99 protein-coding genes (1 of these 99 running past the window's edge) are annotated in these 115,343 nt (G+C 41.4%); 63 read left to right on the top strand and 36 right to left on the bottom strand.

Going from position 1 to position 115,343, the window contains the following annotated elements; genetic code table 11:
* The 4 genes from V6R21_RS20035 to V6R21_RS20020 all read right to left on the bottom strand — a co-directional run.
* Positions 1 to 467: the 5' portion of a coiled-coil domain-containing protein gene (locus V6R21_RS20035; RefSeq protein ID WP_334245333.1), read on the bottom strand. The gene continues 235 nt to the left of window position 1, outside the view; 467 of the gene's 702 nt are visible here — the first part of the coding sequence; the start codon lies at positions 465 to 467; its stop codon lies off the left edge, out of view.
* A 12-nt stretch (positions 468 to 479) separates the two neighbouring features.
* The gene (locus V6R21_RS20030) at positions 480 to 1,145 is read right to left on the bottom strand and encodes a hypothetical protein (RefSeq protein WP_334245332.1); all 666 of its coding nucleotides are present in this window, start codon (positions 1,143 to 1,145) and stop codon (positions 480 to 482) included.
* An 84-nt stretch (positions 1,146 to 1,229) separates the two neighbouring features.
* A complete protein-coding gene (locus V6R21_RS20025; protein ID WP_334245331.1) occupies positions 1,230 to 1,664 on the bottom strand; it encodes a hypothetical protein in 435 nt (144 codons plus the stop codon).
* A gap of 31 nt (positions 1,665 to 1,695) precedes the next feature.
* Positions 1,696 to 2,523, bottom strand: coding sequence for a hypothetical protein (locus V6R21_RS20020; protein ID WP_334245330.1), 828 nt, complete (start codon positions 2,521 to 2,523; stop codon positions 1,696 to 1,698).
* 140 nt (positions 2,524 to 2,663) lie between these two features.
* Between V6R21_RS20020 and V6R21_RS20015 the strand changes: the two genes are divergently transcribed.
* From V6R21_RS20015 to V6R21_RS19990, 6 genes are all read left to right on the top strand, one after another.
* Positions 2,664 to 3,137, top strand: coding sequence for a helix-turn-helix domain-containing protein (locus V6R21_RS20015; RefSeq protein ID WP_334245329.1), 474 nt, complete (start codon positions 2,664 to 2,666; stop codon positions 3,135 to 3,137).
* Between the two features lie 446 nt (positions 3,138 to 3,583).
* Positions 3,584 to 4,783 (top strand): tyrosine-type recombinase/integrase, encoded by a 1,200-nt coding sequence (locus tag V6R21_RS20010; protein ID WP_334245328.1) that lies wholly within the window; start codon positions 3,584 to 3,586, stop codon positions 4,781 to 4,783.
* Positions 4,784 to 5,290: 507 nt separating this feature from the next.
* Positions 5,291 to 5,512, top strand: coding sequence for a hypothetical protein (locus V6R21_RS20005; protein WP_334245327.1), 222 nt, complete (start codon positions 5,291 to 5,293; stop codon positions 5,510 to 5,512).
* 56 nt (positions 5,513 to 5,568) lie between these two features.
* Positions 5,569 to 5,997, top strand: a complete 429-nt coding sequence (locus V6R21_RS20000) for a hypothetical protein (protein WP_334245326.1) — start codon at positions 5,569 to 5,571, stop codon at positions 5,995 to 5,997.
* Between the two features lie 1,683 nt (positions 5,998 to 7,680).
* Entirely contained in the window at positions 7,681 to 8,154 is a 474-nt protein-coding gene (locus V6R21_RS19995) for a hypothetical protein (RefSeq protein WP_334241817.1), read from the top strand.
* Positions 8,151 to 11,135: a hypothetical protein gene (locus tag V6R21_RS19990; RefSeq protein ID WP_334245325.1), complete on the top strand. Its 2,985-nt coding sequence runs from the start codon at positions 8,151 to 8,153 to the stop codon at positions 11,133 to 11,135. Before V6R21_RS19995 ends, V6R21_RS19990 begins: the two co-directional genes overlap by 4 nt.
* A gap of 34 nt (positions 11,136 to 11,169) precedes the next feature.
* On the opposite strand, the gene V6R21_RS19985 is transcribed toward V6R21_RS19990, so the two are convergent.
* The 8 genes from V6R21_RS19985 to V6R21_RS19950 form a co-directional block, all read right to left on the bottom strand.
* A complete protein-coding gene (locus V6R21_RS19985) occupies positions 11,170 to 12,825 on the bottom strand; it encodes a hypothetical protein (RefSeq protein WP_334245324.1) in 1,656 nt (551 codons plus the stop codon).
* Positions 12,707 to 13,330, bottom strand: coding sequence for an AAA family ATPase (locus tag V6R21_RS19980; protein ID WP_334245323.1), 624 nt, complete (start codon positions 13,328 to 13,330; stop codon positions 12,707 to 12,709). The genes V6R21_RS19985 and V6R21_RS19980 overlap by 119 nt, the downstream gene beginning before the upstream one ends.
* A complete protein-coding gene (locus tag V6R21_RS19975) occupies positions 13,305 to 13,910 on the bottom strand; it encodes a hypothetical protein (protein ID WP_334241826.1) in 606 nt (201 codons plus the stop codon). Before V6R21_RS19975 ends, V6R21_RS19980 begins: the two co-directional genes overlap by 26 nt.
* Positions 13,891 to 14,547 carry a hypothetical protein gene (locus tag V6R21_RS19970; RefSeq protein ID WP_334245322.1) on the bottom strand — a complete coding sequence of 219 codons (657 nt, stop codon included), beginning with the start codon at positions 14,545 to 14,547 and terminating at the stop codon, positions 13,891 to 13,893. The genes V6R21_RS19975 and V6R21_RS19970 overlap by 20 nt, the downstream gene beginning before the upstream one ends.
* A gap of 77 nt (positions 14,548 to 14,624) precedes the next feature.
* Positions 14,625 to 15,179, bottom strand: coding sequence for a hypothetical protein (locus V6R21_RS19965; RefSeq protein ID WP_334245321.1), 555 nt, complete (start codon positions 15,177 to 15,179; stop codon positions 14,625 to 14,627).
* A 21-nt stretch (positions 15,180 to 15,200) separates the two neighbouring features.
* Entirely contained in the window at positions 15,201 to 15,599 is a 399-nt protein-coding gene (locus V6R21_RS19960; protein WP_334245320.1) for a hypothetical protein, read from the bottom strand.
* Positions 15,600 to 15,649: 50 nt separating this feature from the next.
* Complete coding sequence (locus V6R21_RS19955; protein WP_334245319.1) at positions 15,650 to 16,618, bottom strand: hypothetical protein; 969 nt, start codon at positions 16,616 to 16,618, stop codon at positions 15,650 to 15,652.
* Positions 16,619 to 16,651: 33 nt separating this feature from the next.
* On the bottom strand, positions 16,652 to 17,317 hold the full coding sequence (locus V6R21_RS19950) for a S49 family peptidase domain-containing protein (protein ID WP_334245318.1): 666 nt from the start codon (positions 17,315 to 17,317) through the stop codon (positions 16,652 to 16,654).
* A 109-nt stretch (positions 17,318 to 17,426) separates the two neighbouring features.
* Between V6R21_RS19950 and V6R21_RS19945 the strand changes: the two genes are divergently transcribed.
* Positions 17,427 to 18,878 carry a hypothetical protein gene (locus V6R21_RS19945; RefSeq protein ID WP_334239876.1) on the top strand — a complete coding sequence of 484 codons (1,452 nt, stop codon included), beginning with the start codon at positions 17,427 to 17,429 and terminating at the stop codon, positions 18,876 to 18,878.
* On the opposite strand, the gene V6R21_RS19940 is transcribed toward V6R21_RS19945, so the two are convergent.
* Positions 18,850 to 19,545: a S49 family peptidase gene (locus V6R21_RS19940; protein WP_334245317.1), complete on the bottom strand. Its 696-nt coding sequence runs from the start codon at positions 19,543 to 19,545 to the stop codon at positions 18,850 to 18,852. The genes V6R21_RS19945 and V6R21_RS19940 overlap by 29 nt on opposite strands.
* A 145-nt stretch (positions 19,546 to 19,690) precedes the next feature.
* On the opposite strand from V6R21_RS19940, the gene V6R21_RS19935 reads away from it, so the two are divergent.
* The 7 genes from V6R21_RS19935 to V6R21_RS19905 all read left to right on the top strand — a co-directional run bounded on the left by V6R21_RS19935 (position 19,691) and on the right by V6R21_RS19905 (position 26,851).
* A complete protein-coding gene (locus V6R21_RS19935; protein ID WP_334245316.1) occupies positions 19,691 to 20,497 on the top strand; it encodes a DNA adenine methylase in 807 nt (268 codons plus the stop codon).
* A 363-nt stretch (positions 20,498 to 20,860) separates the two neighbouring features.
* Entirely contained in the window at positions 20,861 to 21,691 is an 831-nt protein-coding gene (locus tag V6R21_RS19930; protein ID WP_334245315.1) for an outer membrane protein assembly factor BamD, read from the top strand.
* 119 nt (positions 21,692 to 21,810) lie between these two features.
* Positions 21,811 to 22,518, top strand: coding sequence for a hypothetical protein (locus V6R21_RS19925; protein WP_334245314.1), 708 nt, complete (start codon positions 21,811 to 21,813; stop codon positions 22,516 to 22,518).
* A 65-nt stretch (positions 22,519 to 22,583) separates the two neighbouring features.
* A complete protein-coding gene (locus V6R21_RS19920) occupies positions 22,584 to 22,901 on the top strand; it encodes a hypothetical protein (RefSeq protein ID WP_334245313.1) in 318 nt (105 codons plus the stop codon).
* Positions 22,901 to 24,241 carry a hypothetical protein gene (locus tag V6R21_RS19915; RefSeq protein ID WP_334245312.1) on the top strand — a complete coding sequence of 447 codons (1,341 nt, stop codon included), beginning with the start codon at positions 22,901 to 22,903 and terminating at the stop codon, positions 24,239 to 24,241. The genes V6R21_RS19920 and V6R21_RS19915 overlap by 1 nt, the downstream gene beginning before the upstream one ends.
* On the top strand, positions 24,238 to 25,179 hold the full coding sequence (locus tag V6R21_RS19910; RefSeq protein ID WP_334245311.1) for a DUF6712 family protein: 942 nt from the start codon (positions 24,238 to 24,240) through the stop codon (positions 25,177 to 25,179). The genes V6R21_RS19915 and V6R21_RS19910 overlap by 4 nt, the downstream gene beginning before the upstream one ends.
* A 475-nt stretch (positions 25,180 to 25,654) precedes the next feature.
* Positions 25,655 to 26,851: a hypothetical protein gene (locus V6R21_RS19905; RefSeq protein ID WP_334245310.1), complete on the top strand. Its 1,197-nt coding sequence runs from the start codon at positions 25,655 to 25,657 to the stop codon at positions 26,849 to 26,851.
* Positions 26,852 to 27,056: 205 nt separating this feature from the next.
* Here V6R21_RS19905 and V6R21_RS19900 read toward each other — a convergent pair whose 3' ends face one another.
* Positions 27,057 to 28,262, bottom strand: a complete 1,206-nt coding sequence (locus V6R21_RS19900; RefSeq protein WP_334245309.1) for an AbiH family protein — start codon at positions 28,260 to 28,262, stop codon at positions 27,057 to 27,059.
* A gap of 111 nt (positions 28,263 to 28,373) precedes the next feature.
* Here V6R21_RS19900 and V6R21_RS19895 point away from each other — a divergent pair, with 111 nt between their 5' ends.
* Genes V6R21_RS19895 through V6R21_RS19875 form a run of 5 tightly spaced genes read left to right on the top strand, consistent with a single transcriptional unit; the run spans position 28,374 to position 31,177 of the window.
* Positions 28,374 to 29,219 (top strand): hypothetical protein, encoded by an 846-nt coding sequence (locus V6R21_RS19895; RefSeq protein ID WP_334245308.1) that lies wholly within the window; start codon positions 28,374 to 28,376, stop codon positions 29,217 to 29,219.
* Positions 29,216 to 29,725 carry a hypothetical protein gene (locus tag V6R21_RS19890; RefSeq protein ID WP_334245307.1) on the top strand — a complete coding sequence of 170 codons (510 nt, stop codon included), beginning with the start codon at positions 29,216 to 29,218 and terminating at the stop codon, positions 29,723 to 29,725. Before V6R21_RS19895 ends, V6R21_RS19890 begins: the two co-directional genes overlap by 4 nt.
* 11 nt (positions 29,726 to 29,736) lie before the next feature.
* Entirely contained in the window at positions 29,737 to 30,042 is a 306-nt protein-coding gene (locus tag V6R21_RS19885; RefSeq protein ID WP_334245306.1) for a hypothetical protein, read from the top strand.
* The gene (locus tag V6R21_RS19880) at positions 30,039 to 30,689 is read left to right on the top strand and encodes a DUF6549 family protein (RefSeq protein WP_334245305.1); all 651 of its coding nucleotides are present in this window, start codon (positions 30,039 to 30,041) and stop codon (positions 30,687 to 30,689) included. Before V6R21_RS19885 ends, V6R21_RS19880 begins: the two co-directional genes overlap by 4 nt.
* 14 nt (positions 30,690 to 30,703) lie before the next feature.
* The gene (locus V6R21_RS19875) at positions 30,704 to 31,177 is read left to right on the top strand and encodes a peptidoglycan recognition protein family protein (protein WP_334245304.1); all 474 of its coding nucleotides are present in this window, start codon (positions 30,704 to 30,706) and stop codon (positions 31,175 to 31,177) included.
* A gap of 65 nt (positions 31,178 to 31,242) precedes the next feature.
* Here the strand turns inward: V6R21_RS19875 and V6R21_RS19870 are convergent, their stop codons facing one another.
* Positions 31,243 to 32,454 (bottom strand): hypothetical protein, encoded by a 1,212-nt coding sequence (locus V6R21_RS19870; protein ID WP_334245303.1) that lies wholly within the window; start codon positions 32,452 to 32,454, stop codon positions 31,243 to 31,245.
* A gap of 140 nt (positions 32,455 to 32,594) precedes the next feature.
* Between V6R21_RS19870 and V6R21_RS19865 the strand changes: the two genes are divergently transcribed.
* From V6R21_RS19865 to V6R21_RS19850, 4 genes are read left to right on the top strand one after another with little or no spacing between them, the layout of a single operon-like run.
* The gene (locus tag V6R21_RS19865) at positions 32,595 to 33,023 is read left to right on the top strand and encodes a hypothetical protein (protein ID WP_334241854.1); all 429 of its coding nucleotides are present in this window, start codon (positions 32,595 to 32,597) and stop codon (positions 33,021 to 33,023) included.
* On the top strand, positions 33,007 to 36,009 hold the full coding sequence (locus V6R21_RS19860; protein WP_334245302.1) for a phage tail tape measure protein: 3,003 nt from the start codon (positions 33,007 to 33,009) through the stop codon (positions 36,007 to 36,009). Before V6R21_RS19865 ends, V6R21_RS19860 begins: the two co-directional genes overlap by 17 nt.
* Entirely contained in the window at positions 36,006 to 37,082 is a 1,077-nt protein-coding gene (locus V6R21_RS19855) for a hypothetical protein (protein WP_334245301.1), read from the top strand. Before V6R21_RS19860 ends, V6R21_RS19855 begins: the two co-directional genes overlap by 4 nt.
* A complete protein-coding gene (locus V6R21_RS19850) occupies positions 37,079 to 38,968 on the top strand; it encodes a hypothetical protein (RefSeq protein ID WP_334245300.1) in 1,890 nt (629 codons plus the stop codon). Before V6R21_RS19855 ends, V6R21_RS19850 begins: the two co-directional genes overlap by 4 nt.
* Before the next feature lie 71 nt (positions 38,969 to 39,039).
* Here V6R21_RS19850 and V6R21_RS19845 read toward each other — a convergent pair whose 3' ends face one another.
* The gene (locus V6R21_RS19845) at positions 39,040 to 39,276 is read right to left on the bottom strand and encodes a hypothetical protein (RefSeq protein WP_334245299.1); all 237 of its coding nucleotides are present in this window, start codon (positions 39,274 to 39,276) and stop codon (positions 39,040 to 39,042) included.
* 135 nt (positions 39,277 to 39,411) lie between these two features.
* On the opposite strand from V6R21_RS19845, the gene V6R21_RS19840 reads away from it, so the two are divergent.
* A complete protein-coding gene (locus tag V6R21_RS19840; RefSeq protein WP_334245298.1) occupies positions 39,412 to 40,656 on the top strand; it encodes an MBL fold metallo-hydrolase in 1,245 nt (414 codons plus the stop codon).
* Here the strand turns inward: V6R21_RS19840 and V6R21_RS19835 are convergent.
* The 3 genes from V6R21_RS19835 to V6R21_RS19825 form a co-directional block, all read right to left on the bottom strand.
* Positions 40,645 to 41,037: a hypothetical protein gene (locus V6R21_RS19835; protein ID WP_334245297.1), complete on the bottom strand. Its 393-nt coding sequence runs from the start codon at positions 41,035 to 41,037 to the stop codon at positions 40,645 to 40,647. The two genes, V6R21_RS19840 and V6R21_RS19835, sit on opposite strands and share 12 nt — an antisense overlap.
* A 9-nt stretch (positions 41,038 to 41,046) precedes the next feature.
* The gene (locus tag V6R21_RS19830; RefSeq protein ID WP_334245296.1) at positions 41,047 to 42,330 is read right to left on the bottom strand and encodes a toprim domain-containing protein; all 1,284 of its coding nucleotides are present in this window, start codon (positions 42,328 to 42,330) and stop codon (positions 41,047 to 41,049) included.
* Positions 42,331 to 42,635: 305 nt separating this feature from the next.
* The gene (locus V6R21_RS19825; RefSeq protein WP_334245295.1) at positions 42,636 to 43,160 is read right to left on the bottom strand and encodes a hypothetical protein; all 525 of its coding nucleotides are present in this window, start codon (positions 43,158 to 43,160) and stop codon (positions 42,636 to 42,638) included.
* Positions 43,161 to 43,266: 106 nt separating this feature from the next.
* Between V6R21_RS19825 and V6R21_RS19820 the strand changes: the two genes are divergently transcribed.
* From V6R21_RS19820 to V6R21_RS19805, 4 genes are all read left to right on the top strand, one after another.
* Positions 43,267 to 43,668, top strand: coding sequence for a transposase (locus V6R21_RS19820; RefSeq protein WP_334245294.1), 402 nt, complete (start codon positions 43,267 to 43,269; stop codon positions 43,666 to 43,668).
* Between the two features lie 265 nt (positions 43,669 to 43,933).
* Complete coding sequence (locus V6R21_RS19815) at positions 43,934 to 44,575, top strand: IS3 family transposase (RefSeq protein ID WP_334245293.1); 642 nt, start codon at positions 43,934 to 43,936, stop codon at positions 44,573 to 44,575.
* A gap of 314 nt (positions 44,576 to 44,889) precedes the next feature.
* On the top strand, positions 44,890 to 45,192 hold the full coding sequence (locus tag V6R21_RS19810; protein ID WP_334245292.1) for a hypothetical protein: 303 nt from the start codon (positions 44,890 to 44,892) through the stop codon (positions 45,190 to 45,192).
* 716 nt (positions 45,193 to 45,908) lie between these two features.
* The gene (locus V6R21_RS19805; RefSeq protein ID WP_334245291.1) at positions 45,909 to 46,475 is read left to right on the top strand and encodes a hypothetical protein; all 567 of its coding nucleotides are present in this window, start codon (positions 45,909 to 45,911) and stop codon (positions 46,473 to 46,475) included.
* A 155-nt stretch (positions 46,476 to 46,630) separates the two neighbouring features.
* Here V6R21_RS19805 and V6R21_RS19800 read toward each other — a convergent pair whose 3' ends face one another.
* From V6R21_RS19800 to katG, 3 genes are all read right to left on the bottom strand, one after another.
* The gene (locus tag V6R21_RS19800) at positions 46,631 to 47,554 is read right to left on the bottom strand and encodes a S1/P1 nuclease (protein ID WP_334245290.1); all 924 of its coding nucleotides are present in this window, start codon (positions 47,552 to 47,554) and stop codon (positions 46,631 to 46,633) included.
* Between the two features lie 421 nt (positions 47,555 to 47,975).
* Complete coding sequence (locus V6R21_RS19795) at positions 47,976 to 48,677, bottom strand: helix-turn-helix domain-containing protein (RefSeq protein WP_334245289.1); 702 nt, start codon at positions 48,675 to 48,677, stop codon at positions 47,976 to 47,978.
* A 253-nt stretch (positions 48,678 to 48,930) separates the two neighbouring features.
* Positions 48,931 to 51,234 carry a catalase/peroxidase HPI gene (katG, locus tag V6R21_RS19790; RefSeq protein WP_334245288.1) on the bottom strand — a complete coding sequence of 768 codons (2,304 nt, stop codon included), beginning with the start codon at positions 51,232 to 51,234 and terminating at the stop codon, positions 48,931 to 48,933.
* 442 nt (positions 51,235 to 51,676) lie between these two features.
* On the opposite strand from katG, the gene V6R21_RS19785 reads away from it, so the two are divergent.
* The 13 genes from V6R21_RS19785 (at position 51,677) to V6R21_RS19725 (ending at position 68,793) form a co-directional block, all read left to right on the top strand.
* Positions 51,677 to 52,438, top strand: a complete 762-nt coding sequence (locus V6R21_RS19785) for a metallophosphoesterase family protein (RefSeq protein ID WP_334245287.1) — start codon at positions 51,677 to 51,679, stop codon at positions 52,436 to 52,438.
* 70 nt (positions 52,439 to 52,508) lie between these two features.
* Positions 52,509 to 52,979, top strand: coding sequence for a DinB family protein (locus tag V6R21_RS19780; RefSeq protein ID WP_334245286.1), 471 nt, complete (start codon positions 52,509 to 52,511; stop codon positions 52,977 to 52,979).
* A 55-nt stretch (positions 52,980 to 53,034) separates the two neighbouring features.
* Positions 53,035 to 53,406, top strand: coding sequence for a VOC family protein (locus V6R21_RS19775; RefSeq protein ID WP_334245285.1), 372 nt, complete (start codon positions 53,035 to 53,037; stop codon positions 53,404 to 53,406).
* 486 nt (positions 53,407 to 53,892) lie between these two features.
* Entirely contained in the window at positions 53,893 to 54,564 is a 672-nt protein-coding gene (locus V6R21_RS19770; RefSeq protein ID WP_334245284.1) for an RNA polymerase sigma factor, read from the top strand.
* A 126-nt stretch (positions 54,565 to 54,690) separates the two neighbouring features.
* Positions 54,691 to 55,740, top strand: a complete 1,050-nt coding sequence (locus V6R21_RS19765; protein ID WP_334245283.1) for a FecR family protein — start codon at positions 54,691 to 54,693, stop codon at positions 55,738 to 55,740.
* Between the two features lie 166 nt (positions 55,741 to 55,906).
* On the top strand, positions 55,907 to 59,230 hold the full coding sequence (locus V6R21_RS19760; RefSeq protein WP_334245282.1) for a SusC/RagA family TonB-linked outer membrane protein: 3,324 nt from the start codon (positions 55,907 to 55,909) through the stop codon (positions 59,228 to 59,230).
* 18 nt (positions 59,231 to 59,248) lie between these two features.
* Positions 59,249 to 60,778, top strand: a complete 1,530-nt coding sequence (locus tag V6R21_RS19755; protein ID WP_334245281.1) for a RagB/SusD family nutrient uptake outer membrane protein — start codon at positions 59,249 to 59,251, stop codon at positions 60,776 to 60,778.
* Positions 60,779 to 60,953: 175 nt separating this feature from the next.
* On the top strand, positions 60,954 to 61,967 hold the full coding sequence (locus V6R21_RS19750) for a glycoside hydrolase family 43 protein (protein ID WP_334245280.1): 1,014 nt from the start codon (positions 60,954 to 60,956) through the stop codon (positions 61,965 to 61,967).
* An 8-nt stretch (positions 61,968 to 61,975) separates the two neighbouring features.
* Complete coding sequence (locus V6R21_RS19745; protein WP_334245279.1) at positions 61,976 to 63,001, top strand: glycoside hydrolase family 43 protein; 1,026 nt, start codon at positions 61,976 to 61,978, stop codon at positions 62,999 to 63,001.
* A 52-nt stretch (positions 63,002 to 63,053) separates the two neighbouring features.
* Positions 63,054 to 65,312, top strand: coding sequence for an RICIN domain-containing protein (locus V6R21_RS19740; protein ID WP_334245278.1), 2,259 nt, complete (start codon positions 63,054 to 63,056; stop codon positions 65,310 to 65,312).
* A gap of 1 nt (position 65,313) precedes the next feature.
* On the top strand, positions 65,314 to 66,357 hold the full coding sequence (locus V6R21_RS19735; protein ID WP_334245277.1) for a glycoside hydrolase family protein: 1,044 nt from the start codon (positions 65,314 to 65,316) through the stop codon (positions 66,355 to 66,357).
* A 56-nt stretch (positions 66,358 to 66,413) separates the two neighbouring features.
* Positions 66,414 to 67,508, top strand: coding sequence for a glycoside hydrolase 5 family protein (locus V6R21_RS19730; protein ID WP_334245276.1), 1,095 nt, complete (start codon positions 66,414 to 66,416; stop codon positions 67,506 to 67,508).
* A 109-nt stretch (positions 67,509 to 67,617) separates the two neighbouring features.
* Complete coding sequence (locus V6R21_RS19725) at positions 67,618 to 68,793, top strand: aldose epimerase family protein (RefSeq protein WP_334245275.1); 1,176 nt, start codon at positions 67,618 to 67,620, stop codon at positions 68,791 to 68,793.
* Positions 68,794 to 68,884: 91 nt separating this feature from the next.
* Here V6R21_RS19725 and V6R21_RS19720 read toward each other — a convergent pair whose 3' ends face one another.
* A complete protein-coding gene (locus V6R21_RS19720; protein ID WP_334245274.1) occupies positions 68,885 to 69,451 on the bottom strand; it encodes a TetR/AcrR family transcriptional regulator in 567 nt (188 codons plus the stop codon).
* A 220-nt stretch (positions 69,452 to 69,671) separates the two neighbouring features.
* Here V6R21_RS19720 and V6R21_RS19715 point away from each other — a divergent pair, with 220 nt between their 5' ends.
* The gene (locus V6R21_RS19715) at positions 69,672 to 70,478 is read left to right on the top strand and encodes an SDR family NAD(P)-dependent oxidoreductase (RefSeq protein WP_334245273.1); all 807 of its coding nucleotides are present in this window, start codon (positions 69,672 to 69,674) and stop codon (positions 70,476 to 70,478) included.
* A gap of 294 nt (positions 70,479 to 70,772) precedes the next feature.
* The gene (locus V6R21_RS19710; RefSeq protein WP_334245272.1) at positions 70,773 to 72,233 is read left to right on the top strand and encodes a long-chain fatty acid transport protein; all 1,461 of its coding nucleotides are present in this window, start codon (positions 70,773 to 70,775) and stop codon (positions 72,231 to 72,233) included.
* 95 nt (positions 72,234 to 72,328) lie between these two features.
* Here the strand turns inward: V6R21_RS19710 and V6R21_RS19705 are convergent, their stop codons facing one another.
* Complete coding sequence (locus V6R21_RS19705) at positions 72,329 to 72,670, bottom strand: DUF983 domain-containing protein (protein ID WP_334245271.1); 342 nt, start codon at positions 72,668 to 72,670, stop codon at positions 72,329 to 72,331.
* A gap of 105 nt (positions 72,671 to 72,775) precedes the next feature.
* Between V6R21_RS19705 and V6R21_RS19700 the strand changes: the two genes are divergently transcribed.
* From V6R21_RS19700 to V6R21_RS19690, 3 genes are all read left to right on the top strand, one after another.
* Complete coding sequence (locus V6R21_RS19700) at positions 72,776 to 73,657, top strand: helix-turn-helix domain-containing protein (RefSeq protein ID WP_334245270.1); 882 nt, start codon at positions 72,776 to 72,778, stop codon at positions 73,655 to 73,657.
* 138 nt (positions 73,658 to 73,795) lie between these two features.
* Positions 73,796 to 74,398 carry a porin family protein gene (locus tag V6R21_RS19695; protein ID WP_334245269.1) on the top strand — a complete coding sequence of 201 codons (603 nt, stop codon included), beginning with the start codon at positions 73,796 to 73,798 and terminating at the stop codon, positions 74,396 to 74,398.
* 189 nt (positions 74,399 to 74,587) lie between these two features.
* On the top strand, positions 74,588 to 77,308 hold the full coding sequence (locus V6R21_RS19690) for a serine hydrolase domain-containing protein (RefSeq protein WP_334245268.1): 2,721 nt from the start codon (positions 74,588 to 74,590) through the stop codon (positions 77,306 to 77,308).
* Positions 77,309 to 77,359: 51 nt separating this feature from the next.
* Here V6R21_RS19690 and V6R21_RS19685 read toward each other — a convergent pair whose 3' ends face one another.
* The 4 genes from V6R21_RS19685 to V6R21_RS19670 form a co-directional block, all read right to left on the bottom strand.
* The gene (locus tag V6R21_RS19685) at positions 77,360 to 78,436 is read right to left on the bottom strand and encodes a tetratricopeptide repeat protein (protein WP_334245267.1); all 1,077 of its coding nucleotides are present in this window, start codon (positions 78,434 to 78,436) and stop codon (positions 77,360 to 77,362) included.
* Between the two features lie 43 nt (positions 78,437 to 78,479).
* The gene (locus V6R21_RS19680; protein ID WP_334245266.1) at positions 78,480 to 78,980 is read right to left on the bottom strand and encodes a hypothetical protein; all 501 of its coding nucleotides are present in this window, start codon (positions 78,978 to 78,980) and stop codon (positions 78,480 to 78,482) included.
* A gap of 142 nt (positions 78,981 to 79,122) precedes the next feature.
* Positions 79,123 to 80,286: a cystathionine gamma-synthase gene (locus tag V6R21_RS19675; RefSeq protein WP_334245265.1), complete on the bottom strand. Its 1,164-nt coding sequence runs from the start codon at positions 80,284 to 80,286 to the stop codon at positions 79,123 to 79,125.
* 49 nt (positions 80,287 to 80,335) lie between these two features.
* On the bottom strand, positions 80,336 to 81,718 hold the full coding sequence (locus tag V6R21_RS19670; protein ID WP_334245264.1) for a pyridoxal-phosphate dependent enzyme: 1,383 nt from the start codon (positions 81,716 to 81,718) through the stop codon (positions 80,336 to 80,338).
* Positions 81,719 to 81,973: 255 nt separating this feature from the next.
* Here V6R21_RS19670 and V6R21_RS19665 point away from each other — a divergent pair, with 255 nt between their 5' ends.
* From V6R21_RS19665 to V6R21_RS19650, 4 genes are all read left to right on the top strand, one after another.
* The gene (locus tag V6R21_RS19665; RefSeq protein ID WP_334245263.1) at positions 81,974 to 83,269 is read left to right on the top strand and encodes a metal-dependent hydrolase family protein; all 1,296 of its coding nucleotides are present in this window, start codon (positions 81,974 to 81,976) and stop codon (positions 83,267 to 83,269) included.
* Between the two features lie 220 nt (positions 83,270 to 83,489).
* The gene (locus V6R21_RS19660; protein ID WP_334245262.1) at positions 83,490 to 83,978 is read left to right on the top strand and encodes a nuclear transport factor 2 family protein; all 489 of its coding nucleotides are present in this window, start codon (positions 83,490 to 83,492) and stop codon (positions 83,976 to 83,978) included.
* A gap of 161 nt (positions 83,979 to 84,139) precedes the next feature.
* Positions 84,140 to 84,724 (top strand): hypothetical protein, encoded by a 585-nt coding sequence (locus V6R21_RS19655; protein ID WP_334245261.1) that lies wholly within the window; start codon positions 84,140 to 84,142, stop codon positions 84,722 to 84,724.
* A 144-nt stretch (positions 84,725 to 84,868) separates the two neighbouring features.
* Complete coding sequence (locus V6R21_RS19650; RefSeq protein WP_334245260.1) at positions 84,869 to 85,726, top strand: DUF4349 domain-containing protein; 858 nt, start codon at positions 84,869 to 84,871, stop codon at positions 85,724 to 85,726.
* A gap of 44 nt (positions 85,727 to 85,770) precedes the next feature.
* On the opposite strand, the gene V6R21_RS19645 is transcribed toward V6R21_RS19650, so the two are convergent.
* Positions 85,771 to 86,538 (bottom strand): glucose 1-dehydrogenase, encoded by a 768-nt coding sequence (locus V6R21_RS19645; protein ID WP_334245259.1) that lies wholly within the window; start codon positions 86,536 to 86,538, stop codon positions 85,771 to 85,773.
* A 192-nt stretch (positions 86,539 to 86,730) separates the two neighbouring features.
* Between V6R21_RS19645 and V6R21_RS19640 the strand changes: the two genes are divergently transcribed.
* Positions 86,731 to 87,216 (top strand): methylated-DNA--[protein]-cysteine S-methyltransferase, encoded by a 486-nt coding sequence (locus tag V6R21_RS19640; protein WP_334245258.1) that lies wholly within the window; start codon positions 86,731 to 86,733, stop codon positions 87,214 to 87,216.
* 79 nt (positions 87,217 to 87,295) lie between these two features.
* Here V6R21_RS19640 and hemG read toward each other — a convergent pair whose 3' ends face one another.
* Entirely contained in the window at positions 87,296 to 88,603 is a 1,308-nt protein-coding gene (hemG, locus tag V6R21_RS19635; RefSeq protein WP_334245257.1) for a protoporphyrinogen oxidase, read from the bottom strand.
* Positions 88,604 to 88,695: 92 nt separating this feature from the next.
* Positions 88,696 to 89,526, bottom strand: coding sequence for a hypothetical protein (locus V6R21_RS19630; RefSeq protein WP_334245256.1), 831 nt, complete (start codon positions 89,524 to 89,526; stop codon positions 88,696 to 88,698).
* A gap of 306 nt (positions 89,527 to 89,832) precedes the next feature.
* Here V6R21_RS19630 and V6R21_RS19625 point away from each other — a divergent pair, with 306 nt between their 5' ends.
* Positions 89,833 to 90,714, top strand: coding sequence for a YicC/YloC family endoribonuclease (locus V6R21_RS19625; RefSeq protein ID WP_334245255.1), 882 nt, complete (start codon positions 89,833 to 89,835; stop codon positions 90,712 to 90,714).
* Between the two features lie 58 nt (positions 90,715 to 90,772).
* Here V6R21_RS19625 and V6R21_RS19620 read toward each other — a convergent pair whose 3' ends face one another.
* Positions 90,773 to 92,113 (bottom strand): NAD(P)/FAD-dependent oxidoreductase, encoded by a 1,341-nt coding sequence (locus tag V6R21_RS19620; RefSeq protein ID WP_334245254.1) that lies wholly within the window; start codon positions 92,111 to 92,113, stop codon positions 90,773 to 90,775.
* A gap of 396 nt (positions 92,114 to 92,509) precedes the next feature.
* On the opposite strand from V6R21_RS19620, the gene V6R21_RS19615 reads away from it, so the two are divergent.
* Together V6R21_RS19615 and V6R21_RS19610 are read left to right on the top strand one after the other, a co-directional pair.
* Complete coding sequence (locus tag V6R21_RS19615) at positions 92,510 to 93,862, top strand: DUF5723 family protein (RefSeq protein ID WP_334245253.1); 1,353 nt, start codon at positions 92,510 to 92,512, stop codon at positions 93,860 to 93,862.
* 58 nt (positions 93,863 to 93,920) lie between these two features.
* Positions 93,921 to 94,454 carry a hypothetical protein gene (locus V6R21_RS19610; RefSeq protein ID WP_334245252.1) on the top strand — a complete coding sequence of 178 codons (534 nt, stop codon included), beginning with the start codon at positions 93,921 to 93,923 and terminating at the stop codon, positions 94,452 to 94,454.
* Positions 94,455 to 94,520: 66 nt separating this feature from the next.
* On the opposite strand, the gene V6R21_RS19605 is transcribed toward V6R21_RS19610, so the two are convergent.
* From V6R21_RS19605 to V6R21_RS19595, 3 genes are all read right to left on the bottom strand, one after another.
* A complete protein-coding gene (locus V6R21_RS19605; RefSeq protein ID WP_334245251.1) occupies positions 94,521 to 94,868 on the bottom strand; it encodes a hypothetical protein in 348 nt (115 codons plus the stop codon).
* 24 nt (positions 94,869 to 94,892) lie between these two features.
* Positions 94,893 to 97,328, bottom strand: coding sequence for a penicillin acylase family protein (locus tag V6R21_RS19600; RefSeq protein WP_334245250.1), 2,436 nt, complete (start codon positions 97,326 to 97,328; stop codon positions 94,893 to 94,895).
* Positions 97,329 to 97,505: 177 nt separating this feature from the next.
* Positions 97,506 to 98,180, bottom strand: coding sequence for an HAD-IA family hydrolase (locus tag V6R21_RS19595; protein ID WP_334245249.1), 675 nt, complete (start codon positions 98,178 to 98,180; stop codon positions 97,506 to 97,508).
* Between the two features lie 263 nt (positions 98,181 to 98,443).
* On the opposite strand from V6R21_RS19595, the gene V6R21_RS19590 reads away from it, so the two are divergent.
* The 5 genes from V6R21_RS19590 to V6R21_RS19570 all read left to right on the top strand — a co-directional run bounded on the left by V6R21_RS19590 (position 98,444) and on the right by V6R21_RS19570 (position 104,902).
* A complete protein-coding gene (locus V6R21_RS19590) occupies positions 98,444 to 99,481 on the top strand; it encodes an iron ABC transporter permease (RefSeq protein ID WP_334245248.1) in 1,038 nt (345 codons plus the stop codon).
* Positions 99,482 to 99,485: 4 nt separating this feature from the next.
* A complete protein-coding gene (locus V6R21_RS19585) occupies positions 99,486 to 100,556 on the top strand; it encodes an ABC transporter ATP-binding protein (RefSeq protein ID WP_334245247.1) in 1,071 nt (356 codons plus the stop codon).
* Between the two features lie 246 nt (positions 100,557 to 100,802).
* On the top strand, positions 100,803 to 103,478 hold the full coding sequence (locus tag V6R21_RS19580) for a GAF domain-containing SpoIIE family protein phosphatase (protein WP_334245246.1): 2,676 nt from the start codon (positions 100,803 to 100,805) through the stop codon (positions 103,476 to 103,478).
* Between the two features lie 117 nt (positions 103,479 to 103,595).
* Positions 103,596 to 103,997 carry a transposase gene (locus tag V6R21_RS19575; protein ID WP_334245245.1) on the top strand — a complete coding sequence of 134 codons (402 nt, stop codon included), beginning with the start codon at positions 103,596 to 103,598 and terminating at the stop codon, positions 103,995 to 103,997.
* Positions 103,985 to 104,902, top strand: coding sequence for an IS3 family transposase (locus tag V6R21_RS19570; protein ID WP_334247588.1), 918 nt, complete (start codon positions 103,985 to 103,987; stop codon positions 104,900 to 104,902). Before V6R21_RS19575 ends, V6R21_RS19570 begins: the two co-directional genes overlap by 13 nt.
* Before the next feature lie 50 nt (positions 104,903 to 104,952).
* Here the strand turns inward: V6R21_RS19570 and V6R21_RS19565 are convergent, their stop codons facing one another.
* Positions 104,953 to 106,392, bottom strand: coding sequence for a hypothetical protein (locus tag V6R21_RS19565; RefSeq protein ID WP_334245244.1), 1,440 nt, complete (start codon positions 106,390 to 106,392; stop codon positions 104,953 to 104,955).
* A gap of 413 nt (positions 106,393 to 106,805) precedes the next feature.
* Here V6R21_RS19565 and V6R21_RS19560 point away from each other — a divergent pair, with 413 nt between their 5' ends.
* The 4 genes from V6R21_RS19560 (at position 106,806) to V6R21_RS19545 (ending at position 115,264) form a co-directional block, all read left to right on the top strand.
* Positions 106,806 to 107,897 (top strand): right-handed parallel beta-helix repeat-containing protein, encoded by a 1,092-nt coding sequence (locus tag V6R21_RS19560; RefSeq protein ID WP_334245243.1) that lies wholly within the window; start codon positions 106,806 to 106,808, stop codon positions 107,895 to 107,897.
* Positions 107,898 to 107,922: 25 nt separating this feature from the next.
* Entirely contained in the window at positions 107,923 to 110,826 is a 2,904-nt protein-coding gene (locus tag V6R21_RS19555) for a T9SS type A sorting domain-containing protein (protein ID WP_334245242.1), read from the top strand.
* A gap of 207 nt (positions 110,827 to 111,033) precedes the next feature.
* The gene (locus V6R21_RS19550) at positions 111,034 to 111,795 is read left to right on the top strand and encodes a polyprenol monophosphomannose synthase (protein ID WP_334245241.1); all 762 of its coding nucleotides are present in this window, start codon (positions 111,034 to 111,036) and stop codon (positions 111,793 to 111,795) included.
* Between the two features lie 91 nt (positions 111,796 to 111,886).
* The gene (locus tag V6R21_RS19545; RefSeq protein WP_334245240.1) at positions 111,887 to 115,264 is read left to right on the top strand and encodes a UvrD-helicase domain-containing protein; all 3,378 of its coding nucleotides are present in this window, start codon (positions 111,887 to 111,889) and stop codon (positions 115,262 to 115,264) included.
* The last annotated feature ends 79 nt before the right edge of the window (positions 115,265 to 115,343 follow it).

Here is a 115,343-nt window from a genome sequence, read left to right as displayed (position 1 = left end):
GACGTTTCCAAATCAGATGAGCGTTGGGCAAGCGTCTTGTTCAGTTGCTCTATTTTTGTACGTGCGTGACGCTCATCATCAAGGGCAGTTTGAAGCGAAGCCAAGCGCTTTTTCAGTATGTCTACCTCCTCATTTCTTGCGTCAAGTTGTACGCTTATAATGCGCTTGCGCTCAGCCAGCGCTTCAGCCTTTTCGATGGCTGAATTTAGAGCGCTATCAAGCTCATTCCCCTTTTTTTCTAGTTCTGAGACTCTTTCCTGACGGTTTTTCATTACCATTACAACCCCTTGAAATAGGAGGGAGGTAAAAAATAAAGCGCTTGTATAAGGGAGTATTTCTTTAAGCTCCCAGTTGATAAGCCAAGCAGATAGGAATGATACAACCAGAAGCGCTGCAAGTTGTAGGGAGAATGCTCCAATGCGCTTTAGCTTCAATAGTTCGTCTATTTGGATCAGTACTTTTGTCATGGTGGATTATGGTTAAGAGATTCTAGATAGTCTATCCATTCTATCATCAGTAGAGTTGGCGCTTACTTGGAATTGCCCTGCCTGTTTACTGCGCTTGTCTTCTGCTCTGCTGAGTACTGATTGCGCTACTGTTTCGCTCGCTTCATTGAATAGTTGCATATTCCTTATGAGCATATTCAGTACCTTTTCAATCTCTGTATCGCCTTTGCAGATATTCAGTTCTTTGTGAATCGATTCTGACAAGTTGTGAGAGGTGATGACTATAAATATGGGAGGGAAGATTCCAAACAGCACAATACCCACTAACATCATCCAGTCCATATCCATAAAGAAGAACTTATGGTAAGTTGCTACAGATAGGAACGCAGAAACCAAGGCTGCTGCAAGGCTTTCCCACTTTAGTCCAATTATGGCCCAGAAGAGGGAAGCGAGTTCAAGGATTACGGCAAACAAGGCTCCGAGTACTACACCAGTTATTACCAGATTAGCGTCTGCTATACCAACCAGTTGACCAAACTGTTCTGCTGCCTTCTGGCTGAAAATAGAACTGTAGAATAAGGCAATGCTGATTACTTGTGCACCTGTTAGGATGATAATCATGGAGATTTTCCCAACTGGCAAGCGCATAAACAGGATAATCAGTATAGTGATGTAGGTAGATTTGATGATAGCTTTCATAAATAATCAGTTTTGGATAAGTGCCGGATGAGCCGTAACCCATCCGGCAGGGAAAAGAAAAATTGACTACTAACAACCGAGTCTTTATGATGCGTGATATCTAGCTTTGATTAGGTCAAACCTGCCAGTGTCATCAGTGAAATGTTTGATATCAGCTTCCTGCATAGATTTTTGGCGTTCCTGTTCGTTCATCTTTCTGCGTTTGATGACTTCTCCAGTATCTTTCTCCATGTGCAGGACTTCAAAATTCTCAAAGTCTTTCAGTATCAAGCATTCATATGAAATGGTTTCTCCTCTAGCTCGTAGCATATCAGTAAGATTTCTTCTTTCGGCATTTAGCTTTGCCATCCGGTCTTTGATCATCTTGTTGATTCGCTTTTGTCTACCTTCCAATTTCTCAATAGCATCCAGCTGGGCTTGTAGCTCCCTGCCTTTATCAGCTTCTTGTTCGGTTGTGAATTTCTCGAACCGTTCAGCCGTTTCGGTTGATACTTTGATGTTTTTTGTTATTTCAGTCATTTTCGGCTTTTAATTGATTAGGTGAAAAATGTTACCAAGGCTTTCGGTTTCTTGGTTTTACTTTAGATTGTTTTTGCCTTGCTATCTTCTCTTGAAGCAATTTCTTCATAGCACTCAATGATTCTTCTTGTACCTCCTTTGATGCTGTCTCGATTACCTCCAATACAGGCTGAGGAATAGCTTTGGCTTTTATTTCTTGTTTGGCAGGGGTAGATGTGTTTGTCGATACACCATTTCTGATTTTCAGGATATGATCATTTGCCTGAATAGCATCTCTGATAATCTTGGCAGCTACATTAGGTTGTCCATTGGAAACAGCATGTAGTTGATTGATACATTTTCTATTTGTTCTAAGCCTATGCTGAATGTCATTCATTCGCCCTTCATGGTACTTGTTCCAATACTCATTGTATATAGCTTTCCATTGAGGTTGTCCATTGAATTGATCCCAAAATGCTTGTACATCATTTTCAAGCATAAGTTTCTTGGGTTTGAATGCACCTTTTACTGTAGTAGCAACCGTTTTTGCTGTGTCAGCTACAGATTGTGTTACTTCTTTTACAATTTGTCGTACCTGTTCAATCTTCTGACCAAGTAACTGGGATAACTTTTTAGCATTCAATACCATAGAACGGTATTGACTTTTACGCTTACTGATAACGAGGATGCCTATCTGCTCGAGCTCGTTTAAACAATTCGTTATTGTCCTTTCGCAAACACCTATATAGCGGGCATATTCCAAGTTTCTCAAGTCAATAGATTGACCGGATTGATACAGGCGCACAATCTGCATCAGCAAGTGTTTGCTGTTTGATTTCAGCTTTAGGCTTTGTATTTGATATGTGATGCTGTCGGTCATAAGTTATTATGGGAATTTTTATTCGTTAGCAACAATTAGTATATTGCAACAACGATTAGTATCATTTCGCTACAATGATAAAAACGAAATGTATATTTGTCAACATTTAATAAGAAAAAAACTACAAATTGTTTCCGATTATGTCTTTTGGAAAGAGATTAAAAGCTTACTTCGCCTTTAGAGGAGTCCATACTGAGGAGCTTTGTGAAATTCTTGGTAGAACGAGAGCATCAGTAAATTTTTACTTGACAGGTAAGAGATTCCCAAATGAAGAAGTATTAACCCAAATTAAGCAGACATTCCCTGAACTAAACTTCAATTGGTTATTTACAGGTGAGGGGGAAATGTTAGTAAGTGAAAGTGGAAGTGAAAAAAAAACTTCACAATTAGAGGAATCAAATATCAGTAATATTGACAACGAATTGTTGAAATCAATTGCTGATGAGCTTAAAAAGCTACGAGAAGAGAACGTTGTATTGAGAGAAGAGTTAAATAAGGTTAAAAAAAAGGTGGACGGTCTTGATAGTTCTCTGGGCAAGACTAAAACCACAAGGGATGTTAAGAATTTTGGCATTTCGGGAAAGGTTAATCCATATTATCAGAGAGCGTGCTAGTGAACTTATTTGTGCTAAGGGCACACTTAAGGACCACTAGTAGGTAATATGGAGGTTACAACGGAGTTGTAATTCGCTCTAAGACAAATGATTAAACAGAGTCCTAAAATGTTGTTTCATGTTTTTTTGGGACCACTTTTTAGGGATTAACAGTTTGATTATTAGGTAGTTGCATTTTTAGGTGTACTGAATTTTGCTACATGATTTCAGAGTAGCTGATTTTGATGTACTAAGTAACTGTTGTCCATACAATTAGCCATAGAATACTTGTAAAGAGTACTCTATGGCTTTTTTGTTTTCCCTCCTGTAGTCATTTGGTTTGGAGTATTTTAAATCAAGGTTACACATTAAAAACACAAATTGGCTACACCGAATAGCTCTGGCTACACCTAGTTTGAATTTTTAGATTCGATTATCATAAAACCGTTTTTTTAACTTTTAATAACATGACAAAGAGCTATTTTTGGAATGTACGCCCTACAAAAAGTATGGTAGATTTACAGTTTTACCCAAGATCTAGGAAAAATCCAGAGCTGGTAACAATCTATGGACGCATTGCTTGTGAAGGTTTAAGAGATGTGATGTTTTCAACTGGCATCTATTGCAAACGATCAGAGTGGGATGGTGAGCATAAAATGATATTGGGAGCACATCGGGAAGCTGACAATAGCTTCTTAAAGGAAATCAGAAATGAAATTAAGCTTTTGTATAGAGGCTTAAAGGTTAGTCATGACCTTGTAACACCTAACATGGTGAAAGAGGCTTTTTTGGAATCGAAGGGTGGGCGGCATATTTTACTTTTTGATTTCATCCCTCAATTCTTGAAAAGAAAACAGTCAGAAGTTGCAGCTTCTACATTTAAGGCTTATCGCCATCGAATAAAGAAGGTAGAAGAGTACTTTAAGGAGATAGGGAAAGAAAAGATTCTACTGGCAGAAATCACCAAAAAGCAGGGTAGGGACTTTGTGCGTTGGTTAGACAAGATTCGGAAGTATGAGGCGAACTACTCTGCAAAGGTGGTGGAGCTGTTCAATATGCTGATGAACTTTGCGGTAGAGGAAGGCTACTTGAAAAACAACCAACTGTCAGAGGTGTTGTACCTGAAGCGCCCAAGACCTAAAGAGGTAGTGTATCTCAGTGATGAGGAATTAAAGGTACTGGAGCTTTACAAGTTTGCAAGTCCACCATTGCAAAAGGCTTCGGATATTTTTCAGTTTCTATGTCATACAGGAATGAGTTATGCGGACTATAAGGAGTTTTCCTATCAGCAGGATGTATTTAAAATTCTGGGTAGACTGACCATTAAGAAAGAGCGTAAGAAAACGGGGGTGGAATATAAGGTACCGTTAAATGATAAGGCGCTGGCTTTACTTGAGAAGCATAACTACAAACTTCCGATTCTATCTGTACAGAGGCTCAACCGGTATATCAAGGAGGTAATGGCTGTGATCAATGTGCAAAAGCCACTGACTAGCCATAATGGACGTAAGACTTTTGCTATGCACCAGATGCTAAAGGGTGTGACCATGTATGCTATTTCCAAAATGCTAGGGCATCGGAGTATTGCTACAACAGAGACTTTCTATGCGAATATTGCGGAAATCACCTTAAAGGAGGAGATGGATTTAATTCTGAAGACAGAATAAAGACATGAGTTTGTTTATGTATGAATAAATGTTAATATTTGCACTTTAGTGGAAAATAAGCCATAAAAAGCAAATAGATTCTGTTCGTTTTTTTGCCTTGTACATGAATACATTCTTAAAAATTATAGTATAGCACACTATTATATATATAATAGTTACAGAAAAGCCTATCGCTATGTGATAGGCTTTTTTAATTTAAATAAAACCAATCTTGGATATTAGAAAATGTACTGCTATAAAGTTCACTATCCCTAAAGTCGAGCGCAAACTTAGACCTACTATCACCAGTAAAGCTAGATAAAGTATGACTTTTAGTGAAGCTAGAATAAGTCATAAGATAAGGGAAGTTACCAAAAGTTCTGAATTGTAAATTACTGTTTGTAAGGGTAACTTAATTAGAGTGATTGTAGTGAAGACTACTTATAAGAACTTGTTAAACTAACAGTGTGCAAAATAGCTAAAATGCAAATTGACCAATTATCGACTCGGCGATTTAATTCGATTTTGATGGCATTAATGCCTCCAAATGAGGCTTTAGGGGCCAATAGATCCTATTTGTTTAGGGAGTTAAGAAGAGAATATGGGATTATCAGGGCAGAAGCTGGAGAAGATTTAAAAAAGGTGACTGATCAATTACATACCCTGCTTCAAACTGCTAACCTTCTAGACGAATTCAGACAAATACGAATTGGAATTTATGTTGACTGGAGTAAAAATACCTACATTTAGTAAAATATACGATGCTTTTTGTCAAATAAGACGGGTTATTAACAAATCTACTTCTTATGAAAAGTATACTAAAAACTACTACAGATTTTCTTGATCATTATTATGATGAAGAATGTCAGTTAATGGTGACTAAGTATAAAGGGTTTGCTTATTCGCCTTCTCAGATAATGGAAGAAACCATTATTACTCAAAATATTCTACTGATGTATCAGCCAACTTTGTGGTTAGTAGATAAATCTCAAATTCAAATTCATTATTCAGCAAATAGAGTTGTTTCTACTATTAGTGAGTGGGTTAATTTTGTCCACTTAACAAAGTTGATGAAAGTCGCTTTTGTAACTGGAGGCAACAATGAGACTGTTCATAAATATGTATTGGCTTTATTAGAAGAATATCAAGTTCGGAATTTAGGGTTGAAAACGATTCTTGCTGTGTTTGAGGATAAAATTCAGGCTGAAGAATGGTTGTTGTTCAGTGTGAAGTGAGTTGGAGAACTGGTATTGAGGTAAGTTATACTGAAAGGAGGGGTTAACACTTGCGGAGTGTTAAGATAGATTGATCTTGCATTTAGTTAGAATGTATATGAAATTAATGTTCATACGAATTAGGTTTATAAAAAGAGGAAAAAGTAGGTGGTTTCTGCCTGCTTTTTTTAAAAAAAAATGCTATTAAAGGAATGCTATTACATATTTAATTTATACAAAGACGAGTAAAAAAGCCCTTACTATGTGATGGGCTTTTTTCTTGTTAACAAGTAAGTTACTTCTATTTGGGTTGTAATATTTACTTTAGGCAAAGAATGAATTGATTTAGACCCTTTTTAGTGAGGATAAATTCCTCAATTGTCTATTGCCAGGAAAAGCTTACCATCTTATGGTAGGCTTTTTTGTATGGATACATTTTAAAAAATTAATGCTTTTTGGATTTTTTAATGGTTATACATGTTATTTATGTGAGAGTTATTCCACAAGCAGCGGACATAACCTTCTTAACCAATTAATAACAGCATGACATATGCGAAAAAGGCTTGTCTCCGCATCATAGGCAAGCTTTTTTTTGTATTGTTTAGGCATTTTTCAGGGATTATAAATGTTATGTATTTGAGAGTTTATCCACAAAAGAAGGACGTAACTTTCTTAGCCAATTAACAGCATCTTTAGGTCAATAATGATCTGAAAGAGCACATGCACGAAGGAAAGCTTGTCTTAGCACCAAGGCAAGCTTTTTTTATTGACTTGGGAATTATTATTGGCTGCAATTGTTATTGAATTGAGAGTTTTTATCCAAGAAGAGAGGGGTAATACTTTCTGACTAAAATTAACAGCAGTAGTAACCTTTAGGCTAATGAAGGGAGCTTAAAGGTTGTAAACACTAATAAAAGCTTGCCTAAGCAGAGAAGGCAAGCTTTTTCTGTTAATTGCTATTGAGCATAAAAAGGCAAAATTTGCAGATTCATAATTAATATGATTATTAAAGCACAAAAAGAATGGGCAGCCTCTGTCCATTTTTTTGTTAGTGTTGAATTAGGAATACCGATCCTAAATAACGTAATAAACGAGTAGTGAAAGGCCTGTTACAATGTGATGGGCTTTTTGTGTAAATTATTTTTGTGTTGAATTTGTTACGATAGTGTAGACATCAGACATCATGATATGGTTTACTCATGCTAATCTTGAACGATGTAAAGCCCGCCATCTCTATGGTGGGTTTTATATTGTTTGCATTTTGGTGCAATAAAGATCAAATTGTTTTTCATTTATTGATAAATAGAAGGAAAAAGAAAGAACGGGCAGTATCTGTCCGTTTTTTCTTTATATTCAATAATAGGATTGTCAATCCTATCTTAACTATTGAAAATGAGATACGAAAAGCCTGTCACAATGTGATGGGCTTTTTGCTTTATTAACGGAATTGGTAAGTAAAGAAATGGTGGGGTTGTGTAAATTATATATGATTGAAACGTAGTTTTTCGATCGCATGGATACCAATATACTTGACTCCTAGAGAGAGATTTAAAGCCTGCCATTTTGTGGCAGTTTTTTTTTACCGATAAAATCGGATGTTTGTGCACCCCACTCAACGCCATGTTTGAGTGGGGCTTTTTTATGGCCACTATGACCTCATAAATACTTCCTATAATTTTATGGGAAACATAGAGCGTTATGGTAATGAACGGCAAACAACTTTCAATTTTCAGCAATCAGGAGGCGCAAAGCAGGCAGGTCCGCAAGGAGCGGCTAATGTTGCAGTGTGAGCGCTGGCTGGCCAAGTACATCGAGATGGAGTACGGATGCCAGTTTGAGAACAGGTACCAGGATCTGGTTTTGCTTGATGGGGATCTGGAGGAAGGGGAGGAAGAATGCCAGGTGGTGGAGGTGGAAGTGGTAAGCTCGTGCAGTGTGCGGGCTGTCCATATCATTCCGGCACTAAAACACGAATTTGAGTTCAAGCTGCTGACCTATGTGCAGGCACAGAAACTGGCGGGCAAGTCTGCCCGTTCGGCGGTGGTGGAGTTCCTGGAGCTTTACGATATCTGCTGCCTGAACGAGTACAAGACTGCCCGTGGCTATAAGCTTTGGCAGCGGAGCGAGCAGCGCAAAATGACTAAGGAAATTCAAATCAGACGTGAACTGGCAAGATGAATCTAGGTAGAGCAAAATCGGATAACTGGGGCAGCTTCAAGGATATTGTGGTCGTGAAGGCAGACAATGTCAGCTCCATTGACTATGAGGGTGCGCATAAGGCCACCGCTATCAGCATTGTTTCGGAAGAGGGTATCTATTACCTCTATGATGTTTTGGGGGGTAGGTACCGTGAGCCGATGAAAACGGATAAGCAAGGTGACTACTTTGAGCTGGAGTTGCAGTTTGGTATTGCCAAGGATCGGGAGGAGGTGCGGGAGCTGGCATTGCAGCTGAAGGATGAGCGGGTGGTGTGTGTGGTGACAAACCAGCTGGGGGAAAAGAAACTGATCGGAACGAAGGAGACACCGCTGCGGATGTCTTTTGGTTTTGATCTGGGTAGCCAGATAACGCAAGGCAACTCGCATGCTTTTACGGCTGGAGAGCGGAGCCTTGACAGGAGCCGGATCTTTGAGGGAAGTATTGCAGAGCCGGCAATGCCTACACTGGTGGTGTACCGGGACAACCCGGAACAATTGCTGGTTCAGAAAACCGGTGCGCCTGCGGAGTGGATCCACTTTGAGGAGTATTCTCATCTGATTGTGGATGATCCCGCCACCGTGACGGCCATTAACTTCTGTGATGCGGGGGTGTATGGTACTTTGGACTTGACGAAGCAGAACTGGAGTACCCTTTCGTATGTATGTCTGAAAAATGGGCGGGACTTGGACTTGCAATTGCCGGACTATGTGGTGCAACAGGCTGGCTTTACCCTTGACATGACCAATGCCATCCTGACAAAGGTTAAGCTGCTTTCGGTTTTGCAGCAGCTGGATTCACTGGGCAGTGACCTCACTTTTACAGGGCGTACCTTTAAGATTGGGGTAATTATTCCAGACTCAACAGACAGCAGCGATACACAGGAAGGTTTTCCATTGATACCGGGTAAGGAGCCTGACCAGACCTGCATTAACCTGATGGAAAAGTTGGGTGGCCCAAATTATGACGGCAACGGTGAGGGTTGGACCATCACAACGGCTACTTACCTGTTGGGTATAGTCTATATGAAGGGTGGCATGTATGATATGCGGAACTGCTTTTCCCAGAATTCAGGGGAAGGGCTGATCATCACCAAGGGGCAGTACAATTCCTACCAGTTCAATATTACGAACAGGAGCAACTGGGTAGGTCTGGACGGTACAAGGCTGGAGTTTTACCATACGGAGCCTGCTGCCATTGTCAGGCTTAATATGCGTAAGCTTAGGATGACAGTTGCGCCACAGTTTACGCAGGTGGTTTTCGACAGTGCCATGCGGGTAATACTCAGGGACACTGACCTTAGCATACTGGACATGATTACACAGATTGAGCAGGGTGATGTGACAACAGGGACTGTGGTGCTGGACTTTATGGCGCTTTCACAAGGAATTGACGACAATGTCACGGAAGCAACGGAGCAGTTCTATGATGATACCGGCATTGAGATCATGCACCCCAAGTTTGAGGAGGTTTTCACGGACAATGGAGGGAATGACTGGGTGAATGGGGGTTCGATCTGGCAGAGCATCCATGAGGCCATCACGGATATCGTTTCCTGCTTTGTTCCAAACGGGAATGCAAACCAAGGCTCAAACAGTTGGCAGGAAGCAGCCGACATGTACAAGGGTCAAGACACTTGCACCCTGGACATGAGGGATGAGATCAACAACCTGATAGAGCCTTTCAGGTGGGCACGCTATGTTTATTGTGATGCCAGCCCGACCAACAAGATGTACCATTATACCCGCAAGCTCACGGATGTAACCGTGTTCAGGGGAAATGATGCGATAACGCAGGGCATCACCCCAGAGCCGCTGGTGGTGCCAAAATTTGGCACGCTGGACTTTATGAGGGCATCGATCAGGGGATACAAGCCGCCCAACAACCAAATGACCATTGACTTTGGGAATGTGGACCATGTGGAGGAGCTGTGGCTGATGCCTTTCTCCATGATCAGTGATGCTGCTGCCAGGGTGAACATCATCAACCTGAAGTCCCTGAAATACTTTGAGCCTTGGGCACAGATGTACTTCAGCCCTTTCTGGAATGATGCAGGCTTTGACAAGTCCTCGCTGGTGGAGTTCAGGCGTGGCGCATATGGAAACTCGATTATCGATTCAGGGTATCAGGGGCTGGTGTTTGATAACTTCCCTAACCTGGAAGTGCTGCACCTCAACAGGTATCAGGAATACTATTTCAGGGCCTCCAACCTGCCAAGCCTCAGGGAGCTGGTCACCCCTAAGAGAATGGACCAGAACGGTTTTAACGGGTTGCAGGGAAATACGGACTTCATTGTGGATATGGCCTCGATCAACAAGGATAACCTGGAGGTGTTCAATGCTTCCGGAAACATGCCCACCAGTATTGACCTGTCAGGCAATACCTCACTGAAAGAGTTGGGGCTGGATTTGTGTGACACCGAAACGGTGCTCTACAATACCGATTCACTGGAGCGGCTTATCCTGAACCAGGACGATAGGCGGATGTTTGGCAGCCTGCCGGTGCAGCTGAACAGTGTTGTGCCGAACCTGATCAACTTCCCGTCCCCTTCAATGAATTACATCGCTTTGACTTCCTATGAGCAGGATAATTCAACGACGGTATATGCTGACTCTGTTGGTTACTGGGAGGACCTGCTGAACATGGCCTTTTCAGCCAATGCAGACAAGAACACGGTAAAGGATGTTGTCTTGAGTGTTGGGTCAGGGGGGTACTTTATTAGCGATGGAGAAGCTTTTATCAACAATGTGAAGGTTGCCTGTGAAAGGGATTGGATTTCTGCAACTGTGCATGGGGTTGACATGACATCAGTAAGCCCTAACCAGTATTCAAATACACTCTACATAAGAGGGGATGTGTTCTATGTGGATAACTACCCGCAGTCTCCAAGGTACAAGAAGTACAGCATGAGCGATCTGAGTTTTATCTCCAATGCTTCCAATACGAATATGTCCAACAGGTAACAAGAAAGCCTCCCATCCCGGGAGGCTTTTTTGTTTAGTTCAAATCGTAGTGTTCGTATTCTTTCTCTCCAGATATTTTCTTGAGGTATTTGCCCACTAGGTAGGTGTCGAGTGCCTCGGTGTAGTGCGGCTCGTGTACCTGCGGGCGTGTCTTCCAGTTCTTTTCCCCGGACTTATCCTTGTTGAATCCTTTCTTTCCCAGCTTTGCCCCGCAGCTTTCCATGCTGATGTTCAGATCCTCGCAGTTGACCCGGTTGGAACGATAGGCGGGCAGCCTTTCGTCACGTTCACTGAACATATGGGCATAGAGGTAATAGACCGCATCGTGATGGGGTGCCTTGCCGATATAGTGCATGCGAACTTTCCAGCCCAGTTTCTCCAGCTCTGACTGGTACTCATCGGCAAAGCTGATCTCCCTGCTGGCATCTTCGGCTACAAAGGTGTGGTCATACCAGAAGTCGATCTGGTTGTTGCTTATCTGATGGGGCTTGTAGTAGGCATGGAATTTCTTGACCAGGTCCGAGATCTTTTTCGGATACTCCACGTGCATGGCGTTGATGGGGCCATCGCATTCCACTCCATCCACCTTTCTTGGCTGGCAGATGGACATGGTACTGATGGCAATATTGGCATCACAACTTATCTGCAGGGGTTTTCCTTTCTGCAGGTCAGAGTCCCAGCGGCAATCCTTCTTGACATCGAAAATAGTTTTGCCTTGCAGGTCCAGGTTCATGATAAAGCTATCCTTTTCCGCTACGTAATAATGGCGTTCCTCATCGAGCAAACCGTAAAAGCCACCGGCCTTTTTGTGGATAATCTCATTGAGCACCGAGATCATATAGTCTAATGGGGATAGTAGCTTCTTGAGGTTTTGGATGGCATCAAGGCCCAATACATGCACGTTGTCCAGTGTGCTGGCTGTGGAGAAATAGACGGTCTTTCTTCGCAGCTCATTGAGTTCTGCAGAGTACTGCTTGATCAGTGCCTTGACCTGCTGCTCCTTTCGGTTGGAAAGGTGCTCTGTCTCCAGCTGGTATTCGAGCTGGGAAACCCTGATGGCAATTTGCAGGATCAGTTCGCAGCGCTGCTCGTCGTATTGTTCCTCATAGTTCTCGAGCCATTTCTGTTCTGCTCCCCGTGGGCGGTCGGAGGTGAACAGTACGGAATGGTGCTGGCTCAGGTGTCCGAAGTGCATGTCATTGCCTCGGTTGGCAGGCAGGATCTCCCGAACGAGCTGGTGCTTGAAGAAACGGGCCTCGTCAAACCAGAAGTAATCCGAGTCCATACCGTTGTTGAGTGTCTTGGTGGAGAGGATCTGGGTGTTGGCGCCGTTCCACCAGAAGATGGTATTCTTGCTGGACTTGATGGGGCGGATGGACTTGGGAATCCGGAATTTCTTGTCCGGAAACCGGTTAACCCAGAAGTGTATCCCTTCTATCAGGCCAAAACTCTCCAGTTCCCGGATAATGTTGGGCAGCAGCTTAGTGAGCAGGTTGGTGTAAGTGTATCCGACAATGGCACCACCGGAGCGTGGCATCAAATCTGCCCGGCTCTTGAGCCAGTTGGTGCCTCTAGTCGTCTTGCCCGTACCTCTTCCCCAGATATCCACCTCGATCTGTGCGTCGATAAGCGTGGCTTTCAGCTGGGGGACATTGTGATGGATTGGCTTGCAGCCTTGCGGATAATTCATACTCCAGTATTCCGTTTTGAATCAAAAAGTGCAATTGCTCATGGGTGGCCATATCATGGCTTACCTTGACGTTGGGCTTGATGGCCTTGAGTTCCTCTTCCATCAGGTTGAGGGAGGTGGTCAAATCAAACTTGCAGGGCAGTGGGGTAACCTTTCGGCGCTGTTTTACCCGTTGCCTGCAAACTGATATGGGGCAGCTGATCCGGACGATAAACCTGTCATGTGTCTGCATGGTCCACTTGGCGTACTTCCATGCCTTGCCGCTGCCGGTGGTCTCCAGGATAATCCGGTCGTGCTGCTGGATCAGGTTGCTGAACATCTCCTGTGCCTTTTGTTCCCGTGAGATGGGGGTGGCATGCATAAAGCGCCACCGGCACTCATCAATGGAGATAAAGGTGTAGTTGGGCAGGATCTTGGTCAGGGTTTCGGCAAGGGTGGTTTTGCCGCTGCCCATATTGCCGGCAATGACGATAAAGTGTTTACTCCTCTGGCTTGATTTCTTCATAGTCGGTGTCTTCAATGTCTGCATCGAGTTTAGGTACCCTTTTCAGTTCCTTGAGCTGTCGCATCAGTTCCTGGTCATCGGGCAGCTTCTTGCCCAGCAGTGCAGGGTCAAATACCAGCAGCGGTTTAGGGGGCTGCAATTGCTCCGGGTCCACGGTTTCCTTGTCGCCCATAAACTTCTCGATCAGTTTGGTGAGGTTGGCATCACAGGTGGCCATGGTTTTCAGGTCCTCATCCACGACCGCCATGTCACGGGTCTGCTTGATGTTTTCCATCAGGATGGATACATGGTAGTTGCGGTCCATCTTGACCATGGAACCGAATATTTCCTGTGCGTCCTGGTAATCCCTGAAGGCGGAGGTACGGCTGTAACTCTTGGCCAGCTTCTTCAGCTTTACAACCCTCTGCAGTATTGGCAGGACCTTACTCATGCTGAAATGCTTGCGGATCAGGTCATCGGCAAATATGATCCTTTCCAGTTTTAGCTTGGCTGCGTCTGGGAGCTGTTCCTCTGGAATCTTGCCAGTCAGGAAGGCCAGAATGGCATCCTTGTCGGTTCCCTTATAGACTATCTTTGGCATCGGCTAATGCTTTTTCTAGTGCATCTCTTTCGGTGATATGTTGCTGGAGTTTTTCCTCCAGCTCCTTTTGGCGGTCGCTGTCGGTTTCGGCTTTCTCCAGCTTCTTGTTGGTGCGTGAGATATAGGTGCGCACATTGGAGAGCCGCTTCTGCAGCTGTGCCCGGTCAATCTTTTCGGTGTCGATTTCGATCCTTTCCGGTTGCCTTGCCGGGTCTGGCAGTTTTCCATGTTCCCGGTAGTGATCGAGCTGATCCCAGCAGGCGTATATCTTTTCCCATATCCCCATCAGTTCTGTGATTGCTTCATTGAGCTGCTCACCTTCGGGGACGAGGTCCAACCTCATTTTGTTGGCTGAAACAATGGCAAATAACTCGTTTTTCTGCTGCTCGAGCTGTCGGACCTCTTCCGGGGCATTCGGGAACTTGCTCTTTGAAAATTCCTTGGTGGACTTTTCGACCTGCTTGGCTACCTCTGCTTTTTCGGACAGCTTTTGCAGTTCCTGCTGCAGCTTCTTGGTGTTGAAGCTGGTTTCGTTTTGGAGCAGCTCCTTGAGGAAGTGGGAGGTGGAGTGCTCCCTGAAGATTTGGTATGCTCTTTCATAATTCCAGTGCTTGAGTACTTCGTGTATTGCGTTCATGTGCTTGTTGGTTTGATGAAAAAAGGCCCCACCATGGTGGAGCCGATTTCCAAAAAGTTGGCTTCAGAAAAAATTTCTTAGACTGCTCCACCGTCGGATTGCAGCGGTGTTGGCTCACCGGCACCATAGTAGCGGATAAAGTTATCATAGTACGATGTCTCAAAACTCCATCCGTTACCACCGTTGCCCACTGTGCCAGCATCGTATGAAGGCACAATCTTGGCACCGTTATTTTTTGCGCCTAACTGGATAAACTTGCCGTTTTGTGACTCAAAAATCACAATGAAACGGTCGTTCTTTACCCTTCTGGCCATGGCTGCGGCATCTTCTTCGTCACCCGGATGATAGAAGGTGAGCTTTGGTTGGAACATTTCTGCATCCACATCACCAGCCGGCTCTGCCCCAAAATTGGACTTCTCAATGGTGGCATACACCTTGATCCATCCTTTGCTTGCCTTGAAGACGTGGGGCGTGTCGATCCTTACGGCATCTCCATCAAAGCTGGCTGGATCGACCACATCACTGATGGTGTCGAAGTAATCCATTGGAGCATACCAAATATTTTGTTTTATACCTGGGGCGTTGTCACGACCACGGGGTGTCCCCAAGTCTACATAGTCAGTGCTTGCCATCGTTTAGCTTAGATTAAAGTGTTAGAGTTTCGTTACGAAGGCGATCTTGGCGGCAACCAGACTGGCTACCAGCTTTGGTCGTTCCTTCAGGTCCTGCTCTGTCAGGAGCTTGCCTGCTTCTTTCAGGTCTTTGACCTTCTTGTCGTCTTTTTTCTTTGCGAGCATTTCGGTCGTCATCAGCCAAGTGCCTTTATCCAGCAGCTTTTTGCCAGACTCGTCCATGATGTCACGGGAAAGTACCGTGATCGGGATTGGGCACTTGTACTTTTGGCCAGTTACCAGAATGACGGGGGCTTTGACTTCCCTGGACTGCTTAACCTCCTCGTTTTCGGCCTGCAGTTCAGCGATTGTTTCATTCTGCTGCTTTAAGTATTCCGCCACCTCTTCGGGCGACAAGTCTTTTAGTTCTTCTGGAGTCATTGGAATTGATATTTTAGGGGAACACCCTTAATCAGGGTGTTCCGGGTTGATTACAAAGTATCTTGATCGTTGGTGAATACCAGCTCCTTGATCACGAAGCCAATGCCCATCCACCAGTCACCAAAGACCTGAACTGCTCTTGGATCGTTACCGATTCTCACTTTTGGCATGTTCATATTGCCTTTGTTACGGTTGATTTTCTTGAAGTTCCACTTTGGTGTACAGTAGATCTTTTCAGAACCTTTACTGGAAGGCACTCCCTCAACAGTTACGTTGGTGTCTTCTACCTTGTAGACAGAGTCACCGCCTACCACTACACCAGTCATGTACTTGGCCCTGTAACCTCTTGCATACCTTTTTGCCAGTGCTGTAGACATCACTAAGGTCATGTCAATGTCGTCGTACTCTTCTGGGAAGGTGTCTACAAAAGCTTCGATTTCCTCTACAAAAGTTACTGGATCCGTCGAGAAGGCTCCTGTGGTAATTGGGGTGATATCACCAGCTGTGATCGCATCGTTGATCTGCTTTCTCAGACCGTCGATAGTGGTACCAGCCGCTGCTGCAGTGCCTGGTGTTACGGCAGCCTTTACGCCACTGAAAACTTCTTTCTTCTCCCAATCCTCTTGAATTTTCGAGATTATGTGCTTCTCGATCATCCAACGAACCAGCGGCCACTGTGCACGGTCTGCTGGCTCCAAACCGGTTAGGAATTCAGCCCAGCTGTTTTTCAGATCGTCAGGATATAACTCCACATCGATCTTGAAGTTACCCAAAGCGATTGGAGCCGGCTTGAAACTCAAAGCTCCTTTTGGTGTCCATCCTTTTTGGAATGGTTGCAACACCTCTGTGAATTCAGACTCCGACGCCCGATATTCGTTTTCCTCGATAGTAATGGCACTTGCCACCATATCGGTTTTGGATTTGGTCTTTACTTTTTCGTAAAGCCTATCTTGCTTGTCTTTACCGTCGTAATAGGTGCCGTATTGGGCGACCAAAGCGGTTACATCAATATCTGCCATTTGAAAGCTTGTTTGTCAGTTTTGAATGGATGATTAACTGTTGAAATTGTCAAGCCAAGCGAAGTCGGCTCCTCTTGGAGCATCTTCTTGTGTTGCCGGGCCTTTGTCCTGTTCGGCGATTGGTTCGGTCTGCTGGTTGAGAGCCAACTGAGCGGAGTACTTTTCTGCCAGTGCCTGCTGTTCAGCTGCCTTGGCTTCAGCATCTGCAGCTTTTTGGTTGGCTTGCTCAAGTTGCTGCTCAAGGTTGGTTACCTTGGCCTGCAGGTCGGTTACCTGTTTTGTCTGGTCAGCGGTTTGTTGCTCTTCAGAAGCCATGGATAGCCTGAAGGTTTGAACGCCTTGCTGCGTCAGTTCCTCGTTTACTTCCTGCAATGCCTCTGCAGTGATTTCGCTTTGGTCGAGCTTCGGCAGCTCTGAATATTTTGGAAACTTGTTTTTTCCGAAGATGCTCATGGTTTGTTGCGTTTGTTGTGATTCCTGGCGTTTGGCCGCAAGTGCAGCAGCTCTCTCGAGTGCGTAGTTGAGATCGCCAATGCCGTCCACAAGTCCGACCGCCATTCCTGATTTATCTCCAAAATCGGCATAGTACACTTTACCGGTTAGGACATCCTCAAAATCGAGGTTGAGCCTGTCGCCCCGGAAGGCCTTGATATCGTTGTGGAAGTTGATATTCAATGGATCGAGGGATTGCTCGATCATTGGTTTGTAGTCTCCCTCGAGGTAGGGTGTCCAAAGGCATAAAAAAAACTCTTGCCATTTTTGTGTTGAACTGAAAATAAAATTTTCGCACAAAATACGGAAAGAGTTTATGTCGGTAAACATACAGCAAAAACAGCTACAGGACAAGTTTAATCACCGTTACACGGTTAAGAAGTTACGCGGAAGGGTCTGTGCACTGGAAAAAAGCAGAGGGAGTTGGAAGGGGAAATATCAGAATAGCCAACAGTTGCTCAAGGCATTGGAAAGAGAGAACAAGCAGTTGCGGCAACAGCTGTCATCTGTAGGTCCTCCAGCTGAGCACTCGCTCCCCATAGCTGGACATAAGTACAATGTCTTGATGGTGAGTATCTGTATACACCTCTATGTAGTGGGCGGCTGCAGCTTTCGGGGTGTGGTTTCTTGTCTGCAATATTTGAATAGTGCACTGGGCTGGCACTTGACCAGCCTTCCAAGCAAGAGCGCAGTCGAGACTTGGGTCAAGAAGCTGGGGTATTTTTCTTTCAATCAAGGAGAAGGCCGTTTTACCGACAAGGAGTATGCCCTGATTGTGGATGAATGCATGACCATTGGTGATGAACGGATGCTGATGGTACTGGGCGTGGAGGCAGAAAATACCACAGCAGAGGTACTTACGACCGCTGATGCGGATGTACTTCACATAGAAGTACAGAAATCCTGGAAGGCTGACCAGATCAAGCGTGTGCTGAAGGAGGTGGCCCAGACACAAGGCAAGGCACCTAAGTACGTCATCAGCGACTCGAACAACAATTTGGTCGCAGGTATCAAGGCTGCGGAACTTTGCCGAGTCAAGGATGTTGGTCACCAGCTGGCGCTACTGGCAGAAAGGTGCTACAAGAAAGATGATCGATATATCGCCTTCATGAAGTCGTTGGGAGCCTGCACCCACAAAAACATTATGAAGCCTGTGGCTTACCTATTGCCGCCAAGGCAGCGTGACCACTCCCGCTTCCTAAATCTGACGCCCACTATCGATTGGGTGTTGGCGATACAAAAAAAATATTCCACCCTAACCCGGGAAGAACAGGAATGCTTTGCCTTCCTGCAGGAACATAACGAGATTGTCAAGGAGTTGGAAACACTTGTTGTTATCACCTGCAAGATCAACAAACACCTTAAGAACAGTGGATTATCCACCGAAAGCATTGATGTGTGCCTCTCGTACTGTGAGACAGTAACACCTTATGAGAAACTGAATAAATTCATAGAAACTGTGAAAACATACCTGAAGGAAGAGGTCTCGAAACTGGAAGAGCAGGCCTGCTGGCATTGCTCTTCTGATGTTATTGAGTCTTTATTCGGCATCTTCAAGTACAGGAAGTCTCCCAATAAGCTGTATGGTGTCACCTCCTATGTGCTCTACCTGGCACTGGTAACAAGAAAACTTGCTGGCAAGGTGGTATTGGATATCGATATCAAGAGCGCTCAGGAACAGGTTTTCCTGTCCAAAATCAAGGAGTGGGAGGTTAATTACCTAAAAGAAAATCAAGTACTTAGACGTATGAAAGCACTCTCAAATTGACCGGAAGAAAATCTAATGTTTTGGACACCCTACCCTCGAGGGCAGCTCTGAAGGTGCCATTCTTATCGGTGGACTTGGTGGCGTAGATTTCGTGCCACTTGCCGCCTTGTTTCTCGAGTACACCTCGGAAGTCGGCAAAGGCTGCCATGGTACCGATGCTGCCCACCATATCCATCTTGCTGGAAGTGATAATCTCATCCGTAGCAGCTGCGATATAGTAGGCGGCTGATGCAGCGATATTATCCACCCATGCAACCACCGGCTTTTCTATGCTTCTGATGGTTTCAATTAGTTCGAGTGTGCCGATGGCGGTACCGCCACCGCTGTCCAGTTGCAGGACAATTGCATCCGTTTTTGCATCGCTGTCCAAGTTACGGAACCATTGAGACATTTGCTTGGTCCCGGCGGGACCACACCATTGCCCGTATTTGGTAACCGGTCCTCTCAAGTCCATGCTGGCAATATTGAAGGAGCGACTGCCGGTTGACGCATTGCCAATGGTTGCCATTTGGGGGGCAGCTTCCTCCTGGTTCTTAAGTGCTTCTTCTGCTGAGATTAGTAGCTTACCGTTGAGCAATGCCATAAGCTGCGGGATTTGTGCCTGCGCATAACTTGGTGTGATCCATAACGGTGAGCTGATGATTTCATTTATAAGGTTGTGACTCATAATCCTTCAATTTTGGAATGAAGGAGGTTAAAAGGATTGGATTTGGTTAGGACGGATATGTCTTAAAGTGTAAGAGGAAAGGTTAGGACATTGCAGCAATGGTATTTTTCTAATGATTCTTTTTTTGAACTTAAAACCATTTTTTATGCAAACCATTAAGACTCCGGTCACTTACTACGGGGGGAAGCAGCGTCTTGCCTCCAAAATCATCCAGATGCTTCCTGAACACAACCTGTATGCTGAACCCTTCTGCGGGGGAGCTGCTGTGTTCTTCCTCAAGCCTAAGTCCAATGTGGAGGTATTGAACGATACCAACCGGGAGCTGATCAATTTCTATGAGGTGGTGCAGAATGATTTTGTTTCACTGGAGAAGGAGATCAGGATATCGTTGCACTCAAGGGATATGCATCGGCGGGCCAAGGTGATCTATGAGAACCCGGATATGTTTTCCTCACTCAAGCGAGCTTGGGCGGTATGGGTATTGTCGGCCCAGTCATTCAGTGCCAAGTTGGGGGATGCTTGGGGGTATGATGTAAAGAAGCGCACCACTTCAGTCAAGATCAAGAACAAGCGGGACAGCTTTACGGAAGATTATGGTATCCGTTTGCAGGATGTACAGCTGGAGTGTACCGATGCTATCCGTGTGATCAAGTGGCGTGACCGTCCGGACTCCTTCTTCTATTGTGATCCGCCTTACTTCAACTCTGACTGTGGTCATTATGATGGCTATACGGTGGAGGACTTTGAAATGCTGCTGAAAGCACTGGAGCAGATTGAGGGTAAGTTCCTGCTGTCAAGTTATCCGAGTCCATTGCTGGAGGAATACACCAAGCGGAATGGTTGGTACCAGGAAAGTCTGGAGCAACAGGTGTCGGTCAACAACCGGGGGACAACTCGTAAGAAGAAGGTGGAAGTGTTCACTGCCAACTACCCACTGACCTTGCCGAAGTAAGCTGCAATTGCAACTACAGTACAAGCCTTGTCGGATAAACCGGCGAGGCTTTTCTTTTGTCGTTAGCTGCTGAAAAAATACCCTGAATCAGATATCATAAATCTAAAATTGGGGTGCAATTGCACTCTGATGATAGGGCAGGCCGCTCCTCTTTCCCCGAAAAAAACGCTTTCATTTTTTTCTCACCGCCTAAAATCAGGGTTCTTGATAGTGTTAGGACAAATTCGAGGGTGAACTGCTTGAAATATGGTACGTTAAAAACTCTGAATTTCTTATATTCTGTATCTCATAACCTACTTCACAATGGTTATAGACAGCTTTTTAATACTTATTCTAACTAAAATCAATTAAAACCCACTAGTCATGATCAAGTCAAAATTATCTGCGCTAATCTTTTGTGTGTTTTTAATCGGTTGTGGAGTTCCACAACAACAGTATGATGCACTTAAGAAAGAAAATGAAACATTGAAAGCTCAGCTTGATGATTGTCAATTTGGTGCATCAAAGTTGTTAGAAAGTGCAGAATCCTATTTTGGATATAAGAACTATTTGAAGGCAAAAGATGACATTGCCGCTATACTTGAAAAGCATCCATCATCACCTGAAGCTGAAAAAGCCAAAGTACTTCTGGGGAAAGTTGATGTAGAAATCAAGAAAAAAGAAGAAGCTACAAGAAAAAAAATTGAAGAGAAGAAAAAGCAAGCAAAGCTTAAGGTCGAAAAGGCTACCCGAAATATGAGGAAGTCACACGATGACATCAGAAACATAACTTGGTACTATGACAAATCATCACCAAGATATGTAAACTCTAGAAGCAACGTTCACCTATATTTTGGCAAAAGAGGAATAAATGATGTTCCATCACTGTGGTTTGTTATCCAGTATGTTGCAGATGATTGGCTATTTATTGATAAGTACATCATTAAAGTTGGCGACAAAACTTATAACATCAGTGAAGAAAGAAACAGGGAGGTTAAAACAGATCATGGGTCTGGACAGATATGGGAATGGATTGAATTAAGTGCAGGTAAGAAAGAAATTGAAATAGCAAAAGCTATTGCAAATGGTAAAAATGTGAAAATACGGTATAATGGACGTCAATATTACAGAGACCGAGTAATAACAAGTGCAGAAAAAACGGCAATCAAAAATGTGTTGATTGCTTATGAAGCCCTTGGTGGTAAAGTCAACTAAAAAAACACCTCCCCCAAGCCTGTCCTCACCAGACAGGCTTTTTTACTGACTGTGTTTTATTAACTTTGAAGTTTCGTTAAATATTAGATGATTTTTTCATAAGCTATAAACTCTTTATAATGAAATTCTACGCCTATTTTTTACTCTTATTGATTACTGTTGTAGGGTGTGATGAGAAGCAAAGCACTGATTTAGAGTTGTTTGATTTGAAAGGAGATGTTGAAAAAGAAGTAATGTATTCAGGGCCTGCAAAGCAAGTGTCTGGTGTTTGGTCATTGGTTGATACAACTTCTTTTTCTCAGAAAAACTTTAATCAAAGTGGTCTCTTTGAGCAAGAAGACCTTGAAATATTGAAGCAGCAAACAAAGCCTTCGTCTAGTAGAATCGGAAGCTATGGTGAAATGGTTGTTCCAACTTATTCTAAGGATAGTATTATCCAAAGGTATTTAGGAGTTATGCATTTAGCAGGAGATACAACTATCCAAACTAATTATAAAAGTGATGGAACTATTGACTCTTTTGACAATACAGTAAGAGTTTCTAATGGATCATGGTCTTTAATTTATTTTAAAGAAAGCGATGATACTGCATCAGGAAGAAATGAAACAATTAAAATAGGTGAAAGAAGTGAGATGTCAATTACCTGTTGGTTCACTACTGTCAATGGTTCTTTTTATTCAGAACAGTGTGATACTGTTTATGCTGAATATTTTGATTTTGATGAAAATAATAACTGGAGGAAGATGGTACTATATAATCTAAAGCCAAATGGTACAAAAGGTTATTTTAATGATATGGCAGTTAGAGATATCACCTACTACGACTAACCCTCAAAAAGCACTCCCCCAAGCCTGTCCTCACCAGACAGGCTTTTTTTGTGCACTTTCCACTCATGGAACAATTCATCAAACTATCGGAGGTGCTGACAGAAATGGAAAAGAAGGACCACAGAGGAGAACCTATTCCATTCAATATTGAGGTATTTACCTACAACCGTACTCACAAGAAAGATTGTAGGCGCATGCAATTGCAGGGTTACATCTGGGCAAAGGTGGCCAAAGTGGATCCAGCTGTCAAAACACAGGCAGGTACAACAAAGCGCAAACGGCTACCTCGTACCCTGACATTGGTACACCCCGAAACTGGTGATGTGCGAACTATCCACGCTGTCCTGATCCACAGGTTCAACGGCAAAATGATGCGATACTAATGAGCAGGCAAGAGCAAACATTTTTACATATCTCCAAAAAGACCAATGCGGCCTATGTTGGAGAGATCAAGCAGGGTGTCACTGGGGAGCAGCCGGCAACACCACTGGCCAAAGACGAAGGAGGCGGCAAGGTTGCCAAGTGGTTTGATCCTGGTAACGACTACCCTGACAAGATTATCAAGGATATCAATGCGGTACCTACACTGTCAGCTACGCTTTATTGGAAAGCCAATGCCCTGATCAGTGGCGGTCTGGTATATGGGGAGGTCAACTATGATGATGACGGCAACGAAAAGCTGAAACCAATAAAAGATCCGGAAATCGAAGCTTTTCTCCAGACTTCTAACTACCGCCGTTTCCTCCGGAAGATGTCCACCGAGTTTTATAAGTTCTGGAACGTCTTCCCGACATTGATCTTTGATGAAAACCTTTCGAAAGTGGCAGGTTTCAAGTGCAATGAGTCAGCTTGGTGCCGTTGGGGATTGCAGGACAAAAACGATGGCGTTATCAAGGATTGCTACATCAACACCAATTGGCAGGAAAACAACGAGGATTCCCCATCCACCATCCATATGCCGGTGATCAATCCATATTTCAGAAGCGTTGAAAGTGTGAAGGAGCGAAAAGACGGCAATCAGTTTATCTATCCCGTTAGTGGCGAGTCTTCCGGACAGGCATACTACGAACTGGCCCCATGGGATTCCATCCGCCAGTCCAAATGGCTGGACGTGGTCAAGATGATCCCGGAGTTCAAGTACCAGCTGATGAAAAACCAGATGACCGTCCGCTACATCATCAAGATGCCCGACTGGTGGATGGAATGGAAGTACAAAGGCGAATGGGAGAACTTCGAGCCAGAGAAAAGACGTACACTGGTGGAGGCTGAATACGACAAGTTTGACACCTTTCTATCTGGAGTGGAAAACAGTGGTAAGTCGATTGCCTTTATGATGAAAACCACCAGTGATGGTAAACTCTATGAAGGATGGACCATTGAGGAGGTGCCCAATTCCATGCAGTTTGATGCAGCCTACAATGAGGATTCGGAGATTGGTACCAGCTATATCTTCAATGCCTTGGGGGTTCATGCCTCATTGGTGGCCACAAGCCCCGGTAAGTCCAGCATGAACAGCAAAGGCTCGGAGATCCGTAACCTTTTCAACATGCACATTGCCAACTGCAAGCCCGAACAGGATATCCTGCTCGAGCCATTCCACTTTATCCGGGACTTTAACGGGTGGAACCCCAATATCCAGTTCTGGTTCAGAAACTATTTCCTGACCACACTGGACCAGACAAGTACCAAAGACCGAAACTTTAACGCTGGAGAACAGGCATGAAAACATTCTTTAAGGAAACCGATGAGCTGACAAAAGTCGTTGATGTAGATTCATCCCTTGAGGTGGATAAGCTAAACCATGACCTCCATTATATGGAGCAGAAACACATCAAACCATTTTTATCAGCAGACTTTTACGATAGCCTCATCACCAAATACCACAATGACAGTGCCTCAGCGGAGGAGTTGGCATTGATCGAGCTGGCACAGGTGGCATCCGCCAATCTGGGAGTCTGGAAATTTATCAGCAAATCCACAGCCAGCAAGGGTAACACCGGTATCAGGGTAGCCAATACCGACAAGCAGAAAAGTGCTTATCCATGGCAGCACAAGGAGATGAAAAACGGCTACCGGGATACAGGCTTTTACTATGTGGACCAGGTGCTAAAGTACTTGGAAGACAACAAAAACTCATTCCAGCAATGGACTGACTCTGCTGCCTATGCTGATTTCAACTCCCATTTTATTGGCAGTACTACCGAGTTTGACAAGATTGTCTATATCGATGAGTCCCGCAGGCTTTTCACCCGCATGAAACCCACCATGGAGGAGATCGAGCTTTTCAGGATCAAACCGATGCTGGGGGAAGCACTCTTTAATGAGATACTGGAGCAGAAAAAAGACAATACACTAACCGACCAGAACAAAAGCTTGCTCGACAAGATACAGCGTGCAGTAGCAAACCTGACCGTAGCCAACAGCATCTTCAAGCTCTCTCTCCAGCTAAGTGAGGAAGGCGTACTTGTGTTGTCGTTCGATGCTTTTGAGAAAGCCACAGTAGCAGACTTACAGATGCTTGAAAAACTCCAGAGTGAGTATGAGGAAAAAGGGGAAGGTTATATCCAGAAGATAGTAGATGAAGTAAAGGAGATCAATGGGGAGACGGATACTGGGACGTATGAGTTTAATAATAGTGGGAAAAGAATTGTTAAGTTTTAGATGCTTAATTAACTTTAAATGTGTATGATCATTTAATGTATAAGAAATCATCCTTATGAATACCCCTAAAAATATTATTGCACGGATTGTATGGGTAGTTTACTTATTGGTAGTTAATTGCTTGGTTTTCGTAGGTTTGATGTTTTGCTCAATATTGTTTGAATTTTTATTTCTTGGATGGGGAGCGAGTGATAATGCCCCTGTGTTTAATGTTGACTTGACATCAATAAGTCATATTGTTATTCTTGCTTTTGTAGCTTATAAGAAAAGAAGTATAGAGCTTATCATAGTGACATTTTTTATTTTGGGTGTTTACTTATTCCTTAAATATGGGGTGAATATTATATAAGTGTTAGTAAAGTTAAGAAGGTGGCTATAAACTTGAATATATAGGTTTAATAATAGTGGGAAAAGGGTGTGAAGTTTTGAAAATAATTTTATCTTCAGTTACTAAAAATTATAAAGCCATATTAAAATGAATAAATCAGTATCTTTTTTATTGGGTGCGGGCTTTTCAGCTCCTGCAGGCTACCCTATAGGTAATAAATTGGGAGATAGACTATTGGGTAGTTTAGATGAAAAATTGGTTTTTCATACTGATGGTAGTCTAATCCCACCTAAAAATGGCAATAAAGTTAATTTGGGATTTAAAAATTACTATGATGGTGTATTTGAGCTATGCTGTGATTTAATGAATTTGTTTAAGCAAAAAAAATCTATTGATGGGTTTGATTATGAAGAGTTTTTTGACTATTTCAATGAGAAAGATAGTATAGTCAGGAAGGACATAGCATCTCTATTAAACGAAAAAAAATATCCAAGAATAGAAAATACCGAATATGATATAAATCAGGCTCTATTTAATATGGGAAAGGTGTACAATGAACTTATTTCATATTATTTAGTTGATAGAAATAAATTATCATGGTACAATGAAAGTCCTTCTTATGAAGAGTATAGTAGCTTCATCTCTTTGTTAAACTTTTTAAAAAATGAAAATACAATTAATGTACACACACTTAATCATGATGTTTTTTTCGAATATCTAATCAAAGCAAATTCGCTTGAGTCTGATTTTAGTGATGGGTTTGTGATTGAAAATTCACCTTTTTATGGTGTGAACAATCATCGTGAAAGTGTGAATATAGAATATTACATTGGGACTTATGGCACTGGTGTTAATTTATTCAAGCTTCATGGTAGTAGAGATTATAGACTTTTTTACTCTAGTGAAGGTACTAATGATGAAGTTTTAGTACCTAGTCAATATGTTAAGTTTAGGTATGGACTTGCTGATGAAATTATTAAGAGAACGGTTGATGTAAATGATGAGGTGACAGAAGAAAGATTTCCTTTTAGTTACCATGGTGATTTTTTATCTGGTATTAATTCAAAAATTAAAAGATATAATGAACCAATATTGTATGGAAACTTATTTAGATATTTTTCTGAAAATCTAAAAGAAGCACAAGCTTTGTGCATAATAGGTTATGGAGGTAGAGATTCTAAGGTAAATGAGATTATACTTGAAAATTTTGACTATAAAAATAAAAGAGTAATTGTTGTTGATCCATACCCAAGTGATTATGTGAGAGATTTTGTTAATAATTTACAGGGAGAATTAATTGAAGTAGGTATAGAAGGTATTGATGTAAATTCTTTTAAATTTTAATAGTTCTTGATTATATAACATTGGCATTAGACAACTTCTAACTGTTTTTAATATTTAATCACATTCAACCCCTAAGCAGTACAGTGATGATAATTCCCAATCCAGCTTAGGGGAAAGTGATTAATTTTGAGATACTATAATTTTGATTTTTCACTTAAATCTCAATTTCACCCAAAACAAACCTTTAAAAATATGAATACATACTTCATGACTCAGTTAACTCAAAAACCTCATCTTTCTTCTTCAAAATACTAAAAGGTTCAGTTTTGGTTTTATCGACGACATTACTTCTCATGTTAGATGCATCATTTTCAAGACAGCGAGAGATACCGATTAAAATATCCCTATAGTTATCTGTATTACTAATCTCGTTTTTGAAATAGTGAGGTTTAATGGAAATACAGTTTTTATGCTCAAATAGCGTCTTTAAGAATGTTTTGTCAGCAGAGCCACAGGAATGCCCTAAAATAACAACTTGGTATAAGCGTGAATTTATAATTTTCTCTATCTCATAATAATCATCTCTTTCCAAGTAATCATATGTCTTAATGTTTTTTTGATATAGAGGATTTTCGTTATTTCTGATTTCCCTGAATTTTTCTGCTTCTTCATCACCAAAGCCAAAGATGATATTATCATTAAGAGTGCCGTGGATAGGTATAACATTATCTATATCATATAAAGATAATGTATCTGTATAATTGAATGTTATGAAAAAGTTTTTTACTGGAGGGAATTCGTATAAATTCCCATCCCCTTCTAAACTAAGATCATATAAAGAATTGATGTAAGGATGCATATGTTGTACATCAGAAAGTCTTTGTTGATTGATCTCGTTGGATATCACATCTTTATTAAATATCCCCTTAACTATTGGACTTACATTAGCAGGGCTAGGCAGAGTGTTTAAGTATTCTTTTAAAAGATTTTTGACTTCATCAAAGTCTTTATCTAACTCCTCAATGTTTGATCCATAATTGAGTTCCTGATAATAGAAGTATTCTATATCTACCCAATTAACTGTTTTTTTCTCTCTTTGCTTAAACAGTAAAATGAGTTTACCAAGTAGTTTATTGTTGAATTTAACCTCAGAATATATCTGCTTGTTGTAATCCTTTAATTCATTAGTGAATGGGGTTAATTCACAATTCATTCTAAAGTAATTTGAATTACGCCTTCCGTGATCAGATCTTGAATGTTTTAAGTGAAGTATAGATCTTTCTAGTTGTACTGTGTAGTCATATTGGTTGTTTTGAGTAGGATGAAATTCTAAATCAAATCTATCCACCTCTTTTTTAGCTTGTGCTAAATTCTTCTCATAATCAAAACACCACTTGATAAAATCTGAATATGAAGTCTTCAAACCATGTGCAAGGTCAAAGCCATTTCCAATCAAAAAAATTCTGTTCATTTGTTTTTAGCTTATATTTAGGTTAATACTAGATTTTAAAAGTAAGGCTTCTGGCTGAAATGTCCTCATAGATCAATTGAAAACCGTGCATATTCTCCTCCAAAAAGAACTATGCACGGTTTTACTCATAACAACGGCACCTTCTACAGCCTACCAAAAAACTATAACGAACTCACCCGCAAGCAGCTGCTGAATATCATCCGGATCCGCTTTACCGGCTATCCCGATGACTGGAAAAAATACCTGATTATTCGCCAGCTGATCCCAATCTTTCACCTCTACTGTTTCCGCTGGCCATTCTTCAAGTTTACCAATGTCGATTTGGTAGACTGGCAACGCTTTTTTAGCTATCCATTCCTTTACGAAAAGCCCATTCTTACCAGGGCAATTCTTGACAAGTTTCGTATTGGTGGCAAAACCTACTACGGACCATCCGACAATTGCGCCAACCTCACCTTTGTGGAGTTTATCAAGTGCGAAACATTCCTGGAGCGTTACCGCCAGACCTCAGAGGAGCACTGGCTCCATAGCATTATAGCTGTCCTATACCGGCCCAAGAAAAATATCCTTATTCGTGTAATGGAAAAGGCCATGGTATTCGGCTTTGAGCCAAGCGATGATATCCGCCAGAAGTACAATGATGCACTGCTGGCAAAACGGGCTGAGCAGTTTGCCAAGTTGGCTCCTGAAGTCAAGGAAGCCGTCCTGATCTTCTATGAGAGTTGCCGCCATAATATTATCACCCATCCGGGTTTCAATTTGGTATTCAAAAAGAATACTGGAGGTGAAGGTAAATCCAATAAGGATTACGGATGGGCGCATGTGCTCAAGTCAAGAGCTGAAAAGGCAGACAACTTTGAGCGCTGGGAACAGCTCCGTTTGACCACGGTGCTCTTTGACCTTAACGAGGATATCCGCCAGCAAAACGAAAGGGAAGCAAAGCTTAACAACAAATGATTACAAAGAAGCATTTCAGCGATTACATGCTTGACGTAGCCACAAGGCTCAAGGATATCGGCCATACACCAGAGAAGCCACGCTTTGCCCGAAATGGGGAAGAATTCCTGAACCTGATAAGTGGTAAGATGAAAGTTACCTCAGGTGTGATGCTGGTGCTGGATGCTTACAACAACCAGCTGGTCCACAACAACGACGACCAGTTCAACCTGGTCAAGACACCTTCCTTCTTTCTGGTCAGAGGCATCAATGATGAAACGGACTACAATGCAGAAGAAGAGGTCTACGACGAATGCGAAAAGGTACTGATGAAGATACTGGCTAAGATGAAAGCCGAAAGGTACACCGTAGGGAACCTGATGCGCTTTTTTGACCTCAACGGAACCACCTATAGGTCGGTTGGCCCACTCGATGAAGGGCAGAACCTTTTTGGAATCGAGGTACAGCTGCGCTTCTCAAATGTGGTCAACGCTGATTTAGTATATGATGAAGCCGACTGGCTATAACTTTTTTAGATATGGCAAAAGTAATAAATGAAGTGCCCAACCTTTTTGCAGAAGCCAAGAAGAGAGGGTTTGAAGTCTACTTGCTTACCGTAATGGTGGCACTGCTGGGCTACGGACTATGGACCGTTATCAACAAGTATTCGGATGCGACCACCTCCATGACCAAGGTTATGCAGGAACAGATCGAAGCTAGCAAACTGCTTCGGGAAACGATCAAGGAAAGCTCAAGGGATGCCCGTGCAAGGGAAGAGAAAATCATGGAAAACCTCAATGAGATCAAAACCAATCAGGTCATTATCATCAACCAAACCAAATGATACTTCTACAGATAATTGAATTCGTTCGGCGCAATCCGGCAAAGGTCATTTTTGCATTGCTGCTGCTTGTTTGTTGGGCACTCTGGATTCAGGTACAGCGAAACAGCAACCTAAAAGACGGTTATGAGCAAATGACCGTACTGGCCAATGATGCCCGTGGCGACTTGCAACACTACAAGAACAAGCTGGACTATCAGGTATCACTGGCAGAAACACTGGAGCTGGACTACAAGACACTCAAGAATGCCAAGGAAAACCAGCGCCTCCAGTTTTTGCACAAGTTCAATGACCTAAAAAAAAAGCTCCGCCGGATGGAAAGCGCTGCGGAGTTGGATGCCCAGCTGGACCAGTTCTTTGCGGCACCCATTACCGACACGGTCAAGATCCTGCTTATGGATACAGTCTTTATGCCGGTACAGAAAAAAATCGCCCTCTATCATGACGATTACACACGGTTTGCCGCCATCATCAACGACTCTACAGGAATGGTCGAGGTAGGCTACACCGCCCAGGTACCCATCGATCTGGTGATCTACTGGGACCGCAAATGGTTCCTGGGCAAAAAGCACTTTCAGACAGAGGTGATTTCCGAGAATCCCAACATCATATTCAAGGACATCAACACCATCATCAAAAAACGTAGATAAATCAAAATACCATTATGGCTAACAAGCGAAGACTCTTAGTAATCCACTGTTCAGATACCCCCATGGGCAGAGAGGTAACCAAGGAAGATATTATCGAGTGGCATATCAAGGGCAATGGCTGGAGCAAGCCCGGCTACTCAGACCTGATCAAGCTGGACGGTTCAATCGACAACCTGCAGCCGTTTGACCAGGACGACAAGTGGGAACCATGGGAGATGACCAACGGAGCCAAGGGTTTCAATGGCGTGGCCCAACACGTCTGCTATGCAGGCGGAGCCGACAGAAATATGAAACCACGTGATACCCGAACGGAAGCTCAGAAAAAGACATTGGCAGCGTATGTCAGGATTGCCATTGCCAGACAACCTGATATCCAGATTGCAGGACATAACCAGCTATCCACCAAGGCGTGCCCAAGCTTCGATGTACCGCAATGGTTGCGCTCCATCGGTATCGAGGAGAAGAATATTTACAGCGACAAGAGCTGATAGTAGTTGTAGCATGTGTATAATAAAAGAGCCCACTTTTGGTGGGTTTTTTTAACATGACTATGTTATTTTATAGATTTAAAATGACCCATAATACCTAATCCTAACTTCTTTTTTATAGAAGAAATATTGTGTTTATGAAGGTTGATTAAAAATGTTTTTTCACATGATATTTTAATTGATTCATACTCTTTAATTTTACACTCGGTATTTTTACGAATTTCAAATGTGCTATTAGGTATCCATTTATCTCTTAGTTTACTAAGATCTAGATTTTTTATAAATCGATAAACGTTATCTGTATTTGTGTAAGTCAACTCCACAATATTAAATGGTTTTCCACTATTTCCTAAAAATACAACCCTCTCTTTGAAATGAATAAGGTGGATTGTTTTTCTTTTATTGGAATGTATGTGTTGTGATTCTAATAAGGGTTCTTCTTCAAGAATGGGTGGTGCGTAAAAACCATTTAAAAAAAGTAAATATGAGATAGGTTTAGGGTTATTGAAAATAGTAAAACCTGATTTAATAATCAATATATTATGAATGCTAGTTAGTGATTCAAAAAACATTGCATAATGTGCAGAGTCAGGGTTGTAAATAACTCCTCTTTTAAAGTATCTAAGGCTAGTTGTTGTAGAATGAGGGAGTGTTTGTGCTATTTGTTTGTTAATTATACTAGTTTGATGTGTTTTTGTTGATTTAGGAATAGGAACTACTTGAGTGGCATAATGACTAACTTTTTGTAAAATAGAGATGAGGAAGTATGAGTAGTTATTAGCGTATAATGGTTCACGGCGGTCATTCTCTTTGTCGTAATCAAGAATAACTTTATCTAATGTGGTGATTAAAAAAAATATCAATGTGGAGACATCACTACTTGCTTTTAATGAAAGTGTGAATAATAACTCTATGTCATTTTTAGAATTAATTAAATCTTGAGATTTTAGTTTTTTATGGTGATGAGAGATTTTTTTGTATTTTAATATAAGTTTTTGGCTTTCGATGAAAACCTCTTGATTGGCTGAGTTAATATTACTTACTTCATCTGTGATGTATTTTTCAACTAGTCTGCTTTTTATTGTTGAGTATGAAAAATAGAGACTAATGACTGCAACTACTGAAGGTCCTAATATTTTGAAATAATCTAAAACTAAATCAGATATAGTTTTATTGATTACTTCAATTTTAATGGCGCTGTCTTTTGGTTTTGATTTACTGTAACCTAAAAGAGAGAAGAATGTGAAGAATAATATAATAAAAAATATTTTTTTCATATTGAATTGAATTGTCATGAAATGATTCGGCTAAATATGTAATTTTATAGATTAATATCTAGATTCTTTTATTTAAAATTATTGTGGAGTACATAACTATTGTCCCCATCCCCCTCCCCTAATACCCCTATCTTATCCTCATGAAAGAGGAACTATCCCGAATTGTAGCCAGCTGGCTGCGAGACAATGAGAAACTTTTCAAGGCAAAGCTCAAGCGGCTAAAAGTCGGTAAGTCTGGAGAGCTGGAGCGATCCATCCGCAGTGATGTGCAGCAAAAAGGTGATGTAATAGAAGGCGCACACCATTTCAAGCTCCATGGTCGCTTCCGTGATATGGGTGTCGGTCGTGGTAGTACTATTGCTGGACGCAGGCAATCCAAGATTGCAGGCAGCCGGGGCGGTAGTATCTCCAGCAGATCATCCGGAGGGAGCAGAAAACCCGCCAAGTGGTACAGTACCGTCTTCTATGGTCGCCTAAATACGCTCAAGTCTTGGGTGTCCCTCAACGTATGTGAAAACGCCAACAAGGCAATCATTTCAGCTTTCAAGAAATATGGCAGTACAAAGTAATGATATAGCCAAAACCACCATTCAGGTGGATGGCAAGCAAGGTATCAACCAGTTAGGGCTGTTTGAGGCAGAAGCGGCCAAGGCTGCCAAGCAGATGCAGGTATTGGAAAGGGCTACCAAGGAGTACACCAAGACTTCTGACAAAATGAAGTCGCTGGAGGCAGCCGGGAAAAAGCAGTCAAAGGCATATGAAAATGCCGCCAAGAAACTCAAGGAACTGGAAGGAGCACAGCAAGATTACCTTAAGGCAACCGACAAGTACAAGGATGCAGAGCGGAAGGTAAAAGGCTTGCGTGAACAGCTGGGACTTGCCGGGCTTACCATGCGCCAGCTCAAGAACAGGCAAAGGGAACTCAACCGGGAAATGGAGAATACCACCCGAGGTACCACACGCTACAAGGAACTGAATACAGAAATGGACAAGGTGAAGGCTGAAATGGCCAGTACCAACAACACTACCAAGAAATCCACCAATATCTTCAGCTCCTTTGGAGGTGAGTTAATGCAGCTTGGCGGTAAGGGAGGTGCAATTGCTGCAGTTGCTGCAGGCCTTTTGTATTTGGGGAATCAAATCCTTTCAGTTGAGAAAAAGTTCACTGGCCTGATGCGGACCACCAAGCGGGTAACTGGTGAAACAGGTGAGGTACTGGAACAAACCACTGCTCGTATCCAATCACTTTCTGATGTCTATGGTGAGGAGTATAACGAAATCCTGAAAGCCACTCAGTCGGTAGCAACTGCCTACAAGATCGATTTTAGGGAAGCACTTGATCTGGTGGAGAAAGGTTTCCTGAATGGCGCCAATGCCAGTGGGGACTATGTCTCGCAGCTAAAAGAATACGCTGTGCAGGCCAAGAATGCCCGTATCTCTGCAGAGGATTTTATAAAAGTATTGGTACAGCAGGAAGGTGCAGCGCTATTTGATGACAAGCTGATTGACACCATCAAGGAGCTTGGCCTAAGACTGAACGAGTTTACACCTACAGTAGAAAAAGCGCTAAAACCACTTGGGAAAGAATTTTCCAATGAGGTTAAGCAGTCCATTGAGTCAGGAGAAGATGTAGTGGATATCTTCCAGAAGATTTTCGTGCAGTCCAAGCGTTCCGGACTATCCGTGCAAGAATTGCAGACAATTATTGCAGACTTGGGTGGTGGTGCTTTGGAAGATGTCGGTGGTTTGGAAGTGGCTTACGAGAATTTGAATGAAGCTATTGGCCGTAACCTGGACAAGTTGGATGAACTGGGTGAAAAACAGAAAGAGGAACTGGAGATACAGCAGGACCTTAATAAGGAGTTAGCCAGGTTGTCAACAAACTTTAGTGGTTTTGGGGATTTCCTGAAGAATACTTTCTCAGTAATTCTTAGTACAACGGTTGGGCTTTTCAATGACTGGTTGGAGAGTATGCAGTCTGTAGATACAGTGATGGCTAGGAATAAGGACACAATCAAAAGTTTGAATTATGATGAAGTCATAGATGGGATTAGTACAACAACTGATGAGTTAGCTAAGCTAAGGAAAGAACAAGAGAGGGTGCAGGAAATATATGATAATACAAGCACCTCTTCCAACTATTATAATACAGCCAGTGCAAACCTGTTAGAGGCTCTAAATCAGGTCGAGATCTATGAGCAGAAATTGAAGGATCTGGAAGAAAGAAAAGCCGAATTGAAAAAGCAAAGTGATCAGGAATGGTCAGATGCACGGGACCGTCAAATTGAGGAGGAAAAAAGGAAGAAAGGAAAGGGAAAAGGCAATGATGACGATAAAAAGAAAAAGAAAGAAAAGCCGGTAGATGAGTTCGGTCCAATACTCGATGCCTGGAGAGCACTCCGTCGTGAGGTGGGTGAAATAGAACAGGAGCTGGAGGCTAGTCAGTTGACAACCGATGAACAGGTCATTGCAGGAGTGCAAGCACGTTTTGATACACTCAAGGCCAAGACACTGGAGTTTTATAATTCACAGTTGATTGATCAAAAGGAATTCAATGCAGAACGTGAACGGATTGATCTAGCAGCAGAGGAAGCCATCAAACAAAAGAAGGAAGAGGTAGGTGCTGACTTTGTTTCCCGTGGTGAGGCGCTGGCTACTGAGCAGGATCTGGAACTGGTGCAAATCGCATCTCATTACGATGCACTAATTGCAGAAGCCCAGCGGTTGGGACTGGAAGAAAATACCATCCGTGAACTGACAGCCCAGAAAAACAAAGCCATTGAGGATAAGGAGCTGCAGGATCGGATCAAAAGGGCACAAGCCACACAAGCCGTACTTGGAGGACTTTCTGATTTTGCTGGAGCGCTTGCCCAAGCGGCAGGTGATGACTCAGAGGCAATGGCAGAATTCCAGAAACTGGCCACACTTTTCCAGATCGGTTTGGATACAGCAGCAGCTATCTCCTCACTGACTGCAGCTTCGGAGGCCAACCCATCCAACTCCGTGACCTTCGGGGGAGCTGGTGCTGCCCAGTTTATTGCAGGTCTTGTCCGGATTACCACCAACGTAGCCAAAGCCAGACAGGTACTTTCCAAGGAGAAAAAGCCAAAGTCCCCAAATGTAGGAAGGAGCACCTCAAAGACTGGCATAACGGAAGGTACCAGCTACTTTTTCGGTGGTGCAACAGGTAAGGGCAATATCGGGACAGGTGATAGGTATGGCGCTTTTGCCGGTTATGTCCATCAGGATGAGTACGTGATACCAGCCTCCGTTCGCCGTGATCCAGTGGTGGCAGACTTTGAAAGCATCATCGAAAGCAAGCGTACCGGTCAGAGCACTAGCTCACAGCTCGACCAGCTGGCCAGCAAGCTCAACAGTCCACAGGTGATCACACAGGAAAACGCTGCCACACTGGAGGTGCTGACTACCATTGCGGCCACCCTGAAGGACAATGCCGAACGCCCAACCATGATCCAGTGGGGGTACCGGGATACCACCTATGTGAGGGAGGAAATAGACGACCAAATAGCCATTGAAGACCTAGCCAAAATATGACACCGATCAACGTACCTGCGGGACTGGTACCCGCCAAAAACAGGATTGTGGTAGACTGGCTCGATGATGCCATCGGGCTGACCAACAAGGTGCACTTCTACGAGGTGGACAATAACGATGTGGATGTAAACTTCTTGCTCTACAAGGAGATAGAGAACTTTCTGGCTTATGGCCGTTTCGATGCCCGTGAGTTTGTGGAGTCAGTGCTGCGCTGCAGCGATGTAAGCCTGACCGATACGGAGCCGCAGTTCTTGCCCGAACACCTGAAGTACTTTAAGGTGATTGCCGAAAACCCTGACCAGATCAGCGGCTCGGAGGATATCTGCGAGTTTTCAGCCTTTTACGCCAAACGGTATCTCTCTCCAGTTAACCAGGCTTTTGGCAATACGCTGTTTGTGGCGGCAGACACCAAGTACATCCGCAAAAGTGCCCACTACTTTGTAACCGTGATGGCTACCGAGGGGCAAACTGTAGGGTATGAGGTGTTCTTTGATGATGGCACCAGCCAGACCTTTACCAAGGCCATGCCGGCACCGGGCACAAAAGACAATACCAAAAGCTGGGCTTACCTGCTGCCGGTTGGTTTTCCGCAAGTAAGCTATGACAACCTGCAGCCGGGCAAGACCATCACCCAGATAGAGGTATTGTCCGGAGGCACCAAGGCCACCCTGATCGTGGATAGCTCCAGCAAACGCTACGAACACGAACTGCTGTACTGGGCAGACAGCGGCAACCTCGAGACGCTGGTGGCCACAGGTGTCAAGCGCCGGCAAATCAAAACCAAAAGGACGGAATACAACCGACCGGCTTACAAGTATTCCAGCAATTACCTGGACAGTACGCTTATTTCTGGACGGGTTCAACTGGATTACGAGTACCGTGTCCGGACGGGATATTTCCGCAGCCGTGAGGAGTACGAGGCTGCCCTACAGATTTTATCTGCAGAGAAAGTATTTGCCAAGCTGAATGACCAATATGTGGAGGTGATGATCACCGACAAGAGCCTTGCAGAAGTGGAGGAAGACGAAACACTCTACAGTTTTGAGTTCAACTACAAATTCACGGAAAGATGATTAGCCTGCTTGTCAACAATATCGAGCTGCCGCTGGACAGTAGCGCCCAGATCCCGTTCAATATCGATTCGGATTATTTTAACCTGGAGTATATTCCCGGTTCGCATACCTACAGCTTCAATGTGCCATTTAGTAAGGAGGCCCGGGAGGCTTTCGGTTATGAGGACCGCTTTGTTCAGGAGGATAATATCTTTACGCAGAGCTTCAGTGCCGAGATCCGCTACCATGGCATCTCGCTGATGTCCGGAAATCTCAAGGTGCAACGGATCAGCAGCAGCGGGTTCAGTGTGTTTGTGCTGGCCAGTACCGCTATCCTTTCCGATATCAAGGATACCCCATTGCCGGAACTGTTCAGCATCAAGGTCATTGGTTATAACCCAGCAGGTGGCCAGATATCACAGCCGGGGTATACACCGGTCTGGGACCTTTTTGTCTCGGATGACTTTCAGCAGATTCTTTCCCGCACCAACGAAAAATCGGATGTATTCAATGAGCAGATCTTTTCTGTGTCGGCCACTTATGTACTGGAGAAACTCTTTGAAAGTATCGGCTATACGGTCAGCTATGATCTGAAGTACCCAAAGGAGCAATACCAGAACGTGATGTTTCTTTGTGACCAGCAGCATGAGACGCTGTATGAGGATACCGCCTATGATATCGCTCCACCGGGCATGACAGCCGGGAAGTTTCTTAATATCTGGAGCCGCTCGTGGGGAGCATTCCCTTATATCGACACGTTCAATAAGGAAGTGAAGATGCTCGACCTTTACAAGATGATTGGCAGAAGCTATGGGGAAGGTGGTTACGGTGAGCAGTACCTAAAAGGCAGCGATGAACGGCAACCGGAGCCGGCACATTTGGATAGTGTCACCTTTAACCATGAAACCACACAGGAAGGCGAGCAACCCAATATGGAAAACACCGTGGTGACTTTTAGCGATTTGCCAGGGGCCAATTTTGTCAATGGGGCAATCTACTTTGTGGAGGCCAATGCAAGCTGGTATCAGTCAAATGGCAGTTTTTGGGAGCCATTTGCCAGCTTTAACCTTTACCCGAAAACGGTTAAGATTCGGGACGGGGAAAACAAGAAAGAGATCAAGACCGAAGTGGACCCAGTCTATATGACCAAGCGGGGCATTACGTTCAGTTTTGATGAGTGGAACTACATTGCAGCCGATGAAGGTACGTACCTGACCATCAAGATCAGCTATACCGATCCGGATGCCTCCAATATTCCATTGCCGCAGCTAGCAGCAGGAAGGGAGATTGAGTATTTCTACGATGACGGCGAAACCAAGGTAAAGAAACGGGGACTGATACAGAACCTGGAGCGTGTTCACAGCAATGATGTGCACCTGCTGCATATCGAAACCAATATCAAGTTTACCTGGACAGAAAAAGGAAGGGTAGCAGGTGGGTATGAGTCTTACTTTGCCAGCAACTTCCGGGCTTTCCCGGAGGTGACTGGAGACAAGAAAAAATACTACGGGCACTACAACCACTCCTCTTGGGCTGAATATGAGCCAATAGATGACTATCAGGGCTACAGCTATAACTATTTGACCGCTACCAATTACCAGTTCTCCAACCCACAGAAAAGGATTTACAACCGGGCAGGCAACCCGATTGAGTTCTCCTTGCTTTGGCACGGATCAGAGGGATTGTACGAGCAGTTTCTCAAGCGCCCCATCGAGTTTCAGGCTAATGCAAGAGTACATAAGCTCAAGCCGGATATGAACCTTGCAGAAGTGTTGAACTACAGGCCCTATATGTTGCAGCAGCTTAACGGGATGGGGTATTATCCCAAGAAAATGAAGTTTACCTTAAAGCATAGTGGAGTGGAAAATGTGGAGCTGGAGGCAAGGGTGGCCACAAGGGAGGTATAAACCATCACATAAAAAAAACAAGCCTTAGCACTGTGCTAAGACTTGTTTTGTGTTGAGCTATCACATAAGAATTAGCTGTTGAATTCAGCTACATTGCTGGGGTTTATACTTCTGTAGGAAGCTATAAACTTTGCTAATGTTTTTTGGTCGTCAAACGCACTAATCCAGACGTAGCGATCTTTTTCGTAATCATACATATAGAGGTGGTATTTCCCATCTTTGCGGATTGTTCTAAACTCCTTTTTTCGGGACTGTAGGCATTTGGCGAAAAACATCACCAGCTGGACAAGTAGGATTCTTAGTTTCATAACTGAATTTAAATACCTTATCCATTAGGATTTAGGACATTTCTCAGTCAATATTTAAAATAGCAATACTAAAATTTGATTGTTTTTTATATCTTAAATAGATTTTTTTCAATACAGAACAATAACTAATTTTTTATGGAACTCATTAGAACTTTTCACCCTGTCGGTCAAGGAGCATTTTATTCGGAGAGAATTATTGATGGTAATAATGAATATAATGTTGTGTATGATTGTGGTAGTGATACAAAATTCAAGAATAAGGTTGAGCGAATTGAGGAATGGGTAAAGGATAAAGAAATTCACTTATTATGTATATCTCATTTAGATAATGATCATGTAAATTTAGTGAAATATTTGGTAAAACATTCCATTAAGATCCATAAAGTTATGATGCCTTTCATTAATAATGAGGAAAAGATACTCTTGATCAATAGAAATAGAATATTTAAAGAAGGGATGTCGTCACTTTTGAATAATCCTAGTAACTTTTTTGGAGAAAATGTGAAAATTTTATACATCGATAGATATGAAGATGTTAATGATAACAATACCACTGTTTTAGATTTAAGTGACAACAATTTAACAACAGAAGGAGTGTGGTCAAGTGGAAGTGAAATAATTATTAATCACATTTTGAAATGGAGGTACATTCCTTATAATTTTAAAAGAGAAGATAGACTTCAACAGTTTAAAAATCTATTAAATCACAACAATATTGATTACAATAAGTTATGCTCCGACAAGAAATACACTTTAAACTTATTAAAGCATGACTTGAAGAAGTTAAGAAATATATTTCGTCAAGTAGATGGTAATATTAACACAAATTCAATGTTGATATTTTCATTACCATCAAATTCTGGATTGTTTCAGAAATTGGAGATTCAACGAGATCAGATCATGTATACTTTAAAGTCACTCAAGGGATATACTGGTAGTGATGTGTACAATTATAAAATTAAATTTGCAATTAAAGAGATTTTAAACAAACCTGGTTGCATTTATACAGGTGATGCTAAAGTTGATATTAGTCATTATGATAAAATATTTAAAAAGTATCATAAGTTTATTGGGACAGTTCAAATTCCTCATCACGGAAGTAATAAAGATTTTTGCATTAAATTATTCAATAAACTATCTAATAATCAGTACCTTTTTTGTCCTGTTTCATTTGGTGAAAAAAACAAATACAATCACCCAACAAATAAAAATGTAAAATATGCGCTAGACATTTATTTCAAAAAAGAAAGGGTTGAAGTATTAAATTATGGAAATTTATCTAAAAAATTAATTGTAATTGGAGTTACAGAGAAAGAAGAGAGCACATGCATTCAAATATTTCAAAATAAAGCACAAGAAATAAAAGAGTTAATTAAATAGCGTCATTTGGTTAGGGTTCTCCGTCTGCTCCTTAGCCTCCTCCAGTTTCTTAAAGGCAGCACACTGGGTTGGTAGCTGCTTTTCGTAGCCAATCATCTTAGCGATGTCATCCGGAATGGTTGGCTGATTGATCATCATATCCATGGCCAGTTTTCCAATACACTCCTGTCCTTTGCGGACCAGCTCCTTACTTTCCTCAAATTGCGGCAGCTCATGATCTGGGTGGTGTGCTGTAAAGCACTTCTGGCACTTGAGGCAATTGTCTTCCATCCACATGGACATGTGGAAGGCACTGTCAAAGGGTTTTACACTGTCGAAGCGTTTCACTCCGTCAGACAATTGCTTGATGTAATTCAGGTTTTTTTCGATGTTGATAATCATGGTCGGCGATTATTTAATGGTACAAGTTGGGTAAAAGTCCAAGTTGCTCGGACGTTTCTGGGCGTATATGATAGCCTTCTTGATCTTGTCAATATTGGCATTGATATGCTTCATAAAGATGTGGTTCAGGCCACGGAATTTGGCAGTCAGCAGCTGCAGTCTGATTTCGGGCTCCAGATCGTTGAAGTTGCTTGGGATTACGCTGTGAAAGTCCAGCTTGTCTTGCTCGTTGTCTGGGCTGTAGTAAAACCAGTACTTATCCGATCCGTCGGTATGCTTGTCGTAGAAGTAGACCGCAATCTTGAAAAGTGAGTTTTTGGGATCGCCTGCAGGTGCACTGTTTGGCTGGAAGTTCAGCTGCTTTCTCCAGCACCAGAAAGCGTTGTAATCGTTATGGTGTGGGTAAATCTTTTTCCTGAAGTCCATTACCTTCAAGCCATTGTTTACCAGCTTGCTGATTACCTCATCACCTTTGGCATCGTTGTCCACATAGGCATCCGCTGTCTGGTACCATTGCTTGATAAATGCCAGTACTTCCTTGGTTAGGTTGTTGCCACTGTGCAGCACGATGGCATCAAAAGGCAGCGTTAGGGTGTCGGAATGCTCCAGTGCGGTCAGGAAGTCAAACATGCCTTCAAACAGCAGAATGTTTCCACCTCTTGTTTTTCCCTGAAAGAAAGAGGGTTTCTTCTTTCCGATATGGCTCTTGAAGTCGGTGCCGTTGGCATGGTTACGCAGCTCCCATCCACCAGTTGTTTTCATACCGATGGCAAAGTATGGGTAACCTTTTGGTGAAAACTTGCCATCCTGACGGTACTCCACACAGCGCAAATACTGGATGGCTATTTTTTCGGAGATGCCTCTGGAGGTGATGTACTCCATTAGCTTTGTTTTCTTTTCCACCGGCAATACTGCAGTGACTTGCCTGCGCTCGTCTTGGGCGAAATCGCCTTTCTCTGGCGCTGTGCCGGCAGCTGCTTTCTTTTCGGTATTGGGGTTGGCCTTTTCGGGTTTTTGGATCAGCTGCTGGGAGAGTTTGCTGATTGCCTCTTGCTTGCTGCAGGCTTCCAAGATTTCCACCAGCGTGATGATATCACCTTTGGCAGCATCGCCGCCACCGAAATCAATCCACTTGGTGCCGTCCATCGTTACGGCAAAACTCTTGTCATTGTCGCCCTCACGAATTGGAGAGTTGTAATACATCTGTTTTCCGTGCTTTTGGCCTTTCAAACCTTTTCCATTCAGGTATTCAATGATAGAGCATTGGCTCTTGATGTTCTCGATGATCGCCATTTCTTCTTTTTTTTTCAGCGGTTAATCATCGGAGGACGGGAACTTACACCTACTGTATATTACAGTTATATATATAGTTTATATAAGAGTAAATACCTTATATATAGTAAAGGTGGCCAAAATGGTTTTTGACCTCTTTTTTTAGGGTGTATGCAACAGCCCACCGAATTTAAGTTTCTTTTTTCGGGGTGCCGGATTCAGAGATCCGTATCCAGTTTTCACTGTGCTAGGGCGTGTTTTGCTTTCATCTGGGACTTTCCCCAGAACCCATCAGGACAACTGAATGATTATGTCAGTAGTTTGTATTATTCCTCCTTTTCGTCCTGATAGACGATCAGGTCCGGGTTAACCGAAATAATGGAGGAGAATTTCCTTTTGCGTCTGATCAGCAATGGATCAAGTTCTGTCTCCCTAAAAAATAGTCCTGCATCTGCGCAGCGGATAGCGTGCTCGTCAAAGCGTCTGGGCTTCTCATGGCCAAGGCAAGCTATGATCCAGGCACCGTTGGCTTTGAACCGTGGACAGATAAGCTCCTTGCCTTTAAAGGTCACCTTGCGGGGCATGGTCATTACACCTTGGCTGTCCTTTACATTGATCATGTACTCGTACATATCGTAGACCCATCTAGCAGTATTCATATGGGTAGCCTTGAGGGTATGTGCCTTGCACTCTTTAGTGCCGTACCACTCCCGCATCATTGCGTTGTATTTCTCCTGCGCCTCATATAAGTTCATGTATGTTTGCTGACGCAGCACTCGCAAACTTTTGCGGTTCCCGGTTGTGGTTTCTAATAGTTTTTCTTTTACTTGAGGATCAATTATATTTGTCATATAAGATTGATTTATAACCTCCACGAGCTTTGGTCGGCAAGCGTGGAGGTTTTTGTTATGCAATTTGTCCCGTCCTAGCATAGCGTTACACCAAAACTGTAACGTCATGGAAGAGAAGCAAGTAAATCAGGTTTATATAAAGCGAACTCAGAAGGATTATACAATGTCCTTCAAGCTTCAAGTGGTCGCTGAATTGGAAGAAGGCAAGCTCTCAGTACAGGGCGCTTGTGACAAATATGGTATTCAAGCCAAATCTACTGTTCGTGACTGGTTGCGAAAATTTGGTAACTTGGACTGGTCCAACAAACACCCCTTAAAAATGTCGAAAACCCCTGAGCAAAGAATATTGGAGCTGGAGCAAAAAGTCAAGCTGCTGGAACGTCAGAAGCAAACCCTAGAGAAGCAGGTAGAACGAGCTGACAAGAAGATCATTCTCTTTGATATGATGCTGGAGATGGCAGAGAAAGAATATAACATCCCGGTGCGAAAAAATATATCCCCCGAGTAATCGAGGGCAGCAACATTGAACACGGTTGGAGCAAGGTGGAATGTTGTGAGTTACTCGGGGTAAACAGGCAGTTTTATTACAGATATAAGCAGGAGCAAAAGAAGCGGGAAGCCCTAACGGTGAAGGTATTGGAGCTAGTGACGCAGGTACGCATGCGACAGCCTCGCTTGGGTGTGCGCAAACTGTACACCATCTTGGAACAGGAGTTAAGGACTCTTGATGTAGGAAGAGATCGGCTTTTCGATATCCTCAGGGCTCTAACCATATGCTGATAAAGCCTCGCAGAAGATATCACGTGACCACCAACTCACATCACCGTTTCCGTAAGCACAAGAACCTGACGCAACACTTGGAGGTAAAGCGCCCAGAGCAGCTTTGGGTGGCTGATATCACCTACATAGGCACAAGGCAAAACCCGATGTACCTGGCTTTGGTCACGGATGCTTATGCCAAAAAGGTTGTTGGCTATGATGTATCCAACAGCTTAAATGCCCAAGGGGCTATCCGGGCATTGAAAAGGGGACTCCTGCAACGGGAATACCCTGCAGAAGCCTTGATCCATCACTCCGATAGAGGGTTGCAATATTGTTGTGATGATTATCAAGAAATGCTGGACGACGCACAGGTAACCTGTAGCATGACTGAGAAGTATGATCCTTATCAAAATGCAGTAGCTGAACGCGTAAATGGCATCCTTAAGCAGGAGTTTATAAGAGGAATCCAAATCAATGATATCCAACTTATGAAGAAAATAATCAAGCAGAGTATAGACATCTACAACACGGAAAGACCCCATTTATCCTGCAGGATGAAAACGCCAGAATACATGCACCTGCAAAGAGAGATAAAGATTAAGACCTATAAAAAAGAAAACCCACCAGCACTTGAGCTAGTGGGATCCATATAAAGTTGTATCATTGTAAATCTGTAACGCTATTTCAGGACGTCACAATTAGTTTTTTCTGAATCCGAATTTAGAGACGAACTTGTGACAAGCCTCTTCGCTCTGTTGCATCAGCTCCAGAGCCTTCTCCAGCTGCTTTACGGACATATGTCCAAGTTTTGACTCAAATTGGTTGCGGGTAACCTTAATAAAATAATAAGATATTTGAGGTTGATGACTTTTGGAGTCATGATAGTGAAATTTCAATACAAAATATTGAAAATGAAGAACTAGACTCAGTCAATATTGTCTATAATGATAACCATGGTTCATCATGGATGAAGTTAATTAATGATACCCTATTTTTTGACAATACAACTTTCATTAGACGAGACCGATTGTTTAACAGGTTGTTAGTTGGAAAGTATGAACTTTATGACTCTGCAAACAATTTTTTAGAGGAATTAGAAATTAATGAGGATGGAAGCATTGATAATGGTAAATACATCAGCGACATCTCTATTTGTGACTATGTTAAAAATTGGAACTGGGTGGAATGGATGACTCCATTAATAGATAATGCGGATTTTGCCCGTGTTGCTCTAGTAAACAACAATATACTTACTATAACTTTGACTTAGTTAGAAATACTGATGGGTTCGATTTATACTATAGAAGAACATCAGCTTTTAGAATTATGATTTCAGAGGATCCAAATTTTGAAGAGATCAAAGGACTCCATTTTCGATTTAAGAAGAAATAACTACTGTATATTCGCTATGCTGGATAGTAAAGCTAGGCTAGCGAACAGTGATATTCGTGTAATTTTTAATAACTCTCTTTCAGTATAAAGAATTTACCGGCTCAAAAAAAGAGTGATTAAGCTGAGTTTTTGGGGCAAATTTCCTACTGTTCATAGGCAATTAAACACTGTAAAACAGCTTATAACATCCACTGTCCGTTTATTAAATTTTGGATTAGTCCTATATTGGGAAGGATCAAGTTTAAACAGAAGATAGTAAGGCTTTTTGTTGTTGTGAGCTATTGAAAAAAATAGCCTTAAACAGGAAAAAAAATAGATTAGAATGTAATGTATTGATAATTAGTTTATTACCGTGCTTGTGACTCTTTTCTGAGAAAAAAAATCAAATTTTTTAGTGTAGGGTAGGGGGAAAAGCGGGAAGCTATCGGTTATACTAATGTATAACACCCAACAATTAGCTATTTAAAGGGTGAATACAGATAATAAGCCTGTCCTTACCTGACAGGCTTTTTTTATTTCCCTTCACTTCTTAATCTTTAGATAAGCTATATTTGTGGGTTAGGCTTTAACAATAAACAACCAGATATTAAAAGAATGAGAGTGTACCTTTTTATTCTTGCTTTAATCCTTAAGACTCCTGTCTTATTTGGTCAAAGTAAGAGAGATTGTAAGCAGGTTCTGAAAAAAGAGATTTCCTTAAATGATGATTCTCAACAAAATGCTGATGAAATTCTGACCAATATAAAAATCCTTTTTAATTGTGAGTTTGATAGTGTAGATATTGAGGTGTTTACTTTCTCGCAGGGGTTTATTCCAATTATTACACAGTCGTTATTAACGTTGTCAGATATTCCTAAGGGTGAGGGTGAGGTATATACTTATAAAGATTTGCGGGATATCTTATTGGAGTATAAACAGAGTGAGAGTTACTCCTTTATTAAGGGCGTATTGAAGGCTGAACATGAAATTAGTCAAAAAACTGCAACATTATCAGATTGGGCTTATGATAGACAACTTATAGCACAACTTGGTTATGATGAGGGTGATATTAGTGATATTAAGACGATTGTAGAAAAAAATGAACATAAGCCTTACACAGAAATATTTGATATTTATGCTGGATTTTTGAAATCAAAAAAGGTCAGTGAAGGAGGGAGATGATCGTTAGGGAAATATTAAAGTCTATTCATTCTTAATCCTGAATTGGTTATAATGGAGATCATAACTACTTGAAATACATCGTAAAAAAGTCCCACTTAGGTTACTTCTAAGTGGGACTTTTTTGTGCTATCTCTTATTTAAGAGGAAGTATCTAATTACAGATAGCTGATAAAATTATTGATCGTAGTGCCAAGTCTTTTACCTGCGAGTAAACACCTCTTTTCTGATAACGTTTGCATGTCTTTAGTATACTGGTCTGGAAGGGATGGTGCTTCAGTTTTATCCGTAGAACCTTTAAGGTCTCCATTGAGGTGGACTTCTGCTACAGCATGGTCGAAGCTTTCGATACTCCATTTTCTAGGATTGTATTCTAAGCTGAAACCCGATATAGCTTGAGACTGATTTTGAGTAATTAAAGCAGATTGGTTCTTGATTTTTACAGCATCTTTGGTTTTACCTCGTCCTAATGCTCCATCCCAAAGTGCGTGTAGGTTGACGCTTGATGAACTTGGTTTAACATAGAAGCCGTTTCCACCTTTATCACCTTTAGGGTAGGAAGCATCAAAAATGGAACCGCAGTGCAGAGGTTGGTGTACATCCCCAATTAGGTGAATTAACCATGCCATATACATTGCTCTTGTCGCTTGATCTTGGGTGTTATCCTTAATCATCTCGGTGGAGTGGTCAATAGCCCATACAACGTTAGGTTCTACATTTCCATCTACTTGAGTTGTGTCATGGTGCGTCTCAAATTTTATTTTGTAAGTAATGTAGTGCCACTCAGGTCTGCTGTATTTTTTATTTGGATTGTTCCTGTTTTTGATTTCATCTGGCCATACACTGGCTCTCATCATTAAATACTGTCCAAGTTCAAGGTCATTTTTGATATTCTTATATTCTACTGCCCATTGGTCTTTATAGTCGGGGTGAGATTTAAGTAGTTCTGTCACTTGAATTTTTTGAATAGAGTCCAGCTGATTGTAGGCAATCGCTGCTACTGTCATATGTCCTTTTGCATTCCACGCAAAGATTGGGGTAGCCAATACCAGAAGCAGTATTGTTAGCAGATTTTTCTTCATTGGTTTAATTTTTTGTACGTCAAAAAGTAATTCAATTTTAAAATGTGAATCTAAAATATTTTTATGGTCAGCGATCATTTAATGGTAAAATTCATGTAATCGCAATCTGAAAAAATGAAGTATGAGGCATTTGTACTTTGTTGAATGCATTTTTCTGTCTGGTATTTTAAATGAGCAGGGGGCGCATCGAAAATCCCTATCCCTATTCCACTTCAATATTTTTTTATAGGTTCAAGATTCGAGACTGCTTTCCGTGTATTGCCACCTCCCAATTCCAAATTGCAACACCAGATTTTTTCACCGCAGATGAGGGTGGTTTTTATTTTATATGTTCCATTTCCATCTCATCAAAAAAAAAGACCCAAGTGGGTCTTTCAATTTACTTTAAGTAAAGATAGAAGATCGTGTTTTGGGTATTGCTTTAGGCAATATTTTTCAGCTCAGGTTCAGCAGCACAGGTTTCAATCATTGAAACGGCTGTTCTTATTTTTTCATGTAAGAAATAAGGTTGAGTAATCGGCTTTCTACAAATTATTTTCATTCCATAGTACTGAAATGCCTGTAATTTATAGCGATAGTCCATCCAGTAAATTTTGTGCTGACGACCTGCAAACGGGTGCTGGCTCAATTTCCTGTAAAACCTTTTTATGACAGAAATCTTGTTGGTCGCCAACCTGCTCTTGCCAGAGCATAGCCTGTTATTAATTGAGAGGCATTTCATTGAGCGATAGCCCCGTATCTCCCACCTGCCTGTCCTTAGTTCCACTCTAAATCTAAAGTTTGGAAGTCCTTGCCGAGCTGCTGGAAGCGTTGCAAAAAAAGCCAGCATAGGGCTATGGTATTGTTTTTCCCTCTTTTGGCGTACCAGTTTGGGGTATTTGTGCGTGAGATGGATGTCTTTGCATCTTCCTTTCTGGTTTTGATTGGCTACATATCGTCTGATCTCTTTTTTCTGTTCAGCCATTGAGGCTGAATATTTTCCGTCAGCCAATTTATTACGAGAGATCTCCCGACTAACCGTTGCCTTATGTACACCAAGTTGCTGGGCTATTTCCGTTTGGGAAAAACCTTTGGCAAGAAGTGTTTCGATTTGTTGGCGCTGTGAAAAATTCAGTTGGGACATTATATATGGTTAGCTGGCTGCGTATCGGTAATTGATAAAAAAATATAAGTGATCTGAGGGGAGGAGCAAAATAACTTAGCCAACGCTTCAAGTAAGGAATAGTCCGAATATAGGCATGCCTACAATAAATTGGCTGCACATTTTCCTGGTTATGTTCCGAAAGGTAAATGATGACCATTTTGATAAAACACTAAAAATAAGAAAAGGCCAACCCTTTCGGGTTGACCTCTCTGACATGATTGAAGAACTACTATTAATTCTTCGCGATGGTTTTATTTTTAGGATAGATCAAGTCAAATCTATCAAGCTTCATCACTTTGTCCCATGCTGCAACGAAGTCTTTTACAAACTTCTCTTTCGCATCGTCGCTGGCATAAACTTCAGCCAAAGCTCTCAGTTCTGAGTTTGAACCGAAGATCAGGTCAGCACGAGTTGCTGTATATTTTAGTTCACCTGAAGTTCTGTCTCTTCCTTCAAATGCTTCTTTTGAATCATCAGCAGCTTTCCACTCAGTGCTCATGTCCAACAGATTTACAAAGAAGTCATTAGACAGTTTGTCTTTGTTGTCAGTGAAGATACCCTCTTTAGAGCCATTGTAGTTAGCACCCAATGACCTCATACCGCCTACCAGTACGGTCATTTCAGGAGCAGTCAGCGTCAGCAGTTGCGCCTTGTCAACCAACAGTTCCTCTGTAGGGATTGTATAACGTGTCTTCAGGTAGTTACGGAAACCGTCAGCCATTGGCTCAAGCAGACCGAAAGACGCTACATCTGTTTGCTCTTGTGTAGCATCCATACGACCAGGTACGAATGGGATTGCAACAGGGTAACCTGCGTTGGCTGCCGCTTTCTCAACAGCTGCATCACCTGCCAGTACAATCAGGTCAGCAATAGATACTTTCTTCGAACCTGATTTTGCGTTGAAGTCAGCCTGAATTTTCTCCAGTACACCCAACACTTTCGCCAGTTGTGCAGGATTGTTTACTTCCCAGTCTTTCTGTGGAGCCAGACGGATTCTTGCACCGTTAGCACCACCTCTTCTGTCAGAACCACGGTAAGTAGAAGCCGAAGCCCAAGCAGTAGAAACCATTTCGCTGATAGACAAATCTGATTTCAGGATTGTTGATTTCAGTGCTGCGATGTCGTTTTTGTTAATCAGCTGGTGATCAACCGCTGGGATTGGATCTTGCCAGATCAGATTCTCTGAAGGAGCCTCTGGGCCAAGGTAAGTACTGTTTGGTCCCATATCCCTGTGAGTCAGCTTAAACCAAGCACGTGCAAAAGCATCATCAAATGACTTAGGATTCTCGTAGAAGTTTCTTGCAATCTTTTCGAATCCTGGGTCAAACCTCAGCGACAAGTCTGTTGTAAACATCGTAGGCTTGTGCTTTTTGTCTTTGTCAAATGCATCCGGAACCAGCATCTTAGGTTCGCCTTTCGCTACCCACTGGTGTGCACCTGCAGGGCTCTTCGTCAGTTCCCATTCGTTCTCGAACAAGCTGTAGAAGAACATATGGCTCCATTGTGTAGGTGTAGGTGTCCAAGTTACCTCAAGTCCTGAAGTGATCGCATCCGCACCTTTACCTGATTTGTAATCACTCTTCCATCCGAAACCTTGCTCCTCAATGCTTGCCGCCTCAGGATCAGGACCTACGTGTGTAGCAGGACCAGCACCGTGTGCCTTACCCAAAGTGTGACCACCTGCAATCAGGGCTACTGTTTCCTCATCGTTCATACCCATTCTACCGAAAGTGTCACGGATATCTTTTGCAGCCAACAGCGGATCAGGGTTACCGTTAGGTCCTTCTGGGTTTACATAGATCAGCCCCATCTGAACTGCTGCCAACGGACTTTCCAGCTTAGTGCGGTCTTCAGAGTAACGCTCGTCATCCAACCACTTTTTCTCAGAACCCCAGTACACGTCCATCTCAGGTTCCCAAACATCTTCTCTACCACCTGCAAAACCAAATGTCTTGAAGCCCATGTCTTCCAGTGCTACGTTACCTGTCAGCACCATCAAGTCAGCCCATGAGATCTTCTTACCATATTTTTGTTTGATTGGCCAAAGCAAACGTCTAGCCTTGTCAAGGTTTGCGTTATCAGGCCAGCTGTTCAATGGCGCAAAACGCTGCTGTCCTGCACGTGAACCACCACGGCCATCTGCTGTACGATAAGTACCCGCACTGTGCCATGCCATTCTGATAAACAAACCACCGTAGTGACCGAAGTCAGCAGGCCACCAGTCCTGTGATTCTGTCAATACTTTTCTAATATCTTCTTTAAGTGTATAGTAGTCTAGGCTATTGAACTCCTTGATATAGTCGAAATTCTCGTTCATAGGATCCGACAGAGTAGAGTTCTGGCGCAGAATGCTCAGGTTAATTTGGTTAGGCCACCAGTGCATGTTGCTGGTTGCCTTCATATTAGATAGACTCTTTTTTGTAGCACCTGAAGTGCTATCCATCTTTGCTTCTGCTACTTGGTCGCTGTTCTTCTGGCATGCTGTGGTGAAGGCACCTGCAGCTACTAACCAGCTGAATAACATTATCTTTTTCATAATTTTATAAATTTTATCTATTAAGATTATGTTGCAAGTATACAGACTTAATCGGTTGGGTGTCTATCGAATGTTTTGATGTTGATATTGATAATTTCAATTAGCATCATTGTCAGGCTCTATTTATAGTGATCAAGTTATTTGAATCTTTAATCGATAGAGGCTTTAAAGGTTGATGATTGATTAAGTATTTATCAATGTTAGAGTATTCAATAGTCATTGCGAATAACAATCAATAACTGTCAGGTGGAATCCATAGAGTAAAGAAGAGAATGTATGAGAGGTGATGTGTGATGGTTATGGGTTTGATATTCATAAAATTAAATTGATATTTATCCTTATACCGATATTGGTTTTAACCTTTCAGCTTATTTATTAAGTGAGTAGAGACAAAACATTTTAACTAAAACCAAACCTTAAACTTTAATTGCCCAAACCAATTATGAAAGTTGCAGCCCTATATGATATCCATGCCAATCCTTTTGCTCTTGATGCAGTCTTGAAAGATGTTGTCTCATATGGTGTAGATCTGATTTTAGTTGGAGGAGATGTAGTGTCAGGACCTATGGGAAAAGAAACTTTGTCATTGTTACAATCCTTTCCATTGCCCAAAAAGTATATTTTAGGCAATGCTGAGTCAGAGGTTTTAAGATGCCTGAAAGGAGAAAAAATAAATGGGTTATCCGAAAGGGCAGACGAAGAAGCAAGGTGGGTAACAGGACAACTGACCGCAAAACAGCAAAATGAAATAGGTAAGTGGCCTAAAACATGTGAATTAGAATTGGAGGGAATAGGGAAAGTGCTCTTTTGTCATGGGACACCAAGAAGTGACGTAGAAGTATTTACAAAGTTGACTTCTGAAGAAAAGTTACGATCACTCTTTGAGTTTTTAACTGTGCCTTTGGTGATTTGTGGGCATACCCATATGCAGTTTGAAAGAAAAGTAGGGGGTGTGCAAGTGGTGAATGCAGGTAGTGTAGGTATGCCATTTGGAAAAACAGGAGCTGATTGGTTATTACTGGATAAAGGGGTTCATTTTATGCATACAGATTATGATTTGGAATATGCAGCTGACCTGATTATGAAATCTGACTACCCTTATGCTGAAAGCTTTGCCTTAAATAATGTACTGAAAGTACCGTCTGAAGAAAATGCACTTAAAATGTTATCTGCAATGGAATTACAACAACAGGTTGATGGGTGATTTTTAATAATTGATATATTTACATTGTTGATAGTTAATCCATTATAAGTGATTTGATTTAAGGATACCCATGAAAAAAGCAGCATTACTGATCCTGAACTTGGAAGAAATCAGAAGAAGGAGTAAGCTATTGTGGAGTGGCTTGCCTGAAGAATTTTATTTCTGGAAACCTGACCCAGAGGCAATGACCGCAATTGAAATCATAAGACATGTATTGGGTGCCGATTATGGTTGGGATGTTATTATTACTAATAATGGAGATATGACTGACTTTCAATCGCCATGGGAAGGTCGTCCTTATATAAGCTTGGCTGATGAGCTTGAATTTGCAGCACCATACCGACAAGCATTTCTTGAGCGGATAAATGGGTTTTCTGATGCAGCATTGGAAACTACAGAAATCATCCACCCAGGCAATGGGCAGAAAAGAAAGCTGGAAGACTACCTGTTGAGAATTGGTTATCACGAATCTGTCCATGCTGGGCAATTCATTTCTTACCTGAGGGCAATAGGAGTAGCGCGTCCTTTTATTTGGGATTGATAAATTAGGTTATATTAAAGTGTTTTTCAGAACTGATCTAGTAAAGCATAATATTATGAATTTTAATTCCATCAGGGCTTTTATAGGAGCAAAAGACTTTAACGAATCAAGGGCTTTTTATCGTCAAATGGGGTTTGAAGAGCTTGAGATTGACTCAAAAATGAGCTATTTCAAGATCAGTAAACAAATCGGTTTTTATTTACAGGACTATTATATCAAGGAGTGGGTTGATAATTCGATGCTATTTTTGGAGGTCGACGATTTGGATCTTTACCTACAGGAGATCTTGGACAAAGAGCTTTCAAAAAAGTATAGGCTAGTCAAGGTGTCCGAAATAAGAGACAATGATTGGGGTAGAGAGTTTTTTATGTATGACCCATCAGGAGTGTTATGGCATATTGGCGAATTCAAAAATGCATCCGAATAAGAGGAAAATAGCATTTAATCAATAGCACTTATTTTGGATATTCTTCATGTGAATTTCTTCTTTGAGAGACAGTGTTGAGCACTGGTTCTTTCCTGCCATCCATTTGCCTGCTTTTTTTATTCTTCCAGTTACGCTTTTCGCAAACTATTTGCTTAAATACTTAATGTTGATTTATATTAACAAGCGTAATTGTTACATTTTGCTTTTGACTTTGGAATAAAAGCCATTTATGATGGTAATATTCTGATAGTCAATTATATATTAAAATGCTTTCAAAAATGGAACAATGGTAGTCTTTGGATGGTATTTTGATGAACCAAGTATTTCTCCATTCGACCCGAAAGTTTTTTAAAACTTTTTGGTTTAAACAACTGCTGACAGAACCATTAGTGTAAAGCTAACACACAACAGTACTTTTACTTTTAACTATTGCTGTTGAATTACAGCCTGTTAATAGAACTACGACTTATATAATTTCTACGCCTTATGGTAGAGTCACCTCAAAACAGCGGACATAATGAAGCTTTCCTCGAAATTGATGGGAAGCGAGAGACGAAATATGATTCAGTTAGTGACAGCAAAATTTGGAAAGCATTTAGGGAAGGGGATGATACTGCATTTGTACACATCTATAATACGTATGTCAATCAACTTTTCAACTATGGTATAAGGTTTACACAGGACAGGGATCTGGTTAAGGATTGCCTACAGGACTTTTTTATTTATTTGAGAAATAGCCGAAGTCGTTTAGGCGATACAAATGCCATTAAACTCTACCTGTACAAAGCATTTCGTAGAAGGTTGGTCGATTACCTGACTTCAATCCAGAAAGCACAAGCTAAAAATGAAACGGCATTTGCCTTTGAACTGCAATCGGAAACTTCACATGAAGTGAAACTGATTGACAGCCAATTGAAAGAGAGTCAGTTGTCAAGACTGAACGAGGTGCTGAAATCCCTATCAGAAAGAGAACGTGAAGTGATCTATTATTTTTATTACGAGGGACTTAGTTATCAGGAGATAGCAGAAATCTTTGGTTTTACACATACCTCCTCTGCAAGAAGACTTCTTTACAATACACTTAGTAACCTTAAAGACTTAATAGGGCCATTATTTATGATTTGGCTGTTGTTAAATTTTTTTAAAGTAAATGTGTAGTGTGTGGTGAATTTATCAACAAGGAAGGTGTTTTTTTGATGAAAGTGTAAAAATGTAAAATTTACTGTTTTTTTCTGGTATCATTTTTCAAACTCCCCCCTTATATAAGTAGAAGCTGATAAAACTGTGAAAGATCAAGACAAAGATATAGTACTGACGTTACTGTCCGATGAAAGATTTAAGGACTGGGTAATGGTGCCATCAAGCGAGACAGACGCTTATTGGCAAGAGTGGATGTATGCGGAACCTAACCGAAAAGAGGCAGTAGCTCAAGCGAAGTCTATTGTGAAAGGTATTCGGTTTGAGGAAGCGTATCTGGAGACAACTGAAATTGAATCCATGCTTTCAAATATTATGGATGAAAGGCATCAGGAGTCAGGACGATTTAAGGTAGAGCGGACGAGAAACTGGAATTCGGTTTATAGAGGAATTGCAGCGGCAGTTGTCATCTTAATTGCAGCGACATTGGTATTTACTGATGCGTTTAACAACGTGGAGTCAATCTTCTTGAATGGAAATGAGGTCACTTTACATGAAGTGTCAAACCCTAAAGGAATGCGTTCCAAAGTGACATTGCCTGATGGCAGTATTGTGAGCCTGAATGCGAATAGTGTGCTTAAATACCCTGAGCAATTCTCGGATAAGCAACGTATTGTGGAGTTGAGTGGTGAAGCATTCTTTGATGTTGTCAAGAATCCCGATAAGCCATTCATTGTCAGGACGAACAAACTTGAAACGGTTGTGTTGGGTACAAGCTTTAATGTCAGGTACTTCGACGATGAGGAAGCCATAAATGTAGCATTGGTAAGCGGAAAAGTGAATGTGGTAGAGAGAACAGAGGGTAAGTCGAAACAGCAAATACTACTTCCGGGGGAGAAACTGGTGTATGATAAGGCAGGGAAGTCATTTAGCAAAGGGACTTTTGACTATGATGAAGAAGTAGGCTGGAAAGATGGCGTGTTGGCATTTAAGGATGCTGACTTCCAAAGTGTGATCAATCAGTTGGAGCTGTGGTATGGGGTGGAGATCAAAGTACTAGGAGTACCGTCTTCTGAGTGGAAAGTCAATGGAAAGTTTGATAAGGAAAGTGTTGAGGAAGTGTTGGTTGGCTTACAGTTTACCTATGGTATCAACTATCAGATTGATGGAAATAATATTACCGTTAGCTGTAATTGAAATAAAGTATTTAGCTGAGGACTAAAAAGAAAAAACGGAGGATTTTGGCGAATCTTCCGTTTCTCAAAACCCTTTTGTGCCAGAAAATTGTCAATTGCAGATCTGGACAATCACTACTGACATTGTAAAGGCACAGGGTAAGTGTTAATCAATAATCAACAAAATTATGAAAAAAAACTCACAACTTTTTTACCACACCTGTAAAAATATCCTTTATGGTATTTTGATACAGGTTGTTGTGGTAGGCTTTGTGCTGGCTCATGATGGAGAATCTTCGGGCGGGGATGATGCTGACTCACTGAGTCTGAAAAAGGTATCTATTCAGATGAGGGTGACGGACGCTACTTTAACAGAAGTTTTTCAGGAAGTGGAGCAGAAGTCAGAATTCAAATTTTTCTACGACAAGAAGATTGTGAATTCAGATACCAAATACACTTTTAACAAGGACATTACCCTTTATGAACTGATGCTTCAACTGTCAGAGCAATCTAACTTGAACTTCAAGAGGGTCAATAAGAATATCAACGTCAAGAAAAGCGAAACCTTTAAATCTGTACCTGTTCAGGAGATCAATATCTCAGGGAAGGTTACTTCTGACGAAAACCCAGAAGGGATTCCCGGAGTCAATGTAGTGATAAAGGGAACAACCAAAGGAACGGTGACGGATTATGAAGGCAACTTTAAAATAGCAGTTCCTTCACAGGAAACTATATTGGTTTTTAGTTCAATTGGTTACTTGCCGAAAGAGGTGACTGTTGGGACACAAACTACACTCAATGTGGCTATGGAGTTGGATGTGACGGCTTTGGAAGAGATTGTAGTAGTGGGTTATGGTCAACAGAAAAAAGCAGACCTGACAGGTGCGGTTTCTGTGGTCAAGACAGAGGATCTTCAGAAAAGACAAGCAACAACAGTGGCAGAGGCCATGCAAGGTTTGGCAACAGGTGTTACTGTCAGAGGTGGCGGACTTCCTGGTTCTGAAGCACAAATACAGATCAGGGGTATCAGTAACTTCTCAGGTAACAACCCGCTGTATGTAATCGATGGGATGATTACAACCGCAAACAGGGATTTTAACCCAAATGATATTGAATCTATTCAGGTACTTAAGGATGCTTCTGCTGCTGCGATCTACGGTTCAAGAGCTGCCAATGGGGTAATCATCATTACTACGAAAAAAGGTAAGGAAGGTCCGATGAAGATCAACTTCAGTGGCAAAACAGGCTTCCAGACCATCCCGAGGTATGATTTGGCAGGAAGGGATGAGTATATTCGTATCAATGACATGGCTTATGACAATGCGGGCGTACCTCGTCAGGACCATGACTTGAACAATGATACAGACTGGCAGGATGAGACTTTCAGAACAGGAAATATCCATGATTACAACCTGACTTTTTCAGGAGGTAGTGAGAATGGTAATTACCTGATTTCAGGTAACTATTTTAAGAATAAAGGTACGGTGATCAGTACCGGTTTTGATCGTTATAGCATCAGGGTAAATACGCAGGCAAAGAGAGGTATCTTCAGCATAGGAGAGAATGTAGCGATTACAAACTCGACGAGTGATGAGATGTCAGGCAACCCAATAATGGATGTAGTTCGCTTGATGCCTACCATCCCGGTTTATGATGAGAACAACCCTGGTGGGTTCGGTTATGGCAATGAGGCAAGAGCCAGAACGTTTGCAACTAACCCATTGGCAATTGCTGAATTTGATGATAGGTTGAACCAAAATTTCAGGGTAAGAGGTAACGTTTGGTCTGAATTGCAATTCTTGCCATCATTGAAGTACCGTGCAAACTTCGGTTATGAAACAAGTAATGACCATTACCTGTACTTGCGCAAGGAAGGTAACTGGACGCTTAACCAGCCATATACACCTTCACTAGCGATTGAGAACAGGGCAAGATCAGCGGTGATGCTAGTGGAAAACACTGTCAGCTTCAATAAGACTTTTGGTAATCACAATCTTGAAGCCTTGGTAGGTCAGACTTATCAGGAAGACCAGTATTCGAGGATAGAGGGTAGAAAGCGAAACCTGCCTAAGAATCCAACTACTGGAGAGTATTATACAGTATTGGACCAAGGTGATCAGGCTGTGGTAACCGGTTTTGAGCAAAAAGCCGTACTCCTTTCTTATTTGGGTAGAATCAACTACAACTATGCTGGCAAATACTTCTTCAATGCAGTGGTAAGACGTGATGGTACTTCAAGACTAAGCCCTGATAACAGGTGGTCCAATTTCCCATCTGTAGCAGTTGGATGGAGAGTAAGCGAAGAGCCTTTCTTTAATGTAGAGGCGATCAGCAACCTGAAGCTTCGTGCCAACTACGGTACTTTGGGTAGCAGCAACATCGGTTTCTGGGACTACCAGCAGAATATCAATACTTTCCCAACTATCGTCATTGGTAAAGATCAGCATGTAGAGGCAGGAGCGACCAACGTTCGTCTTTCAAACAATAACTTGAAGTGGGAGCGATTGCAGCAACAGAACTTCGGTTTGGACTTGGGACTTTTTGAAGATAAGCTGACAGCGACAGCAGAGTACTATATCTCTAAGACGGATGGTGTACTGACTGAAGCGCCAATTGCGATGACAACCGGAAATGATGGAGGTAACCCAGTGGTAAACGCAGCCTCAATTTCCAATTCAGGTTTTGAATTCTCCCTGTCCCTGAGAGGTGCTGAGAAGAAACTGAAATACAATGCTTCATTGAACCTGACCACCATCAAGAACAAGGTGTTGGATTTGGGATATGGTAGAAACGATATCTATGTAGGAAATACGGTAACAACAGTAGGCAACCCAATCGGCATGTGGTATATGCTAGAGACGGATGGTATTTTCCAGAGTGAGGCAGAAGTAAGCGCACACAAAAGCAAGGACGAAACAATCATTCAGCCAGATGCCAAGCCGGGAGATATTCGTTATGTGGATCACAATGGAGACGGTCGTATCACGAATGATGACAAGGTGGTATTGGGTAACCCTTGGGCAGATGTTGAGCTGGGGCTAAATCTGAATATGTCTTACTCAAACTTTGAGTTCACCATGAACTGGTTCAGCTCACTGGGTGCAACAGTCTATAACGGTCCGATGAGTGTAATGGGCAGATTTGATGACAACTCCAACTACCCGACAGGCATCCAGCCTTGGACACCAGAAAGCCCTAATACAGACGTGCCACGTGCTTACTACGGAACCACACTGAACTCAAGAGCCGATACGGACAGATGGTTGGAAGATGGTAGCTTTGCCCGTTTGAAATTCATCAGCTTGACTTACCATATGCCAGCATCATTTGCCAACAAGATTGGTGTAGAGAATGCTTCTGTATCGTTGTCTGCACAGAACCTGATCACCCTGACTAAATACAAAGGACTTGATCCTGAGTTTTTGGGACCATCCATCTATGAAAGAGGTTTGGACTTGGGCGCATTCCCTAACCTGAAAACTGTATCAGTAGGCTTGAACTTTGGATTTTAATTAAATATGAAAATCGAAATGAAGAATTTAGCATATATCACATTGGTACTTTTCAGCACCCTGTTCTATGGGTGTAGTGATGAGCTACTGGATGTCAAAAACCCGAATACGCTCACAGAAGACCAGTTTTGGCTGTCAGCTGAAGATGCTGAACTGGGACTGAATGCCATCTATGCCATGCAGTACAAGCCAGGCTTGTGGGGCAGATGGATTTATTTCAGATACGACCTGACCTCTGACGAAGGATACAGCAAAAGCCCTTGGATTGAGTTGGGCGACTGGACGAGATTCCAGTATGTAAACTACAATTTTTGGGAAGGTAACGTCATTACATGGAGAGATCACTACAAAGGGATTTACCGTTGCAATCAGGTAATTTCAAATGTGCCTGCCATCGAGATGGATGAAGCGCAAAAAGCGGAGATCATTGCTCAGGCAAAATTCTTCCGAGCTTTCTACTACTACAATATTGCTGTATTGTGGGAAGATGCACCAATCGTATTAGAACCTTCGGAGCCGGATGATCTGCCGGAACAGAAGACAGTAGAGCAGGTATGGGCACAGGTAGAAGCAGACCTGATGGATGCCGTGAAATCATTGCCAGTACAATGGGATGATGCCAATGTAGGAAGACCTACGCGTGGAGCAGCCAATGCCATGCTAGGCAAGATGTATATGCAACAACGCAAGTGGCCTGAAGCCAAAGGTGCATTGGATTACTTCTTCACAGGTGAAGGAAGTGGAGCGTACAGCCTGATGCCAAACTTCAAGGACAACTTTACACATGAGTTTGAGAACAACTCGGAATCCGTATTTGAGATTCAGTTCTCGGATGACAACTTTGGTGGAGGAGACGGTGATGAGCCAAATGCCAACATGGGTAACAACAGGGCGCAGTTTTTTGCACCGGCAGGTATTGGGTGGTCTGATGGTCAGGCAAGACACTGGTTGGTGGATGCCTTTAAGCAAGAGATGAATCAGGATGGAGAACTGGATGAGCGCTTGAGACATTCTGTCTTCTACAGTGATATTGAAGCAGACTTTGGTGACAAGATCTATGGAAGAGACTGGCAGTGGGGAGCCGAGGATGCTTGGTTCAGAAAGTACCAGAGAGACTATTACAGGGACAATGAGGATTATCACTCGCAGGTTAACCTGAGAATGATCCGTTATGCAGACATCTTGTTGCTATATGCTGAAGTGTTGAATGAGTTGGGACAAACGGCGCAGGCATACCAGTATGTCGATGAGGTAAGAGCAAGGGCTAATATGGCACCACTGGCAACTGCATATCCTGCTATCGGCAATGATGCTGACCTTTTCCTGGAGCGTCTGAAAACGGAACGTGTACTGGAGCTTTGCGGGGAAAGCCACAGATGGGAAGACCTGAAGCGTTGGGGTGATTTGGATTCGCAAGCAGCGGTAGATAACATTGCACTTCGTGATCCTGATTTCAAGAACTTTGAGGTAGGTAAAAATCATCGTTTGCCAATCCCTCAGGTGGAAGTGGAGAATAACCCGAACCTTTCGCAGCATGCGGAATATTGATAAATAAATGTTACAAGAGCCTGCGCCATTGGCGTATGGCTCTCATTTACTGACTCTTTTCAAGAGAAAGGCAAAAGCATTGTTTACGGTCACAATTGGTTGTGTTTTCCGTCAGGAATCGCTTTGCCTGCTATTTTTTCAGCTTCCGAAAAATTGATTATTAGATCTGAACAAAATGAAAAACTTGACTCAATACCTATTGCTGATGGTAGTCTTACTTTCAGCAGGAGTCTCCTATGCGCAGGATACATTCACCAACCCCTTGTTGCCAACGGGGCCTGACCCTTGGATTACCCATATCAACGGGCACTATTATTATATGAATACCTTAGGCAACAGGTTGAAAATATGGCGGACTGACGAGATAAATAACTTAGCCAATGCGGATACTGCAACTGTTTGGACTCCACCTGTTGAAGGACCAAACTCTACCCTGATCTGGGCACCTGAAATCCACCTGTTAGATGGAAAATGGTACATCTATTATACGGCTTCAGACAAGGCTGACGAAGGTGACCATAACCGATGGGTTTTTGTATTGGAAAACACAAACCCTGACCCGTTGAAAGGCGAGTGGGTGGACAAAGGAAAAGTAAATACGCAGTACAGCGGTTTGGATGGTTCCTTGTTTGAACACAAAGGCAAGCGTTATTTTGTCTACTCAGCTTATATAGGTCCACAAAGTGTATTGTGCATTGCAGAAATGAAAAACCCTTGGACCATCAAGAAGAAACAGGTGCCATTGGCTTATCCTGAGTACGAATGGGAAAAGATGGGGGGCAGACAGATTCTGGAAGGACCACAGTATTTGGAAGGTCCAAAGGATAAGATGTTCCTGATTTACTCTGCAAGCGCTTGCTGGGCAGATGAATATTCTTTGGGAATGCTGTCAGCAGCAAAAGATAGTGACCCGATGAACCCAGCTTCATGGAAGCGATCAGAAAAGCCTGTTTTCAAGCAGTCTGCTGAAAATAATGTCTATGCTACAGGGCATAACTCTTTCTTTAAGTCGCCAGACGGAACGGAAGACTGGATTCTATACCATGCCAATACAGGTGCAAACAGGGGCTGCGGATGGGAGCGCTCACCAAGGGCACAGAAGTTTACTTGGGATGAAAACGGTTACCCTGTATTCGGTGTGCCTGTTAAGCCAAATGTAGCACTTCCTGTTCCTTCTAAAAGTATATAATCATTGTTATGAGAAATATAATTACAATCCTGTTCCTCTTGATTGTGGGAAGTGTTTCAGCTCAAGACACTTTTACCAATCCTTTATTGCCTTCCGGCGCCGATCCTTGGAGCATTTACATGGATGGACATTATTACTATACCCATACTGTTGGGGACAGGATCACTATCTGGAAAACGGATAACCTCGCCAACCTGAAAACGGCTGAAAGCAGTACTGTTTGGACGCCACCTCAAGGAACCAATTATTCCAAGGAAATCTGGGCACCTGAAATCCATCATATTGATGGAAGCTGGTATATCTACTTTGCTGCAGATGACGGCAAGAATGATAACCACAGAATGTATGTACTGGAATGCAAGGACAAGGATCCACTGAAAGGGAAATGGAAACTGAAGGGAAAGGTAGCAGATAAGTCTGACAAATGGGCAATTGACGGTTCCGTATTCAAGCACAATGGTCAGCTATATATGGTTTGGTCAGGTTGGGAAGGAGATACCAATGGACAGCAGGACATCTTTATTGCTAGAATGAAAAACCCGTGGACGATAGATGGCAACCGTGTGAGGATTTCTACACCAACCTACGCTTGGGAAAAGCATGGAGACCTGAATGATCCTGTAAATCCTCCACATGTCAACGTGAATGAAGGTCCGCAGATTCTCATGCACGACAACAAGCTGATCCTGATCTTCTCTGCCAGCGGATGCTGGACGGATTTCTATGCACTGGGCATGCTGACAGCAGATGCAGACAGAGATTTGTTGGATGCTTCAGCTTGGAAAAAACATGCTGAGCCAGTATTCAGCCAATCATCTGAAAACGGTGTTTTTGCACCCGGACATAATTCCTTCTTCAAATCTCCTGATGGAAAGGAAGACTGGATACTCTACCATGCCAATGCGGAATCGGGGCAGGGCTGTGGACATTTCCGTTCGCCAAGGGCACAGCGCTTTACTTGGAAAAAAGACGGTACACCCAACTTCGGAACGCCTGTCAAGACAGGTGAAGTACTGCCGATTCCTTCTTTGTAATCAACTTAAAATATGGCCATTGGTCAAATTAATACCCAAAACACATGGAAAAATGAAACGCAATTTATTACTGGTTTTCTGCTTGACAATACTATCAATGGGCTTTGCTACAGCTCAGGAAATTTTGTTGGAAGATGTCACTTCCTTTTACCCAAGGATGATCAGGCTTGCTGCCAGCGGGAATGCAAATGGTCGCCTGATTGCCAGTTTTGATGTGATTGGTGCAGGGCATATCTACCAGAGCACTGATGATGGCAATAGCTGGTCTCAGATAGCAGTCATTCCGGAAACCCAGTATCAGAATACCTGTTGCAGCGAACTGTATGAAGTACCCCAGCAATTGGGTAATACAGCAGCCGGAACCTTGTTTTGGACCGTTTCTGCCCACAATGGAGCAGCGCCTGCAGCCAGAGCCTTGAAGATTTACAAGAGTACGGACCATGGCTATACATGGAGCCTTTTCTCCACGCCAGTTACGGGGAATACAGGACTTTGGGAAGCGGAATTTGCCATTGATGACAATGGAAACCTTGTCATGTATTATGCTTCCGAAGAACATAAGTCATCAGGCTATAACCAGTTGATCGCCCATAAGGTATCCACAGATGGAGGACAGACTTGGGGAGGGGAGGTCATAGACATTGGTATGCCCGATAATATTCAGCGTCCAGGAATGCCTACCGTTTCCAAGTTACCGAATGGTGATTATGTCATGGCATATGAGATCTGTGGCAGTACCTATAACTGTGATGCATTTGTAAGGACTTCTTCAGATGGGCTTAACTGGGGAACTGTCACATCCACCGGAACAAGAGTGGAATCTGTGTCAGGAAACCACTTCTCGCATGCTCCAACCATCACTTGGATTGACAATGGCACTGCTAATGGAGAACTGTTGATGGCTGCTCAGGTACTCAGGGATGGGAATAACGTTAATGCATCTCGGAACGGGCAGGTGTACTTTGTAAATAGTACCAATGCCAGTGGCTTATGGGCTGAAAGAGCGGCACCCATCTTCTCTCCAAGCGATGGGACAAACCCTTGTGGCAGTTACAGCACCCAGTTTGTATCAAAGGCAAACGGGGCAGAGATCATTCAGATGGCGAACAAAGAATGCAGAATGTATGTGGCATCAGGTCCATTCAATGCCCCAATAGCGGATGGCGTCTACCGTTTGGTAGCCAAACACAGCGGTAAAGCATTGGATGTCGATGCTTGCGCTACCAGTGATGGCGCCAATGTACAGCAGTGGCCATGGGCAGGTAGAGATTGCCAGCGCTGGAAGTTTGAGTATCTGGGGAACAGGGAATACAAAATTACAGCTCAGGTAAGTGGAAAGGCTTTGGAAGTGGATGCTTGCGCAACAGGCAATGGAGGAAATGTGCAGCAATGGCCTTGGAATGGTGCTGATTGTCAAAGGTGGTATGTAGAAGAAGTAGGAGGAGGTTATTACCGTTTGGTATCCAAGAATAGTGGAAAAGTACTGGATGTATCGGGCTGCAATATAGCAGACGGTCAGAATGTACAGCAGTGGGAGTGGCTTGGTGGTGACTGTCAGCAATGGAAGATCGAACCTGTCAGCCCAAATCAGGTAACTGAAGGCACATTCCGCATTTCTGCAAAACATAGCCAGAAAGTATTGGACGTTGATGCCTGTTCTACAACAGCTGGAGCCAACGTACAACAATGGCCTTGGAACGGAGCAGACTGCCAGAAATGGACGGTACAGGCCACAGCGGATGGCTACTATGAGTTGATCTCAGTGGTAAGTGGATTGGCTTTGGATGTGGATGCCTGTTTGTCAGTAAGTGGTCAGAATGTACAGCAGTGGACTTCCAATGGGGCAAACTGCCAACGCTGGGGTTTTGAAGAAGTGGAGACGGGTTATTACCGGATTATCTCCAAGAATGGGAAAAAGGTGCTGGATGTTTCAGCCTGTTCAACAGCTGACGGTGCCAATGTTCAGCTCTGGGACTGGATTGGTGGTGATTGCCAACGTTGGCTGCTAACCTCAGTAGGAGCAGGAGCAAGAGAGGGGATTCAAGAGATGGACAAGGAGTTGACGCTGAAAGTCTATCCCAACCCATCACCCGGTACTTTCCAACTGGATTTCAATAGCAAGATAGAAGAGCGTGTCACTGTTTCAGTCACAAATATTTTGGGACAGGAAATCAGCAGAAAGGAAATCACTTTCCAGAAAGGACTCAACAGTTTTGATATCAAAATTCCGTCAGGCAGTAAAGGTATGCATATCATATCCTTTGAAGCGGATGGTATTAATCACACGAAAAAAATCCTAATCGAACAGTAAGATGATCAACAGAAAACTATTTGGGGCGACCTTACTTTTTGTCGCTCTGCTTTTTTCGGGAATAGCATTCGGTCAACAACCGGACCCTCCGGGGCAAGTGAAAAACGGAAAACCTGTCCATGAGGCTTATCTGTTTGCCCATATGACCCATGCAGATTATGGAAGGTTGTATTACTCAGTCAGTTTGGATGGACTGCATTGGAAACAGTTAAACAGTGGGAAAAGGGTGTTTGAGGGGTACAAAGGACATCCGGATATCTGTAAGGGGCATGATGGACGCTACTACATTGCGGGTAACGAAAGTGATGCATCGCCTGATATCAATATCTGGGTTTCGGAAGATTTGGTTGAATGGAAAAAGCACAGCACTTATACCCCTGACCTGAAAAAGACACCTAATTACAAGCCCTTGCAGCGGATAGGTGCCCCAAAACTGTATTATGACCAGCCGTCAGCGCAATATGTGATGACATGGCACACGCCTCACAAGGAAGGAACAAAGAAAGACCCTGAACGCTACTGGGCTAGCCAAAGAACCTTGTATGTTACTTCCAAGGATTTGGTGAACTTTTCGGATACCCCTCAGAAGCTGCTGCCTTGGGACATGGGTACCATTGATGTCAGCATCCGCAAAATCGGGGAGAAGTACTATACCATTATCAAGGATGAGGCTTATCCTACTTTGGATTGGCCAACGGGGAAAACGATCCGTATCGCAAGCTCGGACAACCTGTTCGGACCTTATGAGCACCTGTCTGACCCGATCAGCCCCAACTTCAGGGAAGCACCAATGTTGATTCCTTCACCTGACGGAAAGGTTTGGTACCTGTACTATGAGCAATATCCGGGGGTATCGTATGGGCTTTCGGTTTCCTCAAAGTTGGAAGGTCCTTGGCACCAGATTTCGGGTTATACCTTCTTCGCAGATTGGGACAAGTATTCATTCCCTTCCAAGGTAAGGCACGGCTGCATGATCACCATTTCCAAAGCGGAGTATGACAAGCTAGTCAATGCATTTGGAATCGAGAAAGAAGAGGGAATGTAAAGGCATTACTTGAACAGGAGCAATCAATTTTTTTAATCAGTATAAAAGAAAAGACCATGAAAAAGATCTTAATCTATGCAGCAGTAGCGGCAACTTTTTTTGCCTGTAAGCAAGCACAAAAGCATGAAGTAGCAAATGAGACCAAGAAGGAAGTAGGCACCAGATGGACAGTGGAGGAAGCAGAAGCATGGTCAAAGAAAATGGGTTGGATGACAGGCGGAAACTTCCAGCCAAGCACGGCCATCAACCAGCTGGAGATGTGGCAGGCGGAGACTTTTGACCCTGAAACAATGGACAGAGAATTGGGCTATGCAGAATCGATCGGGTTCAATGCCATGCGCGTATACCTGCACCATGTCGCTTGGGAACAGGACAAGCAAGGTTTCAAGAACCGTGTAAAGCAGTACTTGAGCATTGCAGACAAGCACGGCATTAAAACCATCTTTGTCTTCTTTGATGACTGCTGGAATGCGACTTATGTCGCTGGTACACAGCCTGAGCCTAAAACGGGTATCCACAACTCCGGTTGGGTACAGGATCCGGGACCTTCGGTACATGGTGATACGACAATGTATCCTTTGCTTGAAAGCTATGTAAAGGATGTTTTGACAGAGTTTTCGGGTGATGAGCGTATTGCAATTTGGGACCTTTACAACGAGCCAGGTAACAGTGGTTATGGTAATAAGTCAATGCCATTGCTGAAAAAAGTATTTGAATGGGCAAGAGAAGTGGACCCTACACAGCCTATTTCAGCAGGTTTCTGGAATATCGAGCTGAAGGAGTTGAATGCTTTCCAGTTGGCGCATTCTGATATTACCACTTACCATAATTACATGGACCCGAAGACACACCAGAGCTGGATTGACAGTCTGAAAACTTACGGCAGACCGATGGTATGTACAGAGTATATGGCACGTACCAATGGCAATACTTTCCTGAATACTTTGCCGATGCTGAAGCGAGAAGGAATCAGTGCCATCAACTGGGGATTGGTGTCAGGAAAGACAAATACCATTTACGCTTGGGATACACCAGTAGAAGATGGCTCAGAGCCAGAAACTTGGTTCCATGATGTATTCAGAAAAGATGGTACACCATACTCTGAGGAGGAGGTGAACCTGATCAAGGAACTGAATGAGAAAGTTCAGTAGTAAGCACTGTTAGCCCTGATTATTAACCTGATTGTAGGCATGCAGAAGTTAGACCTTAACCTGATTCTAACTTCTCTTGCCTTTTTCAAAACCTTAAAACTTTTTAATTATGAGATGGAATAATGGAATCATAGGTTTGCTCCTTTTAGGAGGATTGTCCTTGGCAAGTTGCAAGCAGGAAAATGGTAATACTCAAGTAAATGAGGCAACCGTAAATGGTAAAGAATGGTTGTCAGCCAAGGCTTTTGAAAGCAAGGCAGGCGAAAAACAGACACATCTTTATTTGCTAAAAAACAGTCAGGGTATGACAGCCGCTATCACCAACTATGGTGGCAGGCTTGTAGGATTGAAAGTGCCGGACAAGAACGGAAACTTAATGGATGTTGTGGTTGGCTTCGGTAGTGTGGAGAAGTTTGCGGAGTCAACAGAACCTTATTTTGGCGCAACCATTGGACGGTATGGAAACCGGATTGCCAATGGGAAATTCATGTTGGATGGTGAGGAATATACACTGGACACCAACAACGGTCCCAATATGCTGCATGGGGGAGACAAGGGTTTTCAGTATGTAGTATGGGATGCTCAACAGAAGGATGAAAAGACCTTGGAGCTGCATTTTGTGGAAAAGCATTTGGAGGAAGGTTTCCCGGGTAATCTGGATGTTTATGTGACCTACAGTCTGACGGAAGACAATGGACTTTCGATTGAGTACAAGGCAACAACAGACCAAAAGACAGTGGTGAACCTGACCAATCACGCTTTCTTTAACCTGAATGGAGAAGGAAGTGGTACCATCTTGGATCACAAGCTGCAAGTCAATGCGGATTTTTATACGCCAGTAGATAGTACACTGATTCCTTCAGGCGAGCTGGCAGAAGTTGAAAATACACCTTTTGATTTCCGAAATGCTGAGACGATTGGTAAAAGAATTGGTGAAGACAACCTTCAGTTGACCAATGGAGGAGGCTATGACCACAATTTTGTATTGAGCAGAGGGACTGATTCAGAAACAATGTTCAAGGCTGCTACTGTATGGGGAGACAAGACAGGAATCAAAATGGAAATTCTGACGCAGGAACCGGGTTTGCAGTTCTACAGCGGCAACTTTATGAAAGGTCAGAATACCTTCAAGAGTGGTGCAAAGGATGATTACAGGACGGCATTCTGTCTGGAGACACAGCACTTTCCGGATTCACCTAATCAACCGGATTTTCCATCAACGGTATTGGAGCCAAACGAAACGTATCATACCAAATCGGTTTACAGGTTTTCGGTAGAAAAATAGGTCGTTTTGAAGGATTCTGAAATATGTGAAAAAAGACCATAGGCTTCAGTTGAGGCTTATGGTCTTTGATCTTTATAAAGACTATGTCGATTTACTTTCTTATTCCTTCCAGTATTAAGGTGAGGGCACGCTTGACCCTAAAAGACTTTTCAGTGTCATCATGTAACAATAATGCTCCACTTGTCATCATCAGCAGCAAGGGTAAGTCCTCGGTGAGTTGAAAATCCTCTCGAATGCATCCTGAAACCTTGGCTTCCTGTACGGGTTGTTCAAAGATAGTATAGATGCGCTGTATGATACTTTCATCAATATGTGACAACCTAGAGGCCAACCATTGGAAATCTGTTTGTTGTTCGATGATGACTTCCAGTAACTTGAAAAATCGGTCTTTTTCACCCTCTATCGTGTTGGCACGTTCTTCCAGAATATCTAAGTTATATTGAAATACCTCCATGACAATGGTTTCCATATCAGGGAAGTTTCGGTATAGTGTTGCCCTCGAAACACCAGCTTCTTTCGCTATATCGGTTAAAGATACTTCTGTCCCTCTTTCAATAAAGGCATTTCGGGCAGCAAGTATAATCGCCTGCCTGTTGGCTGAAGCATCACTTCGGATATCAGTGACGGGACGGTCAGTTTTTGAAGAGTAATTTCTCATGCTTCAAATATAAATGGTGATTGACAACAAAGTGCCTTCATCTTAAGGTTATTGCTATTTGGGTTTTAACAAATTTAACCTGTGATATTATGTGATACAAAATGTATCACATAAATTGTGAGTGATGCAAGGTGTATCATTTATTAAGTAAACTAACAAACCTTCAATTTCCAGTAGCTCATTGGTATTGTAGGAGTAGTGCTCAAAAATCTAAGATCCTATGAAAGTTAAAGACAAGGTGATTGTGGTGACCGGTGGCGGTAGTGGAATGGGGCGTGAGCTGACGCTTCAGTTACTCAATAAAGGGGCTAAAGTAGCCACAGCGGATATCAATGAGTCAGGACTGGAAGAAACAAAGCAACTCGCTGGTGAACTGGCTAAAAATCTCTCAATCCATGTACTGGATATTACAGATAAAGCAAAAGTGGAGGCTTTTCCTCAGGTAGTCATTGAGGAGCATGGGGTGGTTGATGGTATTATCAATAATGCTGGAATCATTCAACCCTTTATTGACGTGAAAGATCTTGACTATGAACGTATTGAGCGTATCATGAATATCAATTTTTATGGTGCCCTATATATGGTGAAATCATTCCTGCCACATTTGTTGGAGAGACCAGAAGGTCATATCGCCAATGTTTCCAGCATGGGTGGTTTTATTCCATTTCCGGGACAGACGTTTTATGGAGCTTCAAAAGCAGCCGTCAAACTATTGACAGAAGGACTTTACGCCGAGCTAAAGGATACTCAAGTACATGTGACGGTTATTCATCCCGGAGCAGTAAATACGAATATTACGACCAATTCAGGTGTTGAAATGAGGGGAAATGGCGATGCAGCCGAACAGGCAGCTAAAACACTGTCTCCTCAGAAGGCAGCAGAGATTATGATTGATGCCATTGAGCAGAACAAGTATCGTGTAATGGTAGGAAAGGATGCCCGTTTTCTGGATTTCTTCTACCGTTTTAATCCTGAGAAGGCGGTGAAGTTTATTGTAAAACAGATGGGGGCTTTAGCCAAAAAGTAGTGTGTTGATATCAATTTTCTCAAAAGCGGAATCGTGAGATAACATTCCGCTTTTGTTTTTAAACTAGCTTTTTGAACATCATTTTTTGAGCTGTTGGGTTTTATAATTACGGCTAACATCATCTACCGACTTAAAGTCACTTCACTGCTTTTCATCTGTTTGAATAATGCTTATTTTATAGTTACTCTTCTGGTTTAGCTATTCATGCTTGCCACTTAATAACATATCCTCTTCCCTTCAAAGCCTACCCAAGATGCTTTGTAGTATTACAAAAGTCTCAACTGCTGATCTGCTATGAAAATATACCTTTACAAATTCCTGCTTGTATTACTGGTTTTGTTTATTCAAACCTTTGACGTCTTGGCCCAAGACGGTCATTATTGGACGCAGCATTATGGTACGAAGTCTATGCTATTGAGTAACTCGGTGATTGGTGGTGTAAGTGATCTGGGAGCCGTGTTTTATAACCCTGCCCGATTAGGGATGATCGATAACCCTGCCTTCTTGCTGAGTGCTGATGTATATGAATTGAATTCATATAAGTTTGAGGATGCCGTTGGTGAAAACGCCAATTTATCCAAGAGAGATTTTGGTGGAGTTCCCAGTATGGCAGCCGGTACGTTTAAGTTGGGTTTCGCTCCGAAACACCATTTTGCCTATGCAGTATTACAGCGACAGCGCATCGACTTGGATTTAAGTTATGATGAAGAATCGTTTGGCGATGTCTTGGAAGCTTTCCCAGGTGATGAATACTTCCGAGGACTGGTTCGCTTTAAGCAAAACGTCAAGGAAGAGTGGTTTTCGGTGGCATGGTCATATCCTGTCAGTGAGAAACTGAGCTTGGGGCTGACAACCAACGGGGTCATTTTTGAACAGAGCAAAGGGAATAATATTGAATTGCAGGCATTGGCAGAAAACAATGAGGTGGCAATATTCCGTTTTAACCGAAACTTCAGTTTCAAAAAGTATGGGTTAATCTGGAAAGCAGGTCTTTCTTACCTATGGAAAGATGTGTTGTTGGGCTTGACTGTAACCACTCCTATGATTGAGATTACAGGAGATGGGAAGTATGAATTTGGAGAGTTCTTTTCGGGGATAGAAGGCGTGTCGACAAGTCCGGACCTTTATACTGCGGATAACCAAAGTGGTTTGAGTGCCAAAAGGAAAACTCCTCTTTCGATTGGGCTTGGTGCAAGCATTCCATTTAACAAAAGCAGTCTCAATATAAGTGCTGAGTGGTTCAGTGGCATTTCTTCCTATACAGTTATGGAGATTGATCCATTTGTTTCCCAAAGTGATGGCGACACCATTAACTTTCAATTGGTTGATGACCTGAACAGTGTCATCAATGTAGGGGTTGGGGCTGAGATATACCTGAGTGAAAAAGTGTCAGGATATGTTAGTATGAGTACTGATTTTTCGGCAGTTCCAACAGATGTGACCAGCTTTTTCTCCAATGGTGAAGTAGCTTCCAATACGGCATTCTCGGCAGACTATTACCACTTTGCAGGAGGAGTAGTTTTGAACTTCAAAGGAGCTGATATCACCTTGGGAACGGCATACACAGGAGGAAGTCAGGATTTTGCAAGACCGTTTAATTTTCCTGAAGAGGGAGAGTCTAATGATATTTTTGATCCTAATGAAACTGCTAAAATCAAATGGAGCCGTTGGCGACTGGTGTTTAGTTTCTCGGTGCCATTCTTTAAGGACTACGCCAAGAAGCTGGAAGACAAATTCGATAAGAAGAAAGAGTAGCCTAGTATGGGTTGAAGTTATTTATTACTTCAACCCATTGTTTGATAGCCACTATAACAAGGTGTTATAGTGAAAAGGTGTTTTTGGGATACTGTTTATGTCAGGTACATCCATATGATTCTGGACATACGAAAGTTAAATGGCCAAAGGATCATTACGATAAAAAGTAATAGGTATAAGATGTAGTCAGATGGAACTCCTAACAACCTGCTAATGATAAAGGCAGTGACCATTTCGGCAATACTCAACGCATAGCTAACATACATAGCTCCCATAAAGTAACCGGGCTCCTTTTCAAACTTGTGCTGGCAGTTAGGGCAACATTCTTTCATTTTAGGCGCTTTGAACAAGAAGACATTCCCTTTTGATCCAAATACTTTTTCTTTCCCACAAATGGGACATTTACCCCTGATGATTTTTTTGACAAGCCTTACCATAGATATGAAGTTTATTTTTGCAAAATTCGCTTCAGTAAGGGAATTTTCCTTTGAAGGAAAGTTTCAACTTTTTGTATAATTGAGACATTGACTGTTTAGGGACTAATGAAAAAAATCAGCATACTGAATATATCGGAGTTTGAGAGTATGGAAGGCTCGGTAGACTTTTACTGCAATACTTTCAGTAACCACTTGGAGACGCACCATAAAAGTATTCTGATCCCACATAAGCATGATTTTTTTCTGACAGTTTTGTTTACGCAAGGAACGGGCATTCATGAAATAGATTTTGAACGGTATCCTATTGAGGCAGGGAGTGTATTTATGATGAACCCTGGGCAAACACATTACTGGGAGCTGTCTGATGATGTTGAGGGGATTATCTTCTTTCATACACAGGAGTTTTTTGACATTTCCTTTACCAATCAGTCCATCTTTGACTTTCCTTTTTTTTACTCATTATTAAATCCTTCGGTGCTTTTCCTGTCAGGAACAGAATGTGGTAAACTGTCTCACTTTTTTGAAGAGTTGCTTTCAGAATACACATCTCCACAGCTGTTTACAAGACAAAAGGTTTCCTCATTGTTGAGCTATATCTATATCGAGTTAAGCAGGAAGTTCTTTAGTGTACAGGAAAATGGCATTCAAAAGTCCAGTACCTATTCACGGCACTTGCGAAATCTGGAAATATTGATTGAGCAAAATTATAAAGAGGAAAAGTCGCCAGCGGCTTATGCGGAAATGTTGAATATCACCAAGCGGCACCTGAACCGACTAGCGCAAGAGTCTTTGGGTAAGACCGTTACCGAATTGATTACAGAGCGGGTTTTGCTGGAAGCCAAGCGAATGCTGGTTTCTACAAGTAGTTCATTCTCTGAGATTTCCTATGATTTGGGGTATGGGGATTACGCCTATTTTTCAAGAGTATTTAAAAAGTGGACAGGTGTAACACCTTCTGAGTTTAGCAAGCAATATAGAGTGCAATAAGTGGCTTTTCGATCAGGTTTATTTATTGGATTAAACTAATAAACAATTAACTTTAAATAAGATTACATTTCCTCGTTTCATTACATGAATGTGTAGGAGGGGGATTTATGAAAACCTATAAATAACTAATAAACAAAAATGAAAAAGCTATTTCTACTATTGCCATTGCTACTATTGGGTTTGACATCTTATTCTCAGTCTCTTTATAAAGGAGGTTTAGAAGTAGGAGCAAATATGATGGGAGGAAACTTGATGATTTCCAATGTGGAAGCTGATACGGAATACTCATGGGGAATAAGACTGGGATATGTTGGTGAGTATAAGCTTTCGGATGGCGCTTTTTTGAGAGGTGCCGTACTGCTTAATCAAAGAGGATTTCAATTTGCTGATGAAAGATGGGGATTGAATGCGATTGATGTACCTGTGAACTTGGGATACAATTTCAATTTGAATGATGATGGGCTTAAGCTGTTCTTGGATGCAGGTGTCAATTTGGAGTATAACTTCAGAGCGTTTACTAAAATCAATGATGAGCTTGTGACGCTGACAATAGGCAGTGAAGAGGGAGATATTAAGCGATTCTCAACAGGAGTGAATTTTGGAACAGGCCTTCAGTTTTCAGAAAAGGTAAAGCTAAGGGTAAACTATTACAAAGGCATGACAAACCTGCTACAGTCTAACAATGATGAATGGAATAATCATGTTGTAGGAGTGTCGTTAGATTACTTCTTTAAGGCATAAAAGGATGATTTATCCATTCAAGTAAAAGGTCCCCAAATGAAATGGGGACCTTTTTTATGTATAAAAACTATTAGGATACTGAGTTTGGCTCTTGTCCATTAAAGAACTCCCTTTTTTGACGAGATGTTACCTAATTAGGTGAAATACACTTTGAGCTTATGGCTTGTTTGCAGGCGAAAACTTAGTCTCATGAAACGCCCTATTTTTCTATTGCTGCTTTCCTCTCTATTACTTATCTACTTTAGCTGTTCTGATGATACTGATGAAACAACTCCTGCTGTAGAGATCACCGCTGAGTTTACGGCTGATGTCACATCTATAAATGCAGGTGATTCAGTCCATTTTATGGATGAGACGGAAGGAGAACCAACATCATGGAGTTGGACTTTTGAAGGAGGTACGCCTAACACTTCATCTCTACAACATCCTACTGTTACCTATGATACTGTAGGGGTGTTCTCGGTGATACTAAGTGTTTCAAATGGTAATGCTGAAGATTCCATTACCAAGGTTGGGTATATCTCAGTCAATGGAGATGGCCCTACGGTGGCAGTTGTCGCCAACTTTACAGCGGATACAACTATGGTTAGGGAAGGGGATATCGTCAGGTTTACAGATAGCTCAACAGGAAACCCCACTGTTTGGCAATGGACTTTTGAGGGAGGAAATCCAATGGCGTCTGCTGATCAGTTTCCGACAGTTACCTATGATTCTGCGGGAACATTTGAAGTAACACTTATTGCTTCGAATGAAACGGAGAATGCTGCCGATACACTTTCAAAAGCTGCATATATCACCGTTGTTGAACGAGATTCGACAGAGGAATTAATGGCGAAATTTTCGGTTGATAGAGTTAATATTCAGGCAGGGGATAGTGTCCGGTATACCAACAGATCTACAGGAGCAATAACTTCTTTACAATGGACTTTTGAAGGTGGACAGCCTACTGTGTCAGATAAAGTAAACCCAACTGTTGTCTATGATTCAGCAGGGGAATATACAGTGTCATTGACTGTTCGAAATGCGGATGAAGAAGATACAGAGACCAAAGATGCTTTGATTACAGTTACCCGTGTTGATATCAAAAAAGATGAGGTAAATGCAAATTTCACTGTAAGCAAGACCAATATTCAGGCAGGAGATAGTATACAGTTTACCAACCGTTCGACAGGTCGGCCTTCAACACTTCAGTGGACTTTTGAAGGGGGGACGCCTGCGACTTCCAATGTGGCAAACCCTAAAGTCGTTTATGATTCAGCAGGTGTTTATGCTGTGAGCTTGACAGCTAGAAATGCCAATTCAGAAGATACAGAGACAAAAGCGTCTTTTATTAATGTAAGAGAAAAGTCAATTGCGACAGCACCTACTGCGGCTTTTGAAGCTGATCAAACAGCCATACAGGTTGGAGATACAATTCATTTCAAAGACTTGTCAGAAGGGGAGCCAAGTACATGGCAGTGGCACTTTGATGGAGGTACACCTTCGACATCAGCAATACCAAATCCGGCTATTGTCTATACAACAGTAGGGAAGTACACAGTTGGTTTGAAAGTGTCCAATGAAAAAGGAGAAGATGAGATAGAAAAAGAGGCATATATCACTGTTACAAATGAATTGTCTAATCAGAATGAGCTGATAAGTTTTGGTTTTGAGGCAGCTAATAATGGTGGCGTGATCAGTTCGGAAGGGGAAGTCAAGGATGGAGAAGTATTGGTCTTTTTACCATTTGAGACAGATAGGACTTCTTTGGTACCCACTTTTGAAATATCTCCATTGGCTAAATTATCTATAGAGGGGCAACAATTGACAAGTGGTACTTCTGAGGTAGACTTGACCAATGAGGTTACGCTGACAGTAGCAGCTGAAGATGGTTCTGAAAATACTTTCACCCTTAGGTTGATTACCCATTTTGACGGTTTGGATAATGCAATACAAGGCGTGATGAACAGCTATAATATACCGGGCGTCCAACTTGCGATTATTAAGGATGAAAAATTGGTTTATGCATCTTCATATGGTTTTGCAGATAGGGAAAGTCAAGCTCCTGTTACCAATCAGTCATTATTTAGAATTGCGAGTGTATCCAAACCGATTACTGCTGTGGGAATCCTCAAGCTGAAAGACCAAGGTCTATTGAACCTCAATGATAAAGTGTTTGGTGATGACGGCATTTTAAGAAACCAGTTTGGGACACCGCCATACAGTAATGACAAACAGCAGGTTACAGTCCGTCATTTACTTGAACATACCTCAGGTTGGACCAATATCCCTTTTGACCCACTCTTTAGTAACATCAGTACAAGTCAGGCTGAACTGATTGCAGATATGTTGGATAACAGGGCTTTGGAATACTCTCCAGGAGCTACCTATTACTATCTGAATTTTGGCTATATGCTATTGGGGCGTATTATAGAAGCGGTATCAGGGATGTCTTATGAAAATTACATGCAGAGCAATGTACTTCAGGCTTCAGGGGTAAATGCAGCCATGCAAATAGGAGGGAATACATTGGGACAACGGTTACCAAATGAGGTGAAATATTATGGACAGGAAGGGTTCAGTCCTTATAACTTGAACATTGAAAGATTGGATGCTGCCGGAGGTTGGGTGGCATCAGCAACAGATTTGGTGAAAATACTGAGAAGAATTGACCGTAATCCTGATCAACCTGATATCCTGTCACAATCAAGTTTGAATGAGTTATACTTTGGCTTTTTCAACTGGTATATCTACGGTTCACTTTCAGGTACGTCCAGTGTACTATCAAGAGTCAATAATGATTTTGGTTTTGCGGTACTTGCCAATACAAGGGTGATCCCTGACGAGGAAATTCAAAACAGGTTATTGGAAGTCATCAATGCAGAAGTTGCCAGCAGGACTGAGTGGCCTGACTATGACCTTGCAGATTGAAGCAAATAAAATCGGGTGATGTGTTAGCATCACCCGACTTTAGCTGTATGATCAGTACTGATAACTGTAAAACTTGTTGGAATCATTGAGTTCCATTGGGTGCTGGACAAACCATGTCACAAACTCATCCCATCTTTCTTTATTTAGCTCATGCCACATTCCAAACTCTTCTTCATCTCCCATCATAAGTAACCAGTAGTTATAAGACTCAAAATGATTTAGATCAAGCATTTCTTTCTGGTGCTCGAACAGTACGTTTGGATATTGCTCATGGTGATTACTGTTGAAATAAGCTGTTATAAATTTTTGTCTTATTCTGTTCAATGAGGCTATGTTGATTTCTTTTTCATTGATAACAGATGCACCTAGCAGAGGCTCATAAACACCAATGCCAAATGGTAATTTAAAGTTATCCTCATCCATCAGGTCATTGAGTTGCAGGGTGGTGTTTTTGCTAAAACTGATCTCAATTGAGGAGTCGGGTGAGATGGTAATCTGTGACTTGTAAAGTTCAAACAGCATTTGGCTGATTTCCTGAGTACGTATGGTATTACGTTCCAGGTTCATAAACAGTTCGCCATAAATCATTGCCCAAACCTCTTCCGTTGAGCCTCCATAAATCTTTGCAGCCCAATAGTAGTTTGATGAAAAAGTAGGATCTACCTTGATTCCATTTTCATAATAGCGCAAAGCCTTCCCGTATCTTTTATTCATCATTTCCATATTACCCCTTTCGAGGTGAAGCCTGCCTGAGTTAGGGAATTTTTTCAACCCTGTTTCATAGGTCTTGATGGCTTTAGATGGTTTGCCACTCCAGTCATAACTGTTCCCCAACATCTGGTAAACCCTGTCACTTATATTTGGATACTTGGTTACTTTCTTAAATTTTTTGATTGCTTGCTTAAAGTTCTTGGCAATACAGTGTGCATAACCTATTTCGTAAAGGTAAGTGTAGTTGTCAGGGTCAAGAGCCATAGCTTCTTCCAATAGCTCTATAGCAGGGGCAGTATAGCCTGAGTCCATTTTTACAATGGCTGCTTGGCATAATTGCGCTGCTTTTTCCTTGTCAGTTTGAGCAAAGGATAAAGTGGTGAATAGAAGGAGTAAGCAAGTGGTTATCGTTTTCATAATTAGAAGTTTAGAGTAGTTTAGTGGTTGTCAGAAAACAGTGTCAAGCATTTTGAGAGATGAAATCTTTCAGCTTCCCTTTTTTAGCTAACTTGATATATTTTTCAATATTCTTATCCTTGTTGAGAGTAGGTTTGTTCTTGGTATAAAAATCAATTACAGCCTGAATTCCGGCAAGGTTACCTGCTTCAGTATTGTCAAAATCTTTAGATTCAAGACTGTATTTAGCCCACCCTCCCATAAAAATCACAAGCATTTCAGGTGATGTCTGAATAAATGTCAGAATTCGTGGATCAATCCCGATATGAACCTTGGGGCTTCCCGACAGCCATTCAACTACAAACTTATTGGCTTTTTGTCTTTCACTATCCTGTCTGTAATAAGGCTCATCCAGTAGAAAGTTGATACAAGCCAGTGCGTCAGTTTCATAACGATCATAATCCTCCTCAGTTTCAAGTGTGTATTTAGTTGGAATTTTAAAATCCTGAGAGAATGCCGCAAAAGAGGTTAAGAAGATAAAAAGTGTAAGGGTTAAAGTTTTCATCAGTTTAGGGGTTTGTGATAAAAAAATACTGATGATAAGATAATGAGTTTTTTGTTAATAAATAAGTTGGTGTTTACAATGAAAAAAAGCGGTACACCAATGTGATTGATGTACCGCTTCAGATTATCAATGATTTATAGTCTTAAATGCCACTTTGTTTTAAGGCATTTTCAAGGTCAGCAATTTGATCTTCTACATCTTCAATGCCCACTGAAAGTCTTACCATTCCATCTGAAATACCCAACTCATTTCGGGTTTCGGAAGGAATGGAAGCGTGCGTCATAATTGCAGGGTGCTCAATCAGACTTTCAATACCACCCAAGCTTTCTGCCAACGTAAATACGTGACAGTGCTCCAAGAACTTCTTGGTCTGTTCAAGGTTTCCTTTCAAGATTACTGAGATCATGCCGCCGAATGCTTTCATTTGCTTTTTGGCAAGTTCATGCTGTGGGTGAGATGGTAAGCCAGGATAGATTACCTTTTCAATAGCAGGATGCTTTTCCAACCATTTAGCTATTTCCATGGCATTTTGACAATGCCTTTCCATTCGGAGCGCTAACGTTTTTAGGCCTCGGTTAGCAAGAAATGACTCGAATGGTCCCTGTACTCCACCGACAGCGTTTTGGAGGAAACGGATTTGGTCTTCCAGTTCCTGATTATCACCAGTGATGACCACTCCACCAACAATATCAGAGTGTCCGTTCAGGTATTTGGTTGCTGAATGTGTGACAATATCAAAACCAATGTCCAATGGTCTTTGCAGGTATGGAGTGGCAAAGGTGTTGTCAGCTACGGTGATCAGCTTGTGTTTCTTACCCAGAGCGGCAACTTTTTCCAAGTCCACCAATGTCAGCATAGGGTTAGTCGGCGTTTCTACCCAAATCATCTTGGTGTTGGGCTGGATCGCAGCTTCCAAAGCAGCAGTGTCATTGAGATCCATAAAGGTGAACTCCAGATTGGCGCTACGCCTACGGACCTTGTCAAACAGGCGGAAAGTACCACCATACAAGTCATTCATGGCAATTACGTGGTCGCCAGCATCCAATACTTCCAGAATGGTCGAGGCTGCTGCCAATCCTGAGGCAAAGGCAAAACCAGCTTTCCCGTTTTCAAGTGCTGCTACTGCCGCTTCATATGCGAATCGGGTAGGGTTGTGGCTTCGAGAGTACTCAAACCCCTTGTGTTCGCCCGGACTCGATTGTACATAGGTGGAAGTGGCATAAATAGGAGGGATGACCGCTCCTGTGGTAGGGTCGGGTTCCTGTCCTGCATGGATAGCTTTTGTGGCAAATTTGTATTCTTTCATTTTGGCTGATTATTGATTTTGATATAAGACAGGTCCTATATCCAAGTTCTTACTTATTATTTTTTCTTTTCAGGTAGTTGAGCAAGTCAATCTTGGTAATCAATCCGATAAAGTTGTCACCCTCAGTCAAGATAGCGACATAACCTTGCTCAAGGATTTCGGTAAGTTTATCCATTGAGTCTTTCGGATGAATCAGTGTCAGGTTCGATGTCATGGCACTTTTCACTTCCTGTTGGAAGGCATGACTATTTTTATGAACAGCAATAAGCAGATCATGTTCGTCAAGGATGCCTACAATTTTTCCATCTTCTATAACAGGCAGCTGCGAAACGTCATACATTTTCATCTTGGAGTATGCTGCCTGTAAGGTATCACTTGGTTTGGCTGTGACTACTTCTCGTTTGGTGTAGAATCTGGAAACAACATCACGTAGGTCATGGTATGTTTCTCTTTCGATAAAGCCTTGGTCTTCCATCCAGTGATCGTTGAACATCTTAGAGAAATACTTACTGCCACTGTCACATACGAAAGCCACTACTTTTTTTGGAGTGGTCTGCTCACGACAGTAACGCAATGCAGCGGTTACGATGGTGCCGGATGAAGAACCTGCCAAGATACCTTCTTTTAGCAGCAGTTCACGGGCAGTTAAGAGGCTGTCCTTGTCGCTTACGGTATACGCCTTTTTGACATTGGAAAGGTCTGCGATGTCTGGAATAAAGTCCTCACCAATTCCTTCAACAAACCAAGAGCCTGCCTCTCCATAAGAGCCTTTATGTATATAGTCCGCAAGGATAGACCCTTCAGGATCTGCCAAAACCATTTCAACATCAGGCTTTACTTTCTGAAAGTAATGAGCCAGCCCTGAGATGGTACCACCTGAACCAACGCCACATACGACCGCATCGACTTCTCCATCTGTTTGGTCAAAGATTTCAGGACCGGTAGAGGTTTCGTGAGCCAGTGGATTTGCTTGGTTCTGGAACTGGTTAATGTAAAAGGTGTTAGGACGTTCTTCTGCAATTTTAGCAGCAAGGTCCTGATAATACTCAGGGTGTCCTTTTCCAACATCTGATCGGGTCATAATGATTTCTACCCCCATGGCGGTGAGGTGGGATATTTTCTCCTGACTCATCTTATCAGGGATCACAAGCATCATTTTGTAACCTTTCAGGGCTGCGACCAAGGCAAGCCCCAAGCCAGTATTACCAGCAGTCGCTTCAATCAGTGTGTCTCCAGGTTTAATCAGTCCTTTAGCTTCGGCATCCTGAATCATGGAAAGCCCAATACGGTCTTTGATTGAGCCCCCTGGGTTCATGCTCTCCATTTTCAGGTAAAGCTCACATACACCTGTGTCAAGGTGGTTAGCTTTAACCAAGGGAGTGTTTCCGATCATGGAAAGCAAGTCAGGATACGTGTTTTTTGATTTGTCCATAGCAAGATCAGGTAAATTAATGTGATGAATAACAGTAGCGCTTCCGAAATGTTTAAATACATGGGTTTCAGTAACAGTCTACTGTTGGGTTAGATGTGTTTGTGTTGTGTTTTGATTTTATAAATTCCTTAATCGTTGAGATAAAATATTGAAATTTTATATTTTTCAGAATTAATTTAAATATAATCAGAATGTAAGATTGATCTAAATGAATAGGTCAAATATTATTTCTCATTGCTAAATACTAGACTACTAATGAAAAAACTGGGACTACTTTTTACGGTGCTGTTGGGCAGTTCTTGCCTTTTTGCGCAGAAGACGATTATACATTGCGGAAAGCTGATTGATGGGAGCTCAGACAAGGCAATGAAGGAAATGTCTATACTTTTGGATTCTAATAAAATTCTGGATGTAAAGAAAGGTTATGTGATGCCTGAAGCAGATGAACAGCTGATAGACCTCAGTGGGCAAACTGTTATGCCTGGACTGATGGATATGCATGTTCACTTGGAAGGAGAGTTTTCGCCTAGTCATTATATGGATCGATTTGTATTGGATGATATCGATGTAGCTTTCCGTTCTACAGTATATGCCAAAAAGACCTTGATGACAGGTTTTACGACAGTTCGTGATCTAGGAGGTAGTGGTGTGAATATCGCCTTGAGAAAAGCCATTGATGGTGGCTGGGTGGAAGGACCTCGTGTATATACTGCTGGAAAGTCAATCGCTACAACTGGTGGACATGCTGACCCGACCAATGGCATGCGCAGAACATTAAGAGGGAATCCTGGACCAAAGGAAGGGGTGATCAATGGTGCTGACGAAGCTAAGGAAGCAATCCGTCACCGTTACAAGAATGGAGCTGACGTGATCAAGATTACCGCTACAGGTGGTGTTTTGAGTGTTGCCAAGGATGGTAAAGGCGCTCAGTTTACAGACGAGGAGCTAAAAGCGATTGTAGAGACTGCGGCAGACTATAACTTTGTGACGGCAGCGCATGCACATGGAGCCGAAGGGATGAAGAGAGCTGTAAATGCAGGTATTCATTCTATAGAACATGGTACTGAAATGACAGAAGAGATCATGGAGTTGATGATTGAGAAAGGAACTTACTACGTACCTACCATTACCGCAGGAAAAGCTGTAACTGAAAATGCAAAAAAGGCAGGCTTTTATCCGGGAGTCATCGTACCGAAGGCATTAGAGATTGGACCGAAGATTCAGGGAACGTTTAGCCGAGCTTACAAGAAAGGGGTGAAAATTGCATTTGGAACAGATGCAGGGGTATTCCCTCATGGTGAAAACTGGAAAGAATTTATTTATATGACTGAAGTTGGGATGTCACCAATGGAGGCAATCCAATCGGCAACGAAAACAGCTTCTGAACTGTTGGGCATTTCAAAAGAAGTGGGAACAATTCAAAAAGGTAAGTTGGCTGATATTGTGGCAGTTGATGGTGATCCGTTAGAAAATATAGAGGTAATGGAGAAAGTGGTTTTCGTAATGAAGGACGGAAAAGTTTATAAATCTGAATATGCTAAGCCTCAATAATTGATTGAATATGTATTCATTTTTCGCATTGTGTTTTTGGTTTCAAAAAGAGTTGTTTTTTTAGTTTAAAAAATTAAATTTGCAACACTAATTGAGCTAGACAATACAAGATTAGCAATAAACTGAAAACGAAAAATAAATATCTGATTTTACCTCTCAAGCTGTTATAGCATGAGAGGTTTTTTTATATTTCCAATTAATAGACTATAACTAATTGGAAATGAAAAACAAACTTTACGCATTGCTTCCCCTGCTTTTTGTTTTGATGACTTCATGTGTTCAAAATGAAAAGCCACAACAAAGTACCACCGAACTTGAACAGACGCTCAATACCTTTTTAGATGATTGGCATAGGGCAGCAGCCAAAGCTGATTATGAAGGCTATTTTGGTAAAATAGCTGAAGATGGGATTTATATCGGAACCGATGTGACTGAGCACTGGACCAAGACAGAGTTTGAAGGTTTTAGCAAACCCTATTTTGATAGAGGAAAAGCATGGGATTTTACAGCAAAGGAACGTAACCTTTTTGTTTCGAAAGAAGGTAACATTGTCTGGTTTGATGAAGTGCTCGATACTTGGATGGGAGATTGCCGTACCTCAGGTGTTTTAGAAAACACAAAAGAAGGATGGAAGATCAAACATTATCAACTTTCAGTAACTGTGCCTAATGAAAAGATTCAACAGTTTATTGATTTGATAGATGGTTAATTGATTGATATATAATCGATTACGCTATCCTTCTGAAGAAGGGTATTTAAATGAAATTTAATTTGACAAAAGATTTGATTATTATGTAGTCAAATCTTTTGTAATTTATTAGCAATGTTGCACGTATTGCAATTACTTTTTACTTAACCTATTTTATTATCATGAGAAGTATTATTTATAGAATTCTGTTTCTGATTGCTGCCTTTTTCCTATTCAGACAAGGACTGGTCGATTACCAGTTGAACACACTAATCTCAAATCCTAAATCATACACTTTGCCTGAGCTTTTTGCTGCGAATGAAAAGCAAATTGAAGACTACTTTGTCGTGAAGGATGTAAAACTGTATGCAGATAAATATGTTGCTCATTACGATAAAGCGACTAGTGAGATTTTGTCTGTTACCTATCCATTGACAGGTCTTAGTGCCGATTCGGAGGCTGTAAAACTGCTCGTTACCGACTATGATGTATCAAATGAAAGTATTGAAGACGGAAGCTATTTCGGGTCTTTGGATACGGAAATCAGTGGTTGGGTCAATATGGAAGGGGAGTCGGATGAAACCTTGTCCTTACTGGAAGATAAGGGAATAGCTGTGTCTCCTAGTACGATTTACCTGACAAAAGGAAAGCAGCCATTGGGGTATGCAGAAAGTATATTTGTAATGGTATTTGCAAGTTTGATTATGGCGCTTATGGTTTACTCATTTGTACCTGTAAACCGTAAGCGACTGGCACAAGCGAATTAGACAAAACTTTTCTTTAGGACAATATTACTACAATTATAACCGTCAGGTATTTGAGGAAAATGCTTGACGGTTTTTTGTAACCTTTTACAGGTTTCCAGTTTTGAAGTATAATGCCCCGATTGATAACACCAAAAACAAACTTATATGCTAAAGCAAACAATCTATTTCTTTATATGCGTACTGCTGGTTTCATGCGGACAGCATGAGCAAAAAAGTGAAGGGTTACAGTCATTATCTATCGATGAAGATATGGAGTATGCGGCAGAAGAAATGGCGTCACCATCATCAGCAGCAACCCAACAAAGACAACAGTCACCACAACCCGCTGAAAGAAAACTGATCAAGGAGGCGAATATTACTTTTGAAACCAAAGACCTTGAAAAGGAACGTGCCCGAATTGCAGAAAAAATCAAGGCTGTAAATGGATTTGTTTCTTATGAGTTAACGTCAAAACAATATGATCGTAATTCTTTAAGTCTTACACTTAGAGTTCCTTCAGCAAACTTTGATCAATTTATTAGTGGCCTTTTGGATGGGGTAAAGCAGATTGACCGAAAAGAAATCAGGGTCAAAGATGTAACGGAACAATATGTGGATGTGGCTGCCCGTATCAGAACAAAGAAAGCATTGGAGACGCGCTACTTAGGGATTTTGAGTAAAGCGAAAAGTGTAGAGGAGATGCTAGAGGTAGAGAAAAAGCTAAATGATGTGAGAGGGGATATTGAATCAGCTGAAAGCATCATAAAATCGTTGTCAAGCCAAATAGACTTAAGTACAATTGACCTTGTCATTTACAAGAGAGTGGAGTTGGTACAACAGAAAACAATGAGAGTAGGCTTTGGCGAGCGACTATTGGCTTCATTGGATTCAGGGTGGCAAGCATTTTTGGAGTTTGTACTGATCCTGACTAATCTGTGGGTATTTTTGGCTGTAGGAATACCGTTGACTTTCTGGTTGATCAGATTAAGGGCAAAACGTAAAAACAAGGAACTTGAAAGATAGGCTATGGACAGCTGGAATTGGAGACAATTCCAGCTGTTTTCTTTTTAGATACCTAAAGTAAGAAAGCCTCCATCAACAGGTAAACTCACACCCGTGATATAAGATGCGGCAGGCATCGCCATAAAGCAGGCTGCTCTTGCTACTTCCTCCGGTTCCCCAATACGAAGCATCGGCGTTCTCGAAAGGATCTTTTCTTTCTTGGCATCATCTTTCAAAACTTGTTCTGCTAAAGGTGTTCTGGTGTACCAAGGAAGTACACTGTTGATCCTGATACCATCTTTGCCCCACTCAGCAGCCAAAAACTTGGTCATTTGCTCCATTCCTGCTTTAGCCATTGCATAGGCAGCCGTTGAGGTTAATAAGGCTCTTTGTCCAGCTACAGACGCAATATTGACAATATTTCCGCCTTCTGAAGCCTTTAGGTAATCAAAAAACAACCTTGAAAGGTCCCAAGCAGATTCAAGATTTACAGCCATCAACTGGCGGTAATCCTCAATCGAATATTCGTTGGTTTGCTTTCGGATATTGATGCCTGCATTATTTACAAGGATATCCAAACTGCCCCATAGTTGAGTAGTTTTTTCTTTTATATTTTGACGGTCTTCAGGTAAGGAAACATCCGCAGAAAGAATTTCAATTTGATAACCTTCTTTGGCATATTGCTCTTTGGTATTCTCCAAATCATTTTGATTTCTTGCAATCAACAATACTTCTGCCCCCAAGCTGAGTAGTTCATCTGCTATGGCTTTTCCGATACCTTTTGTACCTCCTGTAACGATGGCTTTTTTATTTTCGAGTCTCCACGGATTCATATTAATAGTTTGTTTGTGAATGATATTTCAACAACTGACTTTATGTTGTGATAACTTTAATGTGTTGATTTATAATGGTGTATGTAGGTATTCGAAAACGAAAGAATCATCTCCTTTTGTTGTTATTGTAGTAGGAAAGGCTAATTTGGTATAAGTAAACCAAATTTAAAAGCAGTGATGAAAATCTGAGCCATGCAATATTTATATATGGAATCCCCTTTGGGACCGCTTCGGATTATAGCTTCTTATAAAGGCATTGTTTCAGTTGAGTTTGTAGAGAAGGTGCATGTATCTTCTTTGCATCCAAATGAAATCCTGTTGGAGGCAAAGAAGCAGCTTGAGGAGTATTTCAATAAGAAAAGGCGACGGTTTGACTTACCGCTTGACCCTGAAGGAACAGAGTTCCAGCGCAAGGTATGGAAGCTTTTAGGGGAGGTACCCTATGGCAGGGTTGTCACTTATACTGATATTGCATTGAGATATGGAGACCGAAATGCAGTGAGGGCAATAGGGGCTGCCAATGGAAGGAACCGAATCGGAATCATAATTCCCTGCCATCGGGTAATTGCTTCTGATGGAAGTCTGTCAGGATATGCTGCCGGTGTTTGGCGTAAGGAATGGCTATTGACTCACGAAAGGGCAATTAATCCTCCGGGAAAACAAATGAGTTTATTTTAGAGAGTATAAATGAAAACAAAAATAGCAACCTTCGATATCGAAGGTTGCTATTTTTGTATGTTTCTATCTTATAGCTTTTTTATTGAACTAAGGTTTGTGCGAGCTTTTCCCCTTTTTCAATGCAATCAACTACAGATACTCCTCCTTGCCAATTCGCAGAAACAAACAAGTTGACCTTTTCAGCCGCTTTCAGTTGAGCATCTAGAGGCAGCACGTGTTGGTCATACTGCGGGATGGCTTCCTGCCAGCGACTAATGCGCTTTTTGATCGGATCTGCCTTTATACCATAAGTTTCTTTCAGTTCTTTAATGGCTTTTTCTAGAATCTCCTGATCGCTGAGCTTGGCTTTTTCAATATTCAGCATTCCACCGACAAATGAAGTGATTAGCATTTCTCCATTTGGTGTCCTATCAGGAAAGATACTGCTTGACCAAATACTACCTGAAGCAAAACGGTTTTCAACCTCAGGGTTGAGCCCTCCAAAACCATCCAAGGAATGGCTAATATCCTCTTTTCTGAAAACAGTATGGGTACAACACATTGGAGGATACTTGAGCTTACTAAGTGTATCTGAAAGGCCAGGAGCTATATCCTTAACCAGTTGGGCTGCTGCATGAGCAGGCAATGCCATAATTACCTGATCGAAGGTTTCTCTTCTGCCGTCTTTTGTGACAACTGCAAGCTTGTTTCCTTCCTTTTCAATCTTGGAAACAGGTGTCTCAAAAACGATGTCAACATGGTTTGCCAAGGCTTTAGGCAGTACAGAAAGGCCATTTTTAAAACTATAGGTCAATTTCCTTTCGACACTTCCTTTTTTTGCCATCATCCCTTTGATGACCGAGCCGTGTTCATCTTCAGCTTCTTTCAGTGAAGGGAATGCTTTTTCAATCAGTAACTGCTTAGGATCACCAGCATATATCCCTGCCATAAATGGGTTAACGGCATAATCCACTATTTCTTGACAGAACCTTCTCGTGAAAAACTCAGCAACAGATTCATGCGCAGTTGTAGGTTTACGCTTATTGTACAGTTCTTTGAATACAGACCATTTGGCTTTCCAGCTAAAGAAACTATTGAACAGCAGTGCAGGAGCGCTTGAAGGGAGTTTTCGGTATGCTCCATTCTTAAAGATGTAACGGTTCTTGTTGACATCAGCTGCTTCGATCAGCTCATTTTCCAAACCCAGTTCCTTGATCAGTTTCAAATGAGTGTCGGTAAAGAGTAGTGAGTTTGGTCCTTCCTCAAACAGGTACTTTGTTTCTTGCAGTGTCTTGATACAACCACCAACCCTGTTGGAAGCTTCAAAAACAATATTTGGAATGCCTTTTTTATTGAGATGATAAGCCGCTGATAATCCAGAGATACCAGCTCCTATAATTGCGATCATGGTTTGTTGTGCGTTTAGCAGATTGAAAATTTCCGCGCCATTTTAAAAACAGGCAATTTCTGATGAAAAAGAGATAAAAATGATGTCTTCTATCACCCTTTTGTATGTAAAAGTTCCCATCGGAGATTAAATCCAATCACAGGAGTTATGCTGTTGATATTCCGTGAAGGGATTTCCTGTAACTGAGGGTTGCCATTATCATCGGTGACAATATTACCATCTTCATCATAGACTGGTTTAGTACTGCCCAGTACAAAGTTATATTGTGTATCACGCATAGCAAATAACCCGATATATAATTGTTCTGTTGCTTTCCATAGAAAGTCAATACGCATACGTGTCAGGTCAATGCGTCTGTCCTGAGCGGTTTCGTTTTTATGGTAGATAAAAAACTGGTAACTGAACTCAGGCCTGAATATCTCTCCTTTGATATTAAAGTCCTTACCGATGGACACTAATCCTGAAAAGCGGCCATAATCGTTTCTGGTACCATTAGAAGAACTACTTTTCTGATGAGAAATCCATTCATAGCCAAACTGTTTGTTTAGGTCTATGCTTCCCAGTTTACCTTCATGGCGAAAATATGCCATGGTATACCAAAGTAACCAGTTGTTTTCAATCACTAGCCTTTCAGAAGCACCAAGGTTCCAAACCTGATTGGCCTTATGATTGTAGCCTACCATAAAGTGCATTCTATCCAAGGGAAGCGCAGTACTTATATTGTTGGGAAATGAAGAGGCTCTCGTGTTCAACTGACCAAAAAAGTAACTTTCAGACGGTAGCTTGTAACTGATGTCAGCCCATCCCCAATAGGATGTGGGTAAGTAATTTTTTTCAGATTGTCCTAAAGCTGATGAGACAGAGAATAGAAAAAATATGGCTGTCAGGTATTTGTATGGAAAATAATTAAGATTATTTATCATAAAAGCAGAATAATGGTCATTGAAGCAACAATTATAGCATATTCAGTATGAAATTCAGCTTGGTTTTGATTTAAAATGAAATATATTGGCACGCTTGCTATGATGATGCGATATGTATAGTATCTTTCACCGCTGAAAGGAATACCTAATAAACTAATCTTCGTAGCCATTTACAGAATGCATCTGGTAGATGGAATATTTTGCTTATTCTAATAATAAGCAGTATTATCGGAGAAACTGAGCTGAAAAACTAATGGAGGTGTGGGCTGTCTAAATGTGAGGCAGGATTATAAATAGAAAGAAAAAATGATACAATCAATGACAGGATTTGGTCGTGCTCAGGTTGAGAATGACCAACTTAGCGTAAGTGCAGAAGTGAAAACACTGAACTCCAAATTTGCTGATACAACCATCAAAATGAGCCATGTTTTCTCTGATAAGGAAATTGAGCTTAGAAATATTTTGGGCAGTAAACTACAACGAGGTAAGATCATTCTTTCTGTATCCTATTCCTCAAGAAGAGCTGAAAACTTAAAAGCCAATATCAATCAGGAAGTAGTAAAAGCTTACTATGCAGAGTTGGCGGCAATTGCGAAGGCAGTTGGTACTGAAGGAACGGAAAACTTGCTAAGCGTGGTGATGGAGCTTCCGGAAGTGTATTCGAAAGATAACAATATGGAAGTGGTGGATCAGGACTGGCCTACTGTCAAGAAAGTGATTGAGGAGGCTGTTGCTAATTGTAGCAACTTCAGAACTGAAGAAGGGAAATCATTGGAGGCTGCTTTTAGAGAGTCGATTGAAAAAATTCAAACATACTTGGCTGCTGTTGAGGAGAGAGATCCTGAGAGATTGGTGAAAGTAAGAGAGAAGTTGAGAGGGCAGGTACAAGAACTTGTAGAAAGCGACAACTTTGACCCGAACAGATTCGAGCAGGAGTTGATCTATTATATTGAAAAACTGGATATAGCTGAAGAGAAGGTGAGACTGAAAAATCACTTGAACTACTTTGTCGAAACATTGGAGTCTTCTAATTCCAATGGTAAGAAATTGGGCTTTATTAGTCAGGAGATAGGTAGAGAAATCAATACCATTGGTTCAAAAGCCAACGATCTTGAAATTCAGAAGCTGGTTGTGAATATGAAAGAAGAGCTAGAGAAAATTAAAGAGCAGGTACTCAATGTCCTTTAATTCCTTGAATAAGATAAAAACAGAAGCGCCTGTCAATCTATTATTGACAGGCGCTTTTTTATATCACAACGGTTTCTTCATCCTCTTTTCGCCTTCTGTCATTTCGCAGTTTAAAGTCAAATGACCTGATAATTAACCTGATTCCTCGGTCATAGTTAACGTAGTTCCAAAGCCAATTGATAAATACAATCGCTTTATTCCTGAACCCAATCAGTGACATGATATGGACAAACATCCAGATAAACCAAGCAAATAGCCCTTGAGACCTAAACTTTCCGACTTCAACTACAGCTTTGTTTTTACCAATTGTAGCCATTGAGCCTTTATCATGGTACTCAAAAGGCTTCATTTCTTGTCCATCAAACTGACGCAAAAGGTTTTTAGCCAGTAGCTGCCCTTGCTGGATGGCAACAGGAGCAACCATTGGATGGCCTCTTGGGAAATCGTCAGAAATCATGGCAGCAACATCTCCAACAGCAAAAACATCCTTAATCCCTTTTACCTGATTAAACTGGTTTACATGTAGCCTGTTGCCTCGAAGGATAGTTTCTTCATTAATTCCTTCAAAGATATTGCCTTGTACACCAGCAGACCAGATCATATTCTGAGTAGCGATTGAGATTACCTGCCCATCAGGAGTTTTGGCTTTGACTTCCTTGTCCTCATAACTCATTACAGTCGTTCCAAGCCACACATTAACGCCTAAGTTTTTGAGGTAGTCCAATGCTTTTTGTGAAGACTTTTCATTTAGGGCAGGCAAAATTCTGGGACCCGCTTCAACCAAGTGTACCTGCATTTTTCGGACATCCAGTTCCGGATAATCCTGTGGCAATACATACCTTTTGAGTTCACTCAATGCACCTGCCATTTCTACACCAGTAGGGCCTGCGCCTACCAATACAAAGTTCATCAGACTCTCTCTTTTCTTCAGGTCTGTAGTAATCAGGGCTTTCTCAAAGTTTTGCAGCATCAGGTGACGCAGGTCAAGTGCCTGAATGACTGTTTTGAGAGGCATACTGTTGTTTTGGATGTCTTCTAGACCAAAGAAATTAGTGCGGGAGCCTGTGGCGATGATGAGATAATCGTAGGTGAGGTTACCAATGTTGGTTTGGATGGTTTTGTCTTCGGGGGAGACTTTCCTTACGGTGGCATTTCGGAAAGTGAAGTTTTTGTAGCCTTTGAATAGTTTCCGGATTGGGAATGCTATGGAATCGGCTTCAAGTCCGGCTGTGGCGACTTGATATAAGAGAGGCTGAAAGGTGTGGTAGTTATTCCGGTCGATTAATACGATCTGGACCTCTTTGTTTTTAAGGTGTTTAGCTACCTGTAACCCTCCAAAGCCACCTCCAATGATGACCACGCGAGGAATGTTTAGGTCTGGAACTGCTATGTTGTCCATAAAAAGTGCTTGTCAATCAGTGAGAAATAAAATTGAATAAAATCAATGTTTTACATAACGTAAACTAGAGTAAAGGGTTCGACTTTTTTTAGTCATTCATACTAAAATTAAGTCAATACACTACTTCACCATTATTGTTAAAGAAAAATGCCAAGGTGTTAGAAAGTTAATGATATACTCTCCACTAATTTAGTCAGGTTAAAAAGAATCTCATTTAAGGTTATTAAAATTTCAGTCTTAATATTTAATAACAAAGCATAAAATTGTATTTTCAATTACCCATAATAGAGCCTGTTTTCTGTGAGAATTAGAAAGCTACAACTGGTTTCTAAATTGTAAAATACCAAGTATCTGTTACTTGACTTAGCTAAATACTTAAACTAAAACCCAACTGAAATGAGATTTTTATTACTGATTATGCTGTGGACTGGTCTGCTGGGAGAGTTATGTGCTCAGGTAGAAAAGTCCATCTACTTTCTGAATAACCTTCCCCAAAATTCCTACCTGAACCCTGCAAAAAGGTCTGACTATAATTTTACTGTGAGTGTTCCTGTATTGGGTTTTCGAGGTGGGTATGCAGGTGATGTAGCACTTTCAAACTTTATTCAGGAGAAAGAAGGAGGCGGGTACCTGATCAGTTTTCCATATATCTATAATGAGATGGATGAGAAGGTATCATTCCGAACAAATATGCAAATGGAGCTACTAGGATTGTACCTGACAAAAGATAAGTTCAGTATTAACTTTTTTGTTCGGGAACATCTCAATAACCAATTCACTTTGCCACGAGATATCTTTGCCATTATGGCTCAGGAAGAAGCCTATGATAAGATAAAGGAAGGTCTTCATGTAACACCTGGCATACAGATGTCTCACTTTCGTGAATTTGGACTTGGAGGCTCCTATTCTGTTACAGAAAAGCTAAATGTAGGCGCAAATATTAGGATCATGCAGGGGCTAGGAAGTATCACAACGGAAGCGCTTGATATCATCGCCCATATTGATAATCTGGATGAGATAGAGGTGGAGTATGAAGGATATGTCCAAACCGCTGGTTTTGGATTGATTGCTGGTGAAGATGACTTGTTTGATATATCAGATGAAAACTTACCCGAATACTTGACAAGCACAAGTAACCTGAGTCTTATTATGGATTTTGGGGCCACCTACCAATTTAGTGACAAACTGCAATTTGAAGCCTCTCTTTTGAACTTGGGAGCCCTCAAGTGGAAAAATGATCTTACTAATTACAGGTTGTATCAGCCTGAAGGTAATTCTGATATCACGCAGGCCGAGTTTGAAGAGACAGAAGAAGGGATTACTCCATTTGAGACGAGTTTACCATTTCGAATGAACTTAGGAGCCAGTTATGAGCTTTGGCAAAATACGACTGTTGGAGGGCTGGTTGGGTTTAATACTTTTCAAGGAGGTACAAAAATGTTCTTAATGGGTTCAATTGATAAGCAATTTGGAGAGTGGCTAGGCTTGGGCTTTACCTATATAGCTGATGAGTCAGGAGGAATCAACTTTGGGGGAAGTGTATCAGTAGGGTTTCCAGGTGTGAAGCTGTTTGTGGTGACAGACCACCTGTTTCAGTCATTTACCAATTTCACAACTTATGAGGGTGTCAAAGATGTAAGAGGGTTGGATGCAAGGTTTGGTGTTAATCTAAGCTTTGGGAAGCGAAACAAAAAGAACAATAAGTCGTTGGTAGAAAGTGCGTCCTATCATGTAAATCCTTCAAAATAAGTTATATAACTCTCGTTAGCTAAAAACTAAGTATTAACCTCTTAACAACAAGTATAAAATGAGAAAACACTTATTGGCTATTTCAGCCTTACTTACCACACTATTCCTGATCGGTTGTTTTGAAGACCTTACGGATGATTTAAGTATTGAGATTCAAGCCACGCCCAGTAAGCTGGTAGAAGCCACAATTGGTACCCAAACTACTTTTACTGAATCAGGGTCTTTTGACCTGACAGATGATGAGGATTTGAAAGAGTATCTTGAGAGATTGGAGAATTTGAAAATCTCACACCTTGATATAGTTGTGGAAACAGCACCTGAGGTTTCAGCAGAAGTCACTTCTGGGTTTGCATCCATTGTATTACCTTCGGGGAATGCATTGTCAGTATCGTTAAACGGCTTTAAACTTGAAGTAGGAAATAAGGTGACGTTTGATCAAGTAGAAGAGTTGGAAGAGATAGCGGAAACCTTGCTGGTTGACAAACACTTTGACTTTGAGTTGGGGGGCGAAGTGAGTGAACCTAATATAACATTCCAGCTGAAGATAATCGCATTTGCTACCGCAACAGCTCAAACTGGCGGTAACGATTAATACAGTTCTTGATTAAAGCAAAAAACACCTGCCAGTTATGACAGGTGTTTTTTGTTTAACCGATTTTTACTTAAATGAATTTCTGAATAGTGTTCCTGTAAGACAGCTCATACCACCTACAACCCCGCCAATTATTGCTGTTACAAGTAGTAATGAAAAAGCATTAGGGAGCATTACTATTTTAGAAACTTTTTCGGAAAGGATAGAGGCGGTTGAGTGATCCACCCAAAAAGCATAGCTACCCCAGAGTATCGCAATTCCTATAAACCCAGCTAGGAAAGCATTGATGGATTTACCTCCAAATAAAAGACCTGAGATCAACCCAGCAACAGCAATGCCCCACCAAGGAGAAAATAGTTGAATGAATGCAGCCAGTAGGGCTGTAGCTAATATTTTGACTAATATATTATTCATTGGTGTCAATTTTTGATCGTCTAATTAGTTACCGAAAGTTTGTACTGCCAAAATGGATTCACCATCAGGCTTGGCTTCCTGAATAGCCTTGGCAGAAAAGAATGGCAATGGGTATAGCTCACAGGCTTCCCATCTGTTTACCATTTGTTGGTAATATGGGTTTCCAGGGTTACCTGATTGTCCACCTGGATAAGCGCCCCATGCTTTAGTGCCTTTCGGATCCATTTCTACTACCATTCTCCATGATGGACCATGTCTTTTGCTGGTCGCATTTACAATATTGCTGTTACCACCATTTCTGATTCCTGTGACATTGAATGGAGCTAAACGAGCCAAATGTCTTAAATACGTTCCTTTGTATTCTGCCCAATCTTGGTTGCTGTCTTTGTTCTCCTGCCACGTCTGTACTTCTTTGATGGCCTCCTTGAATGACAGGTTTATCAAATCAATGGCTGTTTCTTTCTTTTCTGTATCTTGAATATCCATAAACGAAAGGTTAGGGTTATTCTTTAACAATTCAATGGAAACAGTCTTGTTCGGTTTGAGCAATAATGCTTCATTTGAAGTCATCTCGTCCCAAATCATTGGATATAGCTTGTTGATCCATGCTTCATAGTATACAGGTTCGATAAGTGTCGCATCATTGAAGCAGTTCCATTTGGCAAGTTTGTCGGCAATGGCTACTTCATGTTCATTCAAAGCTGTACTGTCAAGAGAAGCGAGGAAGAACGGTAGGCTTTCGGAAGCCATCATGTTGAAGTTGTCATCTAGGAGTGTTTCCATGTCGTCTTTTGTAATGTCAGACATTGACCCAAGTCGCTCGTTGATTCTCCTGTTGCGGTAATACTGGTAAGATGCATCAAAATTATAGTAAGGGTATGAGGCATCTACAGGATGCTGATTAGCTGAGCTGACAAAACCCCTTTCTGGATTTTTTGTGTAGACATTATGCTCCATTGGAATAAAGCCTTGCCAAGCCATTGAAGAGGTGCTGCCATCCATTACAAACTTTCCTTGTTCTTCCCATTTCAGAGGAAACTTCCCTTGAATGGTCATCGCGATGTCACCATCATTGGCAGCGAAAACAAAGTTCTGAGCAGGACATGTATAATGAAGCAATGCTTTTCTGTAGTCATCATAGTTCTTTGCACGGTTCAGCTTATAAAAAGTCGTCACCTCCACAGAAGGGTCATGTGCTGTCCATCTTAGTGCATAGTGATTTCGTTCCTTTTTGTCACCAAAAGTCTCATCGTACATAACAGGTCCCCAAGAGGTGTAACAAACAGTATCAAGGTAAGTGCTTCCGTCTCTAACTTTGATTTCCTCTATTACTTTGTCCGTCTTAACCCAATTTTCATCCAACAGATATTCGGATTTACTGTCATCTTTGTAGGTGATCTTGTACCAGTCTTGCACATCTCGTCTTGCATTGGTCACACCCCATGAAACATTTTCATTGAAACCGATAATGATACAGGGGGTTCCAGGCAGTGAGACGCCCATTGTATTGACTGTTGGAGAGGTCAGGTGAATGGCATACCAGATAGAAGGAAGGTTTAACCCAAGGTGAGGGTCATTGCAGAGCATAGGGTTTCCACTCTGTGTTTTTGTACCGTTTACAGCCCAGTTGTTGGAACCGTTATCAGGGTTAGGTTTTGCTGCTAAAGACTCCTTTATGTCTACAATTGGTGCAACGTTATCAGGTCTTTCTGCTTTCAAAGGCTCAAAATCCCACTCAGTGGTACCATTTACGACAGGATCCTGTTTGGCAAGCATGTCAGGGTATAAAGTTGAGAAGTACTCTTTTCCAAACAGAGCTAATGCGTTAGAATACTCGAAGTCTGCATTCCACCCACTTAGGTCATCTGCCATATACTTAAGCATGTATGCACATTTCAAGGCAGTCCAAGGCTCTGGCTTATAATTAAGGAGCTTGTATTCAATAGGTAAATCTTTATCAGAAAGACTTGCTATATAGGCATTGATACCTTCAGTATAGGCATTTACAACCAATGATGATTGAGGGTCTTTCTCAAGTTGTTTCATAAAGTTCTTGGCTCCAAACCCCAATCCTTTTCGTCTTTGAGCTCTATCAAACTCAATGGCATCTTTACCTACGATTTCTGAAATACGTCCGGCAGCTGCATGGGTCTGAAATTCCATTTGCCAAAGGCGGTTAGCAGCTGTTACATATCCTTGTAAAAAGTATAGATCATGGTCACTCTCAGCATAAATATGTGGAATGAGTAAAGAATCATACAAAAGGGTTGCTTTACCTTGTAATTGTGGGAATTGAGTAGTTGTAGGTAAATCAACTTGCTTGGTTTTCGCATTTTGCCAAAAGCCATTAAAAGGGTCTAAAAATTTTCCAACAGGAGGGACTGTACCCATCCTGGTGTTCATGGCAACAACCAAAGAAATGGTTAAGATGCCAGCAAGCAATGCTTTAACTTTTTTCATTATTTCAAATGTTCATACACTATATATTTGGTCGCAGAATTTTATTTCAATACCAAATAAAAGGGTTAGTGATTGTTAGTTTTTCGAAATAATGATATTAAATATGATAATAAAACAGAAACTTGTAATGTTGTTTTTTTAATTATGAAAAGGAGTTTTGGCTTATTTGCTTGATGTTCAAGCCCCTGTTTGTTGCAATGCAAAACGAATAAAGGTGGTGATATCTTCAGCTTTTTCTGCGATAAACTCAGGGTGAGAGGACTGAATGATTTTTTTTGAACTGAAACCCCACGTTACAGATATCATCTTGATATTGCATTTATGAGCAGCTTCGATGTCTCTACATTCATCTCCAACATAATAGACCTCTTCCGGATTGATACTGTAGTTCTTCAAGACCTTTCTAAGCACCTTGTGTTTTCCGAACAGGTTTCTGGAAGAATGGATAAACTCGAAGGCGTCAATAATTCCATGAGCTTGTAGGTAGGCCTCAACATTTGGAGTGGAGTTAGAGGTGACAATGCCCAACCGGTATCCCATCTCTTTTAGGTTAAAAAGACATTCTTTGATGCCAGGGTTAAGCGGGAGCGTTGATATTTGACTTCTTAACTCTTTCTGAACCCGTCTTACCAAAAAGGGTAATTTCAATTTTGAAATGCCTAGAAACTTCATGACTTCTTTGGCAGGTAGGTTTTGACAGTGTTTGAGTTCTTCGTTGGTAATACTTCTGAGTTTGTATTCCGGAGCAATGCGGTTACAGATTTCAACTGCTTTAGCCAATGAGTCTGCAATGGTTCCATCAAAATCAAAAATGATGTAAGAGGCTAAAGGTAGTTGTGGGTATTCAGTCATGTCGTGATATTTGTTAATTAATGTCCTTATAGGTTTCAGGCTAATTAGATTGCCTGTAAGGTACTTTTCTGAATTAGCTTTGTTCATAATGTTAATTACCTTTGCGCTTCAAACTTTAGGATATCCCAATCCTTTACATTCTAAAGCACCTAGTCAGGATTTGTTTGAACTGTTGTTTAAAGAAAATAGCAATAATTATTTTAAAATTTAGAATGTAAGATAATCTCCAAATTAGAAAAATTCACAGCAGAATATTAGGGATTATGTATAAAGAAAAAGTTGCCAGATTATTAAGTCTTTGTTTGTGCTTAGGCATTCTGTTTATTGTGGATTTATTAGTAGGGTCAGTTTACATATCATTTTCAGATATATGGGGCGCTATTTCAGGCAGTAAAAGCAATGAGATTGTCAATCGAATCTTATTTGATATCAGGTTTCCAAAGGCGGTAACGGCAGGGTTAGCAGGGGCTGCATTATCTGTAAGTGGCTTGAAAATGCAAACCTTGTTCAGGAATCCTTTGGCAGGACCATCAGTATTGGGAATTACGGCAGGTGCTAGTCTTGGGGTAGCATCTGTAATGTTATTGATGGGAGGTGTTTTGGGTAACGTATCAGTGGCCGCACTGGGCATGAGTATGTCTTGGGTAATCGTTATTGCAGGTGTTTTGGGGGCTATGGCGGTAATGAGTGTAATTTTACTAGTATCTACCAAGGTGAATGACAATATAGCTCTGCTTGTAATCGGCATTATGATGGGAAACCTGACCATCGCATTTGTCAGCATTTGGCAATACTTTAGTGCACCTGAACAAATTCAGGATTACCTGATGTGGACTTTTGGTAGTGTAGGGGGGGTGACCTCTTTCCAATTGTGGGTGTTGGCATTTAATGTTTTGGTAGGCCTCGTGTTCTCTTTCTTATTGGCAAAGCCGCTTAATATGTTTTTGCTGGGAGAAAGGTATGCTCAGAGTATGGGACTTGAGATCGGTAAAAGTAGAATCGGGATTATTCTAGTGAGCAGTTTGCTTGCAGGTACAATTACAGGATTCTGTGGGCCTATAGGGTTTGTTGGTGTGGCAGTTCCTCACCTTGCTAGAGTTTGGATGAAAACATCAGACCATAAATTACTCATTCCTTCCTGTGTTTTGATTGGTGTCTCAATTATGTTGCTTTGTGATGTCATTTCTCAATTGCCAGGGACGAATGCAACATTACCCATCAACGCAGTAACGGCATTGATAGGATCACCAATTGTAATTTGGGTGATTTTGAAAAGTAAAAACCTGAAAAGATCGATCTAAAGTGATGATGGACAACGATACGATACTTAATGCTTATGAGGAAGTAGTGACAGGTTATGTTTCTGGTAAGAAGAAGAAAGTAGTAGGAAGGTACGAGCACCTTACCATGGCTAAAGGAGAGTTTATTTGCTTGATCGGTCCTAATGGTGTAGGTAAATCTACTTTGATGCGTTCTTTAACAGGGTTGCAACCTTTGATTGGAGGGAGAATCTGGCTTGATGGTTATTTTTTGGATGAGTATGGAAGCAAGAACTTGGCTAAGAAAATAGCAATTGTTTTGACAGACCAGCTTCAGACAGGTAACATGACAGCAAGGGAAATTGTGCAAATGGGGCGCTATCCTTACACTGGCATGATGGGACATCTGACAAAAGAGGATCATGATTTGGTAGAAGAAGTCATGATGTTGACAGGAACCTTGTCGCTTGCAGATAACACATTTCTCAAATTGAGTGATGGTGAACGGCAAAAAGTGATGTTGGCAAGAGCTTTGGCTCAAGATACTGATATTATTGTATTGGATGAGCCAACAGCATTTTTGGACATGCTCAATCGAATTGAGATGATTCGTTTACTGAGAACTATTGCAAGGGATAAAGAGAAAACCATCTTACTTTCTACACATGAGTTAGAGTTGGCTTTACAGGCCGCCGACACCATTTGGTTGTTGAAAAAAGAAGGCGGGTATTTTTCAGGAGGAGCAGATGACTTGGTTTTATCGGGGCTTTTAGAAAAATATTTTACTTCCGAGGGCATTTCATTTATACCTGAAATGGGTGTTTTTCAATTTTCAGAACCCCTAGGGAATAGTACGTTTGACATTAAATTGGAAAACTCAAAAATGTCACTTAGTCAGGTGCAGACAGCACAAATGGAAGTTAGAAAAGTCTGGGCTCAGAGGATTTTGGAGAGAGAAGGGTATAAACAGGATTCGCAATCTCCTGATTTTGTGGTGACTTATTTTCCTTTAGAAAATAACAATGCCTTCAGGTGGGTTATTGATAAAGGAGGTAAATCTTACTCATGTGATACAAACCTAAAGGATTTGCTTAAAGTGATCCGCCAGCTTGTGTAAGTTGGTGTAACGTATATTACTCAAAGAAGAAAAAGATTTATTGTAATTCTTGGCAATACAACACCTTGCTTTTTCGTTTGAGTCATGGAAAATGAAAGTTTTTTTCTTAGAATTGTACAAGACAGATTTTCATTTTTTAATTGAAACTGTACTGTTTCTTTGATCCGGGTTACTATGTGGGGATCGGATCGGATATTATAATCCTTAGTGTAAAATATTGTACTGAAACCAATTACTATCAGTTTAATGAAAAGGATATTCTTGCTTCTGGCGTTTACTATTTTTTCACACTTGCTTCTGGCTCAGGAGGGTACTATCAAGCTGAATGGACTTGTTGTCAATGAAGATGGTAGGCCACTTGAAGGTGTAAGTGTAAGTATTGAAGGTGGAGAAAAAGCAATTACCAACAGGTCGGGTAAGTTTGTGGCGGTATCTTCAAAAGACATGCACACTATCAGTAGTGTGATGGCTGAAAAGAAAGACTTTGTGATGCATGATTGGGCATTTCTTCAAGGAAAAGAAGGAATTCAGATCATGATGGTGCCTGCTCCATTGGAATTGAAAGGTATTCTGGTTGATAAAAATGGCAACCCGAAAAAAGGGAAAGAAGTAAAACTGGCAGGGCTGAACTTTGCAGAGGTTGCAAAATCAGATTCGGTTGGTACGTTTACTTTGAAACTTCCACATAAGACCAACATCACTAAAGAAAGCATTTTCCTTGTAGATGGTAAGACGGTTTCTTCAAACAATTTTATTTACGACAAGCCTAATAATCGAATCAAGATTGTTTACAATTTTGATGCAGAACCAAAGGTTGTAAAGTCTGAAGTAACTGCACCAGTACAGAAAACTGAAAAGAAGAAGACTACCCCTAAGAAGGTTGAACCAGTAGATGATACTGTAATCAACCCTGTATTGGTTGTTGTAGTTTATGATGAAGATATCACTCCAGCTCACGAAGTAAAGGTTAAAGTGGATAATGAGTTATATGAAACTGATGCCAAAGGTGAGTTTGAAATTTTTGCTGACTCAATCAACGACAGCGAATTTGAAGTGCCAGACTTCAAAATTATAAAGAAGGTTTATGACTATGAGGATAACTATATGTTTATCCACATTCAAGGAGATGAGCCACGTGACGAAGGAGAAGTTCATATTGAATATGAAAGTAACTTCCAGTCAGTATTCAACTCTCTTGAATCGGAGAAGCAGATGCTTCAGGAGAATGGTCAGGACTTGAGAAAAGAGATTAACAAGATCAATGAAAAGTTAGATAGGGAAAGTCAAAACCCAGGTCATCGCAAGCAATTGGAGGCATATCTGGAGAGACTCCAAAACTCATTGATTGAAAACGAACTGGCATTCCAGGAAGCTCAATACAAAACTCACGAGATGCTTTCAAGAATGAAAAACCAGATCGTGGAAAAAGATGAGGAGCTTGTAAAGGTTGAACAAGAAAAAATTGTGGCTCAGAGAGAGCTTTACATCATGGGTGGGGTTGCATTGGCTTCAGCTCTTATTGCCCTGCTATTGATCAGAATCTCTAAAAAGCTGAAAAGACAGAAAGATGAGCTTGAAGAGTTGACCATCAATCTGGATAAAGCGAAAAAGGATGTATTGAAAGCTCATGATGAGATGTTGGCGGTTACTGATATTGGTCAGCGCTTTACAGCCACATTGGATTTTGAGCAACATATGGCAGAACTTCAGGATAGTGTTTCACTGATGTTGGATGCAACTGTATTTGGAATTGGTATCTACAATGAAGCTGAACGTTCTATTGAGTTCTATAATCAGATTGATGAAGGTGAAATAGATCCATATTATGCTGAAGAGGTTGATAATGAAAATAGTTTTGCTACATGGTGTTTCAGAAATGAAGTAGAACTGATTATCAATGATGTTGAGAAAGAGTACTTCTTGTATGTAAACAAAGACAATTTTGTACCAAGTAGTGATCAGCCACAATCGATGATCTACATGCCATTGATCATTGAGGCGAAAACTGTAGGTGTCATTACAATGCAGAGTTATGAGAAAAATGCTTATGCTAATATTAATATCTCTAACCTGAAGTCTTTGGTGTCATATGCAGCAATTTCAGTAGCAAACCACAAGGCTTACAGTGAGCTGAAAAGAAAGAACAAGCATATTACAGACGGGTTAAGATATGCTCAGACAATTCAGGATGCTATCTTGCCATCTGAAGATTTGTTGAAGCAAAGCTTTGACGACTTCTTCTTGCTGTATCGTTCAAAAGATATCGTATCGGGTGACTTCTACTGGTTTACTGAAAAACTGAGAGAAGATGGCAAGAGAATGAGGTTTATCGCTGTAGTAGATTGTACTGGACATGGAGTTCCTGGAGCGTTTATGTCAATGATCGGTAACACATTGCTTAATGAGATCATTAATATCAAAGGAATCTCTGATACTGTAGAAATCATGGACCTACTGAATGATGGAGTTAGATCAACTCTAAGACAGGAAGAAAAGATCAATGATGATGGAATGGATGTTTGCTTGTGCGTGCTGGAGGAAGAAACTGATGAGATCACAAAAGTATCCTATACTGGTGCTAAGCGACCACTATATTATTACAGGAACAGAGACGAAAAGCTTGATGTAATTCAAGGAGATATTAAGTCTATTGGTAGCATCCACAGATCTACTAAAGAGTTTACAAGTCATGTACTTCATCTTCAGAAAGGTGACCTGCTTTACCTGACAACAGATGGATACATTGATCAAAATAACTTTGATAAAGAAAAGATTGGTTCAGTAAGATTGACTAAGATGCTTGAAAAGAACGCTGATAAACCAATTTCTTATCAGAAGAAAGAATTGGAAGCAGCACTGGACAACCATCAAGGAAAGCTGGAGCAAAGAGATGATATCACTATTATGGGTATCAAACTATAATATTCTCTTCAAGAAATGTAAAAACCCCACTCAAAAGGTGGGGTTTTTCATTGCTATAGCTTTTTACAAATAAGGATGTCCCGTCCTAGCATAGCGTTACACCAAAACTGTAACGTCATGGAAGAGAAGCAAGTAAATCAGGTTTATATAAAGCGAACTCAGAAGGATTATACAATGTCCTTCAAGCTTCAAGTGGTCGCTGAATTGGAAGAAGGCAAGCTCTCAGTACAGGGCGCTTGTGACAAATATGGTATTCAAGCCAAATCTACTGTTCGTGACTGGTTGCGAAAATTTGGTAACTTGGACTGGTCCAACAAACACCCCTTAAAAATGTCGAAAACCCCTGAGCAAAGAATATTGGAGCTGGAGCAAAAAGTCAAGCTGCTGGAACGTCAGAAGCAACCCCTAGAGAAGCAGGTAGAACGAGCTGACAAGAAGATCATTCTCTTTGATATGATGCTGGAGATGGCAGAGAAAGAATATAACATCCCAGTGCGAAAAAATATATCCCCCGAGTAATCGAGGGCAGCAACATTGAACACGGTTGGAGCAAGGTTGAATGTTGTGAGTTACTCGGGGTAAACAGGCAGTTTTATTACAGATGTAAGCAGGAGCAAAAGAAGCGGGAAGCCCTAACGGTGAAGGTATTGGAGCTAGTGACGCAGGTACGCATGCGACAGCCTCGCTTGGGTGTGCGCAAACTGTACACCATCTTGGAACAGGAGTTAAGGACTCTTGATGTAGGAAGAGATCGGCTTTTCGATATCCTCAGGGCTAACCATATGCTGATAAAGCCTCGCAGAAGATATCACGTGACCACCAACTCACATCACCGTTTCCGTAAGCACAAGAACCTGACGCAACACTTGGAGGTAAAGCGCCCAGAGCAGCTTTGGGTGGCTGATATCACCTACATAGGCACAAGGCAAAACCCGATGTACCTGGCTTTGGTCACGGATGCTTATTCCAAAAAGGTTGTTGGCTATGATGTATCCAACAGCTTAAATGCCCAAGGGGCTATCCGGGCATTGAAAAGGGGACTCCTGCAACGGGAATACCCTGCAGAAGCCTTGATCCATCACTCCGATAGAGGGTTGCAATATTGTTGTGATGATTATCAAGAAATGCTGGATGACGCACAGGTAACCTGTAGCATGACTGAGAAGTATGATCCTTATCAAAATGCAGTAGCTGAACGCGTAAATGGCATCCTTAAGCAGGAGTTTATAAGAGGAATCCAAATCAATGATATCCAACTTATGAAGAAAATAATCAAGCAGAGTATAGACATCTACAACACGGAAAGACCCCATTTATCATGCAGGATGAAAACGCCAGAATACATGCACCTGCAAAGAGAGATAAAGATTAAGACCTATAAAAAAGAAAACCCACCAGCACTTGAGCTAGTGGGATCCATATAAAGTTGTATCATTGTAAATCTGTAACGCTATTTCAGGACGTCACAGGAAGATTATAAAGTAGTATAAAGGATTTCTCCTTTATTGGAGACAACTACATCAAAAAGGGCATCAGGTCTATTAGCCAATGAGGTTTTCTCACTTGTAATTGAATATTCATTGAGGCTGATCTTAATTACATTAATTGCCCTGTTATCTTCTGAAAGCGCTAGAGTAGTATACTTAATCTCCCCACTTTGCTGGTTGATAGACAACAGTAATATACCTTGATGATTTTTTGAGCTTGATAATGATTGTGGTTCAGACTGGGATAAGTTGCCACTGTAACTGGAGTTACAGATAAAAGTGAAATTGTCCTCAAATTGAATGACATCCAAGACGTTTCCTTGAAGTTTTACGCTTCGTTGCCAAACCAAATTTCCATCTTTATCGATAGACTTTAGTTGTATGTTATCAGCTTTTGCACCATAATTAGTCATTTCTATTTCAGCAGTGCTTTGACCGATAAGGAATGAGCCATTTTGCTGATTTTTGTGTAGAAATAAAGGAGAAACTTGGTGTTCAATGACATCTTTCTCTTCAGTTCTATTAATGATTTTTCCATCTTCGGTAAGTTCAATGATAAAGTGCCTTTTTAAAAAGTGCTCTTTTTGTTTATTAATTGAAATCACTTTTGTGATGGCAGTGTCATCGATTTTACCCACATATGTTCCTATTGTTTCTTCTCCATTGGCATTTCCCAGCTCTTTGAACCATTGAATCTTTCCAAATCTTACTTTGGCTATAAATGCTTTTTTGTGGTTGTTATGTAAGTACCCTGTGGCAAACTGAATGTTGTTTGATGGAGGGGTTACGCATGTTGTAATATAGGAATGCAGTTGATGAATAGTCTTAGAATTGTCAAACAGGGCGATTGTTTGATTATTATAAGAAGTATATCTCGGTTGGTATGAAGTGAGACGGTTTTGAAGGTCATTAATTCTGATGCCACAGTAAGTGATTTTACTTTGTATAAAATTAATGTCCTTATAAAAGTAAACCTTAAGGGATTCTTTACACTCAATAATTTCAGTGTACTCAGAGGTGTTTTTTAGTAATGACTTAGCAAGACTCAAGCATTGTAGGGAATACAATCTCAAACTGCAGTAATAATCAAGAACTTCTCCATCACTATGCTGGTACATTAAGAAAGCCTCTTCCTGCTTGTATTTAAGTAAGAGTTGAAGTTTTTTGACTTCATAGTCAAATAAAAGGTCTATTGATGTAGAGAAGTGATGTTGAGATGCTGTAAAGTCATTGACAAAAGATTGAACCAATAGTTGTGCTTGGTCAAGTTCAAATTCATTGACTCTGAGCTGCAACGTAGTAATTTCTTGGTGAAGCGTATAGGGTGTGGAGGAATTTTGAGCTTTAGAATTTTGGGTTAACACACAGCCAAGTACTGCAAGAACAAATAATACTTTTGGTCTTGAAAATATAGGATTGCACAGCATAAGTTGAGACGGTTAAAATGGATGATAACACTGATGTTATAGAAGTATTAATGCCGTCATATAGTATTTTGGGTGAAAAGGTGAGAAAGTGCTATGGTAATAATACGCTAAGGTAGTTCTGTTGTTGTGTGTATTAATGAGGTGAGCTTGTGGCTTAGTTTTTCATGAAGTAAGATACAGAATATTTTTTGATGTTTTGCTGTAACTTTTTAATCAAAATATATCAATATTTGAAGATATAAGCCTGTTCTTTTTAGTTTTATAAAAAATCATTGAAAGGCTTTGATTATATGCTGTCAGGTGAAATTAGAGAATAATTAGCTAGTACTGACCATAATTCGATTTTGGAGTATTAAAATATAGCTTACTTCGTTATATAACCTGAATACAACATCCACAATTAATTAGTCCATATGAAATATTTTTTTCTGATCATCTCAAGTTTATTACTGACCATCTCTTTACAAGCACAAAATGTATATACAGTCAGTAATAATGTAAGGATTCCAGCACAATTTACAGATCTGCAAGAGGCTATAGACCAAGCACCAGCAGGTAGTATGATCTATGTTCACCCATCCTCTGTTTCGTATGGTGATGTAACCATCGCAAAGAACCTTAAGTTGTTGGGTGGTGGCTATATAGGTACGGATGAGTTTTTTGGAGAGAAGACTCAAATAGGTTCTGTGACAGTTTCTGAAACTACAAGTGATGTGACAATCGCCAATAATTACATTGAAAGGTTGTTTAGCAAGTCTGTAAGTGGAGATACAGATCAGCAGTTTGGGAAACTGACAATCGAGTTCAATTACATAGGAATTATAGAATTTACAGCACTTGATGCAACTGCCTATGCTATAGAAGCTGATATCAGAAATAACATTATCAATAGAATTTCATTAGAGACTCCATCAGTGTTAGGGAAGTCTGCCATTTATAATATTGAAAATAATGTGATTGGTTATGCCACGGGTTTACAAACGCAAGCTACAGCATTGATCAATAACCTTTTTTATCCTAGTAATGAAAGTGTTCCTGCATTGGTCAACATCTCAGATGCAGCAATTATCAATAACATATTTTTTGCTCAGAATGCTAATACCAATAATGATATTGGATTGGCTAATGTAACTAATTGTGTCATCACCAATAACCTTTGTGTAGGCACAAGAGATATTTTCAGCTCAGGTTCTGATGAGACCAATAGCTATGTTGATAATATAAACCAACAGGATCCTCAGTTTACAACGGTCAGCTATAGAGCAGATTTATACGAGTGGGTGACAACTTCAAATTTCACTTTGAAGTCAACTTCTCCAGCTTTGACAGCCGGTCAACAGGGAGATGCATTGGGTATTATGGGAGGAAATTATCCTTATAACCCAAGAGGAAGGTATATGATGCCTTATATCCAATCAATCTCTATAGATAAGCCTGTTGTTGAATCAGACAAGCAAATTAGGGTGACAATAAAAGCAGGTTATCCTGGCGAAGAACAGCAATAATTTTTCTGGACTCAAATCACTCAAAATGCGCTATAAACTTATCAAGCCAACCATTTTTTTATGCTTGTGCTTTCTGCCGCTCTTTTCTTTTGGACAGACAATATTGGGTTACGAGTACCAGATTGATGAAGACAAAGGTCCGGGAAAAGGAAAGTATGTGGCTGTAGAAAGCCCTTCTTCTGAAATAACAGCGGAATTGGATATTAATCTTTCAGAGTATAATCTGGATGAAGGAACACATATTGTGGTTGTACGTCTATTATGGGAAGATACAGCTAATAAGCAATATTGGACACTGAATACAGTCAGGCCATTTTTTATACGAAACCAAAGTACACCGACCGTTCATGAGCAAAAAGACATTGTCGCTTACGAATATTTCTTGAGTGATGATTCAGGTATTGGAACAGGTAGTCTAGTCACCTTATCCAATCCGTCCTCCTTGGTGGAGGACGAACTGGTTTTAAATGCCAGTGAAATAGAAAATGGGATTCATAGAATTGGAGTTAGAGTAAAGGATGAGTCAGGTGAATGGAGTACCTCACAGGCTGCCCGCTTTTTTGTACGTCCGCCAGCCAAGCCAATTACTCCCCAGAATATTGTAAAGGCAGAGTATTACTTTGGTGAAGTGCCACTTCAGAGTGAAGACAAGATGCCTACCTCTTATAGGTACAAGAAAAGTAATGTTTTGGAACAAAGTGTAGCGTTACCTTTGGTAGATTCTATTGATTCGGTAATGCCTGATGCCTCTGCAACTTTTGTTACCCTTCAAGGTGATACAGACAGTGTGGAGTTGGCACTTCCTTCAGGAAGGCATTATGTATATGCAAGGGTACAGGATGAACAAGGCAATTGGTCCATGACAACGCCACAACTTTTTGATATATGTTTTGAAGAATCACCTGTAATAGACTTTTCAATTAGCGATAGTTTAGGAAATCCAATTGTGGGAGATTCATTTGCAGGGAGGACAGTTATGCTGGACACTGTTAATACAGCAAATGCTGTACAGTTTTATTACAACTTTGGTGGAGACCCAAGGTTCGATAAAGAAGGTCCTGGGTTGAAGTATACTTTTGATGAAGGAGGTACTTACACCATTACTTTAAAGGCTGGGACATCTTGTGAGATTGATTCAGTTAAAAAAACACTGAATATAATTGCTCCCTTCCAAAGAGAGAATACAGAACTGGTGTTCAATATCAAGGAAGATGACCCGACTACGGTCCTTTGGTATGATTTAGATACATTTTTTGGTCATCCGACAGGTAGTGAGTTGACTTATGAAGCCATTTTAGAAAGAGGGAAAAAAACCATTACTTATGAAGATGGTTATCAGGAATCAACGGTTGTAGGGATTGACGCCAATAACAATCTTTACTTTAGAGCTGTAGAAAATCAGTATGGAGTAATAGAATTTACGCTGAGGGCAACAGATGAAAATGGTATCTCAACTGAAAAGAACTACGTCTTTTATATTGAGTTTGTAAACGATGCACCACAATTAAAAGATGGGGTAGAGTTTAATGATATTGTGACATATCAAGGAACACAAAGACTACTGATTGGAGATCTGGAAGCTTCATTTACGGATGTAGATAGAGATACTTTGGCGTTCGAAGTGTCAACAGATATTCCTGAGTTGACATTGGACCTTGAAAGAGTGCCCGTAAATAAGACAAGAAGCAAGTTGAATCTATATTTGACTACGGATAAAGATTTTGTTGGGGAAGGAAAAATATACATTTCAGTTACTGACAGTTTGAGAAGACCTGATGAGCCATTATATGCATATGAGGAAATCAATGTAACAGTTGAGAAATATGAAAGCGCTCCTGAAAGAACAGCCTTTGCATTGCCTTATGCAGGTATTTATGATGGAGACTTGATCAAGTTAATTGAGAACTTGGATGACTATTTTGTAGATCAGGATGGAGATGAGCTCTATTATGAGATTGAAATGGCGAATACTTCAGGAGGTAAAGTCAAAGCTGAAATGGTGGACAAGTCAATCTGGCTAGAAGCTGATTTTGGATATAGAGGAGCAGATAGAATAACGATTACAGCTTATGACCGAGAGGACTTTAGCTCAGCTAGAAGCATGTCGGATGATATTACAGTGCTGGTTTCTGATATCAATAATGCACCAAGAATTGACATGAGAAATATGAATTCAATTCTTTGTCCAAGTGGAAGTATCAATGTAAACCTAAGAGGAATTGTCTCAGATGACACCTCAGAAGCTGAGGATATAACAATTCAAGCATCTATTGTAAGTGTATCACCTTCGTCAATTAGTACAAGTTCGTTTGACTTTGCTTTTGATGGTGATAAAGTTGTGATAACGGACTTTCCAAATAGGCGAGCAACCATTCTGCTAAATGTGAAAGCATCAGATTCAGATGGTAATACCCGTTCAGTGGATCATGAGTTTATCGTGGCAGGTGCTGAAATTAAATTGGACAAGAGCGGTAATCTGGTAGCGACAGCAGGGGATGCTTATGAATGGATTGTAGATGGAGAAGTAGTCTCGGGTATAACTTCTCAGACTTTTGAGTTGCCAAACCCTGAGTCAGTGTATCAGGCGAAAGTAAAGCTAGGTAGCTGTAATGTGCTAACCAATAGACTTTTTGGAGATGGTACAGTGACAGCCCTTGACCGTGATTTGGTATTCGATAGCGTTACTATTCTCCCTAACCCTGTTGAAAATGGTTACTTTGATTTAAGTATCATTGGAAGCTATAGAGGGGGAGTGAGTCTTGAACTGGTGGACGCAACAGGGAAAATGATTTTGACAAAGACCCTTGAGAAGCAAAGTTATGATTTGTTGGAAAGAGTGGAATTGAATCCATTACCTACAGGGATCTATTTATTGAAAGTAGGAACAGGGAATTATAAAGGGATTTCTAAGAAGTTAATAATCAGGTGATATAGCGATATGCTAGATTGTGAAAAGGCTTTCTCATTAAATTGAGAAAGCCTTTTTGTATGTAAAGAAATTAGTAGAAATAGTGCATTCTAATAACATTAAGCTATGTTTCTTCTTGGAAAAAGTATATTTAGAATGAAAGTTAAACTATATTAAAATAAATTTGTATTTTACTATAAAGCTACTCTTGCATAATATCTTTGACAAGTGGAAAATATTGTAATCATACCGACCTACAACGAGATTGAAAATATACAGGCAATCATTGAAGCTGTACTGAAGTTACCGGTTCGCTTTGATATCTTGGTTGTGGACGATAATTCGCCTGATGGTACCGGACAGTGTGTGAAGACGCTCATGGAGCAAAATCCCGGTAGAATATTTATAGAAGAAAGAACCGAGAAGTCTGGCTTGGGAACAGCTTATATACATGGTTTCAAGAAAGCACTGTCATTGGGGTATGAGTACATTTATGAAATGGATGCTGATTTCTCCCACAATCCTAAAGACCTGATCAAACTATATAAGGCATGTTTTAAGAAAGGATATGACATGAGCATAGGTTCACGCTATGTGACAGGTGTCAATGTGGTGAATTGGCCAATGGGTAGGGTTTTGATGTCTTACTTTGCCAGCAAGTATGTTCGCTTTATCACTGGTATGAATATCCATGATACCACAGCAGGATTTAAGTGTTATCGCAGAAAGGTACTGGAAACAATCGACTTGGATAACATCAAGTTTGTAGGTTATGCTTTTCAGATAGAAATGAAGTTCCTGACATGGAAGTATGGTTTCAAAATCTGTGAGGTGCCTATTATATTCACTGACAGGACGAGAGGGGAATCCAAAATGTCATCCAGAATTTTTAAGGAGGCACTTTTCGGTGTGATGGAAATGACAGTTACAAGCTGGTTTAAGGAATACCATAGACCACCTTTAGAAGAAGAAAATATAGAAGCTGCATAAAAGCAGTAAATAACGACTTTAGATTGTATCTTATAGCCCATTCCGAAAGGATTGGGCTAACATGTTTTAAGGAAGGTTCACGCTATTTTTTATGATTGAAAGACAATTCCGTATCTACCGTTCATCTGCAGGGTCAGGTAAGACATTTACCTTGACAAAAGAATACCTGAAACTGGCACTGACATCACCTGGAGCAGATGATGATTTTGAGCCGGGTTATTTTAGACACATCCTTGCGGTGACTTTTACCAAGGATGCGACAAATGAGATGAAAGCACGAATTCTTTCAAAGCTCTCTGCCTTCGCTACTATGGATCCTTTAGATACAGGGGACATCATGCTGGAAGCAATTCTGGACGAAGTAGAAGGCCAATTCGATAGCCGTGACAATGCAAGAGAAACCTTATGCCATAGGGCAAAATTGGTGCACCGAAAACTTTTGCACAATTATGCTGACTTTTCTGTCAGTACAATTGACTCCTTCAATCAGAAAATTATTCAGGCATTCAAAAAAGACCTAGACCTTCCTTTCAACTTTGAGCTTGAGTTGGACAGCCGAGAGTTATTGGATGAGGCAACTTACCTCCTGCATGATATGGTTGGTGAAGACCGAGACAAGGCTTTGAGTGATTTGTTAACAGAATTTGCTCTAAGCAAGGCAGAAGAAGAGAAAAACTGGCACATAGACCGTGATTTGTTTGAGTTTGGTCAGAACCTTTTCAATGAGGACGCCGCAAAAGTTGTTCGACAGTTGAAAGGCTTGGACTTGAATGGTTTTAAGCAAATCAAGGAGCAGTTATTTCAGTTTGTAGAGAAAGTTGAGGAAGATATTGCAAGGTTTGCGCAAGAAGCTTTGGACTTAATCCACCAACATCAGTTAGAAGACAAGCACTTCAATAGAAAAGCGATTTACAATTTCTTTAAGAAAGTAGCGAGTAGGGAAGACTCATTGGAGAAGCTGGAGCCTAACAAAACAACTATTGCAACTATTGAGGATGATAAGTGGCTTTCAGGAGAAGCAAAGAAAGCAAAGTTGGAAGGCGTAATAGAAGGCATCAAAGCTGACCTGATTGATAAGTTCTATGCGATAGAGGCTTACCGTCAGGATGAAGAGCTGTTGAGCAATTATATAGTGGCAAATCAGGTAAGGAAACGAATTTTCTTGCTGGCAACTATCAATGAGCTTGATAAACTGCTGGAGGTGTTGAAAGTAGAGCGCAATATGGTTCATATCTCTGATGTTAATGCAAAGATCAACAGCATTATCGAGGGTGAGCCAGTACCTTATATATATGAGCGGATTGGTGAAAGGTATAAGCATATCCTGATAGATGAGTTTCAGGATACATCAATGATGCAATGGCATAACTTGGTACCATTGGTTTCCAATGCACTTACCAATCAGTGTCTTTGTTTGGTGGTGGGAGATGCTAAACAAGCTATTTACCGATGGAGAGGTGGTAGAGCAGACATGTTGGTAGGGCTTCCGGAGTTGCCAACCGCAGCAGGAACATTGCTTGAGGAAGAGGCTTTTGTTTTTAGGGAGCACGACAACCCTCAAGACTTGGATACCAATTTCCGGAGCCATAAAAATGTGATTACCTTCAACAACAATGTGTTTGAGACTTTACTTAAAGTATTGCCGCTACCTGACTTGCAAAGGTACTATGCGCAGGTGACACAGAAACATAACAGTAGAGATGGAGGACAGGTAAAACTAACGACAATCTCAAAGTTTGAGGATCAGACAACAGCAGAAGCCAATGAGGCATATGATTGGGCTACATTGGAGTATACTTATGAGAAAGTTCGGGAACTGAATGGTCAAGGATTTAGGTATGGTGATATCGCAATTCTGGTTCGAAATAACAGCCAAGGGGTAAAGATTGCCCAACACCTGATGAAGCACAAAATCAGTGTGGTATCTTCAGAGTCATTGTTGCTGACAAACTCTGAAGCCGTAAACTTTATCGTGGATTTCTTCAGACTGTTTACAACCTATGCGGATGCTTCATTGAGAATGAGGTTACTTAGGTACCTGAAAAAGCACCAGTATGTGATAGAAGCCAATGGAAGTATATCTCCTTTCTTTTCAGGCTTGGTTTATAATGAGCTGGCAGAAAAAGTCAGGGTCACCAATAGTTTGGAGTCTTTTGTGAGTTTGATTAACAAAGTCTTCTCCATTAATGTAGACCTGACAGCATTACAATTCCTTTCATTGTATGAAATGGTGGAGGAGTTGGTTCGCAGTATTAAACTGAACGAACTGAAACAGGAACAGATTTACCTGCATAAGTTTATGGAAGTAGTTCTGCAATTCAGTCAGCAGAAAGGCAACAGTATTCAGGAGTTCCTTCAGTTTTGGGAGAGAAAGAAAAATGATACTTCCATTACAACTCAGGAAAGTGAACACTCTGTAAGGGTGATGACCATCCATAAGTCAAAAGGGTTGGAATTTCCAGCTGTCATTATGCCTTTTGCAGACTGGCAATTGGTGCCTCGTCCAACTGATGCATTGTGGGCTGAATGGCAGGATAACTCGGTGGTTTCAGAACTGAGCGCTGTAAATATCGGGATTAGTAACAGGTTAGAGAATACCATTTTCCGTCAAGATTATATCAATGAAAAGCAGGCTGTTTTTACGGATGCCTTTAATATCTTCTATGTTGGATTGACAAGGGCAGGGGCTTACTTACATATTATCACCAAGGAGAAACCTGTAAAAGGTGGCAATATTCAGAATATAGGTCAACTGATGGATATGTTCCTGACAACATCAGAACTGGATATTCGAGAAAAGAAAGAAACAGTTTACCCTTTTGACAATCCGGTTTCGAATATTAAGGAGTATCATTTCTTTGATGATCATTCACATGAGCCGGAAGAGACAAAAGCTGTAAGTGGAAAAATGCCAATTGAGCATTTTATACATGCTGAAAACCGTGACAGGATTAGACTTCGAAGTAATGAGCTTGAAGGCAGTGAGCGTATGATTGCCATGTCAGAAATCTTCTCCGCAAGGAAAAGGGGCGTGATTATGCACAAAGCCTTTGAACGTGTGATGTACAGGGAGGATATTCACGATGCAGTCAAGTCATTGGTACATGAAGGGCTGATTACTGTCAAGGAAGTGCCTGAGTATGAAGAACAGATGGAACAGGTAGTGGCTATGCCTGAAATCTCCGCATTTTTTGATAGCCAAAGTGGTTATACAGTTAAAAATGAGGCAGAGTTACTGATCAAAAATAGTGATGCAATGTCCTTGGAAAGAGTAAAGTCACTAAGGCCAGACCGTCTGCTTCTAAAAGGAAAAGAGGCAATTGTGATTGACTACAAAACTGGATTATCTGATGAAAAATACAGTAATCAGGTGAATAAGTATGCCAGTCAGTTGCAGGATATGGGTTTTCAGTACATCCGTAAATTCATTGTTTATACAGAAGAACTGTATGTGGAAGAAGTGAAATAAGCTTAATTTAGCTTTGAAAAATGGTGAAGTAAATTGTCTTTTTGAGTGACGGTACGCATTTTGCTTTTAGCTGGTTGAT

The organism is Limibacter armeniacum, from assembly GCF_036880985.1.
Taxonomy (GTDB): domain Bacteria; phylum Bacteroidota; class Bacteroidia; order Cytophagales; family Flammeovirgaceae; genus Limibacter; species Limibacter armeniacum.
The sequence above is the reverse complement of the archived record's forward strand: the minus strand, read 5'-3'. Positions and strand labels throughout refer to the sequence as shown.

What these genes read in the sequence shown, in the direction of transcription:
- V6R21_RS20030 (WP_334245332.1), bottom strand. Translation starts at nt 1,145, where the DNA reads ATGAAAGCTATCATCAAATCTACCTACATCACTATACTGATTATCCTG.
- V6R21_RS20025 (WP_334245331.1), bottom strand. Translation starts at nt 1,664, where the DNA reads ATGACTGAAATAACAAAAAACATCAAAGTATCAACCGAAACGGCTGAA.
- V6R21_RS20020 (WP_334245330.1), bottom strand. Translation starts at nt 2,523, where the DNA reads ATGACCGACAGCATCACATATCAAATACAAAGCCTAAAGCTGAAATCA.
- V6R21_RS20015 (WP_334245329.1), top strand. Translation starts at nt 2,664, where the DNA reads ATGTCTTTTGGAAAGAGATTAAAAGCTTACTTCGCCTTTAGAGGAGTC.
- V6R21_RS20010 (WP_334245328.1), top strand. Translation starts at nt 3,584, where the DNA reads ATGACAAAGAGCTATTTTTGGAATGTACGCCCTACAAAAAGTATGGTA.
- V6R21_RS20005 (WP_334245327.1), top strand. Translation starts at nt 5,291, where the DNA reads ATGGCATTAATGCCTCCAAATGAGGCTTTAGGGGCCAATAGATCCTAT.
- V6R21_RS20000 (WP_334245326.1), top strand. Translation starts at nt 5,569, where the DNA reads ATGAAAAGTATACTAAAAACTACTACAGATTTTCTTGATCATTATTAT.
- V6R21_RS19995 (WP_334241817.1), top strand. Translation starts at nt 7,681, where the DNA reads ATGAACGGCAAACAACTTTCAATTTTCAGCAATCAGGAGGCGCAAAGC.
- V6R21_RS19990 (WP_334245325.1), top strand. Translation starts at nt 8,151, where the DNA reads ATGAATCTAGGTAGAGCAAAATCGGATAACTGGGGCAGCTTCAAGGAT.
- V6R21_RS19985 (WP_334245324.1), bottom strand. Translation starts at nt 12,825, where the DNA reads ATGAATTATCCGCAAGGCTGCAAGCCAATCCATCACAATGTCCCCCAG.
- V6R21_RS19980 (WP_334245323.1), bottom strand. Translation starts at nt 13,330, where the DNA reads ATGAAGAAATCAAGCCAGAGGAGTAAACACTTTATCGTCATTGCCGGC.
- V6R21_RS19975 (WP_334241826.1), bottom strand. Translation starts at nt 13,910, where the DNA reads ATGCCAAAGATAGTCTATAAGGGAACCGACAAGGATGCCATTCTGGCC.
- V6R21_RS19970 (WP_334245322.1), bottom strand. Translation starts at nt 14,547, where the DNA reads ATGAACGCAATACACGAAGTACTCAAGCACTGGAATTATGAAAGAGCA.
- V6R21_RS19965 (WP_334245321.1), bottom strand. Translation starts at nt 15,179, where the DNA reads ATGGCAAGCACTGACTATGTAGACTTGGGGACACCCCGTGGTCGTGAC.
- V6R21_RS19960 (WP_334245320.1), bottom strand. Translation starts at nt 15,599, where the DNA reads ATGACTCCAGAAGAACTAAAAGACTTGTCGCCCGAAGAGGTGGCGGAA.
- V6R21_RS19955 (WP_334245319.1), bottom strand. Translation starts at nt 16,618, where the DNA reads ATGGCAGATATTGATGTAACCGCTTTGGTCGCCCAATACGGCACCTAT.
- V6R21_RS19950 (WP_334245318.1), bottom strand. Translation starts at nt 17,317, where the DNA reads ATGATCGAGCAATCCCTCGATCCATTGAATATCAACTTCCACAACGAT.
- V6R21_RS19945 (WP_334239876.1), top strand. Translation starts at nt 17,427, where the DNA reads ATGTCGGTAAACATACAGCAAAAACAGCTACAGGACAAGTTTAATCAC.
- V6R21_RS19940 (WP_334245317.1), bottom strand. Translation starts at nt 19,545, where the DNA reads ATGAGTCACAACCTTATAAATGAAATCATCAGCTCACCGTTATGGATC.
- V6R21_RS19935 (WP_334245316.1), top strand. Translation starts at nt 19,691, where the DNA reads ATGCAAACCATTAAGACTCCGGTCACTTACTACGGGGGGAAGCAGCGT.
- V6R21_RS19930 (WP_334245315.1), top strand. Translation starts at nt 20,861, where the DNA reads ATGATCAAGTCAAAATTATCTGCGCTAATCTTTTGTGTGTTTTTAATC.
- V6R21_RS19925 (WP_334245314.1), top strand. Translation starts at nt 21,811, where the DNA reads ATGAAATTCTACGCCTATTTTTTACTCTTATTGATTACTGTTGTAGGG.
- V6R21_RS19920 (WP_334245313.1), top strand. Translation starts at nt 22,584, where the DNA reads ATGGAACAATTCATCAAACTATCGGAGGTGCTGACAGAAATGGAAAAG.
- V6R21_RS19915 (WP_334245312.1), top strand. Translation starts at nt 22,901, where the DNA reads ATGAGCAGGCAAGAGCAAACATTTTTACATATCTCCAAAAAGACCAAT.
- V6R21_RS19910 (WP_334245311.1), top strand. Translation starts at nt 24,238, where the DNA reads ATGAAAACATTCTTTAAGGAAACCGATGAGCTGACAAAAGTCGTTGAT.
- V6R21_RS19905 (WP_334245310.1), top strand. Translation starts at nt 25,655, where the DNA reads ATGAATAAATCAGTATCTTTTTTATTGGGTGCGGGCTTTTCAGCTCCT.
- V6R21_RS19900 (WP_334245309.1), bottom strand. Translation starts at nt 28,262, where the DNA reads ATGAACAGAATTTTTTTGATTGGAAATGGCTTTGACCTTGCACATGGT.
- V6R21_RS19895 (WP_334245308.1), top strand. Translation starts at nt 28,374, where the DNA reads ATGCACGGTTTTACTCATAACAACGGCACCTTCTACAGCCTACCAAAA.
- V6R21_RS19890 (WP_334245307.1), top strand. Translation starts at nt 29,216, where the DNA reads ATGATTACAAAGAAGCATTTCAGCGATTACATGCTTGACGTAGCCACA.
- V6R21_RS19885 (WP_334245306.1), top strand. Translation starts at nt 29,737, where the DNA reads ATGGCAAAAGTAATAAATGAAGTGCCCAACCTTTTTGCAGAAGCCAAG.
- V6R21_RS19880 (WP_334245305.1), top strand. Translation starts at nt 30,039, where the DNA reads ATGATACTTCTACAGATAATTGAATTCGTTCGGCGCAATCCGGCAAAG.
- V6R21_RS19875 (WP_334245304.1), top strand. Translation starts at nt 30,704, where the DNA reads ATGGCTAACAAGCGAAGACTCTTAGTAATCCACTGTTCAGATACCCCC.
- V6R21_RS19870 (WP_334245303.1), bottom strand. Translation starts at nt 32,454, where the DNA reads ATGAAAAAAATATTTTTTATTATATTATTCTTCACATTCTTCTCTCTT.
- V6R21_RS19865 (WP_334241854.1), top strand. Translation starts at nt 32,595, where the DNA reads ATGAAAGAGGAACTATCCCGAATTGTAGCCAGCTGGCTGCGAGACAAT.
- V6R21_RS19860 (WP_334245302.1), top strand. Translation starts at nt 33,007, where the DNA reads ATGGCAGTACAAAGTAATGATATAGCCAAAACCACCATTCAGGTGGAT.
- V6R21_RS19855 (WP_334245301.1), top strand. Translation starts at nt 36,006, where the DNA reads ATGACACCGATCAACGTACCTGCGGGACTGGTACCCGCCAAAAACAGG.
- V6R21_RS19850 (WP_334245300.1), top strand. Translation starts at nt 37,079, where the DNA reads ATGATTAGCCTGCTTGTCAACAATATCGAGCTGCCGCTGGACAGTAGC.
- V6R21_RS19845 (WP_334245299.1), bottom strand. Translation starts at nt 39,276, where the DNA reads ATGAAACTAAGAATCCTACTTGTCCAGCTGGTGATGTTTTTCGCCAAA.
- V6R21_RS19840 (WP_334245298.1), top strand. Translation starts at nt 39,412, where the DNA reads ATGGAACTCATTAGAACTTTTCACCCTGTCGGTCAAGGAGCATTTTAT.
- V6R21_RS19835 (WP_334245297.1), bottom strand. Translation starts at nt 41,037, where the DNA reads ATGATTATCAACATCGAAAAAAACCTGAATTACATCAAGCAATTGTCT.
- V6R21_RS19830 (WP_334245296.1), bottom strand. Translation starts at nt 42,330, where the DNA reads ATGGCGATCATCGAGAACATCAAGAGCCAATGCTCTATCATTGAATAC.
- V6R21_RS19825 (WP_334245295.1), bottom strand. Translation starts at nt 43,160, where the DNA reads ATGACAAATATAATTGATCCTCAAGTAAAAGAAAAACTATTAGAAACC.
- V6R21_RS19820 (WP_334245294.1), top strand. Translation starts at nt 43,267, where the DNA reads ATGGAAGAGAAGCAAGTAAATCAGGTTTATATAAAGCGAACTCAGAAG.
- V6R21_RS19815 (WP_334245293.1), top strand. Translation starts at nt 43,934, where the DNA reads ATGCTGATAAAGCCTCGCAGAAGATATCACGTGACCACCAACTCACAT.
- V6R21_RS19810 (WP_334245292.1), top strand. Translation starts at nt 44,890, where the DNA reads ATGAAGTTAATTAATGATACCCTATTTTTTGACAATACAACTTTCATT.
- V6R21_RS19805 (WP_334245291.1), top strand. Translation starts at nt 45,909, where the DNA reads ATGAGAGTGTACCTTTTTATTCTTGCTTTAATCCTTAAGACTCCTGTC.
- V6R21_RS19800 (WP_334245290.1), bottom strand. Translation starts at nt 47,554, where the DNA reads ATGAAGAAAAATCTGCTAACAATACTGCTTCTGGTATTGGCTACCCCA.
- V6R21_RS19795 (WP_334245289.1), bottom strand. Translation starts at nt 48,677, where the DNA reads ATGTCCCAACTGAATTTTTCACAGCGCCAACAAATCGAAACACTTCTT.
- katG (WP_334245288.1), bottom strand. Translation starts at nt 51,234, where the DNA reads ATGAAAAAGATAATGTTATTCAGCTGGTTAGTAGCTGCAGGTGCCTTC.
- V6R21_RS19785 (WP_334245287.1), top strand. Translation starts at nt 51,677, where the DNA reads ATGAAAGTTGCAGCCCTATATGATATCCATGCCAATCCTTTTGCTCTT.
- V6R21_RS19780 (WP_334245286.1), top strand. Translation starts at nt 52,509, where the DNA reads ATGAAAAAAGCAGCATTACTGATCCTGAACTTGGAAGAAATCAGAAGA.
- V6R21_RS19775 (WP_334245285.1), top strand. Translation starts at nt 53,035, where the DNA reads ATGAATTTTAATTCCATCAGGGCTTTTATAGGAGCAAAAGACTTTAAC.
- V6R21_RS19770 (WP_334245284.1), top strand. Translation starts at nt 53,893, where the DNA reads ATGGTAGAGTCACCTCAAAACAGCGGACATAATGAAGCTTTCCTCGAA.
- V6R21_RS19760 (WP_334245282.1), top strand. Translation starts at nt 55,907, where the DNA reads ATGAAAAAAAACTCACAACTTTTTTACCACACCTGTAAAAATATCCTT.
- V6R21_RS19755 (WP_334245281.1), top strand. Translation starts at nt 59,249, where the DNA reads ATGAAGAATTTAGCATATATCACATTGGTACTTTTCAGCACCCTGTTC.
- V6R21_RS19750 (WP_334245280.1), top strand. Translation starts at nt 60,954, where the DNA reads ATGAAAAACTTGACTCAATACCTATTGCTGATGGTAGTCTTACTTTCA.
- V6R21_RS19745 (WP_334245279.1), top strand. Translation starts at nt 61,976, where the DNA reads ATGAGAAATATAATTACAATCCTGTTCCTCTTGATTGTGGGAAGTGTT.
- V6R21_RS19740 (WP_334245278.1), top strand. Translation starts at nt 63,054, where the DNA reads ATGAAACGCAATTTATTACTGGTTTTCTGCTTGACAATACTATCAATG.
- V6R21_RS19735 (WP_334245277.1), top strand. Translation starts at nt 65,314, where the DNA reads ATGATCAACAGAAAACTATTTGGGGCGACCTTACTTTTTGTCGCTCTG.
- V6R21_RS19730 (WP_334245276.1), top strand. Translation starts at nt 66,414, where the DNA reads ATGAAAAAGATCTTAATCTATGCAGCAGTAGCGGCAACTTTTTTTGCC.
- V6R21_RS19725 (WP_334245275.1), top strand. Translation starts at nt 67,618, where the DNA reads ATGAGATGGAATAATGGAATCATAGGTTTGCTCCTTTTAGGAGGATTG.
- V6R21_RS19720 (WP_334245274.1), bottom strand. Translation starts at nt 69,451, where the DNA reads ATGAGAAATTACTCTTCAAAAACTGACCGTCCCGTCACTGATATCCGA.
- V6R21_RS19715 (WP_334245273.1), top strand. Translation starts at nt 69,672, where the DNA reads ATGAAAGTTAAAGACAAGGTGATTGTGGTGACCGGTGGCGGTAGTGGA.
- V6R21_RS19710 (WP_334245272.1), top strand. Translation starts at nt 70,773, where the DNA reads ATGAAAATATACCTTTACAAATTCCTGCTTGTATTACTGGTTTTGTTT.
- V6R21_RS19705 (WP_334245271.1), bottom strand. Translation starts at nt 72,670, where the DNA reads ATGGTAAGGCTTGTCAAAAAAATCATCAGGGGTAAATGTCCCATTTGT.
- V6R21_RS19700 (WP_334245270.1), top strand. Translation starts at nt 72,776, where the DNA reads ATGAAAAAAATCAGCATACTGAATATATCGGAGTTTGAGAGTATGGAA.
- V6R21_RS19695 (WP_334245269.1), top strand. Translation starts at nt 73,796, where the DNA reads ATGAAAAAGCTATTTCTACTATTGCCATTGCTACTATTGGGTTTGACA.
- V6R21_RS19690 (WP_334245268.1), top strand. Translation starts at nt 74,588, where the DNA reads ATGAAACGCCCTATTTTTCTATTGCTGCTTTCCTCTCTATTACTTATC.
- V6R21_RS19685 (WP_334245267.1), bottom strand. Translation starts at nt 78,436, where the DNA reads ATGAAAACGATAACCACTTGCTTACTCCTTCTATTCACCACTTTATCC.
- V6R21_RS19680 (WP_334245266.1), bottom strand. Translation starts at nt 78,980, where the DNA reads ATGAAAACTTTAACCCTTACACTTTTTATCTTCTTAACCTCTTTTGCG.
- V6R21_RS19675 (WP_334245265.1), bottom strand. Translation starts at nt 80,286, where the DNA reads ATGAAAGAATACAAATTTGCCACAAAAGCTATCCATGCAGGACAGGAA.
- V6R21_RS19670 (WP_334245264.1), bottom strand. Translation starts at nt 81,718, where the DNA reads ATGGACAAATCAAAAAACACGTATCCTGACTTGCTTTCCATGATCGGA.
- V6R21_RS19665 (WP_334245263.1), top strand. Translation starts at nt 81,974, where the DNA reads ATGAAAAAACTGGGACTACTTTTTACGGTGCTGTTGGGCAGTTCTTGC.
- V6R21_RS19660 (WP_334245262.1), top strand. Translation starts at nt 83,490, where the DNA reads ATGAAAAACAAACTTTACGCATTGCTTCCCCTGCTTTTTGTTTTGATG.
- V6R21_RS19655 (WP_334245261.1), top strand. Translation starts at nt 84,140, where the DNA reads ATGAGAAGTATTATTTATAGAATTCTGTTTCTGATTGCTGCCTTTTTC.
- V6R21_RS19650 (WP_334245260.1), top strand. Translation starts at nt 84,869, where the DNA reads ATGCTAAAGCAAACAATCTATTTCTTTATATGCGTACTGCTGGTTTCA.
- V6R21_RS19645 (WP_334245259.1), bottom strand. Translation starts at nt 86,538, where the DNA reads ATGAATCCGTGGAGACTCGAAAATAAAAAAGCCATCGTTACAGGAGGT.
- V6R21_RS19640 (WP_334245258.1), top strand. Translation starts at nt 86,731, where the DNA reads ATGCAATATTTATATATGGAATCCCCTTTGGGACCGCTTCGGATTATA.
- hemG (WP_334245257.1), bottom strand. Translation starts at nt 88,603, where the DNA reads ATGATCGCAATTATAGGAGCTGGTATCTCTGGATTATCAGCGGCTTAT.
- V6R21_RS19630 (WP_334245256.1), bottom strand. Translation starts at nt 89,526, where the DNA reads ATGATAAATAATCTTAATTATTTTCCATACAAATACCTGACAGCCATA.
- V6R21_RS19625 (WP_334245255.1), top strand. Translation starts at nt 89,833, where the DNA reads ATGATACAATCAATGACAGGATTTGGTCGTGCTCAGGTTGAGAATGAC.
- V6R21_RS19620 (WP_334245254.1), bottom strand. Translation starts at nt 92,113, where the DNA reads ATGGACAACATAGCAGTTCCAGACCTAAACATTCCTCGCGTGGTCATC.
- V6R21_RS19615 (WP_334245253.1), top strand. Translation starts at nt 92,510, where the DNA reads ATGAGATTTTTATTACTGATTATGCTGTGGACTGGTCTGCTGGGAGAG.
- V6R21_RS19610 (WP_334245252.1), top strand. Translation starts at nt 93,921, where the DNA reads ATGAGAAAACACTTATTGGCTATTTCAGCCTTACTTACCACACTATTC.
- V6R21_RS19605 (WP_334245251.1), bottom strand. Translation starts at nt 94,868, where the DNA reads ATGAATAATATATTAGTCAAAATATTAGCTACAGCCCTACTGGCTGCA.
- V6R21_RS19600 (WP_334245250.1), bottom strand. Translation starts at nt 97,328, where the DNA reads ATGAAAAAAGTTAAAGCATTGCTTGCTGGCATCTTAACCATTTCTTTG.
- V6R21_RS19595 (WP_334245249.1), bottom strand. Translation starts at nt 98,180, where the DNA reads ATGACTGAATACCCACAACTACCTTTAGCCTCTTACATCATTTTTGAT.
- V6R21_RS19590 (WP_334245248.1), top strand. Translation starts at nt 98,444, where the DNA reads ATGTATAAAGAAAAAGTTGCCAGATTATTAAGTCTTTGTTTGTGCTTA.
- V6R21_RS19585 (WP_334245247.1), top strand. Translation starts at nt 99,486, where the DNA reads ATGATGGACAACGATACGATACTTAATGCTTATGAGGAAGTAGTGACA.
- V6R21_RS19580 (WP_334245246.1), top strand. Translation starts at nt 100,803, where the DNA reads ATGAAAAGGATATTCTTGCTTCTGGCGTTTACTATTTTTTCACACTTG.
- V6R21_RS19575 (WP_334245245.1), top strand. Translation starts at nt 103,596, where the DNA reads ATGGAAGAGAAGCAAGTAAATCAGGTTTATATAAAGCGAACTCAGAAG.
- V6R21_RS19565 (WP_334245244.1), bottom strand. Translation starts at nt 106,392, where the DNA reads ATGCTGTGCAATCCTATATTTTCAAGACCAAAAGTATTATTTGTTCTT.
- V6R21_RS19560 (WP_334245243.1), top strand. Translation starts at nt 106,806, where the DNA reads ATGAAATATTTTTTTCTGATCATCTCAAGTTTATTACTGACCATCTCT.
- V6R21_RS19555 (WP_334245242.1), top strand. Translation starts at nt 107,923, where the DNA reads ATGCGCTATAAACTTATCAAGCCAACCATTTTTTTATGCTTGTGCTTT.
- V6R21_RS19545 (WP_334245240.1), top strand. Translation starts at nt 111,887, where the DNA reads ATGATTGAAAGACAATTCCGTATCTACCGTTCATCTGCAGGGTCAGGT.